A 115,343-nucleotide genomic window follows, 5' to 3' on the forward strand; every position below is an offset into this window, starting at 1 on the left:
TCCAAGTTATCTAAGCGCTCACCAGTAGCCTGATCGCGTGAATCCGCGATAAATCGGTATGCTTGCAACAAACCTGCTGGACCAACAAATTTGTCTGGATTCCACCAGAATGAAGGACATGAAGTTGAGCAGCATGCACACAAAATACATTCGTACAAGCCATCCAATTCTTCACGTTCTGTTGGCGATTGCAAACGTTCTTTTTCAGGCGGAATACTGTCATTAATCAAATAAGGTTTGATCGAATTGTATTGCTTGAAGAATTGCGTCATATCGACGATCAAATCGCGGATAACTGGCAGGCCAGGCAATGGACGTAGAACGATAGGCTCAGTCAATTCATTCAAATTGGTAGTACACGCCAAACCGTTTTTACCATTGATATTCATTGCATCAGAGCCGCACACACCTTCACGGCATGAACGACGCAACGCCAATGAATCATCAACGTCTGCTTTAATGCGTTGCAAAGCATCCAACAACATTTTGTCGGTGTCTTGCAATTCGACTGTCAAGTCTTGCATGTAAGGCTTCGCATCCTTGTCCGGATCGTAGCGATAGATTTTAAATTTTAATGTACGTGCCATAGTGATCTCTTTAGAATGTACGTGCTTTAGGTTGGAAAGTTTCCACCGTGAGCGGCTTAGTTACAACTGGTTTGTAATCTAAGCGATTACCCTCTGAATACCACAAAGTGTGCTTCATCCAGTTTTCATCATCACGTTTTTCATAATCACGATGTGCATGAGCACCGCGCGATTCTTTACGTGCATTTGCTGATGTGATCGTTGCTTTAGCGGTTTCGATCAAGTTATCCAATTCCAGCGCTTCTACGCGCGCTGTATTAAATACTTTGGACTTATCTTTGAAGGAAACGTGCTTACGACGCTCATCCAATTCCATAATCTTGCCCAAACCTGTTTGCAACAATTCATCGGTACGGAACACACCGCAGTATTGCTGCATCGTGCTACGAATCGCATTTGCCACGTCTTGTACGCGCTCAGTACCAGTGCTGTTTTCCAACTTAGCCAAGCGAGACATTGCCAAATCTGCAGCATCTTTCGGCAAATCTTTATTGCTGCGCGCTTTCAAATTGCTTGCAACAACGTGGTTACCTGCTGCGCGACCGAAGACGATCAAATCGAGCAAGGAATTTGTACCCAAACGATTCGCACCATGCACGGAAACGCAAGCGCATTCACCGATTGCATACAAGCCATTCACCACTTCATTCACGCCATTCTTTGTCGTGACGACTTGACCGTGAATATTGGTTGGAATACCGCCCATTTGGTAATGAATCGTTGGAACGACTGGAATTGGCTCTTTAGTCGCATCCACATTAGCAAACTTGTGGCCGATTTCCAAAATCGATGGCAAACGCTTTTGAATCGTATCCGCGCCGATATGACGCAAATCGAGCAACACGTGATCTTTATTCGGACCGCAGCCACGACCTTCTTTGATTTCCTGATCCATAGAGCGGGAAACGAAGTCACGTGGCGCCAAGTCTTTGAGCGTTGGCGCATAACGCTCCATAAAGCGTTCGCCTTGGCTATTCACCAAAATACCACCCTCACCGCGTACGCCTTCAGTAATCAAAACACCCGCACCTGAAACGCCTGTTGGGTGGAATTGCCAGAACTCCATATCTTGCAAAGGCAAGCCAGCACGCGCTGCCATACCCATGCCGTCACCGGTATTAATAAATGCATTGGTCGATGCTGCGAAAATACGCCCTGCACCACCTGTTGCGAAAATCGTTGTTTTCGCTTCCAACATCATCACTTCGCCCGTTTCCATCTCGAGCGCAACGACGCCCAACACGTCTCCAGACGCATCGCGAATCAAATCAATCGCCATCCATTCGACGAAGAAATGGGTGCGTGCACGCACATTACGTTGGTACAGTGTGTGCAACAGCGCGTGACCAGTACGATCTGCCGCAGCGCAAGCGCGCTGAACTGGCTTTTCACCAAAATTCGCAGTATGACCGCCGAATGGACGCTGATAAATAGTGCCATCCGCATTACGGTCAAATGGCATACCGAAGTGTTCTAATTCGTAAACCACTTTCGGTGCTTCGCGGCACATGAATTCAATTGCATCTTGATCACCGAGATAATCGCCACCTTTGACCGTGTCAAACATATGCCAGAACCAGTTATCTTCGGACATATTACCCAGGGAAGCACCGATACCACCCTGTGCAGCAACCGTATGAGAACGGGTTGGAAATACTTTAGACAGAACAGCCACATTCAGGCCAGCTTCTGCCAACTGCAAGGATGCGCGCATACCGGAACCGCCGGCACCAACGATGACCGCATCAAAGCGACGAGAAGGAATTGCTGATTTAATCGCAGCCACGGTTACACTCTCCACAAAATTTGTGCTGCATAACCAGCACAAGCGATCAACCACACAATAGTAGCGACCTGTAAAATCAAACGTAACACTACTGAATGTGTTACATAATCCATCCAAATATCACGAACTCCCACCCAAGCGTGATAAAGAAGTGCAACGATCACTGTGAATGTCAACAACTTAAACCATTGCATACCAAACACAGAAACCCAAGACGTGTAGTTAAAACGCGTACCCGTCAAAAACAAGAATAAAATAATAACGGTATAGATTGCCATTAAGATCGCTGTAACGCGCTGCGCAAGCCAATCTCTCATCCCGTAACCAGCGCCAACCACCAGCCGTTTTGGACCAATATTATTGTTCGCCATTTAAAACACTCCAAATAATTTCAAGCCAACCACGAAGGTTAAGCCAAGACTAAATACCAAAACTGTCACAGCACTACGACGCCCTGATTCTTTATCCAAGCCGAAGTGAAAATCCATAAACAAATGCCGAATACCTGCAGTGAAGTGATGCAAGTACGCCCAAACCAAAACCAACAGTACCAATTTAACGATCATCGAAGATGCAAAATAATGCAACATCGCAAATGAAATCTCTGATTGCAAGCTTTGCTCGAACAAATACAAGACGAATGGCAACAAACCAAACATCAATACACCACTAATACGATGCAAAATGGATACAAAGCCAGCTAAGGGTAAGCGATAACCTAGCGCATCGGTTAAGCGCATTACACCAAAACGCTTCTTGTTTTTAACGACTTCTGACATAAATAAACTCCCCCAAAATAACTCAGTACGACAACTTCATAATTTTCGCCTATTTTGATGCATTGCACCAACAGATTTGACGGTTTTCTGAAAATTAATCTTAGATTTGATCAAGATTTAAGCAAATATCTTGGTTCAAACACCTCGGTTCGGCGCGGGTCAACTCAACTCATTCCGATAATGATGCGCATTCGTTAAGTACAACCCCCTACGCAACTCCACTGCGCGATCACCATAGGTGTATGAAATTCGTTCGACATTTAAAAGTGGCACACCCACCTCAATTTGCAACAAATCACCAACATCTTTATCAGCACAAACAGCCCGAATTTCCTCATGTGCGCGAATCATATGAGTACCAAACTCTGACTCAAACAAGGCATACATCGGCCCTTTATACTCATTTAGTCGCTCCATGGTTAAGCCTTTAAATATCGCCCCCGGCAACCAAAGCTCCTCCAGAATAGTCGGCACACCAGAAAAAAATTGTACACGCTTTAAAAAGACAACGGATTCCCCGGCCTTCATTTCGAGCAAACGCGCGACTTCGGCCGGCGCACGCAGCCGCTTTACTTCAATAATTTTATTCTCAGGGTAGACTCGCTCACCATTGTCAGGCACGAGACGTAGAAATCGGAATTGTGATCGCGCCTCGTGGTGTGTCGCAACAAAGGTCCCCTTCCCTTGTCGACGAACGACAAGATTCTCAGAGGATAATTCATCAATCGCTTTACGCACCGTACCCTGACTAACTTTAAAACGCGCAGCCAATTCCATTTCACTTGGAATTAACTCTCCAGGCTTCCACTCCCCGGATTGCAAACTTTGGGTGATCAGGGCTTTGATCTGTTGATAGAGAGGGCTAAATGTCGGCGCGGCAGAAGAATACGAGTCCCCATCGGAAGCTGGCAAACTTTTCGACTCATTTGACTGCATAATGGATGGCACCGTTGAATTCATAGTTCGCAATTTCACCACAAAAGCATGACCAAAGTCCAGTGCAAAGTAAAAAACTTAACATGTCTTATATAAGACATAAGATATCGATTGACACAATCTAGACAGCGCAATAAACTTGCGCACGCAAGGATGATTTAGCGCAAAAATGTTTGCAATATAAGTTGAAATGATTCAGAGCGATCAGCACAATAAAAAATTTAACCGATTGCATTTGTTATTCAGCGTTATTATTTCAGTTGACCATTCATTTGTACTAAATTCCCAGCAGATTCATGGTTAAGCTGGACATGAGTCAAATTTAGCTAAACTGAAACCCCAATTTTATTCTCGGTTTAAAGCATTACAATATTATTTTTACACCACTGCGGAGAAATACCATGTCTAAATCCCCTATGCGCGTTGCCGTCACTGGCGCAGCTGGCCAAATCGGCTATTCCCTCTTGTTCAGAATCGCCAATGGCGACATGCTGGGCAAAGATCAGCCAGTTATTTTGCAATTGTTAGAGATTCCTGATGAGAAAGCTCAAAAAGCGCTGAAAGGCGTGATGATGGAAATCGACGATTGCGCCTTCCCATTGTTGGCTGGTATGACTGCGCACAGCGATCCAATGACAGCATTCAAAGATATCGACGTTGCTTTGTTGGTTGGCGCACGTCCACGTGGCCCAGGCATGGAACGTAAAGATTTGCTCGAGGCGAATGCGCAAATTTTCACAGTTCAAGGTAAAGCACTAGATGCAGTTGCATCACGCAATGTGAAAGTCTTGGTCGTTGGTAATCCAGCCAATACAAATGCATACATCGCGATGAAATCCGCGCCAAACCTGCCATCTAAGAACTTCACAGCGATGTTGCGCTTGGATCACAACCGTGCATTGTCACAAGTTGCGGCTAAAACAGGCAAAGCAGTGGCTGATATTGAAAAATTGTGCGTTTGGGGTAACCACTCTCCAACAATGTACGCGGATTATCGTTTCGCTACTGTTGCTGGTCAATCAGTCAAAGACATGATCAACGATCAAGAATGGAACAAAGACGTATTCTTGCCAACAGTAGGCAAACGCGGCGCTGCCATTATTGAAGCGCGTGGCTTGTCTTCAGCAGCTTCTGCTGCAAACGCGGCGATTGATCACGTACGTGATTGGGTCTTGGGTACAAACGGCAAGTGGACAACTATGGGTATCCCATCAGATGGTTCCTACGGCATCCCAGAAGGCACGATGTTTGGCTTCCCTGTTACAACAGAAAACGGCGAATACACGATTGTTCAAGGTTTGGAAATCGATGAATTCTCTCGTGAGCGTATCAATGTCACACTCAAAGAATTGCAAGAAGAGCGTGATGGCGTGAAACACTTAGTTGGCTAATTTGTTGTAATAAAGACGTCGATGGTATGAAGGTATCTTATATCATCGACGTACACGGAATTCGTGGAAAGTAAATAAGAAAAGCGTTACAAGTGCGGCGCTAAAAGTGCGTGAAAAGTGCGTGAGTTTTTTCACAATACGATTTTAGTCGATTTGCGCTCTTTATTATGCTCAAGATATTGTTTATCAAGGGCACACAATTTCATTTTCGTCGTCTAACAATTTGTTTTCCCTAAACGATTCGCCATTGATTTCTCCAAAGATGCATCCATCACAGGCTTTATTCGAAGATCAACTCGCACCAATTTTCTTACCAGCATGCGACCACTATGCCGGATCAGAAAAATTGATGCTGAAATCCTTGAATCTACAGAACGATCTTGGGCCTATCTTTGACATCACATTCGACTGTGAAGATGGTGCAGCCATTGGAAATGAATTGGCTCACATACAAATGTTAGCCAGTCTTATTGGTTCTGATGACAATCAATTTAATCGTATTGGCGTGCGAGTCCACCATAGCCAACATCCGAGTTTTCAGCAAGACTTACAGGAGCTTTTACGGACAGAAGCGACCTGCAAAAAATTAGCCTATATCGTTTTGCCAAAGATTAATTCTGTCGAAGAAGTCAACGCGGCAATCGACCACATCAACCAGCTATCATTAGCGCAGGGGCGTGCTCAGATTCCCATTCACGTCTTGATTGAAACTCAAGCTGCGCTGGCACAAGTGCAATCATTAGCAGCGAATCCGCAAGTTGAATGTTTGTCGTTTGGCATTATGGATTTTGTTTCATCCCACTGGGGCGCAATTCCTGCGAGCGCCATGCGTTCACCGGCGCAATTTACCCATCCGCTCGTAACACGAGCCAAATTAGAAATTTCTGCAGCATGTCATTTGCACGGCAAAGTTCCCTCACATAGTGTCACTACCGATTTTAAAGATCCGTCAGTGACTCTTAGCGACGCGACGCGTGCCAACCAAGAGTTTGCCTACACACGAATGTGGAGCATACATCCAAGCCAAATTAAGCCCATCTTGAAAGCCATGGCACCACGCAGTGCGGAAATCAATGAGGCAAGTGCTATTTTGCTCGCTGCGCAAGCTAATCAATGGGGGCCGATAGAAATGCACGGTCGTTTACATGATAGAGCTAGTTATCGCTATTATTGGACTGTCTTAAAGAAAGCAAGTATCAGTGGCGTCAATCTGCCTGAAGGTGCACAATGTTTGGTCTAGATCGGACAATTGATTAGGATAATTCATTTGAATAATGAATTTAGAAATTGAGAGAAACTGTAATTCGTTTATTTTGGAATTTTTGAGGGCACTATGAATCGTTCACTCCCCGCAACACAAACAATCGCAAGAATAGTGATGAGTTTGTGCGTTTTTGCATTGTCTGCCTCGTCTGTAACAGCTAATGCTGCGGAGGGGGCTGCCAGCCCCAAGAAGTCCAGCATCGCCGGCAAAGCGAAATCAAGCAAGCACGCCAAAGCGGATGCCAAAGCAAGTGAAATTGATAATATAGAGCCAGAGCCAAGCATTGAACAAAGTGATGACACTGAATACAAGTGCGAGTTGGGCAATTCACTTGTGATGTATGCACATCCTGAAGATAATCAAAGTATCGCAATGCGTTGGAAAAATCGTTTATATAAATTGACACGCGTGGAAACCTCCACTGGAGCACATCGTTACGAAAATCAAAAGGTCGGTTTGTTGTGGATCAATATCCCATCAAAAGGAATGTTGTTAGATTCTCGTCGGGGCCATCAACTTGCGAATGAATGCAAGAGCACAAAAGTTGCTAGCCTAGGTACCACTGAGACTCAGGTTAAATAAGACTCAAAGATAAACACCGTATGCCCTAAAGCGCAGCAACTTCATTACATTATTTTTTAGTTTGTTTTTCTAATTTTTTCGTTTTAAATTCGTATCACCTCACTTCATTGTTCATCATCGAATATAAGGAACAGCCATGAGCCAAGCCAACTATCAAGACGCGTTTAAAACGCTGAAAGATTTTAAAATCACTGACACCAAGAAAGGTAAATTCTTTTCTTTGCCAGCACTCGAAAAAAATCTGGGCGTAAAAATTTCACGTTTACCAGTGTCCATTCGTATCGTGTTGGAATCCGTCTTGCGTAATTGCGACGGCAAAAAAGTGACCGAAGAACACGTCAAACAATTGGCGAACTGGGGTGCAACAGCGGCTCGCACTGACGAAATTCCTTTCGTTGTGTCACGCGTCGTTTTGCAAGATTTCACTGGCGTTCCTTTGTTAGCTGACTTAGCGGCGATGCGTAATGTCGCTGCAAAACAAGGTAAGAATCCAAAAAATATCGAACCATTAGTTCCAGTGGATTTGGTAGTTGATCACTCCGTACAAATCGATCATTTCCGTGAAAAGAAAGCCTTAGATTTGAACATGAAATTGGAATTCTCTCGTAACAACGAGCGTTACCAGTTCATGAAATGGGGTATGCAAGCATTTGATACTTTCGGCGTAGTTCCTCCAGGCTTTGGTATCGTGCATCAAGTTAACTTGGAATACTTAGCGCGCGGCGTCCATAAAGCGGCTGATAAAAAGAAAAATGATGTGTACTACCCAGATACATTGGTAGGTACAGATTCCCATACCACCATGATCAATGGTATCGGTGTAGTTGGTTGGGGCGTTGGCGGTATCGAAGCTGAAGCCGGCATGCTCGGCCAACCGGTCTACTTCTTGACACCTGACGTAGTCGGTGTGAATTTGACTGGCGCATTGCGCGAAGGTTGTACAGCGACCGACTTGGTATTGACCATCACAGAAATGCTGCGCAAAGCAAAAGTGGTTGGTAAGTTCGTTGAATTCTTCGGTGAAGGCACACGTTCTTTGTCTTTGACAGACCGCGCAACGATCGCCAACATGGCACCAGAATACGGTGCAACGATGGGCTTCTTCCCAGTGGATGAAGCGACGATCGACTACTTCAAAGGTACAGGTCGTACTAAAGCTGAAATCGACGCATTTGAAGGCTATTTCAAAGCACAAAAAATGTTTGGCATTCCGAAAAAAGGCGAGATCGATTACACCACTGAGTTGACGTTAGATTTGGCTACAGTAGCACCGTCTTTAGCTGGTCCAAAACGTCCACAAGATCGTATTGAAATCGGCAATGTCAAATCCACTTTCGCCGACTTGTTCAGCAAACCGACTTCTGAAAATGGTTTCAACAAAAAAGCAGAAGATTTGGGCGCGGTCTACACCAATGCGGATGGCGTTAAAGTGAAGAACGGCGATGTCTTGATTGCTGCAATCACTTCTTGTACCAATACTTCCAATCCTAGCGTTTTGTTGGCAGCTGGTTTGTTGGCGAAGAAAGCCGTGGAAGCAGGTTTGAAAGTGCCTACGCATATCAAAACCTCCTTAGCTCCTGGCTCCCGCGTAGTCACCAAATACCTAGAAGCAGCAGGTCTCTTGCCCTACTTGGAAAAACTCGGCTTCGGCGTCACCGCTTATGGCTGCACAACCTGTATCGGTAACGCAGGTGATTTGACACCAGCGATGAACGAAGCGATCGTGGCAAACGACATCGTTGCTGCCGCTGTATTGTCAGGCAACCGTAACTTCGAAGCACGTATTCATCCAAACATTCGCTCTAACTTCTTAGCATCGCCACCATTGGTCGTTGCTTACGCAATTGCTGGTAATGTCACAAAAGATTTGATGACAGAACCTGTTGGCCGTGTCAAAGGCAAAGACATTTTCTTGGGTGATATCTGGCCAACAAGTGCAGAGATCAACAAGTTGATGAAGCATGCGATGAATTCCAAAACGTTCAAAGAGAACTACGCTGACGTTAAAGGTGCTCCAGGTAAATTGTGGGAAGACATCAAAGGCGTGGCTGAAGGTGAAGTCTACAACTGGCCAGGTTCGACTTACATCGCTGAGCCGCCATTCTTCGCAGATTTCACCATGGAACCAAAGGCAGCAGCAACGGGCATCACTGGTGCGCGCGCATTGGGCGTGTTCGGTGACTCCATCACCACTGACCACATCTCCCCTGCCGGCTCCATCAAAGAATCCAGCCCAGCTGGTAAATGGTTGAAAGAAAATGGCGTATTGAAGGCGGACTTTAACTCTTACGGTTCACGTCGTGGTAACCATGAAATCATGATGCGCGGTACGTTCGCGAACGTGCGTATCAAGAACTTGATGATTCCTGCGAAAGAAGATGGTTCCCGTGTTGAAGGCGGCGAAACATTATTCCAGCCAACTGGCGAACAGATGGCAATCTACGACGCAGCGATGAAATACGTTGCTGAAGGTACGCCAACCATGATCTTCGGTGGCGAAGAATATGGTACAGGCTCTTCCCGTGACTGGGCTGCAAAAGGAACGCAATTGTTGGGCGTCAAAGCCGTTATCGCGAAATCTTTCGAACGTATCCACCGTTCTAACTTGGTTGGTATGGGCGTCTTGCCATTGCAATTCTTGGGTAGTGACAGCGTTGATTCTTTAGGCATTACAGGTAAAGAATCTTACGACCTGAAAGGTATCGAAAACGATATCAAGCCACAACAAGAAGTCACTTTGGTGATCAATCGCGAAGATGGCAGCAAACAAGAAGTAAAAGTTTTGTTGCGTATCGATACACCAATCGAAGTTGACTACTACAAACACGGCGGCATCTTGCCGTTCGTGTTACGTCAGTTGTTGGCTGCGTAAACTAGAGCGCTAGGACGGCTAGATGAATAAAAAGGGACGAAGCTTTTGGGTTTCGTCCCTTTTTTTGTGATTCGACCGTAAAGGTTCAGTGCAAAGTAGATGTGAGTGCGCGGTAAATTTCTAGCTTGATCGTTTTTTGATAAGTAACAAAGACAGGCTGAATTAGGGTGCTAGTATCTAAGAGTAAGTTAGTTAATGGAACAATCCGCCACGAAAATAATAAGTGCTTTTTGTGGCGTCATTTTTTGCTCTCGCATTATATTTTTTTAAATTACTTGCTTCACCATTTTGCTTAACGCGTTTTGCCCAACAAATATACGGTGCCCGATATGCCACAGCTAGCCTCAAATTTTATCGTCATCGACGCGAAACAAGCAGCAACCGAGATTCCAGTAACACCTAGCATTTACGAGGAACTCGACGCAAATTTTGAGCAATTTAAAGGATGCATGTTGGTGTCGGAATACACGTTTTCATCCGACTGGCCAACATGGGAAATGCATCCCCACGGAGATGAAACGCTTTATCTTATTTCCGGAGAAGCTAGTTTGTTGTTATACGCTGACGGTGTAGAGCGCCAAATTGAATTAAATACACCAGGGAGTTTCGTCATTGTTCCAAAGGGAACCTGGCACACTGCCCTCGTGAAAAAGAGTTGTAGGATTTTATTTATTACACCTGGCGAAGGTACGATAAACGGTGTCGATCCACGCCCTCAAACGCTTGGGAGCTGATCACTAAGCAGCCAATACGAAGCTGCTGATTTCTTAGTAACCGGGTTTTATCATCGCCATCGAGATTGCATTAAAACTGTAACACCTAAATTATTTTTCGTTTTTTTAACTTAGTAAAAGAGGAGTCTATATGTGGAAAGCACTAGTCGGTTTTTTGGTTTTTGCAGCAATCGCTTTATTCTTTATTTTCAAAGCAGGCGATAAGATGGACATGCAGGGCGAAGCGGGTGCGCATTCTGGTGCAGCCTCTGAACACGCTTCAGCTCCGGCAGCATCTGCGTCAGCAAGCGTTGTAGCACCAGTAGTAGAGGCTTCTGCGACTGCAACTTCATCAGCATCAGCATCAGCAACTGAAGCAACACCTACTGCTAGTTCTGCAGCGGCATCTGCCGCTAGCAAATAATCAAGACCTTGTTATTTGAGAAGAGGTGATTTTCCACATAGAATTTTACCTCTACTCGATCGGCGATACTGATCATTGAAAAATTCCTGCACTGATTCATTTTATCAGTTCAATACTCGTCTAATTTCCAGCTAACTTTGGCAGCATTTTTTCGCACGAAGCGTATGAATGTCACACCTAACAATTAAAGTGTTAGCATTTTGATGTAATGAATATTGTCTACGTTGAGCACCAATCAAGACTGCGCAAAATGGATTAAATCATCACCGGCCAAACGATATTTAACCCACTCGGCTTGCGCCTTTGCACCAACAGAGTCATAGAAATCAATCGCAGGTTGATTCCAATCCAAAACACTCCATTCAAAGCGTCCACATCCCTCTTCCACAGCAACTTGAGCAAGGTGGCGTAAGAGGAATTTGCCTGCTCCCAAACCACGATGTTTTGGTGAGACATACAGATCTTCTAAATACAGACCTTTTTTGCCTTGCCACGTAGAGTAGTTGTAAAAATACACGGCGAATCCAATGGGTTCGCCATCTTTCTCACAAATCAATGCTTTTGCAGGAGAGTCAGAAGAAAAAATACTGCTTTCAATTTCTGCGATGCTAGCTTTTACTTCATGCTCTGCTTTTTCATAGATCGCTAATTCCAGAATAAAGCCATGAATAGTGGATGCGTCGGATGGAGCTGCTTTACGAATACGAATTGTCAAAATGAGCCTCGGTTTATTTTATAAATTAATTACAGTTGATCTAAAGACTGCGCTATATCGGCGATCAAATCATCGACATCTTCTAGTCCAACATTGAAACGCACTAAAGTCCCCTTCTCGCTCCAATTTTCGCGCATGGTTTCGATACGATAAGGAACACAAAGACTATGGGAGCCGCCCCAGCTAAAGCCTATTTTAAATAACTTCAATTGATTCACGAATTGATCGGTTTGCTCCTCCGAAAATTTCTCGTGAAATAGTACTGAGAACAAGCCCCCTGCCCCAGTGAAGTCACGCTGCCAAATCGCATGACCAGGACAATCTTCCCACGCTGGATGTAATACTTTAGCGATTTCAGGTCGTGTCTTTAGCCAAGCCGCAAGCTTACGCGCAGCAAGATCGTGTGCTTCAAAACGTAATTTCAAACTTTGCAGACCACGTAAAACCAAATACACATCGTCCATACCCACGCCCAAGCCGAGACGCATGTGGGTCATCAACAAGCGATTATTCAGCTCTTGATCTCGGGTAATCACCGCCCCCATCAAGACATCAGAACCACCGCTTTGATATTTCGTTAGTGCCTGCATGGAAATATCGACACCATGCTCAAACGGTTTGAATGCGAGCCCAGCGGACCAGGTATTGTCTAGGGCGACCAATACACCTTTACCATGCGCTGCATGACAAATTGCCGGTATATCGGCCACTTCCATCGATACCGATCCAGGTGCCTCTGCCCAAATCAATTTGGTGTTTGGCAAAATCAAATCCGCAATCCCTGCGCCTATCATTGGATCATAAAACCGCACACTAATACCAAAGCTTTGCTTTAACCAAGCGCCCAATTCTTTATTGGGGCCGTAGGCATTATCGGGAATTAGTACATCATCGCCAGTTCCAAGAAAACTCAAACTCACCAAGGTAATCGCCGCCAATCCGCTTGGTGCAAGCACACAATAGGAACCACCTTCAATCTGAGCAATTTCGGCCTCAAGTTGAAAACTCGTTGGCGTGCCATGCAAGCCATAGGTATAAGTCGACTTATTCAGCCAACTCCGTGCGCGCATTGCAGCGACATCTTTAAACAGCACCGTTGATGCATGGTGAATCGCGGTTGGAAATGCAGAAAATCCTTCGGGTGCTTTAAAACCGGAATGGACAATCGCGGTATTAGTTCCTTGAGTCTTTTTATTCATCATCTCTTCAATCAATTATTCCATCAATTTATTGGACTGACGCAAAACCATCTCTGACGGCGTTGCAATCAGGAAGTTACTTCCCTTCGCACTGGCAGAGCAACCTGGGCATAAGCTAATCAAGAGCCAGCGATAGTAGGGGCTGTTGTGCGCAGTTCTTATTTATTCCTAATATAACTATCAAAATTTTTCGTAAAAAAAGGGCGATAACGCCCTTAATTAAAGCTCACCAAAATCAGACTTGCGCAATATAACATCGTCCAGGCTTTGATTTAAACCAAGAAAATCCTGATTAAAAAGTAGCGCAGTCAACATCATTATTGCGAAAATCTTTCGGGTGATTAAATCGCTTCACCCCATAGATCGTGTGCATCTGCTGCGGTAATTGTGACGTCCACAAATTCACCGACTTTCAATTTACGATGAGGTTCAAATGGTGGCTTAACATACACAACACCATCAATTTCTGGCGCGTCAGCAGCACTTCGTCCTACACCGCCACTGCGATCCAAACTATCGATCAATACGCGCATCGTTTTGCCCACTTTGGCTTGCAAGCGTTTCTTTGAAATTGTTTCTTGCAATTCCATGACGCGACGACGGCGATCTTCCCTCACCTCATCTGGCAACTGATTCGCCAATTCATTTGCAGTCGCTCCTTCAACTGGTGAATAGGCAAAACAGCCTAGGCGGTCAATCTCTGCTTCTTTCAAGAAGTCGAGAAGATATTCAAATTCTTCTTCTGTCTCACCAGGAAAGCCTGCGATAAAGGTGGAGCGTATCGTAATTTCTGGACACATCTCACGCCATGCCTTGATTCGTTCGATATTTTTTTCGCCGCTGGCTGGACGTTTCATACGTTTCAATACGTCGGGATGCGCATGTTGTAAGGGCACATCGAGATACGGCAACACGTGACCGTTGTTCATAAACGGAATAATTTGATCAACGTGTGGATACGGATAGACGTAGTGCAGACGCACCCAAGCATCGTAGCGTTTTGCCAATTCACCGAGTGCCTCGACCAATTGCGTCATATGCGTCTTAACCGGCTTACCATCCCAGAATCCTGTCCGGAATTTCACATCGACGCCGTAGGCGCTGGTATCTTGAGAAATGACGAGTAATTCTTTCACACCCGCCTTAAATAAATTCTCAGCTTCGACCATCACTTCGCCGATTGGACGCGAAACGAGATCACCACGCATAGAAGGGATAATACAAAAACTACAGCGATGATTGCAGCCTTCGGAAATCTTGAGATAAGCAAAATGTTTAGGGGTGAGTTTGACGCCCTGTGCTGGTACCAAATCAATGAAAGGTTCATGTGGTTTTGGTAAATGCTCATGCACCGCACTCATCACTTCTGTCAATGCATGTGGTCCAGTCACCGCCAATACTTTAGGATGGATACTCTTAATCAGATCATTGCCTGCAGCGTCTTTTTTGGCGCCCAAGCACCCCGTGACGATCACTTTCCCATTTTCATTAAGTGCTTCCGCAATGGCATCTAAGGACTCTTGCACAGCTGCATCGATAAATCCACAGGTGTTGACCACGACCAAATCGGCTCCATCATAGGATTTCGCCGTCTCATAGCCTTCAGCGCGGAGTTGAGTGAGAATTTGTTCTGAATCGACTAAGGCTTTCGGGCACCCGAGGGATACAAAGCCTACTTTTGGCGATGTATTTGTCGATGCAGATTGAGGAGTTTCGTTGGACATAATAAAAAAGGATACAAAGCAATTCGCTATTGTACCCTTTCTACACGACTTACTAAAGCGCAAGAATGCAGACTAAATTCGCCTTAAATTCAATTCAAGCGTTTGAATTAATTACTTTTTCTTGTCATCTGAGGCGAACGGAAATCCAAACATATTCTTAGACTGATTTTGCATTTGTTCTTGCATTTGAACAAATAAATTTTTGCTTTGGTCAATGTAATTGCCCATCATACCCTGCATCATTGGCCCTTGCACATTCATGAACTGTGTCCACATTTCGGGACTAAACGCCTTCCCATCAATGCCACCTGCCGCACCTTCAGTTAATTTATTTTGAATATCTATAAACGCTTGAATATTTTTTTCCAAATACGAGCCCATCATGCCCTGCATGGCATGTCCGTAATAACGGATGATCTGTGCCAATGCAACACTAGAAAACATAGGCGCACCGCCAGCTTCGGCTTCCAAAATAATCTGCAATAAAATACTACGCGTCAAATCCTCGCCTGTTTTTGCATCCACCACTGCGAAGTCGTCGTTCTCCATGACAAACTGTTTGACGTCCACCAAAGTGATGTAACTACTGGTTTGGGTATCGTATAAGCGACGATTTGGGTATTTCTTGATCAAATGCTTGCTTATTTTTTTTGTACTATTCATTGCATTCTCGTTTAAAAACGTCATTTAAAATCGAATCAAAAGGTGTTCGATAGCCTTTTGGATTAACGAACACCTCTGGTGAATTTTACGGTATCGCTTGTGCTGCAAACCATATGCTGCAGAACAGCATTATACTTAGTGCAAAATTCTTGGGAATAGTTCAACCGCAATAGCGATCAATTACCCCATATGTAAACCACCGTTGATAGAGAAGTCCGATCCGGTTGCATAACCGCCCTCTTCAGAGGCAATCCAAGCAACGATCGATGCAATTTCTTCAGGTTCAGCCAAACGTTTTACAGGAATACCTGCCACAATTTTTTCCAATACATCGGGACGAATTGCTTTTACCATGTCTGTACCAACATAGCCAGGTGATACTGTGTTTACAGTCACACCTTTGGTCGCGACTTCTTGCGCCAAAGCCATTGTAAATCCATGAATCCCCGCTTTTGCAGTGGAGTAATTTGTTTGACCGAATTGTCCTTTTTGGCCGTTCACTGAAGAGATGTTAATGATACGTCCCCAACCGCGGTCAACCATGCTCTCTATCACTTGTTTCGTGACATTAAACAAGGAATTCAAATTTGTATCGATGACGGCATCCCAATCTGCTTTACTCATTTTGCGGAATTGACCGTCGCGGGTGATCCCTGCGTTATTGACTAAAACATCAATCTCACCGATCTCAGCACGCACTTTTTCAAATGCAGCACGAGTTGACTCCCAATCTGAAACATTGCCTTCGGAAGCATGGACGTCGTAGCCTTCTGCACGCATATCCGCCAACCATTTGTCTTTACGTGGAGAATTTGGACCACAGCCGGCAACGACTGTATAGCCATCCTTGCACAAACGTTTACAGATTGGTGTCCCGATTCCACCCATACCACCAGTTACATAAGCAATTCGCTTTGACATTCTTCATCTCCAGAGTTTTTTTGAAAGACCCAACTTATTACTACAATCGTATTACTTCAATCGGCACGAACTTGAACATATCGCCCTGGTGCATGCTCAATCTCACTATACCCTACCGCCCCGACTTTGGCGGGGGCTTTTATCATTTTTCCACCATGATCTGCCAAAAATGTTGCCCATTCAGGCCACCAACTACCGGGACGCTCCTCTGCATGATCTAGCCATGTTTGCGGATTCGCATCTAATTTTTCATTGATCCAGTAATTACGTTTATTCTTCGAGGCCGGATTAATTACCCCAGCGATATGACCTGACGCACCTAAAACAAATCGATTGCGGTTCGACTTCTTTGGATTGAGTATTGAACAAGAGGCGTACGCTGCTTGCCACGGCACAATATGATCCTCCCTTGACCCATAGATAAATACAGGCGCGTCGATCTTCGATAAATCCACTGCACTTCCCGCCACCTGCAATTTGCCAGGCACACGCAAGCTATTTTCGAGGTAGGTGTGACGCAAATACCAACAGAACATCGGTCCCGGCAAGTTAGTACTATCTGAATTCCAATATAAGAGATCAAATGCTGGTGGTTTTTGCCCTTTTAAATAATTCGATTGAACATAATTCCACACCAAATCATTCGGACGCAAACTTGAGAATGTACTCGCCAAATCTCGTCCCGGCATTAACCCACCATGCCCTAAGGTCTGCTCTCGCATACTAACTTGAAGTTCATCGACGAAGACATCCAAGACGCCTGTATTTGAAAAATCCAATAAAGTTGTCAACAAAGTCAAACTACTTGCTGGATGATTGCCTCGATTGGCGAGTACGGCCAAGGCTGTTGAGACGATCGTTCCCCCTACGCAAAAGCCAAAAACATTCAACTTATCTTGCTTTGTAATCCGCTGTACAACTTCAATCGCTTGAATCGCGCCCAATTCAATATAGTCGTCCCAAGTCAGGTCGGCCAGAGAGAGATCAGGATTTACCCAAGAAACAAGAAATACAGTGTGCCCTTGTTCAAGAGCATATCGGACCAAAGAATTTTCTGGTTGCAGATCTAAAATGTAGTACTTATTAATACAAGGAGGAACCATCAATAGTGGGCGTTGATGCACTGTTTTTGTTAATGGCTTGTACTGAATCAATTGGAATAAACGATTCTCAAACACCACGGATCCTTCGGTCGTGGCGACATTTTTACCCACTTGAAAAGCAGCTTCGTCCGTCAGAGAAATTCTTCCTTTTTTGAGGTCCTCTAACATCTGCGTAATTCCTTGCATCAAACTTTCGCCTTTTGTTTCAATTAGCTTTGCTTGTGCCTCGGGATTTGTCGCTAGAAAATTCGCCGGTGATGCCGCATCAATGATTTGCTGAACTGCAAATCGTATTTTCTGTTTTTTCTTCTCGGTGGTTTGGACGGCTTCGGTCAATAAGCCAAGAAAACGCGCATTTAATAAATAGATTGCGACGTTATACGCATGGGTTGCTTGTTGGTGCCAATCATTCGAAGCAAAGCGACGGTCACTGAACTCAGGAAGTTTTGAAGTCAAAAAATCCTGCCAAAGTTGTCCAAGCTCGACAAGATATTCTGATTGCAAACGGCCCAAAACCTGAGGATCGATTTCAGCACCAAGCTCTTTAAGCATTCCAAGTATGGACGAGTCAGCACCAAAAAGATTTGACGTATTTGCGCTTTGCTTTTGCATCCATTCGTTCCACGGATTGTGCTGCAACAGTTGTTGCATCCAGTTCGTATACATCGCTTGCGTATTTTCACTCATTATGCAAATTCCTCGTTTTAGAGTATTGTCGCGTCTATCTAATTCCAAACGCACCACGTTTTCTTTATTGATAACGTCACTTATTTGAATCAATATGGCTTTTTTGTATCTTATCGCAATCGCATGGATTTATGTCGTATTACTGATGTCTCTGGCTGAATCATCGGCAATTGCTGGTGTCATGACTTTTATTTTTTACTGCGTTATTCCGTTAACATTGGTGTTATATATACTTAGTTCGCCCGCTAGAAAACGAAAAATTCGTGAACTTGAACGCCAATCGCGAGAGAAATCAAATTAACTAAGTGATCCAAATCCAGCTTGCCATCCTGCCTGTGATTTGTTCTCGCCGAAACGAATAAAACAACTCTTTCTGTGTGAACGTACAAAATTCACCGCCTGCAATACTTTTTATACCTTGCTGTTGGAGCACAATTCTTGCCAAACCGTATAGGTCAGCCAACCACTTACCCTGTTTTGGCGTATCCACAAAACAGGGGCGAAAGCGACTCGATTTCGAAACGAATGCGTGAAATACATCCTCTCCAACTTCGAATGCCTGCGGTCCAATTGCTGGCCCCAACCAAGCAGTGACTGCGCTTGCTCCTGCGTGACGCATCGACTCGACCGCCGATTCGACCACCCCGTTGAGTAGACCGCGCCAACCTGCATGAACTGCACCAACAGCAAATCCATCTAGAGAAGCCAACAAGATGGGCAAACAATCGGCTGTCAATACAGCGCAGGTTAAGCCCGCTTTTGTCGTATAGATCGCGTCAGCAGCTGGCACATCATTTGGCGGGACATGCTCGCCATTGACACATATGATCCCATGCTTTTGTGATAAGAATGTGACAGGTGCAGGCATAAAATCGCCAATGCATTGTCGATTCGTCTGAACTGCATTGGGTTGATCACCAACATGATCACCCAAATTTAAACCATTATCGCCATCAATATCGCCATAGGGTCCGTGACTAACCCCGCCTATTCGCGTACTGGAATAAGCCATGACATTTGAAGGGCAGTCTGGCCAGTCGGGTCGAATTAGTGTTAGCCCTGTTTCATCGTCGCAGATCAAACTCATTGTGCTGGCATACCCGCTTGACTAATCAATTCAACAAAATCGGCCTCTAGAGGAATGCTCCATTCCATGGCAGATCCGGAAATTGGGTGAATTAGACCTAGCTTTCTCGCTTGTAGAGCTTGGCGCGCAAAAAATCTTGCCAAATGTTGTTTACCATAAAGCGTATCGCCGACGAGGGGAAAACCAAGTGAAGCCATGTGGACCCGAATCTGATGAGTTCGACCCGTTTCTAAGTGACAAGCAACCAAACTAACTGGAAAACGTTCTAGCATTCCGGTTGCAAGCCTGTCATAGTGGGTGATTGCGGGCTTCGCCAATACACTATGCGACACCGCCATCTTTAGCCGATCACGGGTGTGCCTTGCCATCGCAGCGTCAATCGTCCCATGACTGCTTGGCGTGCCCCAAACCAATGCAGCATATTCTCGTTTAACAGTCCTAGCTTGCAATTGACGCACTAATTCGGTTTGTGCAATTAGGGTCTTCGCGACCACCATTAAGCCTGAAGTGTCTTTATCAAGTCGGTGCACGATCCCCGCGCGAGGTACCATCGCGAGAGCTGGTCGATGAAATAGAATACCGTTTAATAAAGTACCCGACCAATTTCCAGCGCCTGGATGCACAACCAATCCAGCCGGTTTATTAATCACCATGATTGCATCATCTTCATACACGACATTGAGAGGAATATCCTCCGGCGCGAACGCATTCTCATCGGCTGCGGCTTGCGGTTGAACCTGCACCACTTCCCCGCCTAACATGGTTGTCTTGATTTTTGATACTTTTCCATCCACGAGCACATGCCCTTGCTCAATCCACTGCTGAATTCGACTTCTCGAATAGTCGGGAACCAGTGTGGAAAGTACTTTATCTAAGCGCTGTCCGCAGATACTATCCGGCAACTTAATTTCAATCTTTTGTAATGTTGATCCCTTGAAATCTTCGCCCCCATGGTCAATTTCATCGAGATCTAACTCAGTATCGGTTAAAATCATTTCGTCTTTTGGTATAACATTAATTGCCATCGGCTATAATCCGTTCATTATTCTCATGCACTTGCGAAGCTTATGCACATTAAATACATAAAATTGTTTGGTTTGGCTCTATCGATATCGCTGGCTGGCTGTGGCATTTTCGGCGATAAAGTAGAGGAAAGTAAAAATTGGTCCGCTGAGAAATTATACGCTGAAGCAAAGGACGAACTTGCTTCGGGTTCTTATGAACGCTCGGTTCAACTGTTTGAAAGACTTGAATCAAAGTATCCATTTGGAACTTATGCTCAACAAGCACAATTAGAAATTGCCTATGCTCACTACAAGCAAGGAGATCAAGCGCAAGCTCTTGCCGCAGTTGATCGCTTTATAAAATTACATCCAAACCACGCGAATGTTGATTACATGTATTACTTACGAGGCTTGATCAACTTTAATGATGACATGGGCTTTTTCAGTTTTATTGCGAACCAAGATATTACCGAACGTGACCCTAAAGCCACCCGTGATTCATTTGATGCCTTTAAAGAACTCGTCACGCAATTCCCAAATAGTAAGTATACGCCAGATGCGATTGCTCGTATGAAATATTTAGCAAATGCATTAGCGCAGTACGACTTGCACGTTGCTAAATATTATCTGCGTAGGAATGCCTATGTAGCAGCCGCAAATCGAGCACAGTCTGCAATAAAAGAATATCCTGATGCGCCGGCAATTGAAGAAGCCTTGGTGGTACTCATTAAGGCCTATGATGCGATGGGGATGATCGAATTGCGAGATGATGCGAAGCGTGTGTTCACGATGAATTTCCCCAAGAGCAATTTAATTGAGACTTATGGAAACAAAAAGTCATGGTGGAAATTTTGGAGCTAAGTAAACTGAGCTCATAAAAAAACAAAAAAGCTGCAATTTTGCAGCTTTTTTGTTTGACGATTTTCAAACTGCAAGTTAAACCCTCAAGAATTGTTTAATTTTCGACGAAAAATCCAAGCCGAAGCAGAACTTTCTTCTTCGATGAAGCGGTAACCATCACGATCAAAAGTTTTTATCTGTTTAGCTTCAGTAATATTATTCTCAGCACAAAATCGCACCATCGCACCACGGGCCTTCTTCGCAAAAAAAGAAATCACTTTATATTGGTTATTTGAGTAATCCTGAAAGATAGGTTGAATCACGGGAAACCCCAAAAGCTTGAGCTTTGCAGCTTTCGCATACTCATCCGAAGCGAGATTCAATACGCATTTTGCATTAATAATTTGCATATCCTCTTTAATTTGCCCGAGCAACTTATGGCCCCAATAGGCGTATAAATTGGTACCAGCCACGTTATTCAACGGGGTGCCCATTTCCAAACGATAGGCGAGAATCTTATCTAAGGGCCTTAATAAGCCATACAGGCCAGATAATATACGCAAATGTTTTTGCAGGTAGCTAACTTCTTTTCTGAGCATAGTACGAGCCTGAAGGCCATCGTACACGTCACCATCAAACGCAAAAACAGCCTGTCGCATCGACTTCCCATTCCAATCACTAGCAAGCTCTTGAAAACGCTTCACATTCAATTCTGCTAACTCAGGTGATATTTTCATGAGTGTTTGCAAATCTGCGGACTCTAAATTGGAAGCCAATTGAGCTAGGTATTCGACTTCCGGTAAGAAGCGAAGTTCAGTTGAAGTTTTTAAAGGGATCGGCGAGGTGAAATCAAGACTTTTTGCGGGAGACAACAAAATCAGCATAAAATGAAATAATCAAAATGATCAAATAAAGGAATATAAAGCTCGCTTCAAGAAAAGTATTGGGCTTTCAATAAACACTATGAAACTAAAGATTGTAATCGACACCAATGTTTGCTTGGATCTTTTCGCGTTCAAGGATCAACGTTGGCAAGCGATGTTCGAAGCTTTACAAAGAGGCGAATTGTACGCGATTAGTCGTTCAGACTGCCGCGAAGAGTGGTTGGCGGTTCTGCATTACTCACATTTACCCATTGACGACAAAACTAGGCCGGGAATTGCACTACTTTTTGACCAATATATAAGAGTCGAGACACCTGCACCGACCTTAGAACGATTACCAATTTGCAGTGACAAAGACGATCAAAAGTTTTTGGAAATCGCGCGCGACGCGAGGGTCGATGTATTGATTACAAAAGATAAAGCACTGTTGAAATTAGCAAGAAAAATTCGTCACATGAATTTATTCTCAATCGAGACACCAGAGAGATTTTTGCTGAGACTAGTTGCAAATTCGCAAGCTTTGTAAATAAATTCACTAAATGCACAATAAAGTGATGACAAATTTTGTTGCTCAGGGTTATCCTTACGTCATGCAAGTCAGGTTGCCATGAGTAAAGTTTTTATCATTTCGAGAAGTTAGTCAGGCGACTTTAGGCACCCATGTTGAGTTGAAATGCCCTAATTTGCACAAACTATATTTCAACCGACAGCAGCGCATCAAAATATTAGAATTAGGAGAGAGAACCATTATGACTGATTCAGCAGATGATCTAGATGCATTGTTTGAAGAGATGTCCAATCAACGTGAGGTCACTGCACCTTTGACAGCTTCAAGCGCCCCGCAAGAAGAAACGCATATTGACACCCAGCACAACAAACTTTCGTTGATGCTTGATAGCGAGCAGGCTGGTAAGCCCATGTTTGATCGGCTTGGTGGGCTTGTCAGGATGATGCATGACTCGATGCGGGAACTGGGCTATGACCGATCACTTTCTGATGTGGCGTCGCAAATATCCGACGCACAAGGTCGACTCGAATACGTCGCTACGCTGACCGAGCAAGCCGCGAACAAAGTGCTAAACGCAACCGACGTTGGGATTCCCGAACAGGACCAACTTGCAAAAAATGCGAAAGATGTCGAAGATCGATGGAATACCTTATTCGCCGGAAAAATGAGCGTTGACGAATTCAAATTGCTTGCATCCGACTCTAAGTCTTTTGCGAATAAAGTAATCGCTTCCACCGATGCAGAAAAAGCGCGTCTGCTAGACATTATGATGGCCCAAGACTTTCAAGATCTAACCGGGCAACTGATCAAGAAGGTATTGGTCATAACTCAGTCGGTCGAGAGAGAATTGGCACAGATTTTATTGGACAACGCCCCGACTGAGCTCAAAGAAAAAGCGATAGAATTGATGGAAGGACCGTCCGTGCCAAATGCAGCCTTAGAGCAGGATGACGTAGATAATCTACTTGATAGCTTGGGATTCTAAATGGACGACATGCTCAAAGAATTTGTCGTTGAGGCACTCGATCTCGCGGTCAATGTCGAGGAGCATTTGCTCTCTCTACAGAGAAACCCTGAAGATATGAATACGCTTAACGCGGTATTTAGATCGTTCCACACAATCAAAGGCGGTGCGGGTTTTATGAACCTTACCGCAATGGTTTCGGCATGTCATTTGACCGAAAATCTTTTCGACGCCCTGCGTACTGGTAAATCGCCCGTTACTCCTCTCGCGATCGAGGCTGCACTTGAGGCAAGCGGATTCGTATCAGATCAACTCACCGCGTTAAACAATGGCACAGATCCTGACCAGTTATCAACGATGCCAGCAGCATTGGAACAATTGCTAAATGATGCGATCGAGGGTAAAACAGGCTCGTCGCCAGTCGCAGCAAAATCCTCCCCTGCTCCCGTGGTAAGTCTGGAAGTTGCCACCAATGTGCCTCCTGGTAACGAGGGAGATGTTCCTTGGGATGCCTATTATCGCGCAGTCGTTCCTGCGGGCACCTTGCCGGAAGTAGTCGCCATCAACCCTGTCATCAAACAGGAACAAGAGGCAGTCAAATCATCACTTGCCAGTAACGAAATCAAACAAAACGCACCTGTTAAAGAGGAAAGCATTCGGATTGACGCGGTTAAACTTGATGTTTTGTTAGAGGTCGCTGGCGAGTCTGTTCAGGCGGCAAATCAAGCTGCGGTCTTACTAGAAAAACTTTCTCAATTTCCGTTTGACGGAGACGCCGCACCTTTGATGTCAGCGCTCACCGAAACACTTAACCGCGCGTCACGTTATTCAACAGAGTTGCAACGTGCTACTTTGGCGACACGTATGCAACCGGTCGGTCGTTTATTCCAAAAGTTTCCTCGCCTGATTCGCGAATTAGCTAAGGATCTCGGCAAAGAAGTCGATCTTGAAATTTCCGGTGCAGAGACTGAGGTAGATCGTGTAGTTGTCGATAGTTTGTACGATCCTTTGGTTCACATGCTTCGCAATTCACTTGATCATGGAATTGAGTCTTCAGAAGAACGTTCACAAACGTCAAAACCTGCTCGAGCGAAAATTTTATTAAAGGCTTGGCAAGAAGCCAGCAGCGTCATGATCGAAGTCACCGACGATGGCAAAGGAATGGACGCAAATCGCCTGCGTGAAAAAGCGATCGCCAAAGGTTTAATTAGTACCCACGAAGCACGTACCGATGATGAAGCGTTCCAACTGGTATTTCTTCCAGGTTTTTCCACGAAAGAAGTCGCTTCGAGCGTCTCTGGTCGTGGAGTCGGCATGGATGTTGTAAAGACCGCTGTAGAACGCCACCGTGGAGCGATACGGATTAATTCACAATTAGGTCGTGGTACGACGTTTATAATTCGGCTCCCGATCGAACTTTCGATCGTCCCAACGATGCTCGTAAGAACCGCTGGTGCTTCATTGGCGCTACCGATGGCAACAGTTCAACGCGTGGTTGAGCTTCCAGAAACATTTGAAAGTGTTGGTGGGCAACCCGTCTTGCGTGATTTAGGAAGACCACTGCCAATCCGATCACTTGGTCAAGTTTTAGGCTATGAAAAGAGCACCGAACGCGTTGGCATTGTGATCGCGGCACCGAATCCTTATATCATTTCGGTGGACTCAGTTGACGGTACGTCTGATCTGGTTATTAAACCTCTGACTTGTATTTCGACACCGGGCATCACAGGCACAGCAAGGTCTGCCGAGGGTGAATTAGTCTTGGTTATTAGTTTATCTTTCTTGTTGGATGGTTGCAAAGTCGTCGAGAGAATTGGTGCTTAGAATCCAATTAGAGCCTATATTGCCTTAATTTATTCTCTAACTGTACGAGATGCAAATTCGAAGCGATTCGTGATCATTGCCCCATTTATACAAGGATTCTTAGACTCTGTCAGAATGGCGTAATCTTCTTACGTTATTCTGATAGTCATGACGCAATTTGCCATCAACTCGAGTTCGGCGCTTAATTTCGAAAATCGATACGCCAGCCTAAGTAAAAATTTCTTTACTCCGCTAGACCCAACACCGCTTAAAAATCCGTATTTGATCACACGCAATGTTGATCTATTGCAGAATCTTGGACTCGCACCGGAGCTATTAGATCAACAGGAAATCCTCGAAGTATTTTCAGGAAACCGGGTCCACCAAAGCAGTAGACCAATTGCAACTGTGTACTCAGGCCATCAATTTGGGATTTGGGCTGGCCAACTGGGTGATGGTCGGGCAATTCTATTGGGTGAACTTAAGCTCCAACACTCCCAAGAGTCGCTTGAAATTCAACTAAAAGGAGCTGGAGTCACACCTTACTCCAGAATGGGCGATGGTCGAGCGGTCTTGCGTTCCTCGATTCGAGAGTATCTCTGCTCTGAGGCAATGGCAGCACTAGGTATTCCAAGCTCGCGTGCACTTTGCCTAATTGGATCCGATCAGTACACGATGCGCGAAATGCCCGAAAAGACTGCAGTCGTTACGCGTGCTGCAACTAGCTTTATTCGCTTTGGAAATTTTGAGCACTGGTATTACAATCAAGCCTCCAGCGAACTGAAAGAGCTCGCCGATTTTGTTATCTTCAACTACTACCCAGAATTGCACGAGCGCGACAATCCTTATCTTGGATTGCTCGAAGAAGTCATCAAGCGCACTGCGACCTTAATTGCGCATTGGCAATGCGTCGGTTTTATGCATGGCGTACTCAATACGGACAACATGTCGATATTAGGTATAACGCTAGACTACGGGCCATTTGGCTTTATGGACGGATTTAATCCTAGTCACATTTGCAATCATAGTGATACCCAAGGGCGCTACGCCTATCATATGCAACCAGAAATTGGGCATTGGAATTGTCATGCGCTGGCTCAGGCAATGTTGCCCCTCATCGGTGATATCGAACAAACGCAAAGCGCGTTATCAAACTATATTACCGATTTCAAAACCGCCTATCACGCCAATATGCTGAAGAAAATAGGACTTTATGAAGAAACAGAAGATGATCAAACACTTTACGAATCCTACCTTGAAATCATGGCAAATGGTTTGACGGACTTCACGCTTGCTTTTAGGCGTCTTAGTCAGATTTCTAAACACAATGAGGATCAAGATCAACAACTCCGTGATCTTTTTATCGATCGATCAGGTCTTGATGCCTGGCTAAGGCAATATCGTCAGCGTCTGCAAAGAGAAACATTAAGTGATGAAGAACGCCGTATTCGGATGAACTTAATTAATCCAAAATTTGTATTGCGTAATCATCTCGCCCAGCAAGCGATTCAAAAAGCTGAAAATAAAGATTACACAGAGTTGCATACTCTGTCGCAGGTTTTGAAGCGTCCTTTCGATGAACAATCTGAATTTGAGGCCTACGCTCAACTACCTCCCGACTGGGCAAGCGAAGTTTCAGTAAGTTGTTCATCATAAGATAAATTAGCTATTTCATCACGGGGGAGGAATCCAGAATGTTTAAAATCAAAAAAACTGATGCCGAATGGTGCAATCAATTGTCTGAAATGTCTTACCGCGTTACCCGCCAAGCAGCAACCGAACGGGCATTCAGTGGTCAATTTTGGGACCACCACGAAGTTGGCATTTATACCTGCGTTTGCTGCAACACTCCACTGTTTGAATCAGATGCCAAATTTGATTCTGGCTGCGGCTGGCCAAGCTATTTCAAAGCACTTAATCCCGAACATGTGAAGGAAATCCCTGATCACTCACATGGAATGACGCGCACTGAAATTGTGTGTAATATCTGCGACGCGCATTTGGGACATGTCTTCCCCGATGGCCCGGCCCCAACCTATCTCCGCTATTGCATTAATTCTGCATCATTAGCTTTCAAACCGACCTGAGGTATTTATCAATCTATGATGAAGTTACTATTCGATCTTTTTCCTGTCTTACTTTTTTTTCTGAGTTATAACCGCGCAGAAAAAAATCCAGAGAAGTCCCTCCAATTAGCAAATGAGTTTTTGTCTGGTTTCACATCAGGCCATATGGTGTCACCGCAAATGGCACCAATTTTGATTGCAACTGCTGTTGCGGTCGTCGCTTCAATTCTTCAAATTTTATATCTGATGGTTAGGAGAAAAAAAATTGACCTTATGCTATGGGTTTCTTTTTTTATTGTGAGTGTTTTCGGTGGACTAACGATTTATTTTCAAAACGATACCTTTGTCAAAATCAAGCTAACCATCATTTACTGGCTTTTTGCTTTCGGGTTTGCCTTCAGCCAATATTTTCTAAAGAAGAATTTTCTTAAAACGATGATGGGTTCTGAAATAAAAATGCCGGAAATCGCTTGGGATAAACTCAATTTAGTCTGGATTGCCTATTTCTTGGTGATGGGCGCTGCGAATCTTTATGTTGCTTTAACTTATTCACAAAGTACTTGGGTGAGCTATAAGTTTTATTCCTTCTTTGCATTACCAGTTTTTGTAATCGGACAAACCTTTTTCTTGATGAAATATATTGAAGAAACCAAATGACTCAACGAATTCAAATGATCACAGATAGGCTAAATGAACATCTAAGCCCCTCTTACTGTCAAATTCAAGACGACTCCGCAGCACACAAAGGTCACGCCGGTGCTGCTAGCGGCGCTGGACACTTTACAGTTACAATTATTAGCGAAAAATTTGCGGGACTAAATCGCATTTCTCGGCATCGACTAGTGTATGATGCCGTTGGCGATTTGATGCACACGGAAATACATGCACTTGTCATCCATGCATCTAGTCCTTCAGAAGCAACAAAATAATATTTTATTAACCGTTTTTGTTTTACTTTCTTTGTATTTTAGGAACAGATAATGACTTTTAAACCCGCTCAATTGCTGGTTGTACTTCTAGTAACCGCATTCCCTGCGATGGCGCAGAACTTGGCAACGGTCAATGGAAAAGCAATCCCTGCTTCAAAAGCTGAACCCTATGTAAAGCAAGCTTTAGCACAAGGTCAAAAAGACACACCACAATTACGTGCGATGATCAAAGATCGTTTGGTTGGCACTGAAGTGCTCTTGCAAGAAGCAGAAAAAGCTGGGTACAGCAAGAACGATGACGTTAAGTTGCAAATAGAATTGGCTCGCCAACAAATTTTGATTCAAGCGTTGATGCGCACGCACGTTGAAAAGAATCCTGTCACAGAAGCAGACATCAAGGCCGCTTACGACAAATGGAAAACGCAAAATGGTGACAACGAGTATCACCCTGCCCATATTTTGGTAGAAAAAGAAGATGATGCAAAAGCAATCATTTCCAAACTAAAAGGCGGCGCTAAATTCGAAGAGCTAGCCAAACAATCCAAGGACACTGGATCGGCTGGAAAAGGTGGTGATTTGGATTGGGTATCACAAGCAAACGTGCCACCAGCATTCGCAGCGGCATTGGCAACTTTGAAAAAAGGTCAGTTCACTGAAACACCAGTAAAAACCGAAGTTGGCTTCCACGTCATCAAATTGGATGATGTTCGTCCATTAAAATTGCCAACTTTAGAAGAAGTGAAACAACAAATTGGCGAAAGCTTGGTTCAAGAAAAAGTTCAGGCGTATCAGCAGTCCTTGATCAAGAAGGCTGTGATCAAGTAAACGTGTTAAGCATGAACAAAAAAAAGACGCTATTCAGCGTCTTTTTTTTCGTCAAACCTAAGTCAAATTACACACCCATCTTTTCCAACATACTTCCCAACTCGCGCAAAGCTGGCTCCAATTTAGGATGTTTGCTGGCAAACTCGGCATAGATTGCCCGCGAACGATCACTCAATGCCGCGTACAAAGGATCATCGGGATTGTCGTCTTTCGATAAAACAAGCTCGATATCTCGATGCAGATTTTGCAACAATTCTTTCATTTCAGCATCAACCTGCCCAGTCGTATGCAGGCCGTCCTGCAATTGTTTCAACAATCCTTTTAACATGTCGCGTTTCATCGCACCCTCCTAGATTCTAAAAATAAGCTATTAAACTGGCCTGAAGTTTGAATATACCTCTAGGCATCATTTCGTTATATTCGATAAAGCAAAACGACTGCTTCCGCAGCGATGCCCTCTTCCCGTCCCAAAAAACCAAGCTTCTCGTTGGTCTTCGCTTTGATATTGACTTGCCCCAATTTGACCTGTAAATCAGCTGCAATATACTCAATCATTTTTGGAATATGGGGTGCCATTTTGGGTTGTTGTGCGATGATAGTTGCATCCAAATTCCCAAGCACATAACCGCTCTTATGTACACGTGAAATAGCCTCTCGTAAGAGAACACGCGAATCGGCTCCTGCAAATTGGGCATCTGTATCGGGAAACATTTTTCCAATGTCACCTAGGGCTGCCGCTCCCAACAAAGCATCCGTAATCGCGTGCAGCAATACGTCGGCATCCGAATGTCCTAGCAAGCCTGTTTTGTGCGAAATTTCGACACCGCCAATAATCAATTTACGTCCAGGAACTAGGGCATGGCAATCGTAGCCTTGGCCTATTCGGATCGGCATGGGCACTTGAATATTTAGGTCTGTAGTCATAAATCTTTATAAATTAATTGTAGAAATTCCAAATCTTCGGGCACGGTCAATTTACGATTTCGCATCGTACCTTCAACAAGTTTAGGTCGATATCCTAACGCTTCCATCGCACTCGATTCGTCGGTCACTTCGATTGCCATTTCCAATGCCCGTATCAGCATATCTAAACGAAACATCTGCGGCGTCTGTGCCAACCACAGTTGTGTCCTGTCTATTGTCTCGAGTGTTTTTTCAGTTTGTCGTTTCACGGTATCAACCACGGGCAACGCCAAAATTCCGCCATTCACATCGTCCCCGATTGCTTCAATGAGCTTATTCACCAAATCTGGCGTCAAGCCTGGACGGGCTGCATCGTGTACCAATACCCAATCGTGATCTTGATAGTGACTGTATTTACGTATTATCTCCAAACCATTTTGTACGGTATCACGACGGGTTTCACCACCGCCATTCAGAATAGTCAATTTCTCATTCGCGACTAGAGCAGCATCGATGAATGCATCCTCAGCGCTGACTACGACAAAGATGTGATCAATTTGCTGGGATGATAAAAAACAGTCAACTGTCCTCTGTAAAACGCTTTTTCCTGCCAAATCCAAATACTGCTTCGGTATGCTTGCGGCCATACGCGCTCCAACCCCTGCAGCAGGAATCAAGGCAATATACTTTGGCTTCATACCGTTTGCACTTTCCCGTGGCAAATTGAGGGACAAATCTGATAATTCTGTCGATTGCTGGGTCATTTCTGGGATACAAGTCTCTACGCTTGTGCATCGTTTATAATTGACCCTCATTTTAACCGCCAATTCCTGCCACTGGGATTTTTCCAGACGGTTTAGCATGAATTTGCAGAACTCCTTGCTTTACATCTAATGTCTTTCGATTTCATCAAAGCACTACCCAACGCTGGTCACCGATTTGTGTTGCCATCGACTCATGGCTCGGCTGATGCCTATGCGATTGCGCAAGCTGCTACCGCATTAAAAAACAAAAATCGATTCCTGACGATATTTGTGGCCAGTCCAGCCGACGCGCAACGCTTGCTCAGTGAATTACCTTGGTTTGCACCTGAGCTTCGCTGTCATTTGTTGCCAGACTGGGAAACACTACCATATGACGCGTTTTCTCCGCACCAGGACTTGGTCTCTGAGCGGCTAGCGACCTTATATGAAATCAACAGCGGTACCTGTGATGCCCTGATTGTTCCCGCAACGACTGCTCTCGTGCGCATGGCACCACCCTCGTTCTTAGCGGCCTATACTTTTTTCTTCAAAGTCGGTGAGACGCTTAACGAGGCCAAACTCAAAACGCAACTTACACTTGCTGGATATACACATGTCTCCCAAGTGATGTCGCCAGGTGAATACTCTGTTCGCGGTGGTTTAATCGATTTGTTCCCAATGGGATCGGTACTGCCCTATCGTCTCGATTTATTTGGCGATAGCATTGAAACCATACGCACCTTTGATGCCGATACGCAACGCTCACTGTATCCGGTCAAGGAAGTTAGGCTGCTGCCCGGTCGCGAATTCCCGATGGATGAAGGCGGTCGCAGCGCATTCCGCAATCGTTGGCGTGAGCAATTTGAAGGCGACCCTTCGCGCTCCACGATCTATAAAGATATTGGCAATGGGATCGCATCAGCGGGTATTGAATATTATCTACCCTTATTTTTTGAATCAACAGCGACGTTGTTCGACTATTTACCGGAGAACACGCATTATGTTCTCATTGGTGATATTGAAGATGCGATACAACGTTTTTGGACCGACACGAGATCGCGATATCAATTTTTAAAATCTGACAGGGAGCGCCCTGTATTAGCTCCAGAGACGCTTTTTCTTCGCGATGAAGATTTTTTTGCGACACTGAAATCAGAATCTCGCTGGGTCGTGCAAAATGGAGGTGCCGCGTCAGAAATCTCTAGCTTTTTGCCCGATATTGCCGTCAACCGTCGTGCCGACGATCCTCTGAATAATCTTCGCTCGTATCTGTTACAAACAGATAAACGTGTTTTTATCTGTGCGGAAACCGCTGGTCGCCGAGAAACTTTACAACAATATTTCAGCGACTTTGATCTGGAAGTCAGTCTCAGTGAAGATTACACAGATTTTTTAACGAGCTCGACAAAATTGGTCTTGGGCGTCGCACCTCTGCATGCTGGTTTTCAGACACATGAGATCGCTTTCATCACTGAAACGGAATTGTATGCTGGGTCGGGCAAACGCATCGGTCGCAAGAAACAAGAAGCTGTAACACAAGTCGAACACATGGTGCGCGACTTGTCCGAATTGAAAATTGGAGATCCGGTCGTTCACAGCAATCACGGTATTGGCCGGTATATGGGCTTGGTTAGCATGGATTTAGGAGACGGCGAGACTGAATTCCTCCATTTGGAATATGCGAAGGATACCAAACTCTACGTCCCAGTCGCGCAACTGCATGTAATTTCACGCTATTCTGGCGCATCACCAGACGATGCGCCTCTCCATGCATTGGGATCGGGTCAGTGGGAAAAAGCAAAACGCAAAGCTGCACAACAAATTCGCGACACCGCGGCTGAGTTGCTTAACTTATATGCACGTCGCGCTTTGCGCCAAGGTCATGCGTTTGAATATTCAGCCCACGACTACGCCGCCTTCGCAGATAGCTTTGGATTTGAAGAAACCCCTGATCAAGCTGCGGCAATCAACGCCGTGATTGGCGACATGACGTCTGGCAAACCGATGGATAGGCTGATCTGTGGTGACGTGGGTTTCGGCAAAACAGAAGTGGCTTTGCGGGCAGCTTTTGTGGCAGTCATGGGCGGAAAACAAGTCGCCATTCTTGCACCGACGACACTACTGGCAGAACAGCATGCTCAAACCTTCACCGATCGTTTTGCCAATTGGCCTGTAAAAATTGCAGAGTTATCTCGATTCAGAAGCGGCAAAGAAATCACACAAGCCATCAAAGGGATGGGTGATGGTACCGTCGACATCGTGATTGGCACACATAAACTCTTGTCCGAGGATGTGAAATTCTCGCGACTAGGATTGGTGATCATCGATGAAGAACATCGTTTTGGTGTGCGTCAGAAAGAAGCATTAAAATCACTGCGTGCAGAAGTCGATATATTGACTTTAACCGCGACACCGATTCCACGAACCCTAGGTATGGCATTAGAAGGCTTGCGCGATTTTTCTATCATCGCGACAGCACCACAAAAGCGTTTGGCAATCAAAACATTCGTGCGTAGTGAAAGCGATTCCGTCATTCGAGAAGCGTGTTTACGCGAATTGAAGCGCGGCGGGCAAGTATATTTCTTGCACAATGAAGTCGAGACTATTGAAAACCGCAAAGCCATGCTGGAAGCGCTTTTACCAGAAGCGCGCATCGCTGTCGGGCATGGTCAAATGAACGAACGCGACCTCGAAAAAGTGATGCGAGATTTCGTTGCGCAACGTTACAACATCCTTTTGTGTACAACGATTATAGAAACGGGGATCGATGTCCCAAGTGCGAACACGATTATCATGCATCGAGCGGATAAATTTGGTTTGGCGCAATTGCATCAATTGCGTGGACGCGTGGGTCGTTCGCATCACCAAGCCTATGCCTATTTATTGGTGCACGATATACAAGGTTTGACAAAACAAGCTAATCGCCGCTTAGAGGCAATTCAACAAATGGAAGAACTTGGTAGCGGGTTTTACCTAGCCATGCATGACTTGGAAATTCGTGGCGCTGGTGAAGTCTTAGGTGACAATCAATCTGGTGAAATGCACGAGATCGGATTCCAAATGTATTCCGATATGTTAAGTGAAGCTGTACGCTGTTTAAAGAACGGCAAGGAACCCGATTTAGCCGCCCCGCTCGCCACCACAACAGAAATTAATTTGCACATCCCGGCTCTCTTACCCAGCGATTTTTGTGGTGATGTGCATGAACGTTTGTCTATCTACAAACGCCTCGCAAATTGCAACAAACAAGATGCAATTGATGATTTACAAGAAGAACTGATCGATCGTTTCGGAAAATTGCCCGAACCGGTCAAGTCCCTCTTAGAAACTCACCGCCTACGCATTGCGGCCAAGTCGCTCGGCATTATTAAAATTGATGCCCATAGCGAAGCTGCGACTCTACAGTTTGAACCGCAACCTCCGATTGATGCGATGCGAATTATCGAATTGATTCAAAAGAACAAACACATCAAACTTAACGGTCAAGATAAGTTGCGCATCAGTGCCAATATGCCAGATCTTGCAACAAGAGTTGCACAAATCAAGAGCACAATGAAAGCGCTACATTGATCTGCTGACATTTCACTAAAGTATATATATGAATCTGATTATTCAAGGCTTAAATACGGTCTTATCGCAACATACGGCAATCATCCAAAAAATTGCACAAATGTCGAATGCGAATAAGATTATCCCAATCAATTCGAGGGCAATCCGTTTAGAGAACGTCCAATGCGACAGTCAAATCCTAGAAGTCATCCAAGACCAATGTTTGCAGGCGCAGCTCGATGTCTATCATGGAATTCAACGCCAACTTTCTGATTTTAAGCTCGTCGCCATGGATATGGATTCCACTTTAATCACCATAGAGTGCATCGACGAAATCGCTGATATGCAGGGCCTCAAGCCACAAGTTGCAGAAATTACTGAAGCAGCGATGCGGGGCGAAATTGAATTTCAAGAAAGCTTGGTGCGCCGTGTTAGTTTATTGAAAGGACTCGAGGCGTCAGCACTCCAACGAGTTTATGAACAGCGTTTGCAATTATCCTTGGGTGCAGAAAATATGCTTAAGCAAGTACAGCAAGCAGGCTTAAAAACTTTGTTAGTATCAGGTGGTTTTACCTTCTTTACCGATAGGATGCAGTCACGCTTAAACCTTGATTACACCCATGCGAATGTTCTCGAGATCATTGACGATAAACTCACCGGCAAGGTCATTGGTGGCATTGTCGATGCCGATGAAAAGAAACGCACAGTTGAAAAGGTATGTCAGGATCTTGGCATTAACCCACAACAAGCGATCGTTATGGGAGATGGGGCAAATGATTTGAAGATGATGGGGATCGCTGGCTTGTCAGTCGCCTTTCGCGCTAAACCAGTGGTGCGTCAGCAAGCTAATCTTGCTTTGAACTTTGTTGGTCTAGATGGAATTTTGAATGTCTTAACAGCCTAGCGAGCAAAAGAGAACTCTGCAGCGGGTTCGACCCGTCCTACGAATTATGGCATCACTAGCCTGCTGCGCGCTCTAAAGAAAACCACGCCGATCAAAAAAATTACTATAAAAACTGGATACTCCAGAATCCGAGTATCCAGCCAAATCAGATCGTGTTAGCTCAACTTCCAAACATAATCAACTCTTGTTGTCGTTGGTTGGGGCTTGCCATTGAGGGTTCCTGGCGTTGCTGTGCATTTTCCTGACAGAAGCTGACTTTTCACAGCATCATCGAGCAATTCATGACCACTGGACTTCACTATATCGACAGCATCGATACGCCCAATGGCAGAGAAATGCACTTCTAAGCTCGACACGCCTTGCGATTCAGCACGCAAGGCTTTACGAGGATATTCTGGAGCACAACCTTTTTTCATAAAATTGATCCGAGCAGGGACGATGACATCCTCACCACGGCTTCCCTTGCTCTTTGAAACTTTAGGAACTGCCGGGGAAGACGAGATCTGATCATGCAAGGACGGCTCTCTTAGGTCTGCCATGGCGAATTCTGCATCAAGCTCATTGCGTTCTTCGATGGCGACAATTTGATTCTGTGTGTTGACTTGTTTGCTTTGAGAGATAGTAGGCAATGCTGCATTGGCGGCAAATCCGACACAGACAGTCGCAATCCCGACTACTGTTACCGCGGTTTTCCAATTGATACTTTGTGCTTCTGGACGCACTAAACGTTTGATTCTCAACATAAGATTTCCTCCATGTGCCGCTTGGGCGAGTTGAGGGGTGGTGAATTGGATATACTCCAATTCCTGTAATGCAAGTGCCAGACGCCGCGGTTCGCCGAGCATACTTGCCGCTAAATCATCCGCAATGTTCTCGCGTTCAATGCGGATTTTTTTTGAAATCCACCAAACAGCTGGGTGGAAGAACAAAACCATTTCAATCAAATTTTGAATAAAGTTGACGACATAATCGAAGCGCGAAATGTGTGCTAGTTCGTGCGCAATCAAAGCTTCCAAATAGCTAGGGGTCATGCCAGTCAAAAGAGAGGCTGGAAGCAAAACCATTGGTCTTATCCAACCTATCGTGATCGGACTTTCTAGTTCGTTGACGATACGCACGAGAACAGGCTTAGCAATCTGAAAATGTTCCGCTAATTGATCGGTCTTTTGCTGCCAATAAGCGTTGCTGACACCGCGTTTTCCGTTGGTGTAAGACCGTAACCAAAAAATACCTAGCAATAGTCGCAAGCCAAGTATGGCAACCACAGTCGCCCATGTAATGACGATGAAATCGATGTGCATCTGAAACCAAATTTGCATTGCATCGATCCAACTTAATGCCGTCTTAGATTCAAGCAAGTGACCGGAAACGACCTGTTCATCAAGGGAGATTTTTGTCGTTTGCAAGCGTTGTAACAACTCCCAGATCGGTGCAAACAAGCATAGCGCTAGGCTAAGACATGCAATCAAATAGCGAGTTTGGGCACGGGCATTACGACTTAGTTGCAAAAGGAAGGCCGTGCATAAAGTGATTGCAGCACCTTGCCATAGAAAATGAACGAGCGTCCAACCGATAGCGTTGGTAAGCAATGGAAAGTCGATGGTCATTTTTCGTCTCCATGCAAAAATTTTTGAATTTCTTCTCGCTCCTCTTTGCTGACATGCGTTCGCAAGGCTGAGAGAATCAAAGCTTTCGCCGAACCGGAAAAAGCTTTTTGAATTAAATCTTTCACCAAATTCGTTTGCAAGGCGTCTTGCTCTTCAACCGCAGCATACACATGTGCTTTTTGACTCTCGTCTCGGCGCAATTGACCTTTGCTGTGCATCACTTGCAGCATCCGCAGCACCGACGCATAAGCCAGATCTGGTCGCTCTTTGATGGCAGCTTCATGCACTTGCTTGGCGGTGGCTGGCCCAAGAACCCAAAGCAAGCGCATCAGCTCCATTTCAGCTGCAGTTGGTTTTGGTGGAGTGACTGCCTTTGCTTCGCCCGTATGATTTTTTTTCATTTAATGTCGCAATAAAGTAGATCAATAAATCTAGATTAATTGATCTAGATTGTTTTGTCTAGATTAATTTTAAGTATTTTTATTTTCAGTTCGATTAATTATTAGGAACCACCGCAACTAAAGACTTGAAGCTCGATTGCATATCCATCCACCTTCTTACGCCGCTGACCGCAACCGAGAACAAACGCAAGCTACAAAGCAAAATCGTGTTCGCCGCACACGCGATATAATCACGCAGGTAAGATAAATTCTGAATTCCAGCCTATCCAATTTGATCGACTAAAGGAGATACCAATCATGATCGATGTCTATTCTTGGCCAACGCCTAACGGTCACAAAATTCATATCATGCTGGAAGAATGTGGGCTCCAATACCGTGCAATACCGATCGATATCAGCGCAGGAGATCAATTTAAGCCCGAATTTTTAGCGATGTCACCGAACAATAAGATTCCTGCAATTGTTGATGCCGATGGACCTGACGGCAAACCTATTGCGCTATTTGAATCTGGTGCAATCTTGATCTATCTCGCAAGTAAAGCCGGACGATATCTCGGAACAAGTGACAGGGAAAAATATCAGACCTTACAATGGCTATTGTTTCAAGTAGGCGGCTTTGGACCGATGCTCGGACAAGCCCATCACTTTCGTATTTATGCCCCTGAAAAAATTGACTATGCCTATGATCGGTATTCGAATGAAGCAAAGCGTTTATACCAAGTTTTAGAAAATCAATTAACGCAACACGCCTATTTAGCTGGGGAAAATTATACAATCGCCGACATCGCCACATTTCCATGGGCACGGTCTGCGGCAAACCAAGGAATAGATTGGGCCGACTATCCGAACGCAAAACGTTGGTTCGACCAGATTTCGCAACGTCCAGCAGTGCAGAGAGGCTTAGCTGTTTTAGCAAAACAACGAAAACCATTAACTGATGCGAATGCAAAAGATGTCCTGTTTGGACAAACGCAGTACGCAAAACGCTAGAAATCCAACCTATCTAAACCACACACTAGCGCCAGCATTCACAACAAACAAAACTTAAGACTACATTATGCGCCGCGCACCGAAAAAAAAGATCCAGAAATTAGCAGGCGATGCTTTACGCATCGCCAATCTCGCCTCTGCCGTTTCACAGGCAGGAAGCCGACTCGAAGATCAGGATTGGCAAAATTTGCTCGATGAATTGATTGCGAAGAATCTGGAAGCACGACATCAGTCGATACTTGATGCCGCTGCAGAGCATGTATTTACCAATCAACCCGAAGCCTATGAGGTCCTAATTGAGGCGATCGAGTCTATTGCTACATCAGGGCACCAAGAAGCGGGTGACACTGACTATGAGTTGTTACTAGTCGCCGCCCCTATATTGGCTTGGAGCCGTTTCGATATCGCATCTGGGCCGATTCCTGCCCCAATCGTGAAGTCTTTATCACTTAGTTGGCGTGAATCTCTACTATGTAAAGGGGTGCAAGTGTCGTTATTACCCACTTTATATTCTATTGATCAATTGCCGCAAGATCATTGCGCGGTCAACGAACTCTTGCACCATACCGCACAAAATTTTCTACGCAACAAGAATAATTCTTCGCCCAAAGAATTACCCAAAACTGTTCCATTCTTAGCTGACAGTCGGTACCTACTCGGCGTTATTTTAGCGCCGACCAATGCACCAGTATTCCAATGGCAATTAACTGCACCACCGTTTGACATTGCCAAAGCAAAAGAGGCAGCACTACTTTTGTGGAAACAACGTGCTCATGCTGACGTTGGCCATCTATTGCCAGGATGCGGCTTCGAATTCTTATTGCCCGAGGCCTATTATTCTGCGTGCCGCGAAGCGGATATCTTGATCCGACCAATTTCAATACGGGCAACGGTGTTCTATTTAACGCAAACTCTCAATATTGAAGCATCGGAACTCAGTGCAGTAGTTGCCAGATTTGGTCCAGAATTAAATCCCGGACAAGTGGATGAGATTCGTATTGGTTTCACCTTAAAGAAAGCATCCGACATCATTTACGGCGTTATTTGGCCTTTGTACCAGCAGGAAGATGAAGTAAATGCCCTAGTCGGTGCGAACAGTGCCAACGTCGAGCAACGAGCAGGTGAAATTCCAACACTCTTAAAAGAAAGCGGTATTCAACAGATTCTGGTGTTAGAGGATATTTTTGGTCTCGAATTTTGCGATGATTGCCAAGCACCACTTTATGCTGACGCCGAAGGCGACTTGGTTCATCCAGAAATGCCTGAGGATGCGCCACCGGAAGGCTCTGTCCACTTACATTGAACTGATGTTATCGTTTTGATTTTGAATATTGGGAGAGTTAATTAAAAGAGCCTGCACGCATCTATCGTATAGGCTCTTTTTTTATAATTTCGTGATTTCTACCACATAGAAAATGGATGCTTCAACAGGCTTGCGTTCGCATAACGATGTTCGTGACTCACCTCGGCACCTAACCAAGATGGTTTCACAAATGCTTGATCAACATTCTCTAACTCGACTTCCGCGACAACCAATCCGGCATTTTCACCGAGAAATTCATCGACCTCCCAAACAAGATCGTTGATCGTTATACGATAGCGATATTTCTCAATTAAAGGTCGTTCGCACAACGTATCCAACAAATCATTTGCGTCACTGATTGGAATGGGATATTCCCATTCGTGACGAAAAATACCTTGGCTACGTCCTTTAATCGTTAAATTTGCTGTCTCTCCTTCAATACGAACCCGAACAACTCTATCCGGAGAGGAATTCAAATAACCTTGCCGTAAATGTACCGGTGATGCCAATACTTTCCAGTCCTCATTGAGAACAAGAAATTTACGCTCAATTTCCACGCCCATCTTATGCCTTTAAATGCGTCAAAATAGGTTGCAACATGGCTTCACCCAATTTCATACTGCGTGCACCATCCCAACCCACTTCAAGATCGGGCATATTGGCATTATCTTTAAATGGCAATTCCAATGTTAATGAAACACATTTATAAGTGTGGCCTATGTACTTCGACGCAAGCTTCAACAAATCCTCATTGTACTTGCTTGCTTCATAGCCAAATTGCGTTTGAAAATCAGGACTTGCGGCGCAAAAACTTTCAACAAATGCATTTTGCTCAGCCATTTGCTTCTCGCTGAAGCCTTCTAACATTTCACTACCGGCCACAAAGACATAGGGCAATCCCTCGTCGCCATGAATATCTAGAAATAGATCACAGCCGACTTCTTCGATCTTCTTTTTCACGTAATACACTTCAGGACTCGTTTCAACTGACGGGGTCATCCATTCACGATTCAAATTGGCGCCAGCAGCATTCGTTCGCAAATTCCCTCGTACAGAACCGTCAGGATTCATATTCGGGACAACATACACAACCGCGCGATCTAAAATTGCTCGAGCGATCGGATTCGCCAAATCCAAAAGGGCATTCAAAGTCCCTTCAACCAGCCATTCAGCCATCGTTTCACCAGGATGCTGGCGCGCGATAATCCATACTTTTTTCTCCGCATCTGGATTACCAACGACAACCAAATTCAAATCTCTACCATCAATCGTATTTCCTAAATCCTCGATACTGACTTGGTCTGACAGCGCAACGCTACCCAACAAGCTGAGATGACGCTCCCAGCTATAGGGCTCGAAATAGGCGTAATACACACTGTCAGTTTCTGGTGTGTGTTTGATTGTCATCACCTTTCCATCAAACTCGGTTTCTACGCGAAACCAATTTTCTCGGTCATAACTCGCGACTGCTCGATAACCTTCCCAGCCATCCGCATAAGTCGCCTCGCCAGCGTTCAAAAACCGAATCGTGGCGTCTTGGTCGCGTGCGCCTTGCAAGCGGAAATAAAACCATTGTCGAAATTCAGCATGCGAATCCGCACGCAAGCGCACTTCAATATTCTCGACATCAACGACGCTGACGACTTCGATCGCACCTGCATCGAAATTCTGGCTAATTTTTATGGACATAATGTTCTCATCTAAAAAATTCGACTATTAAAAAATGTGTCATCTACTCCGACACGTGATAATGCGTTATTGTGACTGTTTTCTATTCTCGATGCCAGCAACAAAAGTCACAATTGAAATTCAATTTGCTTAGCGCCCATACTTCGCATCACTCTATCGTGTATTCAACCAACAGCAGCGCGCAGCGGCTTTCGGTTCCTCCAATTTAAATGCGCCAACAAAATTAGCTAAGACCTACTCTCTTCGGGTTTCGCCCGTAATAAGAGAAAGTCAATTTAAGGGGACAAGAGTAGGAGATTTGACTAAAAGTTTTACTAAACGCAATTCAAATTAACGAGCGAAAAGGCAAACGTACTTGGCGAGATAGTACTAAATACTTTATAATATAAGGCTATTAGTCGGGGCGTAGCGCAGCCTGGTAGCGTACATGCATGGGGTGCATGGGGTCGCAAGTTCGAATCTTGCCGTCCCGACCAATTCAATCTCTCCCCTTCCAAAATTCACCTGCATTCATAAAATTTATCTCGACGACTTATCGGCACCGACCATCTCGCGTTAGCGCACATCAAGCTACTCCTATTGTTCGTGAGCACCCATCTCATCTGCAATAATCAAGGCCTGAAATTGTTCACTCTCAAACTTTACTCAAATTAGTCTTAATGAAAAAAATATTGGTAACAGGTGGTGCCGGATTTCTTGGCTCACATCTTTGTGATCGACTCATTGCCGCTGGTGATCAAGTAATCTGTTTAGACAATTTGCACACGGGAAGTCGAGGCAATATTGCACAACTCGAGACCCATCCGAATTTTAGTTTACTGCTTCAAGATGTCACGGATCCATTTCCAGAATCTCTCAATGTCGACGAGATTTACAATTTGGCCTGTCCTGCATCCCCTGTGCACTACCAGAATGATCCTGTCCGTACGGTACGTACAAACGTGCATGGCGCAATCAATGTTTTGGAACTAGCCAGGAAATCGAATGCAAAGGTCCTCCAAGCAAGTACCAGCGAAGTATATGGCGACCCCGAGGTTCATCCGCAACCCGAATCCTATTGGGGGCAAGTAAACCCGATCGGTATTCGTAGTTGTTACGATGAAGGAAAGCGTTGTGCTGAGACGCTATTTTTTGACTATTGGCGCCAATATCAAGTGCGTATTAAGGTCGTGAGAATCTTTAATACCTATGGCCCCCGCATGCAAAAAAATGATGGACGTGTCGTGAGTAACTTCATTGTCAGCGCACTGAACAACGAAAATATTACGATTTATGGCGATGGCTTACAAACAAGAAGCTTTTGCTATGTCGATGATTTAATTGACGCCATGTTGAGAACTATGCAAACTCAAGACACTTTTGTCGGGCCAATTAATCTCGGCAATCCGCAAGAGAATACGATGCTTGAATTGGCAACGGCGATCATCGCATTGTGCAAGTCGACGAGTGAACTCGAATTCATGGATTTACCGTCGGATGACCCCAAACGTCGCATGCCTGATATTGATCTCGCGCGTAAAATATTGAAATGGCAGCCGACCGTCGAATTAAAAGATGGACTACGCTCGGCTATAGAATATTTCGAAAAAATAATTTAATCCGACTAAAAAGACATGAAACCAACAGACCTCAAACAGTTAAGGATTGTCATTAGCGGACCCGTTGGCAGCGGTAAAACAAGTCTTACCACTGCCATTGCACGACATTTTGAAATTCCACATATAGAAGAAAATCTTAAGAAGATTTATCAAGCGAAAATTCAGTGCAAGAAAATACTCCGAGAGACGAATGATCCCATTATTCAAAAACGTGCATATGATCAATGGATGGGAGCGTATGTGGATTGGTTCAAAAATCGTACGAACTTATATAACCAACACGCCGCATTCGTTGCCGATCGTTGGGAAGCTGATATTTTAGGTTTATGGCTGAGACTCTTTTCGGGTGAAACATGCGAGGGAATTACTAAGCAAATGTTAAGTGACATGCGCAACAAAGCAAATACCTTCGATGCCGCCATCATTTTACCGATGATCGATTTAGACTCCCCCCTAAAAAATGAAGATGGACTAACCAGAAGAAAAGATTTCAATTCCTTATTTTCATCTCATCTGATGACTGGCGCTCTCGTTCGGCAGTGTCAAGGGTTAAGACGAATTTATATCCCTAACAATCCTATGAGTATTGATGAACGACTAGAATTTGTTATGCGCGAACTTAGCAAAACCCGTTAAACCTACTACTCCTCCCCGCCCACAATCTAGGCAAGCGACCTCGCAAAATGATTAATGGCAGCGATGTCAGGTGGCAAAGACTCAAAAGGGATTTGCTCACGAATTAACATGTCTCGCAATTCGATATCGATCTGCCGCGCCTCATCTTCATTTTGAAAGCGGCCGGTTTGCACATACTTTTTGTCACCTCGCTCCACCAAAATATTGATGTTGTCGTGTTTATGATACCAATTGAGGATTTGTTGACGAGTCTTTGCGATGTCACAAATATTGTCGTGATAGGTCCCGTTGTAATACAAAACTTGCATCAGGGCACATTCAGTTACTAAATACTGCACCTGTCCATCGAGTAGATCGAGCATTTCGTATTGCTTTTGCGCAAGCTGATATTGATTTTTGAGGGCATCAAAATTTTTTTGCCAAACCAAGGCTTTGCCGTAATCGGGGATTTGCTCGACTGATTTATGCCGTAAATTCAGATTGAGTATGATTGCGGACGAAAATAAAGATTTATCGCAGCCCGGGCCACCGATAATATTAATCACTTTCGTCGGGTATAAACGCATCCTATGATCTTGACTAAGACGCGATGCTCCTGTGACTTGAACGGACATAATCTCCTCACCTAAGGAATCAATTGACGATTGATCCTAACACAAGAGCTAGATAAGCTAGAGTCAATTGTCCAAAGAAAGTGTCTTTTTCAATACTTCTTTTGGGCAACTTACAACAATTCAAGCGAGCAAAAATTCAAGCAATAAAAAAGGGGAACAAATTTCCCCTTTTTCCTTTAACACGCTTTTTTTTACGAACGAATTAATCGACTCGAATCACTTGATCGCCAATACGGAATTTTTCACGACGATCACCCATTAAGGCGCGCAATTCCTTAATGCTCAAATCACTGATTTCGTGCATGCGAATTAACAACGAAGCACCTACAGGTAAGTGATGATGACGAATTTTACTAATTACAGGCGGCGCTACTTCTAACGCTCTTGATAATGCAGCATCATTTTTCAAATGCAACTGTTTGATCAATGTATCTAAAAGATTATTTGGATTGTAATCAAAGTCATCTGACTTTAGGTCTAAAAGGTTTGCCATTTTCTCTCTCACTCTTCACAAAATACAGTCAAATACCTGTATACACCAAGCCCAAATCGGTTTGGTTGTTATTTATAATTTTGCAATTTTTATAAACTATTGCAAATACGCCGTGCTCTACAACAGAAATTGTGCTCTATATCTGATTTATTACACTCCCAACTAAGTTGGTTCAAACCAGATCTGTTCACCTAGTAGTAATAAAACACAAAAATCCGTCATCGCTTGACTTTTTCATACGACTTTTGATCTCCGTCAAATCGGCGTCTGAATGTATGCTGGCGGAAAGACAGGGATTTGAACCCTGGATACGTCATAAACGTATGCCGGATTTCGAGTCCGGTGCATTCGACCACTCTGCCATCTTTCCAAACTACTAAGAACAGTCAAGCTTGCGATTGTAGCAAAGTTCAAAACTGTTTGGTAGCCTGTTTTTTTGGCAATTTCCCTTTCAAAAGCCGCGAATCTATTGGATTTTTCATTTTATATCTTGAATATATAAGGCGATAAAGAATATTTCCAGAGGAGAATAATATATAAGCCGCATATTAGAGGATTTACTCTAATCAGTCGGGTTACGAACCGAGAAAACACGAAAAAACAAACATCCTCACACTGGAGATGTTAACGATCCTCGAAAAATCCCAAGCAATAAAGCGAATTTAAGAACACTGTCAATATGAAATGAGAACAAGACACGTGGACGTCATATTTCAACGCTAGGATGAAATTCTTAAAATTCTAACCCTTGATTGCCGTGTAAGTTGGGCAAAAAACTTAAAATATGGAAACAGAAATCTACAAACCTCTGGCGAACCAGTGTTGCGTTGCAGCAACGTTTGCAACGCATGGTTCTGAAATTCAATCTCCTCAATCAAATCGGCAAGACATTCTCGAGGTTTTACAAGAACGTAATTTGAGCGCCCGTTTTCAACCTATCATACAAATGTGCGATGGAAAAATACTCGGATATGAAGGATTGATTCGTGGTCCATCTGACAGTCCATTGCACTCTCCCCTCAAATTATTTCAAGCTGCCGCTGAATATGGGCTCAGTGTGGAGATTGAACATTTGTGTCGGCGCATCGTATTAGAACAATTCAAGTCTCTCAAACTCGAAGGAAAGCTATTCCTTAACGTCAGTCCAGAATGTCTTCTACAACGCAATGCCAGACATGGCGACACCTTGAATTACATTCATGAGCTCGGGATCCAGCCCGACCGAGTCATCATTGAATTGACCGAGTATCAGCCGACCAATGATTATGCGCTCCTGCAAGAAGCTGTTTCACACTACAAACGAATGGGGTTCGAAATCGCAATTGATGATCTTGGGGAAGGATTTTCAAGCTTGCGTCTCTGGTCTGAATTAAAACCAGAATTTGTCAAAATCGATATGCACTTCATTCATGATATTGATAAAGATCCAGTCAAACGTCAATTTGTTCGCTCAATACAGAGTATCGCCGAGCAATCCAATTCACTCGTCGTCGCGGAGGGCATTGAAACGCAAGCAGAGCTACTCTGCCTGCGTGATATCGGCGTGGCATGTGGGCAAGGCTATCATATTGCAAAGCCACACCCACAGCCAGCGAAAGCGATCTCAGCCGAAGTCACTAAAGTGCTCCGTAATAAATATCGAACTGGACGTACTGTGCAATCCACCTTAGCTGATCAGATAACCATCAAGTCATTGATTAAGACTCCCCCAGTCATCGCGTCGACCACACTCAACAACGAAGTCGAGAATATCTTTCTAAATGATCCAAAATTGAAGATTATTCCTGTCGTTGACGGTTTCAAACCAATTGGAATCATCAATCGCCATACGATGATTGATCGGTTTTCCCGACCATTTCAAAGAGAACTCTATGGCAAGAAGGCATGTACGGTATTTATGGATGCCGATCCATTGCTCATCGAACAAAATGCCAGTCTGCAAGATGTGAGTCACTTGGTTGTCAAAGCCGACCCTGAACATCTCATCAATGGCATGCTTGTCGTTGAAAATGGAGAGTATCGAGGATTGGCGACTGGCCCAGACCTTATGCGGGAGATCACCAAAATGCAAATTGAGGCAGCGCGATATGCCAATCCCCTCACGCAGTTACCCGGCAATGTCGTGATCAACCAAAGAGCGGATCAATTGCTGCAAACGCAAGCACCGTTCTACGTGTGCTACGCGGATCTCGACCACTTCAAGCCGTTCAACGATGTGTATGGATACCAGCGAGGAGATGACGTAATCCAAATGACTAGCCAGATCCTGACGACATTTTGCGCCGATCAATGCGATTTTATCGGACATGTCGGCGGAGACGATTTTATCATTCTGTTTCGAAGCCCCGATTGGGAGCTCCGTTGTCGCGGCATTTTGCGCGAGTTTGAGAGCCGCGTACGTGACTTCTACAGTATTGAGGATCAAGAAAGAGGCGGATATCTAAGCGAAGACAGACAAGGAAAAAAAGTCTTCTATTCGCTGATCAGCTTATCACTTGGGGTCATTCAAGCGGAGAGCGACCGATTCAGCTCCCATCATCAAGTAGCAATCGCGGCGAGTGATGCAAAAAAACAAGCAAAGCGACTACCTGGCAATAGCTTATTCATTGAAAGACGAACCGCATCAATTCAACCGATGCCCTAACGCGGCAAGAGTCCAGTTAAGCAAAAAAAAACAGTCTGAGTCACTCCGCAGACTGTTTTTTAATATGAAAAACCATGAAGCCGATATTAAATTTGGCGGTCACTGAATTCCAATGAAAGGATTACCCCTCAACTTAGGCAGTCAGTCGTTCGATTCCGCCCATGTAAGGACGTAATGCTTCTGGAATGTTCACGCTGCCATCCTCCTGCTGATAATTCTCCAAAATAGCGACCAAAGTACGCCCAACAGCGAGTGCCGAACCATTCAAAGTATGAACAAATTCTGTCTTGCCTTGTGCGTTTCGGAAACGAGCCTGCATACGACGAGCTTGGAATGCGCCCATATTCGAGATGGATGAAATTTCGCGATAGGTGTTTTGCGCTGGCAACCAAACTTCGAGATCGTAAGTCTTCATCGCACCAAAACCCATATCTCCAGTGCACAAGCTCATGACACGATAAGGTAGCCCCAACTTCTGAAGGATCATTTCCGCGTGCTGCACCATTTCCTCTAAAGCTTCAAATGACTTTTCAGGATGCGCAATTTGAACCAATTCAACTTTATCAAACTGGTGTTGGCGGATCATACCGCGCGTGTCACGCCCATAACTACCAGCTTCCGAACGGAAGCAAGGTGTATGTGCAGTCAATTTGAGCGGCAAACTATCCAAGGGCAAAATCTCATCTCGAACCGTATTCGTTAAAGTCACTTCCGCAGTGGGAATCAAATAGAGAGACTCGCCCTCGCCATCCTGCCCACCTTTTTTAACGGCAAATAAATCCTCTTCGAATTTTGGCAATTGTCCGGTCCCACGCATCGAATCAGCATTGACCATGTAGGGGGTGTAATGTTCTGTGTAACCGTTTTCTATCGTTTGCGTATCGAGCATAAATTGCGCCAAGGCGCGATGCAAACGAGCTATTCCGCCCTTGAGAACAGCGAACCGCGAGCCCGTTAATTTCACCGCCACGTCAAATTCCAAACCTAAGGTGGCCCCAACATCGACATGATCTTTGACTGGAAACGCAAATGCAGCTGGTGTGCCGACAGTACGAACAACGACATTTCCAGTTTCATCCGTACCTAGCGGCACTGACTCATCGGGCAGGTTTGGAATAGCCAACATAAATTGGCTCAAGGCTAATTGCAACTCACTGAGTCGTACCTCGGACGCTTTTAATTCATCCGCAATTGCGGCTACTTCCGCCATCACACCCGACGCATCCTCACCTTTCCCTTTCAGCATCCCCACTTGCTTTGACAAGGAATTACGCTTGCCCTGCAACTCTTCCGTGCGCATCTGAATTTGCTTGCGTTCATTTTCCAAGGTGTTGAACGTACTCACATCAAGAATAAATTTGCGGCTAGCCAAACGCGCAGCAACGGCGTCGATGTCTTTGCGGAGTAATTGGATATCAATCATAGTCTTAAATAAAATAAAAAATCATGGTCTGAGAAATACTGTTCACCCGCATAAAACGGAGATTGTAGGCAGAATCACCACTTCCCCAGTTTGGCTAATAAACTTGAAACAGCAAAGACGTATTGTAACAAGCCTCATGCAATTCCTCTATGATTTCCTCACGACCGTACAACCCAACTGGAAGCTGCATTACGGTTTCGCCCCAGACAAAGGACAAGACCAAGATTTTTTTCACTGAGTACATGACTGAGCTCTGTCAATCGCATCACTGCATATAAGCACAATCTGTAGGCACTATCAAAGCCGAAGCATCATAAAAAGTAGAGCTTTTTTACTAATTCAAGTGCTACTTTTCGAAGAAATTCAAAACAAATTCGACTGAATGCTTGTCAAGAACTGGTAAGCCGTGGATAATCCCGACCTCGCATAAAATTACGCAATAAATCATTTCAAATCTCTCGCCCGCAATTGCGGGTTTTTTATTTAAATGATCCAGTGGGTACATGGTGCGCGCTTCGATTCAAACAAAAATCGTAGCGTTTTGCAGACGTGACTCAGCCTGATACTTTTGCTTTTGTTGTTGCCATCCAAATTTGATTGGCATTTCGTTGTCGTACTTAATTTGTTACATGAAAAACAGCTTAACTCCATCTAATTCGCATTCCAGCAATTCCGCAACGTCATCCTCCAGCAAGACGCTCAAATTAGGAAAGCCGCTCACTGCAAGCAAAATTAAAAATACAAATCTGCAGGCAGAAACGCGCACCTTCGAGACACCTGTTTTAATGCAATCTGCTGAACTTGATACAGCCGATCTAGTCAAGACACAAGTGCAATCCGTTACGGTGGTGACGAAACGTCGCTCTCGTCTTGCATTGGTCAATTCTGGTGCAGCCAACGATCAGGACAAAAATGAAGAGTTAGAATCGACTAGCGTCGGAATTCAAGCAAAAGAAAGCGAACCGATTTCTCCTGAGGTAGAGATGGAAAAATCAGTAATGTCCGTCCAAGATATCGCGATTGATGTCAAGCCAACTGATGCAGATATCGAATTTCCGCAAAGAGATGAAGCAACGATTGCTCCACCAACCATCAAAATTCGCAAACGAAAAATCATTGCAAAAGTCGTCGATGATGCGAATGCATTGACAAACGTGCAGGCGGCAAATCTTGAGGCAGTCAACGCGAACGAAAGCATTACCGAGAAGTCAGTGCCAAAGGCCCGTGTCGCCAAAGCCCCGATAGCGGAAGTGCAAAGCGTCAGTTCCCCTTCAGATATTGATACCTCGGCATACGCATTTCCGACTGTGAAGGAAGCGGCACGTCGAGGCCGTAAACCATCGTCCCCACAAATCTACAACGAAGAAATTCACGCATTCAATGCGCTGGAGTCTGCGGAGTTAAAACGCGCTGCAAGAGTCAAAGCCGGCAAAACGTCAGCAGCGACCGCAAGTAAAGAACAACTCGAAGAATATCGTCAACGTCTGACAAAACTCATCCAGCTAGGTAAAGATCGTAGCTACCTAACGCATGCAGAGATCAATGACCACCTGCCGGAAAACGTCGATGATCCTGAATTAATTCAAGGAATTATCAGCACGCTTAACGATGTCGGCATCGCAGTTTACGAACAAGCGCCAGATGCAACCATGCTCCTGCTATCGGACAATGTTGCCACTTCAGTGAGTGATGACGATGCAGAGGCAACCGCCGCTGTTGCATTGTCAACGGTTGATTCCGACTTCGGTCGCACTACCGATCCAGTTCGCATGTACATGCGCGAAATGGGCAGTGCTGAACTTTTGACCCGTAGCGGTGAAATCGAAATTGCAAAACGCATCGAGTCTGGTTTGAAAGACATGCTACAGGCTATTTCCGCTTGCCCATCGGTAATCAAAGAAGTATTAGTGACTGCCGAAAAAGTGCGCAACGATGATGTCATCATCGACGATATTATTGATGGATTTCACGTCCCTGACAGCTTAGATATTCCAGCGCCAACGATACTTGCCAATTCCGAAACTGATGAAGAAGAGGAAGAGGACGACGATGAAGGCGGCAGCGCGGAAAGCAGCAACACACTAAGTGCCGAACAATTGGCGCAAATGAAAGCGACAGCCTTAGAAAAATTCGAAGCGATCAAGAGCAGCTTTGATGATATGTTTGCGCAGATTGAAAAAAATGCCTATCAATCCCCGACTTACCAAGCGGCACAAGAAAATGTCGCGAAGGAGATGGAAAGCATTCGTTTTAGCGTAAAAACGACAGAAAAGTGGTGCGACATTTTGCGTAAGCAAATGACTGAACTGCGTCAAACAGAAAAGCGTATGCTCGAATTGCTGGTTGATCGTTGTGGAATGCCACGCTCATACTTCCTAAGTCATTTTATGGCCAATGCCACTAATCCTGAATGGTTAGAAAATGAGATGGAGTCGCGCGAAGCATATGGAGCGGTTCTCAAGCGCCACATTCACGCTGCGCGCGAATTGCAAGGACGTCTAATTGTGCTCGAACAAGAAGTCAAAGTCCCGCTGAGTGACTTACGAGCGATCCATAAAAAGATGATTTCTGCGGAAAAACGTACGCGCGACGCCAAGGCGGCGATGACGGAAGCGAATTTACGTCTGGTTATTTCTATCGCAAAAAAATACATCAACCGTGGAATGCAATTCCTAGATTTAATCCAAGAAGGCAATATTGGCTTGCTGAAGGCAGTCGATAAATTCGAATATCGACGTGGATATAAATTTTCGACTTACGCGACTTGGTGGATTCGTCAGGCGATTTCTCGTGCTATTGCTGACCAAGCGAGAACAATCCGCGTGCCTGTACACATGATTGAAACGATCAATAAACTCAATCGTATCAAACGCCAATGTTTGCAGCAAAATGGTAGCGAACCTGATCCGGCATTAATTGCCGAAAAGATGGATTTACCCGAAATCAAAGTACGCGAGATTTTAAAAATTGCGAAAGAGCCAGTCTCACTCGACGTGCCGATTGGTGACGATGGCGATTCACAATTGGGCGACTTCATCGAAGACAATGTCACGTTATCCCCGATGCAAGCAGCGATGCAGGCATCAGTTCAAGGCAAATTGAAAGAAATTCTGGATGCTTTAAGCCCGCGAGAAGCCAAAGTCTTGCGTATGCGTTTTGGTCTAGAAATGGCAAGTGATCATACACTAGAAGAAGTGGGCAATCAGTTCGACGTGACGCGCGAAAGAATTCGCCAAATCGAAGCCAAGGCGATGAAAAAATTGCGCCATCCATCGCGTTTGGAACAATTAAAAAGCCTGCTCGAAAATAACTAATCGTGATGCACGATTGCGTTGAAGCCCTAACTTAGCTGCTGATCGGAACCCTCCGATCAGCTTGCTAAATTGGTCAGCGATGAACTGCCAACATCAAGATCAAGCTAAAAAATCCAATGCAAACTGCACTTGCTCCAGGCGCTCTTTCAACGAGCCAGAGACAAGCAAAAAAGGAATGTTAGATTGATCCAAAGAATCGATCACGAGACCGTGAACGATATCGCGAATTTGCGGCGATTCTCTTTGTAACCCATCTGATTCCCAAGGAAAATCTGGTGCCGTCACGATGGTGAATGCATAATCGCTTGCGTGCGAATTGGCCAAGCTTGATAACTCTGGTGGAACCGACTTGAAGTAATGCTGACTATAGATCGCAGTCATCCACGGCGCAGTATCGCAAAACAGCCACAAGTGCGCATCAACCAGACATCGATCTTCATTTTGCCTTTGCGTTTGCGCGATCGTTAACTGCTCATTCTCACTGGGCACTCTTTGTTTTAATTCGACAAACTCTCGTAGGTATTCTGGAATCCAGACCGTTGAATATGCTTGTGCCAGTGCTTCTGCTAATTGCGACTTGCCCGAAGATTCGGCCCCCAATATCGCTATTTTACTAATCAAAGTTGCGTGGTCTGTCGTCATACCATTCCCTGCTTCTTTTCCATGGCCTGCCACACTCTGGCACCAGCAAAGGCGAGCCCGACAAAAATTGCATATAAACCGGCGGTGAGTACCAGGTTCTTATACAAATAGAGCCCGACGTATAGAATATCGACAAGGATCCAAACGTACCAATTTTCGATCTTTTTGCGCGACAACAAAATCTGACCTAGTACACTCCCTGCTGTAAGAAAACCATCCGCTAACGGCACATCCGTATCAGTCGCAACTCGTAAAAAGACAAAGAGGCATGCGAACAAGCCAAACCAACTTAACAGAGAAAATAAAAACCCGCGTGCATCCAAACGACTAACAACGAGTTCCTGTTGGGTGTCACTTGGCTTTAACCACTGCATCCATCCCCACAGGGAAATCAAAATAAAGCAAAACTGCAATCCACTATCACCATACAATTTCGCTTGAAAAAACACGATCCCGTAGAGACCAGAAGAGAGGATGGCAAACAACCATGCCCAGTGATTTTGACGAATGTTCAGCAAAACGGTCACGACGGACAATACAAACGAAACGAGCTCGAGTGGGGTCGTGGTGAGATTCCAAATTAGAGTAAGTGTTTGATTCATTATCGATGTTGACTGAAGGATTAACAGCGCGCGTAACGAATAGTAATCGAAAAAATGCGCATACTAAATGATAGAACATGACAAACTTTACAAAGTTTGACTTTTTGATCATGTCATTTGATATACACTTCGGTCTTTAAATTTTTTGACTGTTTTATTGAGGAATAAATGAAAAAAATCGCACTCGCAATCGCGTTAATTGGCGCAACAACGACCCAAGTTCAAGCGCAAAACCTTGAATTGAATCCGTCTTGGTATATTGCACCGAATCTTAACTACACAAATACGGATAATCGTTTTGGTTTAGATAAAGATGGTCAAGGCTTGGGACTAAAATTCGGTAAAGCCATTAACGAAAATTGGGATTTCCAAATTGGTGGAATTGCAGCACGTACGAAACAATCCGGTCGTACATTGAAACAAAATTTACTCAATGTTGATGGACTTTATTTTTTCAACCGCGAAGCAGTACGTCCCTTCTTATTGATCGGCGCCGGCGCGCAAGAAGATAAATTAAGCGGCACCAATTTGAGCAAGTCAGCAACATCCCCATTCATCGGGATCGGCGCAGGTGTTCAAGCCAATTTAACTGAACAATTGGCATTGCAAGCAGACATCCGTCGTAACAGAGCACAGATTCAAGGCAAAGAATTTAACTTCAACCAGGCTTACACAACCTACTTTACTGTCGGCCTTAACTATTTCTTTGACAAGGTCGCTAAACCAGCTCCGGTTGTGAAAGCTGAACCTGCGCCCGCACCGGCACCGGTTGTTGAACCAACACCCGTCGCTCCGCCACCACCAGCGCCGAAGTTTGAAAAATATACCTTGTCCGCGACCGAATTATTCGCTTTTGACAGTGCTGTACTAGCTGCTGCACAACCTAAACTCGACGAAATTTCAAAATCATTGAAAGATTCACCGAGCGTCAATAACGTGACAATTAGCGGCTTTACTGATCGCCTCGGTTCCGACAAATACAATTTAAAATTGTCTGAAAAACGTGCGAACGCAGTCCGCGACTATTTGATCAACAGCGGAATCGCGGCAAGTCGTTTGAATGCCGTTGGTAAAGGTGAATCGAATCCAGTTGTGACATGCACCAACAAAAAACGCGTAGATCTGATCAAGTGCTTAGAGCCAAATCGTCGCGTTGAAATCGAACAAATGACATTTGAACGTCGCGTAAACTAACGCCACTGACAAAAAAAATGCGCTCCAATGAGCGCATTTTTTATTGTGCCGCTTTCCCCTTCACTCCAGCGCAATAATCTTTCATCTCCGTGGCTTTGGTTAGCCAAGTTAAATCCGCTTTTCGTGCGATCTCTGCATAATCGTTAATGTTGGTCTTTTCCGAAGTCACCTCGACCAGTTGAACAATAAGAATTTTAGCGTCAGGCTTTTTTTTCAACAAATGCCAAGGAGCGCCAGAATCCAACTTGACATGTTCGCCTCCGGCAATGAGCATCGCCGCTTTAGTTTGTAGCATCGCACTCGCCATACTGGCGTCTTTCGCCAATTGTATGTGCAACATAGGCAATAAGGTTTCCCTACTTTGCATGCCACAATGCGACTGATGGATTTGATCTAACAGATAGTCACGCAGAGCGGAAGGAGGATGAATCGCGGTCACAAATCGATCTTTTCCATCGAGCGCCGATTGTCCAGTTTTATATACCTCAGAGATAAACGCGCGATCGATATTTCCAGCAACCAAGGCAGAATAACCCAGCGCGGCATGAAACAAGGGACCATAACTCGCCCAATCCCAACTTCCCTTCTCAGGCCATTTTAGACCGAATCGTAGTTGATCAAGGGAATCGCGCCGGTCACGCTCTGCGATTGCTGCTGTATGGGATTGATCCAACATTTCAAACACCACACCACCTTGCTGCACCGGAAACTCTACCCGAAACCGTTCATGAATCAACCGAAGCTCCAAAGCATGGTGGTCAGGATTGTCGTGCTTCTCTCCCACAAAAACGTATTCAGTCTTACGCACTGTGTCGAAAGCATCTTTTTCGCTCACAATTTCATTTCGAGTATTGAGCACTGTACCAATAAGCGGATGGTCAATCGACTGCTGAAAAGCTTGTGCAGACCAGGAGATCAAGATACCGAAAATAAGAATGACAAGGCGCATAGCAGTGCTTTCGAAAAATTGGAGCGAAAACTATATCGCGCAAGAAGCGATCCCACAAGACAATTCCAATGCTTAACGATGTATTGGCTCAGTCATTTCTTCTTGACGTCGCATTGAACGCTGTGCCTTCTTAACGTAAAAGATATGACTCGACTAGGCAAGCAACTGAAAATAGCAATAGAGCCGTTTGACTCAAGTAGGAAGTGCATTGAATTACACTGCAAGGCAAAGCGAGGGAGCGCGAAGAAGTACCATGAAGTGCTGCCCGGTTTCCCGGGCAGCTAAGGATTCGCTACCTTCATACATATCGGTTGTATGTAAGGCAGTGATAAGAAGTCTATCCGACAAATATGACCCCACTATGACAGTAGTAAGTAGTGTTGATTTAGTTGGTAGAGTTTGTTATAGAACGTCCATCTAAGGCCACTTGGGAGACGCTTAGCCATTCGAGGAAGATGGTAGACGATGTAGTCCATCTGCGGACCGACCGAAACGCACTGTGCATTGATCCGCTTCATTGATTGGTCTTGCAGTCGACTCATTGATCGCGAGCCTAAACCCAGATTAATCACTCAAACGCTCCGGCCTTGGCATGACGGTAGTTTAAGCAAAGAAAATTTCTGCATGAATAGAAAGTACACGTTTGTGATACGACTCTGATAGCAAAGGCGAAGATTTAAACATACGAGTGCGTTGCGTTATGTGCAAACTGGTATCGCAACGCCAACCACAGAAAGTTTCTTTAAATGTTCTGCGTAGGCACGTAAGCGCTCCACCTGCGCGATGACTGTGCCGCGCGTCATCGCTTTGGCGCGTGTGGCCTTTATAAACTCTTCTGATGTAAGACAAAGGCAATTCAAAATCGGTGGAACTCGTTGTGACATCGCATGCTTTTGATTCGGCTTATCGATCCCTACAACTAGTTCACTTGGCCTTTAGGTCTTCATTGATAATAGCTATAACGATCAACAAACGCGCGACGGTGAGACTTGGAGTCGACTAGGTAATGGTCAAGCGTCTGGTCGGAGAGAGTAATTTTTGAGTTGGGTGTCTTTGTGTTTGTTTTTTGCAACGCTAAGCCGACCACTGTCGATTTCGAAAGTGCGTTTGATTTTGAGCAAGTTGCCCAATGAAGATGGAAACCTTATTTGGTGTTTATTTAGTAACTAAGCTAAATCAACGTTGCATTTACCACTATTTTGACGTAGGTTGCTTACACCTTCTGAGTTCGTTGAGCCAAACCGCTCGGAGATTGCTTTATTCTCAGCACTGGATACTCTCTTATTCAGAAGGTCTTTTTTTATTAAATTAGTGTTATTCAAAATCCTGCGCATGAAGATTGCGAGCGTACTGGCTATCAATCACACTGATTTCATCACCAATAAGCGTTTCGGGCGTTTGTCGAAAGGACTCGAAGAAATAGAAAACCTCGAACTTCTTACGACCCCTAGACAGCTAATTTTGCTAGACGTGGTTCAAGAAGTACGAGGTCACAATCAAAAGTGTATTTCAAAATTAAGCATTTGCGCAATCGAATAAAAAAAAGTTTTGAAGAGCATCCTCAACGCGCAAGACCGCATTAAATAAAATCCGCCCCCTACTCGACGAAAAAAACAAGCGAAGAAAAACAAAAAGGGTTACAGACCGAAATCTGCAACCCTTTGTTTTTACTACGCATTCTGTGGGGTGGACGATGGGGCTCGAACCCACGACAACAGGAATCACAATCCTGGACTCTACCAACTGAGCTACGACCACCACTGAAATCACTTCACAACATTGTCATCAAGTGAGCCTCACATTATACGAGAAAATGTCCATTCAAGCAAACATTTTCAGAAATCGGAAAGTTTCACTCATGGCATCCATTTGCTTCGAGCAAAAAAATACCCGCATCGTGATGCGGGCAAATATCCTATAGAGGACAGGATTACAATAAAACACAAACATCCTCAATATAGGTTCTTAATTTATTGCCGTCTGCAAATATTACAAATACTTACGAATTAGATGGACCCGCTCTATTTTGCAAAAATTTTGCGCAATAAGGTCCAGCATATTCAGACTGATTTGCTGTTTGCCACGAGTGACAGAGCCTCTAACAGAATCGCTGGATTGCCCGATGCTAATTTTTTACTGTCCGAGAGAATTTGACGAAATCCGCGTGCGCCAACCAAACCAAAGGTCAGGCCCAACATATGGCGCGTAATACTATTCAGCTTCAATCCTTTTCCATCGTTACCAAATTGCGCTAGTTGGGACTCGATATAAGGCAACATGGCATGTAATACTTCTTCCCTTGATTTAGCGGCACTCAAATCTCCATAGTAACGTGCATCGAAAATGCTCATCAAATAGGGATTGTGGTAGGCCTCCCGCCCCAACATCACACCATCGACGTGCGACAAATGTTCATCGATTTCTGGAATGGTTTTAATTCCACCGTTCACAATAATTTCTAAAGCTGGAAAATCCTTCTTTAAGCGATAAGCATAGTCGTATTTAAGGGGAGGGATTTCGCGGTTTTCTTTGGGTGACAATCCCTTCAGTATCGCGTTACGTGCGTGAACAATAAACACATTACATCCCGCTTGGGCAATTTGCCCAACAAAATCACGCACGAAATCATAAGATTCCACATCATCAATTCCGATTCGATGCTTGACTGTCACATCAATTTCCACGGCATCACGCATTGCCTTCACGCAGTCAGCAACCAATTGCGGTTCTGCCATCAAACAGGCGCCAAACGCCCCTTTTTGTACGCGTTCGGAGGGACAGCCGCAATTCAAGTTAATTTCGTCGTAACCCCATTCTTCACCACGCTTTGCTGCTATCGCGAGATCTTTAGGCTCGCTTCCTCCCAATTGCAACGCGACTGGATGTTCCTCTTGATTGAAATCCAGATGGCGCCCAAGGTCGCCATGAATAATGGCCCCCGTGGTGACCATTTCGGTATACAACCATGTGTGTTTTGTAATTTGTCGATGGAATAAACGACAATGACGATCGGTCCAATCCATCATTGGGGCAACGGACAGGCGGCGAGAAGGTGTTACAGTAGAATTCACGGTCAAATTACGATAGCTCAAACATCCTCTATTGTAACCTTAGTCGCGCTCCAACGCCGAAACGCCAACATATTGCAAATCAATCATCAGGCGAATGTTGATTTTTCCTATCCATTTTTGAAGTACTTTTCCTGGCTCATTTGTTGACCGTATTGCCAACCACGTGATTAAGAGTATTGGAGGATGAATCGCTCCCCCACTCTAACCAATCCTCTCCAAATAATTCAGCGGGATGCGCGGTGCGATCAGCACCATTTCCACATGCCATCGAGTCTGCGGGACAATAGAGATCACATCCCCAACAAATTCTTTCGGGGTGCTTTGGGGCGATAGGAAATTTTTTCGACATAGCATCTTCAATTCGTGTTCAGTCGCAGATGCTAGCAATGATAATGCGCGCAAGAATTCAATTCTCCTTTTCAAATTCAATCAACTTAACCGCCATCAAGGATTCGTCAGAAAAAAATCCATTTCTAATGACGATCGAGACTTTCTCGCTACTATCTCTCGGGCAAAAGCACCCCGTTTATCAGCACGAAACAAGCATATCCAAACTACAGAAAAATTCGCCTAAGAATTCATTCGGCGATTTTGAATCCTAAGTTGAAATTCAAAATCGGAGAAACCCCAATCACTTGCAAGCAGACATCGCATAACAGAGAGGATTCAAAATAGAGTGAGCTATCGCAATTATATAAAACAGATAAGAAAACACTGGGCAGTTTGGATTCCAGCAAAGCAATCCCATCCATTAAAAAACGTGATACGAGCTGGCTTAGGTGCTAGCTGTGCGCTCTTCATGGCAGCAGCGATCAGTCGCCAAGTCTTGGGGACAGAAAATGATCTGCCATCCCTCATCGCGCCCATGGGGGCATCAGCAGTGCTGCTGTTTATCGTCCATTCAAGTCCACTTGCACAACCTTGGCCGATGCTGTTTGGCAATTCGATCTCTGCCGTGATCGGTGTGACTTGTTTGATCTTGTTCGGTTCCAGCGCGAGCACGGCGGCACTTGCTGCAGGGCTGGCGATCATCGGCATGTTGCTGTCAAATAGCCTTCACCCCCCAGGCGGTGCGATCGCACTATTGATTGGACTTGGTGGCTCACACTATTCGACTGAAAAAGCGCACCTTTTTTTACCACTCGTTTTGAGTAATTCACTGTGCTTACTTCTTGCTGCAATCATTTTTCACCGTCTTTCTGGCCAGGATTATCCCCACCAAAGAGCGGAGAAACAAAATCTCCATTTGACCAAAGATCTACTCCCAGGACAACGCTTAGATGTTCAACCACAGGATATCGATGCTGTCATTGATGAACACGGAAAAGGCTTAGACATTAGTCGTACCGACCTCGAGTTTCTTTTTGCGCAAATGGAAATGCGCGTGTATCGCCGACATCATCAAGATGTCCGCTGTGAGGACGTGATGTCAAAAAATCTGATTTGCATTCAATACGAGACACCGATTTCTGAAATTTGGCAACTTCTTCGTCTACATAAAATCAAAACGCTACCCGTGCTCAATGGCGATGGCGAATTAATCGGTTTGGTGACCCTGATTGATTTTCTAAAATTCGTCAATCTCGATGCGCTCGACGAATTCGACGTCCAATTGCAGCAAGTAATTGATTGGATGAATTCGTGGAAAGGTCGACGGGACCTGCTTGCTGGGCATATTATGAATACCAGCATCAAATCAGTTCTCGCCACATCCTCTGTGATAGAGTTGGTGCCGATGCTTTCTGATGAAGGTTTGCATCAAATCCCTATCGTCGACCACGATAAGAAACTGGTTGGGATGCTGACACAATCTGATTTAATTGCAATACTCTTTCGCTTAGGTTTGGATGCAAGCAGCAAGAAACATGCAATCCAATAAGCGACGATGTTCGGTTTCGCCTGTGACTCAAGAAATCCACGCATTCGATTATTTTTTCGAAAGAAGATCAGGACACCCCATCGATCACGTCGATTTGGATTATGCTTAGATTTCTGCAATCTACTGCGTTTTTGTCCTATTGTCGCGCTTACTTTATGGAATGAATCATGAACACCGAGCATTTTTGGATGCCTTTCACGGCAAATCGTCAATTCAAACAAAAACCGCGCTTGCTCGAAAGTGCAAATGGTATGCACTACACATCCAGCGATGGTCGAAAAATTTTAGATGGCACCGCGGGATTGTGGTGTGTGAATGCAGTTCATAACCATCCAAAGATTGTTGCCGCAATTGAAAAGCAAGCGAGAACCATGGATTACGCTCCTTGCTTTCAGATGGGGCACCCGCTCGCATTCGAAGCCGCCAGCAAACTCGCCGCCATGGCTCCATCTGGGTTAAATCGAGTTTTCTTTTGCAATGATGGCTCCGAGGGTGTTGATACCGCACTCAAAATTGCCTTGGCATACCATAAGATTCGAGGAGACGCTGGTCGCTATCGACTGATTGGACGTGAACGTGGCTATCACGGTGTAGGTTTTGGTGGCATTTCCGTCGGTGGAATTGCGGGAAATAGAAAACAATTTGGCGCTGCACTAGCCGGTGTTGATCATCTCCCTCATCCTTTGAACATCGAAAAGAATGGATTTAGCAAGGGACTCCCAGAACACGGAGTGGAACTTGCTGACGCACTGGAGCAGAGACTGCTCGCACTGCACGATCCCAGCACGGTTGCGGCGGTGATCGTCGAACCGATCCAAGGCTCGACAGGTGTGATCTTGCCTCCCCCAGGTTACCTAAAAAAACTAAGAGAAACCTGTAGCAAATACGGCATCCTATTAATTTTCGATGAAGTCATCACTGGTTTTGGTCGCTTAGGGAGTCCTTTTGCTGCTGACTATTTTGGCGTGGTTCCGGACATGATCGTTTGTGCCAAAGGTTTAACCAATGCTGCGGTCCCAATGGGAGCTGTGATTGCTAGCGAAAGCATCTATAACACTTTTATGCAAGCTAGCCCAGAAAATCAAATTGAATTATTTCATGGCTACACGTACTCCGCTCATCCTTTGGCATGCGCGGCTGCAATCGCAACTCTCGATGTTTATGTGGAAGAAAATCTATTCGACAGAGCCGCAAAGCTATCTGATTTTTTCGAACAATCCGCCCATCAGCTACGCGATCTACCGAATGTCAAAGACATTCGTAATCTCGGCTTGGTTTGCGGAATAGAGTTGCACGGGCAAAGTCATAAAACTTGCACCCGAGCTTACGAAATATTTGAAAAGTGCTTCTGGGAGAAAGATGTTTTAATTCGAACAACTGGCGACATCATTGCATTGTCGCCGCCGCTCATCATTAACGAAGAACAGATTGCTCAACTCTTTGGCAGAATTGGCGAAGCGATCCAAGAGCAAGCAAAATCTTAAGTGAAAACGCCATGTTGCAGGAAACAACATGGCGTCCAGATCGATTGAAGGTTCAGCTCACTTGAATGCTAGATTGACTGCTGGATTCCATGCACACGCACTCAAAGCATACGAGCCAATAGAGCTTTGTCATACTTTGCGTCTAATGGAATACGTACTTTGTGACCTGCACCGCCAATGACATCAATTGATTCGTCATGCTTATTTCGAATTTGCGCTAAATCGACAATCTCATTCCCACTAGGATGAATAATTTCAATTTTGTCGCCAACGGAGAAGCGGTTTTTCACTTCAACTTCAGCCCACCCATCGGACACTGACAAGACGTTGCCAACATATTGGCTGCGATGCGCTTTCGAGACGCCTTCCATATAGTTTTGATGATCTTGGGTGTGATGACGTTGGTAGAAACCATCGGTGTAACCACGGTTTGCCAACCCATCCAATTCACCCAATAAACGTTCGTTAAACGGACGTCCAGCAACTGCATCATCAATCGCGCGACGGTATGCTTGCGCGGTACGAACCACGTAATAAAGCGACTTAGTACGACCTTCGACTTTTAAAGAATCCACACCAATTTTGGTTAAACGCTCGATATGTTCAATTGCGCGTAGATCTTTCGAATTCATGATGTAAGTACCATGCTCATCTTCCAAGATAGGCATAAAACTACCCGGGCGCCCTGCCTCTTCGATTAAATAGGGACGATCAGCAAGTGGATGGCGCTGCATATCGCCCATCGCAGAAAATGACTGATTCGCGTCTTCTAAAGCTTTGTTGAAATCGAATTTAATCGTCTCGACTGGAATGCGTTGCAAATCGCCGGTCTCGTTCTCCGTCGCATTTTCAACTTTGTAATCCCAACGACATGAATTGGTGCAAGTACCTTGGTTTGGATCGCGATGGTTGAAGTAGCCAGACAATAAACAACGACCAGAGTAAGCGATACACAAAGCGCCATGGACGAATACTTCCAATTCCATTTCTGGACAACGCTGCTTGATTTCTTCAATCTCGTCTAAAGATAATTCGCGCGATAAGATCACGCGCGTTAAACCCATTTTTTGCCAGAACTTGACGTCGGCCCAATTCACCGCATTCGCTTGCACGGACAAATGCACGTTCACTTCTGGCCATTTTTCACGCACCATCATGATCAAACCTGGGTCCGCCATAATCAAAGCATCAGGCTTCATGGCGATCACGGGTTCCATATCATTCAGATAGGTTTTTAGTTTGGAGTTGTGCGGAAAAATATTGCTCGCCACAAAGAAAGACTTACCACGTGCATGCGCACCTTCGATGCCTTGCTGCAAAATATCCAGCGTCGAGAACTCATTATTTCGCGCACGCAAACTGTAACGGGGTTGACCTGCATACACCGCATCTGCGCCAAAATCAAAGGCGGCATGCATTTTCTCTAAAGAGCCGGCAGGCAACAAAAGTTCTGGCGATTTGAGTAAACTAGAGGAATTCGACATAGCAACACCATTTAAAAACAGCGACTTTCTAGATCAAGCAGTCGCGAAAGATTAATAAAAAATTTTGAGGTCAGGCGAGTTCAAACGCGCTAACGTGAAGAAGTTTGATTTCTCCACTTATCTTCACGAAACGCCATGACCTCATTAAAGATCAAAGCGCCAAGAACGATACTGCCACCGAGTAGCGTTGCCCTAGCGGGCTCCTCACCGATCGCCAGCCAAACCCAAAATGGTCCCAATACGACTTCTAACAGAGACAGTAAAGAAATCTCTGGTGCGCTCAAGCCTTTTGCCGCATGTACCATGATCATACAAGGCAAGCCCAATTGAAATACGCCCAAAGTCGCTAAAATCAAGATGTCATGATTCGATGCGGAAAATGGCCAAGCAAACGGCAGCATCAATAAGGCAGAAATCACTCCACCGACAAGCACCGCCGGAATCAAGTCAACGTGCTGCCCGCCTTTCTTCAGAATGATCACATTCGCGGCAACTGCAAAGGGCACACACAAAGCCAACACCACACCGATCAAGCCACGACCGTCGAGTTTGGAGAAGCCATCGACAAACATCCACAACATCCCAGCGAAAGCGACCAAAATTGCTAGCCATGTCCGATTTGGAATCTTTTCCGCCAAAAAAATCCAAGCAAAAATCGCTGTCAGCAAAGGCGCAAAACTTTCGACAATCAAAGCATTTGCTACGGTCGTCATCGTCAATGCCAGCATGAAACAAGTGAACATTGCTGCCCACATAAATCCCGATGCTAATCCATAAGGTCCGAGATGAATTAGCTTTTTTCCGAGCTGTGACTTATGTTGCCAAGCCAATACCGCGAATACAAAAATCGCTGCAAAAAAACTGCGCCAAAAGCTCACTTCAAATCCACGTGCTGACTCTAAGTGACGTGACAAAACACCGGCAGTGCTCCACATCGTCGGTGCAATGATCATCAAAAGTAAAGCTGTTTTGTGGCTAGGTTGGCGCACGCAAATACTCCAAAATAGAAAGCAGAAACCCGCTTGATGAAGGATCAAGCGGGCTTCTTATTACTTTACGTAAATCAAACAATTTTATTGCTGACTTACGCCAAAGCGACAATATGACTGAGGATTACGCCCTCAAATTCCTATTACGCTTCGCGAGATGCCTTCTTACGCTCGTGTTCTTTCAAGAAACGCTTGCGCAAACGAATGCTCTTCGGTGTGACTTCGACCAATTCATCATCTTCAATGAACTCAACTGCGTATTCCAAACTCATTTGAATTGGTGGTACCAAACGTACCGCTTCATCCGTACCAGAAGAACGAACGTTGGTTAATTGCTTACCTTTGATCGGGTTCACAACCAAGTCGTTGTCACGTGAATGGATACCGATAATCATGCCTTCGTAGACTGGATCGTTATGCACCACAAACATGCGGCCGCGATCTTGTAATTTCCAAATTGCGTAAGCAACAGCAGCGCCGTCATCTTGAGAAATCAAGACACCGTTACGACGACCAGCCAACTCCCCTTTAGAATTATCCACTGGAGCGTATTCATCAAATACGTGACTCATCAAACCGGTACCGCGTGTCAACGTCATGAATTCGCCTTGGAAGCCGATCAAGCCACGCGCGGGAATACGGTATTCCAAACGTACGCGACCTTTGCCGTCCGGTTCCATGTTTTGCAAGTCACCACGACGACGACCGAGTTCTTCCATCACGCCGCCTTGGTTAGTCTCTTCCACGTCAACGGTTAAGTTTTCATACGGCTCATGGCGCACGCCATCAATCATTTTGAAAACTACGCGTGGACGGGAAACTGCCAATTCGAAACCTTCACGACGCATATTTTCGATCAAGATCGTCAAATGCAATTCACCGCGTCCTGAAACTTCGTATGTGGAGTCATCGCCTTCAGCTTGCACAACGCGCAAAGCCATGTTGGATTTCAATTCACGTTCCAAACGATCACGGATTTGACGTGTTGTCACAAATTTACCTTCGCGACCAGCCAATGGTGAGCTGTTAACCATGAAGTTCATCGTCAAGGTTGGTTCGTCGATCTTCAGCATTGGCAAGCCTTCCGGTGTATCCGGTGCGCAAATGGTGGAGCCGATACTGATTTCCTCAATACCGTTGATCAACACGATATCGCCAGCCAAAGCCTCGTCGACTTGAACGCGATCCAAACCTTTGAATGTCAATACTTGATTGATACGTGCTTTTGTTGGCTTGTCTTCCGGTCCATTCATCCAGACGACATCTTGGCCACCACGAACACGGCCACGCAAAATACGACCGACGCCGATCTTACCGACGTAAGAAGAGTATTCAAGAGAAGTGATTTGCAATTGCAATGGACCATTTGGATCATCTTCACGCGCTGGAACGTGTTTCAAAATCGCGTCAAATAACGGTTCCATATTACCTTCACGCACTGTGTCTTCGAGACCAGCGTAGCCTTTAAAACCAGAAGCGTAAACGATAGGAAAATCTAATTGCTCATCCGTCGCGCCGAGTTTGTCGAACAACTCAAATGTCGCATTCACTGCTTTTTGCGGATCCGCATTTTCACGGTCAATCTTGTTCACAACCACGATAGGTTTCAAACCTAAAGCCAAGGCTTTACGTGTCACGAAGCGAGTTTGCGGCATTGGACCTTCTTGCGCATCCACCAACAACAAAACGCTGTCAACCATAGACAAAACGCGTTCCACTTCACCGCCGAAGTCAGCATGACCTGGGGTGTCAACGATGTTGATATGTGTGCCTTTGTATTCAACAGCACAGTTTTTGGAAAGAATCGTAATACCGCGCTCTTTCTCAATATCGTTGGAGTCCATAACGCGATTATCAACTTGTTGATTATCACGGAAAGTGCCAGATTGACGCAGTAATTGATCCACCAGCGTTGTTTTGCCGTGGTCAACGTGAGCGATAATGGCGATGTTGCGAATAGCGCGAATATTGTCGGTCATGATTGTGTTTATTTAGAGGTAATTCGGATAACCCACGATTATAGCATGTTGCAACGCAAAACTACCGCCTTGATTACAAACATTGCAGATATTTTCGTCATTATTTCAAAGACTTACTACGTATTGATGACAAAAAAGTGAATTCTTGGCATGCCAAGCAATATGGCGGCAAGGCCAAGTCACGCATCATCACATGCAAAAATATGAAGAATGGGCTCTTGAAATATCAAGTCGACACCACATTTGATGTTCACTTTGTACGATTCATTGACTCTATCAATTCCTAAAATTCTTAAATATCGAGGAAAGCATGTCAGAAAAACAAACCCTAGGATTTCAAGCTGAAGTTTCACAGTTACTCCAATTGATGATTCATTCTTTATATTCAAATAAAGAAATTTTCTTAAGAGAGCTTATTTCCAATGCTTCGGATGCATCCGATAAATTGCGTTTCGAGGCGATTAACGATGCCAGCTTATTCGAAAACGACTCCGAATTAAAAATCAAAGTCAGCTTCGATAAAGCAGCGCGCACCATCACCATTGCAGACAACGGGATTGGTATGACGCGTGACGACGCAATCAATCATTTGGGTACGATTGCGAAATCTGGCACCAAAGAATTTTTTGCCAAACTCTCAGGCGACCAACAAAAAGACGCCGCCATGATTGGCCAATTTGGCGTTGGATTCTATTCTGGCTTTATCGTGGCCGATAAGATGACCGTTGAGTCCCGTCGCGCTGGCACGGCTGCGAGCGAAGGCGTACGCTGGGAATCTACAGGAGCAGGCGATTTTAGCGTCGAACAAATTACGAAAGAAGATAGAGGGACTGCCATCACCTTGCATTTGCGTGAAGGCGAAGATGACTTCCTGTCGTCTTGGAAACTAAAATCCATTATTCGCACCTACTCAGATCACATCTCTTTGCCTATCTTGATGCAAAAAGAAGAATGGGATGATGAGAAAAAAGAACAAGTATTAAAAGACGAGCTTGAAACTGTCAATCAAGCAAGTGCTTTGTGGGCGCGTAGCAAGTCTGAGATCACACCTGAACAATACACAGAATTCTACAAACATATCTCACATGACTACACCGCACCACTGACGCATACACACAATCGCGTCGAGGGTCGTAGCGAATACACGCAGTTGCTGTACATTCCAAGTCGTGCACCATTTGATATGTGGGATCGCAATAAACGTGGCGGCATCAAGCTCTATGTTAAGCGCGTCTTCATCATGGACGATGCTGAACAATTGATGCCAGTCTATTTGCGCTTCGTCAAAGGCATTATTGACTCCAACGATTTACCATTGAATGTCTCTCGTGAAATTTTGCAAGAGTCGCGCGATATCAAGGCGATTCGTGAAGGTTCGACCAAACGTGTACTCGGCATGTTGGAAGATTTAGCGAATGCGGAAGGCGATGAAGGCGAAAGCGAAAAAGAAAAATTTGCGAGCTTCTGGAAAGAATTCGGTCAGGTATTAAAAGAAGGTATCGGTGAAGATGCGGCGAATAAGGATCGCATTGCTGCCCTGCTCCGTTTTGCATCGACGCATAACGATAGCGATGCACAAAATGTGTCATTCGCTGACTATTTAGCGCGAGCTAAAGAAGGCCAAGACAAAATTTACTACGTCACTGCCGACACCTACGCTGCAGCGAAAAACAGTCCACATCTAGAAATCTTCCGCAAGAAAGGCGTCGAAGTCTTATTGCTGACAGATCGCGTCGATGAATGGATGTTGTCTTTCTTAACTGCATTCGAAGGCAAAGATTTGGTCTCCGTCGCCAAAGGCGATTTGGATTTAGGCAAATTGGAAGACGAAGCTGAGAAAAAACAGCATGAAGAAACCGAAACCCAATTCAAAGACTTAGTTGAAAAAATGAAGACGGCCTTGGCGGATAAAGCCAAAGACGTTCGCATCACTTTCCGTTTGACGGATTCACCTGCCTGTTTAGTTGCGGATGAAAATGAACTGTCAGGCAATTTAGTTAGAATGTTGAAAGCCGCTGGTCAAGCAGCACCTGAATCCAAGCCGATCTTGGAAGTGAATCCAGATCATCCATTGGTGCAACGCTTGAAATACGAAGAAGCCAAATTCAATGACTGGTCGCACATCTTGTTTGATCAGGCGGCTTTGGCTGAAGGAGGCACACTTGAAGATCCAAGTGCATTTGTTAAACGTTTGAATGAAATGCTCTTGAATGTGAGTAAATAGCAGAGTGGTATTCTTTAGAGAATTTAAGATAACTGATAGCTAATAAAGAAAAAAACCGGAAGACGATTCCGGTTTTTTTCATTGTCATTGCGTAGAAATAGAAATGATCGGAGGTCGATCATTCAGTTGTCGCGTGAGACTTTAGTGGGTGACGCGAGTTGTGCGTCGATCAGACAATAATCGCACGCGTTCACCTGGACGAAAACTTTCGTCCGCATCTTGCGTAATCGCTTTCAGTTCACCGCTATCAAGACGCACGGTAATTTCCAAACCTCTGCGCGTATTTGCGTTTGATTCGACGTTATTTCCGATAATCCCACCAACCACAGCGCCAACAATACCAGTCGCTGTCGATCCACGCCCACCACCTACGCTTGATCCTGCCAGGCCGCCAAGCGCTGCACCTGTCAGGGTTCCAACCCCACTTCTACCACCGTCGATTGTCACTTCACGTACAGAATCAACGACCCCCATACGGACCGACATTTCATTTTGAGTCTGGTAGGGTCGGTACACACTTCCTGAAGTATGGGTTGATACACAGGCACTCAAAGAAGCTGCAGAGACGACGGCGGCAGCGATACAAATGAATTTCTTCAAGATAAGCTCCTCATTAAAAATCTAGTTGTCAACAAAAAAAACGAATGGACTCACACCTGTCAATATACAACGTTCCTATTCGGGATTCGTTGACATTTTACAGATTCTTACGCTTGACCAGATTCACAACGTTTTTTACAAGTACGGTTTCGCTGACTTTAAAGAACCAACAAAGAACACGATTCAAATATCAACACACCTCAGAACATAGGGTTTAGAATCAATATTTACATAAAGTTTACCAGTTTCCTAAAAATTACCTTTCTTCATGCTAATTAAACGAAAATCTATCGAAGCAGAATCAAATTATCGTTCTGGACCCAGTGCCGCAAAAACGCGGGAAAAAAAACGAAAAGCAGTATTTGCACCGATTACGCTCTCAGAACACGATGGTGTTCGCTATCTCCATTTCGGAACAGAATGGATACAGGGCGCCATGCGACTCAGAAAGCCCGATTGGCTAGAGCTCGAATACGCGCAACAAATGATGGCTTGGATGCTATTTAAAGAAAATCCTAAAGAAATTTTACAACTTGGATTGGGTACAGGAGCACTGACCAAATTTTGCTATCAGTATTTTCCCGCATCGAAAGTCACCGCGATTGAACTGAATCCTGCTGTCATCACGATTTGCGAAAGTATGTTTAAGCTTCCAGCAAATAATGAACGACTACAGGTGATCGAGATGGATGCGATGGACTTCGTCAATGACGAAGCACAACAGCATCGATTTGACGCAATGCAAGTCGATTTGTACGATGCAACCGCCAAAGGTCCAGTTTTAGATAGTGCAGAATTCTACCAAGCATGCTTTGATTGCCTAAGCGACGATGGAATATTAACTGTCAATTTGTTCGGCGATCACCCAAGTTTCAATAAGAATATTAAAGCCCTTCGATATGTTTTTGGAACAGTTCTTTGCCTGCCTGAGGTGCATGAAGGCAATGTTGTCGCCATCGCGTTTAAGCCACGACTAAAACTCGATTTAGATTATCTTTATGCTAGGGCCAAGGTAATTCAGGAAGAAACGAAATTGCCCGCAAAACAGTGGGTTGATGGTCTCGCAGAGACGCAAAGATAATTAACCTTCAAACAGAATTACCTGGGCGATTTTTCGACAAATTTACTTAAGTAATCAAACGACGAATATGAATAGCGCAATGAAAAGCCTTAGCATGCAACAAATTTTTACTTGGCTAATGGAAGATGGGATTGTTAAGAAAGAAGACGCAAAGACAGCCTTCAACCATGCACGCGGCATACTTAAGAATGGCGCGGAAAATATGCACCCATTCACTGCGATCGCTCAAGCAAAATTATATTCGGCGTTGCGACCTCAACAATTATTAACTTTGGACTGGTTGACGGAGTGGGCTGCCCGCAAATCTGGATTGCCATTTTTCCGCATTGATCCGCTCAAAATTGACTTTACCAAAGTCTCTGATGTGATGTCGTCAACCTATGCGACACGCTTCAATATTCTGCCAGTCGATGCCAATGCGGATACCGTCACGATCGCGACGACTGATCCCTATAACAACGCAGCTTGGTTGGATGAAATTTCACGCATTAGTAAGAAAGAGATTAAATTAGTTCTCGCCAATCCTTTGGACGTTGCGCAATATACCGCACAATTTTTCTCATTAGCGAAGTCGATTAAAGACGCACGTAAATCGAACGGCAACGATATCGCGTTGCGAAATAATTTCGAGCAACTTGTCGAGCTTGGAAAATCCAATAAGCAAGTCGATGCCAACGATCAACACATTATCAATATCGTCGATTGGCTTTGGCAATTCGCATTTGAACAGCGCGCTTCAGACATCCACTTAGAACCTAAACGCGATATCGCTGTCATTCGTTTTAGGATAGATGGAGTCTTACATCAAGTTTACCAAGTTCCTGCCATTGTGATGATTGCAATGACAGCGCGGATCAAGTTACTAGGACGGATGGACGTGATTGAAAAACGCAGGCCACAGGATGGTCGAGTGAAAACACGTACGTCAGATGGACAAGAAGTTGAATTGCGCTTGTCGACCTTGCCAACGGCGTTTGGAGAGAAACTGGTCATGCGTATTTTCGACCCTGAGGTAGTGGTCAAGACACTGCCGGAATTGGGCTTTCCTCAAAATGATGCGCTGCGTTGGGATGAGCTCACTAAAAAACCGCATGGAATTATCTTGGTCACCGGCCCTACTGGCTCTGGCAAAACTACTACTTTGTACACAACCTTAAAAGCGCTTGCGACTCCCGATGTCAATGTCTGCACCGTTGAAGATCCCATCGAAATGGTAGAAGGTTCATTCAACCAGATGCAGGTACAGTCAAATATTGATCTGTCTTTCGCCGATGGAATTCGGGCACTGATGCGACAAGATCCTGACATTATCATGGTTGGTGAGATCCGCGACTTGGCCACCGCTGAAATGGCGATTCAAGCCGCGCTTACTGGCCATCTCGTTTTATCAACCCTACACACCAATGATGCGCCCTCCGCCATTATGCGTCTGCTACAACTGGGCGTACCTTACTACTTACTTGAAGCGACCATCATCGGCATTCTGGCTCAACGCTTGGTGCGCACACTTTGCCCACATTGCAAAGCCAGTGATGGTGAAATTGCTGATCCGGTTTGGGCTGCCTTGGTTGAGGAATGGGGAATCGACAAACCAAAAACGGTTTATCGTCCGATCGGTTGCCTCGAATGTCGACAAACTGGTTATAAAGGCCGTACGGGGATCTACGAATTGCTGACAGTAACCCAAACTTTTAGTAAGTTAATTCAAAACGATTCTGATATCCACGAGCTACGCGACCAAGCAATCAAAGATGAAATGAAGCCGCTCCGTATTGCTGGCGCCCAAAAAATTATCGATGGCGTCACGACGGCGGATGAGGTACTCAAAGTCACATCCGCGTTGTTTTGATCATAGGCTCAAACTATTGACATGTAAAAACAGGCTGTTTTTTTTCATCGCTGTTGAGTGGAGAACAAAACACCTTGCGATATATGGATGATTTGCCCACCAGATGTTTCCTTAAGCCAACCTTTATGTTAAATTGACCGACGCTAGAATCTTGATGTGATTGTGCACTTCGCAAGGTCAAAATGGACTTTTATGTTTTAGATGACGAGATCGCTGGAATTGAAGCTAATTTATTAGCCTCAATCCAAAGCACGCGTTTACTCAACCTGATCCAGCTCGCTTGGCACTTACGCCAACGTGATAGTCAACGCGCCATCACTTACTTGCGAGAAGCGGAACTGCTCCTCCACGAACTACCTCAAAATAGTCCTCAAATCAACAAGCACATCGCTCGCTGCCTACTGATACACGCTGAAATTTATTGGTTAGATGGTGCACTCGAATTTGCAAAACGTGATGCGAACAAAGCATTTTCCGCGTTCGACAACTTGCACGATACCCGTGGCATGGGCGACTGCTATTTTTTATTCAGCTCGATTCACCGCGACCTTGGCGAGATCGTACAGCGCGATCAATCATTGAACTCAGCGATTGAAATGTATCGTATTGCTGGTGACAAAGTTCGCTACCAGCTTGCCTTAGCTCGTAGTTGTCATAATGGCGCCATCCGCGATCCGAAAACCACACATGCAGAAATCCAACGCCATTTCGGAGCCGACAAAGATTTCCCAATTGGCGTGATCGCTTGGCTAAATAGCGCACGCGCCATCATTGCAAACAAAACGGGGCAATTAGGCGAATCATGTACCTTGCACATTCAGGCGCATCGCGCGTCCTTGGAAAGTGGTCAGATTCGACAAGCAATTTTGGCAGCGACCAACGCAGGTGATTCATTTGCAAGTTTAGGTGACTTAGACGCTGCCCTAGAGTGGGACGAAACAGCGCTAGCTATCGCCAAACAACATCGTTGGCCAAGTGCACTAGCAATCGCTTTACTTCAGATTGGAAATGCACTGCGCCTTCTTGAACGCCACGAAGACGCCCGAGAGAAACTAATCGAATCTTTGAAGGTGCAGGAGAACATTTCCTCTTCCAGGACTTATGCCCATACCTTGGCTTATCTTGGTGACTTGTCCTTAGATTTGGGGGAACCCCTTGATGCTTTAGCTTATTTTGCAAAAGCGGAAGAAAAAATAAGCGCACACAACGAAGCTTTGTTCCTGTCAAATTGTTGGCGAGGTCAGGCAATTGCACATTGCCGACTCAACCAACTGGACGAAGCGGATGAAATGGTACGCCAAGCGCTTTGTATCGCGCGCGAACATCATAGCACCGAGGAACAAATCAAATGCCTCCGAGTTTATGCAGAGCTGGCCAAAAAATATCCTGCAATTGATTCGCACTCACTGAGCGTCACCAATAATGCACCCAATCTTAGTTTGTATTATCAGCTAGAGGCGCTTGAGCTGTGTCATTCAATCAAAGGGATCAGTATTCCTGCCGATCTTCTGGACCAAATTGCCGATAGCTATGCCGTCATTGAAGATTTTCAATCTGCATTTCATTACACGCGCCTCGCAGCAAAAGCGAAAGAAAGCAAACGTTTAACGGAAGCACGGCAGCGTGCAATCGCGATGCAGGTGCGATACGACAATGAAAGACATCGTGCCGATGCTGAGTACCATAAGAAAATTGCAGAGAGCGAAGCTATTCGATCTGCCAGCCTTCAAGAAGCCAGCAACACCTTAGAAACATTGGGTTTAATCGGGCGCGAACTCACAGCGAACTTAAATGTCGACTCAGTATTCCAAGCACTCTATCGTCATGTGAATGAATTACTCGATGCGACGAGTTTTGGGATCTCCTTATTGGAACCAGACGCTTCAACATTGAAATTTGTATTCGGGATTGAAAATGGAGAGTCAATTCCCAGCTTTGAAACCGCACTAGACCATCCCATCTCATCGTTCGCACGGTGCGCACGTGAACGCCAAGAAATCGTTCTTGAGCGCGAACCTGGCGCAACCGGAAGATTCATTATTCCTGGGACGATGGAAACGCTCAGTTTGCTTTATACCCCTTTAATGATAGGCCAGCGACTACTTGGAGTCATGTCGATCCAATCAACTCGAGCCCATGTTTATGGTGAACGCGAACGTTCGATTTTGCGCACGCTCGCCGCTTATGGAGCGATTGCACTCGACAATGCCTCAGCATACAAACAATTACAGGCAACCCTAGAAGAATTGCGTGAAACCCAAAATTTGCTAGAGGAAGTTAGCATTACAGATCCACTTACGGGTTTGCGCAATCGACGTTTTCTTTTACAAAATATTGATGGAGATGTTGCCAGAGCCCTCCGCGCATATGAGGACAAAATCTACCAATTAGAGGATGAGACAAATGCATCCATCAATACCGGAGATGATGATATCGTCTTTTTTATGGTCGACCTCGACCATTTCAAATCCGTTAATGATACCTATGGACATGCCTGCGGTGACTTAGTGCTCACGCAAATGCGTGATCGACTCCAAAGTGTTTTCCGTGAATCAGACTATTTAGTACGCTGGGGCGGGGAAGAGTTTCTTGTGGTTGCGCGCACCTGTAATCGTAAAGACGCACCATTCGTGGCGGAACGAATTCGTCAAGTCGTCGCAAATACACCATTCACCCTTCTCGATCAGCTCCAAATTTCGAGAACCTGTTCAGTTGGCTATGCAGCCTACCCTTTTTTACCGTCTCAACCGCATTTAATGAGCTGGGCACAAGTGGTCAATTTTGCCGATCAAGGTTTATATATGGTGAAAAAATCGGGACGCAATGCTTGTATTGGTATTGCTCATACGGCGACAAACTTGCCTCACCCAGAAGATTTTTACAATATCGTCATGCGGCACCCGCAACAAGCGGCTGAATCAAAATTAATTCAAATCCTCAATGATCCTATCGAAGAATGCCATCATACGATTCATGCAAGTTAAATTTTTAGCTCTACACGCAAATTAAATATCGTAAAAGTTTTTGCGCGATTATTTTGCAAATAATTTACGCCATTAATTGCCAACGTGGAACCACTCAGATAGTCGTTGGCTTGAAGATTGTTTGCAGATAAGCGCAATTTCATCGACGGCGATATTTTCCAAAGTACGTAGGCATCAAGTTGGCGCTTTACGCCGCTACTCGAGGTCTGTGTATCACTAGTCTGGTTCACATAGGCAGGGGTCCAATTGATGTTCCCGCCCAAACTCAAAGGCAACTGTGCGACACGATAGTCCATTCCTAAATTGGCGGTTTGGCTCGGCTGTTGATCGAGTCGATTATTCGGACCTTGTACATCATTCACGGATGACCAAAAACGGCTGTAATTGCTACGCACGTCGATTGCAGGCCCAGCTGGAAAAAATTCTTGTAGCTGAAATTTGGCCTCTAATTCAATTCCCTTTGCAAGCGCATGTCCAATATTGGTTGGAGAATTCACCCATCGCATTCCATCACCTGCAGCAACATAGCTAGTACGACGACGAATTAAATCGTCAATGCTCTTAATAAAAACATTGGCACTCATGATGCCCGCGCTCTTTAGGTAATGTTCGTATGCGATATCAAATCCACGCGACAATTCAGGCCTCAAGTCTGGATTACCGCTACGGTCAGGACGCGTTGGTCCATTGATAGGTGAAATTGCTGGCACTGCAATGACGTCATTGAGTGAAGGAGCGCGATAGCTACTCGTCAAACTCATTCGAATTTGATCCTTACCAAATTCGGGAATGCGGAAAACTGCATGCGCAATTGGGCTGAACACACTACTCGAATTGTCGACCACATAGTCAGATTTGCTACTATGAATTCGAATACCTTCCCAACGCAATCCTAGATATCCTGACCACCGCTCATTGATGTCAATCTCATCTTGTACGAAGCTAGCAAAGCGGCGCGTCGAGGCTTCTAAATTATCACCAGAGTCAGTGAATTGTGGTTTCCCATTATCGAGGGAAATTCGTCGTTGCTGCCGCTGACTTTGCTCAAAATCCCATCCAGCGGCAAGATTTTGTTTGTCTCCAATCGGGGTCATATATTTTCCGCCCTGGCTGAAGGAGCGATCACGCGTTTCATTCACATCGCTAATAAGATTTAATTGCTCGCCACTTCGCGCAAATTGGGAGCGCAAACTGTCGCTATTCGAACGCCCCGATCCTCCGCCAATCTTGAGCGTTAATTTCGATGTATCTTCAAATCGGTGTTGAAAGCTCGTATTTAGGCGAACAAAGGTCGAATCAGCATTGCTATTCGAATTGGCGAAAGCAACCGGTAAAAGATGCGTCACGGGGTCGGGTATTTCCGGTGTTTGCGTGATATTTGATTGCGTATATGAATGACTTCTGGATGTCATCAAAAAAGGTTGGATGGTCAAATTATCGCCATTTTCGAAGCGATAACTCAATCTTGGCGTCAAATGCAATCCCGTTGATTGCCTGTTAGTGCGATCCAATTGATCCTGTATTAATTGAACCAAGCCCAAATTGGTTTGCTCAATTCGCTCAGAAGAACCCTCATCGTACTGTTTATTCCGAAAAATTGACCCACTCAAGGCATAATTCAAATCGCCAATTTGACCTGGATAAGTGATAGACAAATTCGGCGCAATTTTCCCTTGTTCAACACCGAGAGCCAACTTCAGATCGATATCTTTCGGATGGTATTCTTCTCGCAAAATAATATTGATCGTCCCAGCAATCGCTTGTGTACTAAATTCGGCAACCGGCCCACGCATCACCTCAATTCGTTCGACCTGATCCGGAGACAAAGATTCCATAGAGAAACCTCTTGGCGGCCGTTCGCCATTGAGTAGAATCTGCGTGTATCCGCCTCCCATCCCACGCATTCTTACGTCACCGCCACGCCCTGGCCGTCCTCCCGTCGTGACGCCCGGCAAGCGCTTCAGAATCTCACCGACGGTAAAATCACCATCGCGGTCAAGTTCTTCACGCCCGACTACGATCTTTCCTGCAATCGAATTTCTACGTAGGTCTGTATCGGATTGTTTATTTCCGTTGACTGTGACCTTTTGAACTGACTGCGCATTTTGTTCTGCATTTAACTTTTGTACAGCGGACTTCTTTTGCAATGCTGCCCTACGCGGAGAATCGGCGTTGATTTTCTTCTCGGCCTCGCTTATTTCCTCGCCTTCTTTTCTAGCCTGCTCTTCCTGTGTTTTATTTTTATTAGTCGACTCTGTTTGTGCTTCAGCCCGATTGAACGTACACAAGCTAGCAATGGCAAAAGCAACTGCAGTGAATTGAAATAGTGGCGTGTTCATGAATATACCGGGGTGAGAAAAAAATGAGAAAGATGAAAGGTCGAAATACCATTCCTGCAAGATAAACATTATATTTTTAATTCAGGCTTTCTTCTCATTACTTCGCTCGCAATTTTGTATGGAATTGAAACAGAAAGCCGATCTCTGTTACTTTAGGACACATCTATAGCAAACTAAATAAATCCAAAACGTAAAGTCGTTTCCGACCATTTAAAATTTAAAAAAGTGGAGACACAGTCGCGATTAATCAGAACCCACGCATCAGCCCAATTTCCAAACACCCAACCATTGTTAGTGCATCGGTCTAGACAAACATCCCCTACAAAATCGCGAAAAAAAACGCCATCTTAAGATGGCGTCTTGTGTGTAGATGTCGTCAGACAGACGGTTCTAGTCGGCACTTGAAGACAAATTGAGATTTAATTGCGAACGAACCATATCTTCTTTGTCCGATCGAGTCCCGTTCCTCGCAGCTTCCAAGCGATCCAAATAGTCAGGGGTTACATCGCCTGTAATATAAAAACCGTCAAAGCAAGATGCCTCTATGCTCTTCAAAACAGGATTCGCATCAGAGATTGCCCGCTTCATATCCGCGACATCTTGGTAAACCAAAGCGTCGGCCGTAATTTCACGGCAAATTTCTTCTTGCGAACGTCCATAGGCAATCAATTCGCTTCGCGTTGGCATATCAATCCCGTACACATTGGGATATTGTACTGGTGGAGCGGCAGATGCAAAGATTACTTTACGTGCACCTGATTCGCGTGCCATCTGAACGATTTCACGACTGGTCGTCCCTCGAACGATGGAATCATCGACCAATAAAACATTCTTGCCCTTGAATTCAGAAGCGATCGCATTCAATTTTTGACGCACAGACTTTTTGCGAATTGCTTGACCAGGCATCATAAAAGTACGCCCGATATAACGATTCTTTATGAATCCTTCTCGATAGTCTAAATTCAAAGACTTAGCTAATTCCATCGCGGATGGACGTGAAGAATCGGGAATAGGCATCACCACATCAATATCACCCGCTGCAAATTGCGAGCGAATTTTCTCTGCCAAATAATTACCCATGTTGAGACGGGTTTGATAGACAGACGTACCATCAATAGTTGAGTCAGGACGGGCCAAATAAACAAATTCAAACGCACAAGGATTGAGGCTTGGGTTTTCAGCACATTGTTCGCTATAAAGTTGACCATCCAAATCGATAAAAATTGCTTCTCCAGGCGCCACGTCTCGTTCGAATTTGAAGCCAGTTCCTTCCAAAGCCACCGACTCACTTGCCAACATGTATTCGATGCCATTATCTGTTTGCGCGGACCCCAAACACAATGGACGAATACCAAATGGATCACGGAAAGCCAGCATACCGTGACCAGCGATCTGAGCAACAACGGCATACGATCCGCGCACACGGCGATGCAACATGGCAACCGCTCGAAACAAAGAAACCGGATCCAAAGAATAGCCGCTCACGACCTCTTGAATCTGATGCGCCAAAATATTTAGCAGAACTTCAGAATCCGAATCGGTATTCAAATGTCGATAGTCATTCTTAAACAATTCGACCTTTAATTCACCAGCATTTGTCAAATTTCCATTGTGAGCGAGCACGATACCAAAAGGGGCATTCACGTAAAATGGCTGCGCTTCCTCTTCGCTAGTCGAACCCGCGGTTGGATAACGTACTTGACCGATACCGATGTTTCCGGGCAAGGAACGCATATTTCGTGTCCGAAACACATCGCGAACCAAGCCATTTGCTTTATGCATGGCAAATTTACTGCCATGACTGGTCGCAATGCCGGCAGCATCTTGACCGCGATGCTGAAGCAAAAGCAGCGCATCATAGATCAATTGATTAACAGGATTTTTTGAAACTACGCCAACGATGCCACACATGGTGGACTCCTAAAAAAACAAAAAGAAAAAGAAAATTACTGGCCCTACAACTTCACATGTTGGGTAACAGAACCGGGTAAAAATGGCATGATCGTTTTCACAGCACTGACAGCTAAGGGACTCAAGAGCGCATCTCGCCAAAAAGCTTGTTGAGGAATCGCCGTCATACCACTAACCAATACCATTGCCATCACAATCACTAATCCGCGCGCAAATCCAAATAATCCGCCTAAACCTCGGTCAGCCAAACTCAAACCACTTGCTTTAATGAGTGCATCCACGGCACGCATGAGCAATGCCATCAACAATCGCACCCCAATAAATAAGGCTAAAAATGCGACGATCATTCGACTTAAATGCCCTGGAATCGCATTGGGTAGCCATTCTGCGACATTCGCGCCAAAAGCATTGGCAACCACAAGCGCAACGATCCAACTGATTAAAGACAAGATTTCTTTCACTAATCCACGCAAGGTACTAATAACAACCGAACAAATGATAATGAACAGCACAATGTAATCAAATAAAGTCACGTTTCAATCCGTTTCTCTACATTTTCAATTGGGTAAAAGCGAACCATTCAACCCGAGCTTGGCTAACTTTGCACGCATCTTTTCTGCTTCTGATTTCGTATTAAATGGACCAACTCGGACGCGAATAACCTCACCATTTTTCGTTACTATCTTTTGTGTGTACGAGGCAATGTTGGCACTCTTCATTTTCGTCTGCAATTCACGTACTTTGACAGGGCTATTGAGCGCTGCAACTTGTATCAGAAAATGCCCATCGGCGGTCTCAGATTTTGTATTTTTAGCATTCGACTTCACATCCTTTTCAGGAAAACTACGGCCTTCTAACAAGGCCAAAGCACGTGCTGCATCGTCTGCATTATCGCGCTTTACATCCGCTTTCTGATCATGCTTGGCATCCATTTTTTTGATCGGATCCGAAGACAATTTGTTCGTTACTGGAAGCGAATTGGTGCCAGGATTTTTTGCCGGCACTGTGGCGTCACTCTTCTGCACTATTGCAGTGTCGGAACTAGTCGAGTTATTTGTTTTAGTTTCAACTTTAGCGATTGTTCGTGTATCTAACTTTGATGTCGAAGCAGGCGCTGGACTCTTTATCTCTTCATTTAATTGGTCGTGCACTTCTGTCGATTTCGGCACTGTGACTGGCGGTGCATCAAGCAATTCTTCCGCCTTATCGATACCTTGCGTCATGCCAGAATTCATTGTACCAAGCGGGGCAGAATTTGCAGTCGGACCCCGCTGTATGCCGGAGGAGCTGCCCTCTTTTGAAGGAAATTCAATTGCAATCTGTTGATTCGAAGGTTTGGGTTCAGAATCGAAAACCATCGGCAATCCAATGACCGCACCTAAAACCAGAGTAACAGCACCAATTAAACGTCTGCGTGCCCGCTTTTTCTCTGGTAATGCGGTGTCGTCTGTTTGTTTTCTGGCGTTGTTCGCTTGGCGTTTAGTTGATCGAGATGGTTTCGATCTCGTTGCCGACTCACTCGCCGCAATACTGTCTTCTTCAGCACGCGAACGAAATTCACCGCTAACGCTCTCATCAGACGCTTCGCTGGAATTTTTATTCTTATTATTTTGCTTAAATAGTGAGTCTAGGCTCATAGCAAATTAGTTTTCTTGGGTAAGTCGCTTAGGATTGAGCGTTTCTTCTGGCTCGCATAACGCCTGCTACCGTTAAAAATGAACCGAAGACCACTATTCTATCATTTTCCCCTGCTTTGCTCATCGCAAACATATAGGCATCTTCAGGACTTTTAAATTGATGCAAACTATGATCCTTATCCTCGGTCACGTTGGCGTCGTGCAAATAATTCAGCAATTGATCAGAAGATGCCGCACGTGGCAACGGCAAATCACAAAGACACCAATGATCAATTTTCCCTGCCATATGCGCGATGACACCTAGAATGTCTTTATCGAGCATGGAGCCAAAAATAGCATAGGTGTAAGCATGAAAGCCCATATTATCTAAATTCTGCGATAAAGTCGCTGCCGCGTGAGGATTGTGCGCCACGTCCAAAACGACTGTCGGTCTTCCTGGCAAAACTTGGAAACGGCCAGGAAGATCAACCATCACCAATCCAGTTCGTACTTCTTGTGCCCCAACAGGCAACTGATCACGCAATGCTTCCAATGCGGCAAGTACAGCCGAGGCGTTTAACAGTTGGTTGGCGCCACGAAGACTTGGATAAGCCAATGAATTCCTTCTTTGCTCTCGCCCACCAAAATTCCATTGTTGCTTATCACCGTTATAGTTGAAGTCGCGCCCAAAAAGACGCAAATCGGCACCGATTGCTAAAGCGTGATCGATAAGACTTTGTGGAGCTTGTGGATCGCTACATATTGCAACTTTACCTTGGCGAAAAATACCCGCTTTTTCAAATCCTATTTTTTCACGCGTATCACCCAAATAATCGACATGGTCAATATCAACGCTCGTCACAATAGAAACATCTGCATCGATCACATTGACTGCATCTAATCGCCCACCCAACCCAACTTCCAGAATCACCACATCGAGCGGAGCATCTGCAAGAAGCTTACAAATAGCCAGCGTTGTAAATTCAAAGTAAGTCAGCGAAATTTCTTTGCGTGCCGCTTCCACCACATCAAATGCTTTGACAAAACTTTCATCATCTAACGGTACACCGTTGACCCTAGCTCGCTCATTAAAATCAAGAAAGTGCGGCTTGCTATAGAGCCCGACCCGATACCCTGCCTGAATGAAGATCGACTCAAGCATCGCACAGGTAGAACCTTTACCATTGGTTCCTGCCACCATAATCACTGGACAGGAGTATTGGAGATCTAATGCATTCTTGACCTTCATGACTCTCTCCAGTCCCATGTCTATCTCTTTGGAGTGGCGTGTTTCCAAGAGGGAGAGCCAGTCAGCCAATTTTGTAGGTGCCAAAGCCGAGTGAGTAGGACTTGTCATAGTGAGAATCAAAAGAAACGTAACAATAAAAAAGAGCCTGAAGATCTTTGCTTATTTAGCAAACATCCTCAGGCTCCACAATCTTGATATAAATTAGGAAACGGCTTCCACTGGTTGGTTTTGCAGTAAGGCCATCAAACGAGCCAACTCTTCCCGCAACTTGCGTCGATCAACGACCATATCAACCGCACCCTTTTGCAGCAAAAATTCAGCACGTTGAAATCCTTCTGGAAGTTTCTCCCGAACTGTATTTTCAATCACTCGAGGACCAGCAAATCCTATTAATGCTTTTGGCTCAGCAATCACCACATCCCCCATGAACGCGAACGAAGCAGAAACGCCTCCCATTGTAGGATCAGTCAGCACAGAGATAAATGGCAATTTCTTTTCTGTTAACTTTGTTAGCATTGCCGTTGTCTTTGCCATTTGCATTAACGAAAGCAGGCCCTCTTGCATGCGTGCACCACCCGTCGCGGTAAAGCAGATGAAAGGTACTTTTTGCTCTAATGCTGCTTGCACGCCACGAACAAAGCGTTCTCCGACGACGGACCCCATCGAGCCGCCCATGAATCCAAATTCAAAACAAGCAACGACTGCGGGAACAGACATTATCGATCCCCCCATCACAACCAATGCATCTGTTTCGTTTGTACTATCCATCGCATCTTTAATACGTTCAGGATATTTTTTGCTGTCTTTAAATTTAAGCGTATCGACAGGTACTACTTCGTGCCCAATTTCGTAACGGCCTCCCGTATCGAGCAAGGCATCCAGACGCTCACGCGCACTAATTCGTAAATGGTGATCACATTTAGAACAAACATGCACATTTGCTTCTAAATCTGAACGATATAAAACAGCTTCACAAGATGGACATTTAACCCATAAACCTTCTGGCATGGAACGGCGATTTGCCGTCTCAGAGCGTTGAATACGTGGGGGAAGTAATTTCTCTAACCAACTCATAGTTCTCTCCTCATATCTGCTTGATGATTTATGACATCAAACGGGGGCGCATTCTTCGTGGAATGCTGTAATTGGCGCGTATTCTATTCTATTTCCGCGCCAATTGCGACTCAGATAGGTATTCAACAACTAAATCGAGAAAGATGTGAAATATTCGAATTCGCTTTCATTTCCAATCAAACTTGCAATTAATGCAAATTCAGCTATCCAGTGCGCGACGAATCTCTGATATGAATTGCTGCACCGCCGATACCGCTTGGTCTCTCGGGGTATTTTCCAATTCTTGAATAATTCTCGAACCAATCACGACCGCATCCGAAACAGAGGAAATCGCCTTCGCAGTGGCCCCATCGCGAATTCCAAAACCAACGCCCACTGGCACATTGACATGCTTTTTGATGCGAGGAATCATTGCCGCAACGGCATCCAAATCCAACGCCCCCGAGCCAGTAACACCTTTTAACGAAACATAATACACATAGCCGGTCGCAATTTTTCCAACTTGTGCGATGCGCTCATCAGTCGAGGTCGGTGCCAATAGGAAAATCGTATCCATGCCATTTTTATGCATATTTTCCGCAAAGTATTCGCATTCCTCTGGAGGATAATCAACTACTAACACGCCATCGACACCAACATCAGAAGCCACCTGAATAAATTGCTCTTGCCCCATGCGCTCTATTGGATTGGCATAGCCCATCAATACAACGGGAGTCACTTGGTTCGCTTCGCGAAATTGCTTCACGATTGCCAACACATCACGCAATCCTACACCTTTCAGCAGAGCACGCTCAGACGCTCGCTGAATCACCGGACCATCCGCCATAGGGTCAGAAAATGGCACCCCCAACTCAATAATATCGGCACCACCCTCAACTAAGGCATGCATCAATGGCAAAGTTAATTCGGGATCAGGATCACCCGCGGTGATAAATGGAATCAAGCCTTTTTTATTTTTTGCCGCCAATGCGGCCAAACATGTTTGAATTCGGGACATAGTGTTTGCTATCCATCTTCAATAAGTAGAAGTTAATTGGGAAGCGCAGTACCGGCATTAACGAATTTCATTCGCATATGCGGTACTTGGCTTTTTTGAATGCAGAAATTCACGCTGTATTTATGCGCTTGCGCACGTGATCAGTAAAACTTCAATCCAGCACGTTCCGCAACGGTATGCATGTCTTTGTCACCGCGACCTGACAAGTTTGCCAAGACAATTTTATCTTTTGGCAAAGTCGCCGCCAACTTCGCAGCATAGGCCAATGCATGACTAGATTCCAATGCCGGGATAATGCCTTCGATACGACAACAATCATGAAACGCTTTGAGCGCTTCCTCGTCGGTAATCGTGGCATACTGCGCACGACCAGAGTCTTTGAGCCACGCATGTTCTGGACCAACCCCTGGATAATCTAGCCCAGCAGAAACCGAATGGGTCTCAATCACTTGCCCATTCGCATCTTGCATTAAATAAGTCCGATTGCCGTGCAAAACACCTGGCGAACCAGCCGTTAAAGATGCAGAGTGTTTTCCTGTTTCCAAGCCCTCACCTGCTGCCTCGACACCAATCAACTGTACTTCTTTTAAATCGATGTAAGGATAAAAGATACCCATCGCATTCGAACCACCACCCACACATGCAGTGACGACATCAGGCTGACGACCTGCTACTTCGGGCATCTGCCATAAACATTCTTCACCAATCACAGATTGAAAATCACGTACCATCATAGGATAAGGGTGCGGCCCCGCCACCGTGCCAATAATATAGAAAGTATTATCGACATTCGCGACCCAATCACGCATCGCTTCGTTCAGCGCATCTTTTAATGTTTTAGATCCAGATTCAACTGGCACTACGGTTGCACCCAAGAGCTTCATGCGATACACATTTTGCGCTTGGCGTTTAACGTCTTCTGAGCCCATATAAACTACGCACTCCAAACCAAAACGTGCACAAATTGTCGCAGTCGCCACACCATGTTGACCTGCGCCAGTTTCTGCAATGACACGCGGTTTACCCATACGCTTCGCGAGCAAAGCTTGGCCAATCACGTTGTTGATTTTATGCGCACCAGTATGATTCAAATCTTCGCGTTTAAAATAAATTTGCGCACCACCCATCGTTTCAGACCAGCGCTTGGCATGATAGATAGGCGATGGACGTCCAACGAAGTGTTTGAGTTCGTATCGAAATTCTTCTAAAAATTCTGGGTCATGTTGAAACTTGGCATACGCCTCTTTTAATTCATTCAAGGCATGTGTTAAGGTTTCAGAAACGAAAGTACCGCCGTACATGCCAAAATGACCACGCGCATCGGGATAATTATAAGTAGCTGAATGATAAATTGCGGTTGGCGCTTGAGCGCCCACTGATTGACGCCCAAACAATCCATTATTGTGAGTGTCGAGAGAAGACAATTCTTTCATGAGAATTCCTTGGAAAACTAATTTTAACTGTCTGGCATGCTATCGGCCAAGCGCACTGCTTGAACAAATGACCGTATTTTTGCCACATCCTTAATGCCTTTTGACAATTCAACACCACTACTGATGTCAACTGCAAACGGCCGTACTCGCACGACTGCGTCAGTCGCGTTTTGTACGCTCAAGCCACCACTTAAAACGACCCGAGGCGCGAGTTCTTTTGGGATGAGAGACCAATCAAAAACCTTTCCACTACCACCGAAACTATCAACGAAAGTATCGAGCAACAAACCTTGAAATAAAGGACTCATTGCTTTGTATTGAGCTTCGCATTCTAACAAATCTGCCGCGCTTGTGTCAGGTTTTACCCGAAAAGCACGGATAAAAGGCCGGGTCACCGCACTAGCAAGACGATGACACTCTTCCGCTGATTCATCACCGTGAAATTGCAATAATTGAATTGGGGCTTGCGCGATGACCGCCTGGATCTCGTCGAGACTAGCATTAACAAACAAGCCTACCGAAGTCACGAATGGTGGCATCGCTGCAATTAAAGGTGCTGCAGCTTGTGGTGATAAATAACGTGGACTGGGCGGGTAAAATACAAAACCGAGTGCATGTGCGCCTGCATCTACGGCAGCGCGTAAATCTTCAGCCCGTGTTATCCCACAAATTTTGACTCGAGTATTTCTAGACAACAGCATAAAACACCATCTTTACAAGTGAATCATTGAATTATTTAATAATCGAATACTAACCCAACCCACTTCTTTTCGTGCCCGCTCTCTGTCTTTAAAATAAAAAACGGCTACATTTTTCAATGTAGCCGCCTTATTTCAAATTTTCACAACTTCAACATCACGCTAAATTTAGCTTAAGCCACCTTCTTCGCGTCAAAGAATTGCTCATCCTCAGTAGAACCATGCAACGCCGTTGTTGACGATTGGCCTTGTTGGATTACTTGCGTTACCGCATCAAAGTAACCTGTACCGACTTCACGTTGATGTTTAACCGCAGTGAAGCCCTTCTCCGCTGCAGCGAATTCAGCTTCTTGCAATTCGACGAAAGCGGACATCTGACGACGTGCGTAGCCGTGTGCGAGGTTGAACATGCCATAGTTCAATGCATGGAAACCCGCCAAAGTAATGAATTGGAATTTATAACCCATCGCGCCCAATTCTTTTTGGAATTTCGCAATCGTTGCATCGTCCAAATTCTTTTTCCAGTTAAAACTCGGTGAGCAGTTGTACGCCAATAATTTACCTGGGAACTTGGCGTGAATCGCATCAGCAAACGCTTTGGCAAATGCCAAATCAGGTTTACCTGTTTCACACCAAATCATGTCGGCATACTCAGCATAAGCCAAGCCGCGAGAGATGGATTGCTGCAAGCCTGGTTTAGTTTTATAGAAGCCTTCCACGGTACGCTCGCCTGTCAAGAATGGCTTGTCGTTATCATCGATATCGGAGGTCAATAAATCAGCGGCTTCTGCATCGGTGCGTGCCAACAAGACTGTGTGTGTACCCATCACGTCTGCAGCTAAACGTGCCGCATTCAGTTTTTCTACTGCTTCGCGAGTTGGCACCAAAACCTTACCGCCCATGTGACCACATTTTTTCACTGAGGCCAATTGGTCTTCAAAGTGAACACCTGAAGCGCCTGCTTCGATCATCGCTTTCATCAATTCGAATGCATTCAATACACCACCAAAACCGGCTTCTGCATCAGCCACGATAGGGGCGAAATAATCGACATCGCCAGAACCTTCGGACCATTGAATTTGATCAGCACGCGTCAGCGTATTATTGATGCGTTTTACGACTAAAGGAACAGAATTTGCTGGATACAAGGATTGATCCGGATACATTTCGCCCGCAACGTTAGCGTCGCCAGCGACTTGCCAACCAGAGAGGTAAATTGCTTTCAAGCCAGCTTTGACTTGCTGCATCGCTTGATTGCCGGTCAATGCACCGAGTGCGTTGACGAAAGGTTCGTTATTCACCAAATCCCACAATTTTAACGCGCCTGTTTTTGCGATAGTGTGCTCAACTTGTAAAGAGCCGCGCAAACGTACTACGTCTTCTGCGGTGTAATTGCGTTTAATACCTTTCCAGCGTGGATTGGTATCCCAATCTTTTTGGATTTCAGCGATTTGCTGTTCACGAGTGAGTTTTTGGGTCATGGTATTTCTCCTGAAGTGATTGCTGCGGTTTTAAATAATTGCTTAAAAAGTGTTCGTCCTTGAGATCTATAGTAGGACAAACCTTGCAGCGCAACAATGTCTTATATAAGACATAGGAGAAATATTTATCTATTAAAGATCAATTACTTACAATTTAAATTCCATGATATGAAACAACTTATCTTAAAATGAAATTTTTTTTTGATGCAGCACACCACCCAATTTCACAATGTGGAAACGGAATTTCACATTGCAATATTCCCCAAATATAAATGCAACAATAAGACGTTTCTCCAAATAAAATAAGGTTAGTTTTCCATTAAATCAAAATACTCAAATAAACTTTGTGCCATTCCATCCCCAATTACCCGATGAACCCGATTTGCCAAAGGTGAATTCGCTTTCGTATCAAATACGAAAAGTCGATACACATCTGCCAGCGTCAAAGAGGCTGGATTAATAATCAAAACCCAGCGCTCTTTTCCCGCATCATGCTTGTGCCACCAAGCTTTCTTCCTAATCACGTCGTCGGTAGCAAGTCGTGCAACCCAGCCCACCTCTAACATCTTTTCAAGTAACCCCTCAATCTCATCGACACCAAACCGCGTCATCTTACGAATTTGCAATATATCGACCGCAGCACTGCCCTCAGATTGACGTGTCATCACAAGCGTTCGCAAAACAGACATTGCATCCTCAAATGCACTCCCCGGTTCGGGAACGTGCCACCAGCGTTCAAATTTCACTACGGGTAAAGAGGCAGCAATCACCGCTCCGATTAAAGTAATCAACCAGGACAAGTAAATCCAAATCAAAAAAATCGGAACCGCAGCCAACGCACCGTAGATAACAGTGTAAGTAGGGAACTGCTTGATAAATACCGCAAATAAACGCTTCGCTATTTCGAATGCGATCGCGGCAAAGACGCCGCCCCATGCAGCATCGCGCCAATCAACGGGCCTATTTGGAACAGTCAGGTAAAGTAAGGTGTAAGCTCCCGTTGTAAAAGCGACTGAAATGGCCGTGAGTACAATTGTGCCAAGGAGCGGTATCGTTTTCATCACACCATTGGTCGCAACAAACAAATTTGAAGTGGCGCTCATCGAAATCCCGATGAGCAAGGGACCCAGTGTCACGATTGCCCAATAGACGACGATCCGTTGCACAACCGGGCGAGATCGTTTCACCTGCCAAATTTGATTAAAAGTCTTATCGATCATTGCCATCGTGGCTAAAGCGGTCATCATCAGGACGACACCGCCAACTGCCGACAATCGGGTTGCTTTGGTGGCAAATTGCGTGAGATACCCCATCACCGTCGAGGATATCTGCTTAGGCATTAAACTCTGTGTGAAGTAGGCCTCAAGAGACGCTTTAAAATCGGTAAATAATGGAAAGGCAGTTAGTATCGCCAAGCCGATCGTTAATATTGGCACCAATGCCAAGACCGTCGTAAAGGTTAGGCTACCTGCAACTTGAGGCAATCTTACTTCTTGTAAACGTCGATTAGCAAATTGAAAAAGATTCTTTATTTGAGCCCAACTTAAACCACGCATAATGCACTTTCTTAATTTTCTTTTTGCCGAACACGACATATCTACAGAATGAAGCTTCAAGTAACTATTCTACTTGTCTACATGCCAAATGTCTCAAGGTTTTACCTGCCCCATCTCGTTTGGGCAGCTCAACACAAATGCACTAGCATTCCGCTTGGCAGAATAGAAAGCGGCAAAAGTAGTGAGAACAAACCGTGCTGAAACACAGTTTCAGCCGGGCTTCGAGTATCATATCGAACTGTCGAATTTGCATTATCTCCCAGCTCCATTGCTGCAAGATTCGATGCCAGAGGATGTACACGCACCGCCTTCTAAATGAAGTTGAGTAAATTCATTGAGCAGGCAAAAAACTAGCAACGAACTCTAGCGATTACCTTAACGCAGCTTCTACTGACTCTTCACGGATTATTCATTTTGGACAATCAATTAAAGACGGCGGTATTCACCATCGTGTCCCGCAACTATGGTGCCTTTGCAAATACCCTTATGGATTCCCTGCAAACAACCCATCCCGATTGGAACAGACATGTTTTGTTTGTTGACCGTCCCGACTCTTCACGCCATTCCGATGAAGCAACGCAGCCAAATAATTTATACGAGCCGTGCTGGGTCGATGAGTTGCCCTTGCCGAACAAAAATGCATTCCTCTTCCGCTATGGCATTATGGAATTGAACACTGCGGCGAAGCCGTATATGTTTTCCCAGTTAAGAAAAAAAGGCTACCAGCGCATCATTTACATTGATCCAGACATTTTAGTGTTGGACCGCTTGGTCGATGTCGAGCGCTTATTGGACGAGGGAGCTGCCGCTGTCGTCACGCCCCATTTGACCGCACCATTGAATGATGATTTTGCCCCCAGTGAGCTCGAAATTATGCGGGCTGGCTCCTTTAATTTGGGTTTTCTTGCCCTCGGCAACCAAGCAGAATCCGACGCATTTATCCAGTGGTGGGAACAAAAACTTGAGTTTGGCGCTGTATCTGATCCCTCACGCGGACTGTTTACAGATCAAAAATGGGTCGACTTAGCGCCAGGTATGTTTGGTAAGTTCGCAATTTTGCGCGACCCTGGTTACAACATCGCATATTGGAATCTGGCCCATCGGAATGTCACTGAAATCAATGGTCGTTATTTCGCGAATGGAAAACCAATTCGTTTTTTTCACTTTAGTGGTTTTGATCCACTCAATCCCAAGCCTTTTTCCAAGCATCAAAATCGATTTAATCTCGACACGATCGGTGATGCAAAAAAGCTTGCCCTAATTTACGCCGAGAAGGTCAAGAATCAAGGCTTGGTCGAAGCGAGAAAATGCCGCTATGCATTCGGTGAATTTAGCGATGGCACGCCAATTCCCAACGCACTACGCGTGCTCTACCGAGAAGATAGTGAGGTAAGATTTCAGGCAGGAGAAAATCCTTTTGAGGGCGCAAGCTTTTTCATTCATGGCGAATCGGGTGACATGCCTGTGATCTTACGCGCAGTTTGGATCGAACATGCACATTTACAAAAAGCGTTTCCCAATCCATTAAGCACGCATCGTCTTGCATACTACCAATGGTTTACCGATCATGGTGCCGTAGAGATCGGAATACCTGAGATCTATGTCGACCCGATTCGTCGCGCCTTGAAATCACTCGCTGCCGAACCGAATATTGTCACGTTGCCGCCAAACTATAAGGCGTCAATTTGGGCGCGTGGGCTGGTGTTTTTACACAAGCGCGCAACGGGCGGGAAAATTAGCCACGCAAGAATGAATCAATACCAACAGGTAAACCATGCCGTTGACTTCCTCAAGCTTGGCTACCGTCAATTTCGGACGTCACGATGGTCTCGCTACCTTGGACTTCAGCGTATAGAGATCCATGCTCCGGACCCGCTCAAATCGGCAAGTTCGCAAGACTTACCCACGACCTACATACCCGCAAAACGCAACAGGCAACACCAGACTAAGTTCTCTGGTTTGTATTTTGAAGAACATCAGCCAGCATGGTGGGTCGGAAAGCAAGCTCGCTTTATGATCGATCAAGTCAGTACTCCGGTTTGTCGCATCCGCGGCATACACCACGGTGCGCTATGTCAACAAATTTCTGGTTCAGATCATCTCACTTTGAGCATAGGATTCGATGATCTAACAAAACAACAAATCGTGGTAAACGATAACGAATTCGATATCGAATTGACGCTCGATCAGTTACCGAACAAATGGCCCGCAATTCTCTATTTAACGCCATCGCTTAGCTTCGTCCCCAAGCAGTTAGGTTTAAATGAAGACACGAGAGAACTCTCGCTACAAATTCGAGAATTGCAAATCGGCGGTCAAACTATTTTCAACCCAAGCTCTCAGCGCGAAAGTCGTCAACTTGCCATTCCTGGCATCAATATAATTGGCTACGCGAAGTCAGAGCATGGAGTTGGTCAGTCTCTGCGTCAGTTTGCTCAAGCAGTCGATGCAGCACAGGTTCCACACGTGATCATCGATTTCAATCGCAACAACTTAAGTCGGACTGAAGATCAAAGTTTAGATAAACGACTCGTGACCGATGTAGAGCATGGTATCAATGTTTTCCATATCAACGCAGATCAAATGCCGGAAGCCGAAATGCAGCTACCAAGTCATTTTTTCACGCGTTATAACATTGGTTTTTGGCATTGGGAACTGCCGGAAATGCGAATTGAACATCGTGCAGGATTCAATCAACTTGATGAAGTTTGGGTCCCAACTGCATTTGTGCAAGAATCTATTGCAAAACATTCTCCGGTCCCTGTCATCAGGATGCCACATGCGATCAACTTTTCTATATCCAACAAGGCTCATCGCGCCGAGTTTGGTTTACCTGAAGGCAAATTTTTATTCCTAATAATGTATGACTTCTCGTCTTACCAAGATCGCAAAAATCCGCAAGCTGGGCTTGATGCATTCGAAAAAGCATTTGGATCCGGCAATGACAAGGCCATGTTAGTGATCAAAACGCAAAATGCACAACATCACCCTGAGGATATGCGGATTTTGCAAACGCGTCTCGGTCATCGGCATGACATCATTTGGATCAATGAAACCTTAAGTCGGCAACAGGTTTATGACTTACAGTACGTATGTGATGCACTCATTTCACTGCATCGCGCGGAAGGCTACGGCCTTGGGCCCGCAGAGGCCATGTTTTTAGGTAAACCTGTTATTGCGACCAACTGGTCCGGCAACACAGAATTCATGCGGCAAGATAATTCACTTCTAGTGAATTACAAATTAGTTAAAATCGAAAACGATATCGGGGTATATCAAGCTGGGCAAACATGGGCAGAAGCAGATTCAAATCACGCTGCCGACCTAATGCAACAGCTCGTAAGTGACCCACTCTTATACGAGAAAATTTCGAACGCGGCATCACGTACCATGCGTGAAGAGTTCAGCCCTGCAGTGATCGGGAAACGTATTGAAGATCGACTTCTCTATATCCAAGAAAACATGATGAAACACTAGGCAAATCAATATGTCCACCCACATTATCTTAGTCCTATATTATTCTCGACATGGCAGCACGCGCCAAATGGCACAACTCATTGCGCAAGGAATCGACAGCGTGCCAGGTTGCGAAGCCAGATTGCGCACGGTTCCCGCGGTATCGACAGTCATCGAAAGCTCTGCACCAGCCATTCCCGAGTCTGGCTCCCCCTATGTCGAACTAAGCGATTTACAAGAATGCAAGGGATTAGCTCTAGGGTCGCCAACTCGATTCGGCAATATGGCTGCCGCCATGAAATATTTTTGGGACGGCACAGCAGCAGATTGGGTTTCTGGCAGCTTGGTTGGAAAACCTGCGTGTGTATTTACCTCCACTGGCAGTCTTCACGGTGGACAAGAGTCTACCCTTCTGTCGATGATGCTCCCACTTTTACATCATGGTATGTGTATTTTAGGTTTGCCTTATACCCATCCTGAACTCATGGCAACGAAATCTGGCGGCAGCCCTTACGGCGCAACACATTGGTCGGGTCTAGATGGGAGAGCAACATTCACAGAAGACACCCGCACCTTAGCGATTGCTTTAGGCAAGCGTCTTGCAGAAACAAGTTTAAAACTCAACACACTATGATTAGTCAACCAAGCTTCTTATATCGAACCTCTGTCGCTAGCCTCATTAGCTTGATTGCTCTCTGTATCCTTTGGGAAGTGTGGCTTGCACCCTACAAACCAGGAGGTTCTATTTTCGTTCTGAAAGTTTTGCCTTTATTATTGCCAATACGAGGAATATTGCAAAAAAATATTTATACTATGCAATGGTCTTCGATGTTGATTATGTTTTACTTTATGGAAGGAGTGGTGAGAGCGATGAGTGATACTGATTTAATCTCGCGCTACCTAGCGGGAGCTGAAATCACCCTTTCCATATTGTTTTTTATTAGTTCGATTTATTACGTTCGTCCTTTTAAGATACTCGCTAAGGCCGCAAAGAAAACAGCACCAGAACATATCAGTCAGTAGACCAGACTCCCTATTAGACATGCCCCCCAATTTCCGTTAAACCCAAGAAGCATGCAAACTTTCATCAACCTGTGTAAAGCCATCGTCGGAAACGAGCATGTTCTCACTTCAGAGGTGGAGCAAAAATCTTATTTAGAAGATTGGCGACAACGAGTCGTCGGGAAAGCACTCGCAATTGTTCGCCCCAGCAATACGGAACAGGTCGCAGCACTAGTCCAATTGTGTCAGGATCATCATGTTCCCATCGTCCCACAAGGCGGCAATACCGGTTTAGTATTCGGCAGCATTCCTGATCAATCAGGAACGGCGATTGTCCTCTCGTTAAAAAGGCTGCAAGGAATCCGCAAGATCGATCTCGACAATCACACCATGACTGTCGAGGCAGGGTGTTTACTTGCGCAAGTCCAAGAAGCTGCAAACGAGGTGGGGTTACTATTTCCGCTCTCACTTGCATCAGAAGGCAGCTGCACAATCGGCGGCAACCTTTCGACCAACGCAGGCGGTACTGCAGTCCTACGATATGGCAATACGCGCGAACTATGCTTGGGCCTAGAGGTGGTCACCGCGCAAGGAGAGATATGGAATGGCTTGCGTGAACTCCGAAAAGACAATACAGGATATGACTTGCGCGACCTCTTTATCGGTGCCGAAGGAACGCTTGGAATCATTACTGCCTGTGTGCTCAAACTTTTTCCGAAACCGACTCAAACTCAAACCGTTTTTACTTCGCTGGATTCTATCGAGCAAGCTGTCGCACTGCTTGAGACAGGCAAAAAACAATTGGGTGCCAGCCTTACAGGATTTGAGTTAATTAATCAAATCAGTCTGGAGCTGGTTCATCATTATTTCCCCCAACTCCAACGCATATTCAGCGAAACGAGTGCTTGGTATGTACTGCTCGAAGTCACAAATCATGGAACCGTGTACGACTTAGATCACCAGCTAGAACAAGTCTGCGCTACAGCACTAGAGCAAGATATCATTCTCAACGCAAGTATCGCAAAGACAGAGAAACAAGCGAAAAATTGCTGGGCAATAAGGGAGTCTATTTCCGCCGCGCAGGCCAAAGCAGGCAAGAATATTAAACATGACATTTCCCTTCCGATTTCACAAATTGCCAACTTTGTCAAAACAACCGACGCGATACTACAAACCGCTTATCCCGGATGTCGTATGGTCACTTTCGGCCACCTTGGTGACGGAAATCTGCATTACAACGTTTCTTCGCCTGTTCATAAAGACCCCGAACAATTCCTAGAACACCAAAAAATAGTGAATCAAATTGTGCACGACCAGACGATGCAACACGCTGGATCGATATCGGCCGAACACGGAATTGGTGAGTTAAAAAAAGCAGAACTGCGCCGCTACAAATCAAAGGTCGAAATGCAACTTATGCGCGCCATTAAGAATGCTCTAGATCCACAGAATTTAATGAACCCGGGGAAAATCTTGGAGTAATCCCATGAAAAACACTTGGTATAAATCTTTTTTTCTACTCGGTCTAGGTTTTATACAATATGCCGTTGCGGACACGGCCGTTTTCAAGTGCATAGAAAATGGAAAAACGATATTTAGCCAAGTTCCCTGCAAAGGTGTTCTTTCTACCCCAGTTGATATCAAAACGACAGCACCAACACCTGCAGACCAACTGGAAGCAAAAAAAACTTATCAACGCACTTTGAAAGAAATGCGTCAACTCGAAAAATCGCGACATCAGGCTGAAAGCCAACAAGCGGCAATTGATCGTCAACTTTCAAATAAAGCCGCTGCACGCAACAAGCGATGCGAGGCACAACAAATGAAAAGCAAATGGGCTAAAGAAGATGTGAAGAATTCTCAGCCAAGAAACGAAATGAAAGCCCAGCAAAAACTCAAACGCGCACAAGAAAAAGCTGAGTTCGTCTGTAAGAACTAAACTCAACAATCAATTTGAAGCACCCCATTATCATCATCCAATAGACATATTCACGGTGCTGAGCGTTGACCGCTAAAGTCCAGCTAAACTGTTAATTCCATCGTTGCCAATCGTTGGCTTAATTGCCTTCTTAAAAGGTAGAGACTGATGAAGGCTTGAAGCGTCACTGTCGCAACTGATAAATACCAAACCTGAACGATCTCGAAATCAGGACGATGAGATAACCAAAGTGCGGGAAAAACAAAAGAGACAACACGCGTCCCCATGCTGATCAAAGATGGCCAAGTATTTCCCAGTGCTTGAAACATGCCCGAGCATGCGAAAATAATTCCCGACGCTACAAAATTCCAAGAGATTACTTGCAAAAATTGTGCTCCCACGGTGATGACTTGTTCATCATTGGTAAAAAAGTGTATCAACCATCGCGGCTCAATCTGACACAAAATGGTTAGACTCGCCATCAAACCACTTTCAATATAAATAGCGGTCCACACTGTATTTCGAACACGGCTTGGGAGCTTTGCACCAAAATTTTGGCCCGCGATGGGAGCAATTGCAAACGATATCGCCATCACCGGTAAAAAAATGGCTTGCATTACCCGAGACCCCAATCCAAATCCGGCTTGTGCGGCAGCACCAAAATCACGAATGATCGAATAAATCACAGCCATAAAGACAAACATAAATAAAAATTCGGCGCCAGCGGGCAAGCCTACATTTAACATTCTTTTCCATATTGCCAAATTGGGGCGCAATGAATCCGAGCAGTAGCGGACATAATGTTCAAGTTTTGCAAAATAAACCAACATAATCACGACGCCCACTGCCGAGGCGATCGAAGTCGCCAAACCAGCACCCGCAATTCCCATTGCATATCCAGTACCCCAACCTGCAATCAAAATTGGCGCCAAAATAATGTTCACCAATACGGTCAACATTTGCCCTACCATCGCCGGTTTTACCACGCCCGTTCCGCGCAAGGCACCGCCAGCGGCAGCCAAAGCAAACTGCAGAGCCAAACCTGGGATTAGCCACTTAATAAAGGTGTTACCTGCCAAAATCGTTGCGTCATCGGCACCCAAGGATTTCATGTAAATCGGGCCGAGTAAATAGCCAGCGACCAAGGTAAATACACCACAAATCGTCGACAATACAATGGTTTGATTAAACACCAAATTTGCTTCTGCTTGGTCTTTGCGTCCTACGGCATGAGAAATCAAGGTGACAGCGCCGACGCTCAGCATTTGCGTCAGTGCCATCACGATGAAGTTTACGATCCCCGCTGAACTTACCCCAGCCAACGCGGCGTCGCCCAGACCGGCAACGAAGTAGAGATCGACAAAAAAGTAAAGTGTTTGGACTAACATGCCAATCCCTATTGGCGCAGCCATGACAAGAATGTGATTTGAAATGGAACCTTGAGTGAGATCGCGCATAATTCGACTTTCGATTTTTTAATTTTTTTGCGCACTGTGACAAAAAATGCCACGCAAAATGCCAAGCTACGCAATCGGATTTATCAGTAACAATATCAAACACTAGATTTATTTAGACACGAGAACGATCAACTAGTTGCACCCGTAAAAATCCTGTTACGCATAGGATTCTTTGGCCAAGCCTCAATCTGTTCGATTCGAAATCTTACTACCGACCAGCCTATTTCAAAGATCAATACGATAGACTTCGACCCAATTAGTTATCTATCATGACTTCGAGGGCAAAAAAAAAGATCACCGTGTTCCGATGATCTTTTTCATGAATTTCTGGCGCGTCGGGAGGGGTTCGAACCCCCGACCCATGCCTTAGAAGGGCATTGCTCTATCCAACTGAGCTACCGACGCACACGTATTTTCAACCACTCGACAAATCGAAAATGAGTTAAAAATCAGAAGGCTGCATATTACAGGGTATCGCTCCTAACTTCAAGAATGATTCCCTAATTACACTCAATTTAGCTTATACAATTCGCTAAACGACGTGCCAATTGATTCGCCTGATCAGCATTTGAAGTTTCTACCATCACACGCACGACAGGCTCTGTACCAGACGCTCGAATTAGCACTCGTCCTTTGCCTGCTAATTCTTTTTCCACCTGCAATTTTTCAGCGACTAATGCGGCGTTATCTTGCCAATTAAAGCCTGGCGTGACACGCACATTAATCAACACTTGTGGGAACAAGCTGAGGTTTTCAAAGCACGCATCTAAAGACTTGCCATTGCGCTTGAGCGCTGACAGCACTTGCAGCGCAGAGACGATTCCATCACCCGTAGTATGCTTGTCTAGGCAAAGCAAATGTCCTGAGCCCTCCCCTCCTAATAACCAGCCTTGTTGCTGCATTTGCTCCAACACATAGCGGTCCCCTACTTTCGCACGAATAAAATCGACGCCTAACTCTTTAAATGCCAATTCCACAGCCATATTCGTCATGAGCGTGCCGACAGCACCTGCGACAGTTCCTATCGCCATCCGATCTAAAACCATGAGATAAAGGAGTTGATCACCATCATAAATTTCTCCAAATTTATCGACCATCAAAAGTCGATCAGCGTCGCCATCCAATGCGATACCGAGATCGGCATGATTGGCGCGAACTGCCAAAGCTAGCGCATCAGGTGCCGTGGCGCCTACTTTATCGTTAATATTGAAACCATTCGGTTGATTGCCAATCGCAATGACTTCCGCGCCCAACTCATGAAAAACATGCGGTGCAATATCATAAGCAGCGCCATGCGCACAATCGACCACTATTTTCAAACCGCGCAAATCCAGCTCATTGGGATAGGTACTCTTACAAAATTCGATATAGCGTCCGTTCGCGTCCTCGAGTCGTTTTGCTTTGCCTAATTTGTCAGAGCTAACGCACTGCATTTCGCGTCCTAGTTCTTCTTCAATCGCCAGCTCAACCTCATCTGGCAATTTAGTTCCCTGCGCGGAAAAGAATTTAATGCCATTATCATCGTAAGGATTGTGTGATGCGGAGATAACCACACCAGCCGATAATCTAAGCGCACGCGTTAAGTACGCAATCGCTGGCGTCGGCATCGGACCTGAAAGCATAATATCGACGCCCGCTGCCGCGAAACCAGCCTCTAGTGAAGCCTCCAACATGTAGCCAGACACGCGCGTATCCTTCCCGATCAAGACCGTTGGTTTGCCGCTAGTAGCAGGTGCCAGTTGCGCCAGAACTTTTCCGGCAGCGTAACCCAATCGCATAACGAAATCAGGCGTGATTGGAGCAACACCGACTTTTCCTCGAATGCCATCGGTACCAAAATATTTACGGGACATACGTTTCCTTTCTTCTTCTATCTTTTTGTTTTACTTTATTTGATTCCTAGATTACTTCCATGTTGCATCATTCGTCATGCATTCACAATCCCAACTCAACTTCTTAGCTTGCATTCACTGCCTGCCAAACTCTCACCGCATCAACTGTTTCCGCAACATCGTGCACGCGTAAAATTCGAGCACCTTGTGACATCGCCATTAATGCGGCTGCGAGGCTGCCTGCCATTCGACGCTCAACAGGTTTTCCAGTGATCGCGCCTATCATAGTTTTTCGCGACATTCCAGCCAGAACTGGCAACTCAAGCTCATCTTGGATCAGTCGAATATGCTGCAATAATTCGATGTTGTGCTCTAAGGTTTTGCCAAATCCAAAACCTGGATCAATACTCAGACGATTTCTCTCGACACCTGACGACAAAAGCTGATCACAACGTTCGCGCAAAAATGCAATGACTTCAGCGGTCACATTGGCATAGCTCGGTCTTTGCTGCATGGTTTCTGGTGACTGCTGCATATGCATCACACACAATCCCACATCGCTGTCAGCGATCACTTCACGCGCTTGAGACGAGGCAAATCCACGAATATCATTAATCATATCCGCGCCAGCTATGATTGCCTCGCGCATCACTTCAGGTTTGTAAGTGTCGACCGAAATAGGCTTACCACAATCACGTAATGCATACACCAAAGGAATCACACGTTTGAGTTCCTCTTCCAATGGCAAGGCAACTGCGCCTGGACGCGTTGACTCGCCACCGATATCGATGATATCAACGCCATCTACTATCATTTGTTCAGCATGGCTAATCGCGTGATCTAAAGACAAAAATTTTCCGCCATCGGAAAACGAATCGGGAGTGATATTTAAAATACCCATGACCAATGGCTTACACATCGTCGATGCGTTATTGACTGGTTTCATTGGAAAACGAAATCGTCCGCATTCAAAAAAAGTAGGTAACATAAATCAAACGCTGTAAAAATGAAGGGTGAGGAAAATTTTCCTCACCCTTACATAATCATCAAAATCAATCAAACTACGGAAGTTTAAGCAGGCGCAGTCGCATTTGGCGTGACACCACCTGATGGCGTATCAGACGACGACTTTGGAGTCGCTGTATATGACTTTGGCGGCTTCGGTTCTTGACCGTTCATTATGTCATTGATTTGCTCGGCATCGATGGTCTCCCATTCGAGCAAAGCCTTAGTCATGACTTCTACCTTGTCACGATTCGTTTCTAACAGATGACGGGCAATCGCGTATTGTGCATCCAAAATAGAACGAATTTCTGCATCCACTTTTTGTTGCGTCGCTTCGGAAATAGTTTTAGAAGAGCCGCCAAAATATCCACCATCTTGGCTGTCTTCATACACCATGACACCCAAGGTATCTGACATACCAAAGCGAGTGACCATTGCACGCGCCAACTTGGTCGCTCGAGAGAAGTCATTTGACGCACCTGTTGACATTTGTCCGACAAAAATTTCTTCTGCAATACGACCACCGAATAAAATCGCGATCTCTTCCAACATTTTATCTTTGTAACCGCTGATCTGGTCATGTTCTGGCAATTGCCATGTCAAACCAAGTGCATTACCACGCGGCATAATGGTGACTTTATGAACTGGATCGGCTTTTGGCAATAACTTTGCCACGACAGCATGGCCAGACTCATGATAAGCCGTATTGCGACGTTCATCTTCACGCATCACCATAGACTTACGTTCTGGACCCATGTAGATCTTGTCCTTCGCATCTTCAAAATCCAACATTTCGACCAAGCGTTTATTGCGACGTGCCGCAAATAAAGCAGATTCATTCACCAAATTAGCTAAGTCAGCACCTGAGAAACCTGGTGTTCCGCGCGCCAAAATATCTGCTCGTACATCGGGTGCGATTGGTACTTTACGCATGTGGACGTTCAAAATTTGTTCGCGACCGCGAATATCTGGCAAGCCCACAGTCACTTGACGATCGAAACGACCTGGACGCAATAAGGCTTTGTCGAGTACATCGGAACGATTCGTTGCAGCAATCACGATCACGCCAGAATTGGGCTCAAAACCGTCCATCTCAACCAACATCTGGTTCAAGGTTTGTTCGCGTTCATCATTGCCACCACCCATACCAGCGCCACGATGACGACCAACAGCGTCAATCTCATCGATAAAAATGATACATGGCGAATGCTTCTTCGCATTGTCAAACATGTCGCGTACGCGAGACGCGCCGACACCAACGAACATCTCTACGAAATCTGAGCCGGAGATGGTGAAGAAAGGTACTTTCGCTTCACCTGCAATCGCACGTGCCAACAAAGTCTTACCTGTGCCTGGAGGACCAACCATCAATACACCACGTGGGATGCGTCCACCGAGCTTTTGGAACTTGCTTGGATCTTTCAAGAAATCGACGACTTCGCTAACCTCTTCTTTGGCTTCATCACAGCCAGCCACATCAGCGAAAGTAACATGGTTATTGGTTTCATCGAGCATACGTGCTTTGGATTTACCAAAGGAGAATGCCCCACCTTTTCCGCCACCTTGCATTTGGCGCATAAAGAAAATCCAGACCGCGATCAATAACAGCATCGGACCATATGAAAGCAAAATTTGACCAATTAAGGATGGCTCCTCTGGTGGTTTGCTATCAAATTTAATACCGTTATCAACCAAGTCCTTCGCCAAACCTTTGTCGAAGATCGTTAATTGCGACTTAATCTTTTTATCATCGATGGTCGTCGCGATCACAGTACGACTACTGTCATCGATAGTCGCTTCTTTAATACGTTTTGCACGCACCTCATCCAAAAATTGTGAGTAAGGCATAGGCACCGCACCAGCTGCCAAATTCTTACTATCAAATTTATTGAACACCATAAAGAGCACCAAGAGGACCGCGCCCCACATTGCAATTTTGGTTAACATTGAATTATTCACAAAAACTCCTCAGATGCTTCATGCGCACAAAAAGTCGCAAGTAAAGTGTCGCGCATTTTTGACTGCGCTCTCAAAGAAACATTCTACTCGCATTAAATACAGCTTGCTGAACAAGATATGTTGGCGTGATTGACAATTATCAAGTGCAAAACGAACAAATTATCTACAAATTTCAGACTTTTTGCTTCAATGCGGATTTTTTAAGCCTTTTCCTAGCAAAAAGATCTCGGCAGATTTATCTTTGCTCGCTTTGGGCTTTTTATTGGCAACCGTTTTGAACTCGTTTTTAAATAGAGTCACTAGCGTATTGTAACTAGGACCGTGAAAACATTTGACCAGCAAAGCACCATTCGGTTTCAAATGGGCCTTGGCAAACTCAACCGCTAATTCAATAATATACTCGACGCGCGCGGCGTCAACCGTGGAATTACCGGAGAGATTGGGTGCCATATCCGACAAAACGACGTCGACTTTCTTGCCTTGCAATTTTGACTCTAACTGAGCCAATACCTCTTCTTCACGAAAGTCCCCTTGAATGAAGTCAACATCGGCAATCGGCTCCATGGGCAATAAATCAAGAGCGTAAATCTCGCCATTGATACCACCGCCTTCTTTTCCTGATAATTTATGGCGTGCATACTGCGACCATCCACCTGGAGTTGCGCCTAAGTCGACAATCACCTGACCGCTTTTGATCAGTTTTTCAGTCTCATCAATTTCTTTGAGTTTATAAACCGCACGTGATCGGTAGCCTTCTTTTTGTGCTAATTTCACATAAGGATCATTAATATGATCGTGAACCCAATTTTGATTGAATTTATTCTTGGCCATTGGCGTAAAATACTGCTTTTAAAGGAATTTATATGTCAAACGACGCAACAACTAAAAAAATCAAGCCAAAATCAAAACTCACTCCTGCAGAGCGTAGTGAATTACGCGCAGAAGCGCATGGTTTGAAACCTATCGTCATTATCGGCGAAGCTGGCTTAACGCCTGCTGTCACGAAAGAAATCGATGCCAGCCTGAATTCTCATGGGTTAATCAAAGTACGTGTCTTTGGTGATGACCGTGAAGCACGCGTAACAATGTACGAAACAATTTGCGCAGAACTTGATGCTGAGCCAGTTCAACATATTGGCAAATTATTGGTGATCTATCGTCCGAAATTGGACGGTATCAAAGAAACCAAATTTGTCAAACGTGGAAAAGGTTTGCGCGAAGTGACGATTGTGAAGCCTAGCGCAAGTGGCACAAAAAAACCATCTGTTTCTAAAGTCTTAGTTAAAGGTAATGAACGTGTCACTCAAGGTGGTTCTATTAAGCGCGCAAAACCGCGTCAATCTAGCGTCAAAAAATCGATCAAGGCGTAATTCTTATTCGACTCCCTCGAATTTTTCTGCGACTAACAAAGAGGGGCGCTAACTGCGCGCCCCACTCTGGTTTTAGCTGGAATCGTCTGCTTCAAATACCTGTTTTTTTAAAAAACATTTAGATGTAAAGCACTTCCAAGATTTCGTATTCACGAACACCGGCTGGCGCTTGCACGCCAACCACGTCACCTGCGTACTTGCCAATCAAAGCGCGCGCAATAGGTGATGTAATCGACACTTTGTTCAATTTCAGATCAGCTTCGTCTTCACCAACGATTTGGTATTGTACTTTTTGACCGTTTTCCAAATCTTCGAGTTGTACCGTTGAAGCAAACACAACGCGTCCTTCTGCATCCAATTCAGTTGGATCAATAATTTGCGCGGCGCTTAATTTGCTATCTAATTCAGCAATACGGCCTTCGATAAATGCCTGACGCTCTTTTGCTGCATCGTACTCGGCATTTTCTGACAAGTCACCTTGTGCGCGTGCTTCGGCAATCGCATTAATCACCTCTGGGCGATCTTTGGTTTTGAGCTTGTGCAATTCTTGCTTGAGCAATTCTGCGCCAAATTTAGTGAGAGGGATTGTACTCATAGCTATCTACATTATTCAAAAATGGTGGGATTTCCCACGTTAACAATTCAAGATGGTTTGCCATCAAGCCTAAAAGTAGAGAGGTCACAAGAACAATGATAGCTCATTGTTAATTGTGACCTCTCAGAATGCGAATTTCCTTTTATTGGATATTCGCAGGATTTCGCTTAGTGTAAAGACTTATGCAGACCTTGTAAATCATAGACATGCAATTCATTGAGATGACGCATCCCTTCCACTGCAGCTTCAGCTCCCGCAATCGTTGTAATGGTCGTTGCTCCCGATGCCAAAGCGGAAACACGAATCGAGCGAGAATCGGCAATTGCGTTGCGCTTCTCTTCCACCGTGTTGATGACCATCACCACTTCACGGTTTTTCAATAGATCGACCACGTGTGGACGGCCTTCCGCCACTTTATTCACAGGCGCGCAAGCAATGCCAGCCGCAGAAATCGCTGCTGCCGTACCTTTTGTCGCGACCAGTTCAAAGCCCATTGCAACCAAGTTCTTCGCAATATTGATCGCACGAGGTTTGTCTGCGTTTTTCACGGTCAAGAATACCTTACCTGACTTCGGCAATTTCGTTCCCGCACCTAATTGCGACTTCACAAAAGCTTCACCAAAGGTTTTACCAACACCCATCACCTCGCCGGTCGATTTCATCTCTGGTCCGAGAATGGTATCCACGCCTGGGAACTTCACAAATGGGAAGACCGCTTCTTTGACGCTGAAATAACTTGGAACCACTTCTTTGTAAATGCCTTGCGAATCCAAAGATTGACCAACCATACAACGCGCAGCGATTTTTGCCAATTGCAAACCAGTCACTTTGGACACATAAGGAACGGTACGTGAAGCACGTGGATTCACTTCTAACACGTACACCACATCTTCACCGTCTTTTTGTTGAATTGCGAACTGAACGTTCATCAAACCAACAACATTCAAGCCCTTTGCCATCAAACTCGTTTGACGCTTCAATTCATCGATTGTCGCTTGTTTCAAAGAGTACGGTGGCAATGAACAGGCGGAGTCACCAGAGTGCACACCCGCTTGCTCGATATGCTCCATCACACCACCGATGAAAGTACGCGTACCATCCGACAAACAATCAACGTCAACTTCAATCGCATCATTCAAGAAACGATCAAGCAGTACGGGTGAATCATGTGAAACCTTCACAGCCTCACGCATATAACGCTCAAGATCACGTTGTTCGTGCACGATTTCCATCGCACGACCGCCTAACACATAGGATGGACGAACGACGAGTGGATAACCAATTTCTTGCGCCAAAGTGATGGCCTCATCTTCGGTACGCGCAGTGCGATTTGGAGGTTGACGCAAGCCCAATTCATGCAACATTTTTTGGAAACGTTCACGATCTTCTGCAGCATCAATCATGTCAGGCGAAGTACCGACGATAGGCACGCCATTCGCTTCTAATTCCAAAGCCAATTTCAATGGCGTTTGACCACCATACTGCACGATCACGCCAACTGGTTTTTCAAGATCAACGATTTCTAATACGTCTTCTAAAGTCAGCGGCTCGAAGTACAAACGATCAGACGTGTCGTAATCAGTTGAAACGGTTTCTGGATTACAGTTAACCATAATCGTTTCGTAACCGTCGTCACGCATTGCAAACGCAGCGTGCACACAGCAATAATCAAACTCAATACCTTGGCCGATACGATTTGGACCACCACCTAAAACGATAATTTTTTTCTTGTCGCTTGGCGCAGATTCACACTCATCTTCATAAGTGGAATACATATACGCGGTCTTCGTCGCAAATTCACCTGCACACGTATCAACGCGTTTGTACACTGGACGTACGTTTAAAGCTTTACGCTTTTCGCGTACTGCTGTGCCGGTTGTTTTTAACAACTTAGCTAAACGACGATCTGAGAAACCTTTTTTCTTCAGCTTCAATAATAAATCTTTATTAATATCATCTAAGCTTTGCGTTTCTAACCACAATTCAATATCGACGATATCTTTAATTTGTACCAAGAACCATGGATCAATATGGGTCAACTGATGCACTTCTTCCAGAGAAAAACCTTGTGCAAACGCATCGCCCACATACCAAATACGATCAGGACCAGGCGCGCCCAATTCCTTCTCTAAGACTTCACGGTCTGTGGTTTTTTCATTCATACCATCCACGCCCACTTCCAAACCGCGCAAAGCTTTTTGGAAAGACTCTTGGAAGGTGCGACCAATCGCCATCACTTCACCAACTGACTTCATTTGCGTCGTTAAACGATTGTCGGCTTGTGGGAATTTTTCGAACGCGAAACGAGGAATCTTAGTCACAACATAGTCGATCGATGGCTCGAAAGATGCTGGCGTTTGACCACCTGTAATTTCATTGCGCAATTCGTCCAAGGTAAAGCCAACCGCCAGCTTCGCCGCAATTTTCGCAATGGGGAAACCAGTCGCTTTCGATGCCAATGCAGATGAACGTGAAACACGTGGATTCATCTCAATCACGATCATACGACCATCTGCAGGATTGACCGAGAATTGCACGTTCGAACCGCCTGTATCAACACCGATCTCACGCAACACCGCCAATGAAGCGTTACGCATGATTTGGTATTCTTTGTCAGTCAGCGTTTGTGCTGGTGCCACAGTGATGGAGTCACCGGTGTGCACACCCATAGGGTCCAGATTTTCGATGGAACAAACGATGATGCAGTTATCCGCTTTATCGCGCACAACTTCCATTTCGTATTCTTTCCAACCGATCAAAGATTCTTCGATCAACAATTCACTCGTTGGCGACGCTTCCAAGCCACGTTTGCAAATTGTTTCGAATTCTTCTTCGTTGTAAGCAATACCGCCGCCTGTGCCACCCATCGTGAACGAAGGACGAATAATCACAGGGAAACCGATGCGCTTTTGTACCTCCCAAGATTCATCCATGGTATGCGCTACACCAGAGCGCGCAGAACCTAAACCAATCTTAGTCATCGCGTCTTTGAACTTAGAACGATCTTCTGCTTTATCAATCGCCTCAGGCGTTGCGCCGATTAATTCACATTTGTACTTTTCTAACACGCCATGACGGTGCAAATCCAGCGCACAATTCAAGGCTGTTTGACCACCCATCGTTGGCAAGATCGCATCAGGACGTTCTTTATCAATAATGCGCTCTAACACTTGCCAAGTAATAGGCTCGATGTAAGTGACATCCGCCATATCTGGATCTGTCATGATGGTCGCTGGATTGCTATTGACCAAAATGACTTTATAACCTTCTTCACGCAATGCTTTACAAGCTTGTGCGCCGGAATAATCGAACTCACAAGCCTGACCAATGATGATAGGGCCCGCGCCGATAATTAAAATACTTTTTATGTCTATACGCTTAGGCATTTTTGTTCTTCTCCAACTTCGCGGTCTTCATCAAATTCGTAAAACGGTCAAACAGGTAGGCAATATCATGCGGGCCTGGCGATGCTTCAGGATGACCTTGGAAGCAAAATGCTGGCTTGTCAGTGCGCGCAAAACCTTGCAAAGAGCCGTCAAACAAAGACACATGCGTAACGCGGCAATTGTCTGGCAACGATGCAGCATCGACTGCAAAACCGTGATTTTGTGAAGTGATCAACACTTGCTTCGTATCGAGATCTTGCACAGGATGGTTAGCACCATGGTGACCAAACTTCATCTTCAAAGTTTTTGCGCCAGAAGCCAAGGCCATAATTTGATGACCCAAACAAATACCAAAAGTAGGAATGCCTTTTTCAATCAATTCTTTTGCCGCTGCGATCGCGTAATCACATGGTTCTGGATCGCCAGGACCGTTCGATAAAAATACGCCGTCAGGATTCAATGCCAGCACTTCAGCCGCGCTTGACTGCGCAGGCAGAACTGTTACTTTGCAACCGCGTTCAGCCAACATGCGCAAAATATTGCGTTTAACACCGAAGTCAAAAGCAACCACATGAAATTCTGGATTGCTTAAAGTGCCATAGCCTTGACCGAGTTTCCACTCTGCTTCTGTCCATTCGTAAGACTTCGAAACAGAAACCACTTTCGCCAAATCCATACCAGCCAATCCTGGGAAAGATTTTGCCAACTCAAGCGCTTTTGTCGCATCCGAGCCCACCAAAATCGCACCACCTTGCGCACCTTTTTCGCGCAAAATGCGTGTCAACTTACGCGTATCGATACCAGCGATGGCAACAATATTTTGTGACTTTAAGTAGTCCGATAAAGATTGTTCCGAGCGAAAATTAGAAACCAACATAGGCAGGTCTTTAATGATCAAACCTGCAGCATGAATTTTGTCTGACTCAACGTCTTCCGAATTCACACCTGTGTTACCAATATGCGGATAAGTCAAAGTGACGATTTGGGAGCTATAACTTGGGTCAGTCAAAATTTCTTGATAACCAGTCATAGAAGTATTGAAAACAACTTCACCGATCGTGTGACCGGATGCGCCAATCGATACACCAGTAAATATCGTGCCATCTGCGAGGGCAAGAATGGCGATGGAATCGGGATTGGAACTTAGGGACTGCGGAATGGGCAGCAAGGGCAACTCCTGTAGTGTTGTCGCCGTTGCGCGCCCAAACATCGATTATTACTTGCTGTTCTCTGAACTTCGCCTTCAATATCAAAGCGCTATCCGGAGAATGAGAAACAATCAAAGTAGAGAGTGATTTTTTGGATATGCGCTACGACGAGATTTGAATAAGCTAAACCCTCGAATTATAGCGCAATAAGCCTCCTCAGGCAATCGCAGAATCATTGCTTGCCAGTATCTTACTAGCTTTATTGCAAGATTTACGCTTATTCATTCGATCAAAAGAACCAAAGTTAAATTGACTTCTCTTTCTCCGTGTAGGCAAATCAAACAAGAATTGTCCGACTAAGTCTTTCAGCGGATAATAGCTAGCTTTATCGCTTACTCATTATCTCGTCGTGACACTTTCACTTGCCGATCAAATCAATCATTTATTACCGCAAACACAATGCACCAAATGTGGCTACCCTGCCTGCCAAGACTATGCCTCAGCCATTGCTAGCGAACAAGCATTGCATAATCAATGCCCACCAGGTGGAGAAGATGGCATCAAAAAGATTGCACTCTTACTCAACAAACAAGTTTTGCCCTTAAATCCGAATAACGGTACTGAAAAACCAAGAACAGTCGCCTACATTGAGGAAGCCATTTGTATAGGCTGCACTCTCTGCATACAAGCATGCCCGGTCGATGCAATTATGGGTGCTAACAAACAAATACACACTGTCATCCCCGATTTGTGCACGGGTTGCGATTTATGCGTTGCTCCGTGCCCAGTTGACTGCATCAGCATGGAGCCTATCGAAAATACTCAAACTGGATGGCAAACATGGACTCAACAGCAAGCAGATCACGCCAAACAACGCTATCAACAAAGACAACAACGCCTAATTCGCGAAAAGCGCGAAAATGAAGAACGTCTATTGGCAAAAGCGCATGAAAAGCTCAAACTAATCAATGCGGAAGTCGTGACAACGCCAACGGAGATGAATGAGCTAGAACGCAAAAAACAGGTGATTGCGAATGCTATATTGCGTGCGCAAAATAAAAAATAAAACAGCTAATTTAACGAACCTATTTAACGAGTTCTCCATTTCCAAGCCACCATGAATGCCAATAAACGACTAGAAATTTTCAAACGCTTGCGTGCGGAAAATCCACACCCCACAACCGAGCTTGAGTACACCACGCCTTTCGAACTATTGATCGCCGTTTTGCTATCCGCGCAAGCGACTGACGTATCCGTCAACAAGGCCACTAAACGACTATATCCCATCGCGAATACCCCTCAAAAAATATTCGATCTTGGCGTCGACGGATTAATCCCATTCATCCAGACAATTGGTTTATATCGAACTAAAGCAAAAAATACGATAGAAACCTGCCGAATCTTATTAGAGCAACACGGCGGCGAGGTACCCCGTACTCGCGAAGCACTTGAAGCCTTACCCGGCGTTGGTCGAAAAACGGCAAACGTCGTTCTCAACACAGCATTTGGCGAGCCTACCATTGCGGTCGACACGCATATTTTTCGTGTCTCAAATCGGACAGGCATTGCGCCGGGTAAAAATGTCGACGTTGTCGAAGAAAAACTGCTCAAATTTGTGCCAAATGAATTTAAACTCGATGCGCACCATTGGCTCATTTTGCATGGTCGCTATACCTGTATCGCTAGGACGCCAAAATGTTGGAATTGCATGATTGCCAATTTATGTGAATTCAAACAAAAAACGCCCTTACCCGATAAAGTATAAGAGCGCTTATTGATGGATGTCATTGCTAAGTAGATACAACTAATTTACCTAGCCGACGGAAAACTTAAATAATTTTGCATGCCTCAACGAAATCGAGACGCGGTGAGCGCGGAAATAATTTTTCTGCATCACCATAGCCAAGACTGCACACAAAATTCACTTTGACCGGAGAATCCGCGAAGAAAGTCGCGTTAATTTTATCTGCATCAAAACCAGACATCGGTCCACAATCAAGACCCAAAGCACGTGCCGCCATGATCATATAAGCACCCTGCAAACTTGAATTTCTAAACGCTGTTGCTTCGATATTTGCCTGATTTCCCTCAAACCATGAACGGGCATCAGGTGCATGCGGGAATAATTTAATCAGTTTTTCGTAAAACGCCAAATCCATACCGATAATGACAGTCACGGGCGCTCGACGCGTTTTTTCCGCATTCCCCGCAGACATACAGACAATCAATTTCTCTTTTTGCTCAGCAGACTTAACGAATACAAAGCGTGCTGGACATGAATTTGCTGAGGTTGGAGCCCATTTCATCGCTTCGTAAATCTGTTGAATTTGCTCATCACTGACGGGTTTATCCTGCCAAACATTATGGGTACGTGCGTTCGCAAACAACAGATCTAAAGATTCTTGATTCAACATGATGTCGCCTCTTTCTAAATTTGAAGCCGCGATCATAACCGAAAATCGATTTCACTTCAGCGAGATACACCGCTCGCTGAAATACAGAGCAAACCAATTGCCAGTAAAATAGCGAGATTCAACGATTCCTTCATTGCACAAAACATGTTTAATCCAAGTCAAGACGATGTTCGCCGTTTTTTCTGCGAAACCTACCGCAAATACCAATCAAAAGAGATATTGACGCCACTAGAAACGATTGCGGCCGACTGGATTTCACAACATCCAGAGTACGCTGAAGATTTTCGTGATGTCGAAGCCGCACTTCAAAGAAATTACAGCGTCGATTCAGGAAAGACGAATCCTTTTCTTCATTTATCCATGCATTTGACAATAGCGGAGCAAGTCACAATTAATCAACCACACGGCGTCAGAATCGCCTATGAAGCACTAGCGCACAAAAAAAATTCTATCCACGAGGCGCATCATGAAATGATGGACTGCTTGGGAGAAATGATTTGGAATTCGCAACGTAATGGTACGCCTCCTGATGGCGAGGCTTATATTGCCGCACTGCTACGACGTGCTGGCAAATAAACGCCGCCATTGCGGTTCAGAGTACTTCTGCATTGGACACCCACAACGACTTATCGAAATCGACAATAAAAAAGCCACGAAAAATCGTGGCTTTTTTTAATTTGAAGTCTTTGCTTAACTTATTAACTTATGCAAAGAGTTCAAGCTAGGATCAGGCGCCTATTATTTCTTCAGCACTAAGCTACCTTGCAAACTATTCAAATAGGCTGCAATATTTTCAATGTCTGCATTACTCAGAGCCTTTGCTTGCGCTTCCATAATCGCATTACTACGGCCTGAAGTACCCACAGCTCCGCGCTGATAAGATTTCAACGCCTGTACCAAGTAATCTTTATGCTGGCCAGCCAACTTTGGATAGCTAGGATCCACTGGCTCAGAGAAATTCGCGCCATGGCAGGACGCACAATTAAATTTTGCAGCGGCTGCTTTACCTGCCTCTACATTCGCGCCGGCAAATGCCGCAGCAGACATCATCAAAGCCAAAGCGGCGAAAGCGATTTTTTTCATAATTTCCTCTGCTTATTTTTGTTGTGAGTAGTAAGCCGCTAAATCAGCAATATCCTGATCACTCAAGCTGCCAGCAATACCGCGCATGGAAGGATGCTTGCGATCACCTTTACGGTAAGCTTTCAAGGCACTCTCAATGTACTTTGCAGATTGGCCACCAATCATAGGCACCTGATAAACTTCAGGGAAAGTTGCTTTGTAACCAGGGATTGCATGGCAACCGATACACATCGCTACTTTGTTTTTAGCAGCCTCTGCGTTACCAACAACTTCAGCCGACACAGCAACCTGTGCAGCGCTCGCTAAAGCGAGTAGAGCAAATAATTTTTTCATATTAGCCGAGAGAAAAGAATCAAGAAAATCAAAACAGCGATTTGATCGAAGTCAGCATTTTAGCTGATAACTGTTATTTTTGCGCAAATTTCATACGCATTTCAGACACAAAACACAAATTCTGAAAATTTTAATAAGGCATTAGAAAACATAAAACGACAACTTAACAGATTTGAGGAAATACACCAGAGTCAGCGGCAAGGATTGATGAACAGGCTATTTTGTTTATACTAAGGCACTTTACTTAAACGCGTCCATCCTACATCTTTCAATTCAGACCATTCATGAAAACCACTCAACGCTTTGAAGGCGCCGACAACTACGTTGCCACAGATGATTTAAAACTCGCGGTCAATGCAGCATTGACTTTGCAACGCCCTTTACTCATCAAGGGTGAGCCAGGCACCGGAAAAACCATGCTAGCCGAGGAAGTTGCAGCAGCATTAAACAGACCATTAATGCAATGGCACATCAAATCCACTACAAAAGCGCAGCAAGGTCTATATGAATACGACGCGGTTTCACGACTGCGAGACTCACAATTAGGCGATGAGCGTGTCAAAGACATACACAATTACATCGTCAAAGGTGTACTCTGGCAAGCATTTACAGCCGACGAGCAAGTCGTATTACTGATAGATGAAATCGACAAGGCCGATATTGAATTTCCAAATGACCTTTTACGTGAGCTCGACCGTATGGAATTTTACGTGTACGAGACCCGTGAAATGGTGCGCGCAAAGCACAGGCCTCTTGTCATCATTACTTCAAATAACGAAAAGGAATTACCTGATGCCTTCTTGCGACGCTGCTTTTTTCACTACATCAAGTTTCCAGACAAAGAAACTATGCAGGCAATCGTTAATGTGCATTTTCCAAATCTAAAAATTGACTTATTGAACAATGCACTAGAGGCGTTTTACCAACTGCGCGAAGTCAACGGTTTAAAGAAAAAGCCATCCACTTCAGAACTGATAGACTGGTTAAAACTGTTGCTAGCGGAAGATATTCCTGCGGAATCACTACATTCTAAGGAAAACAAAAATCTCGTCCCACCATTGCATGGTGCACTGCTCAAAAATGAGCAAGATGTCCATTTATTTGAAAGACTCATGATGATGTCGCGTAATCATCGTTAATCTTGCAAGTTACAGTGTATAACTCAAGTCATTCCGCTCACATCGTCAAATCAATGAAGATCATTACGCTCGGTTTAGCTTTTATTTTGCCAAGATAACTCGGTGACCTTGATTAAGTAAAAAAGTCACCCTCTTGGGTGACTTTTAATTGACTTACAAGTTGGCTCGACCGATCCAACTCATATGAAAATGTTGATTTTGAAAAATTAATTTTTCGATTGATCAACCATCTTGTTCTTGGCAATCCAAGGCATCATCGCACGCAATTTCGCACCGACTTGTTCGATTTGATGCTCTGAATTCAAACGGCGACGAGAGATCAAAGTTGGTGCGCCAGCTTTGTTTTCCAAGATGAAGCTCTTCGCATATTCACCTGTTTGAATATCTTTCAAACATTGACGCATCGCGTTCTTGGTATCTTCCGTTACTACGCGTGGACCAGTTACATACTCACCGTATTCTGCATTATTCGAAATCGAATAGTTCATGTTGGCGATACCGCCTTCGTAGATCAAATCAACGATCAACTTCAATTCGTGCAAGCATTCAAAGTAAGCCATTTCTGGTGCATAGCCAGCTTCAACCAAAGTTTCAAAACCAGCTTTGATCAATTCAACCGCACCACCGCACAAGACAGCTTGTTCACCGAACAAATCCGTTTCAGTTTCTTCACGGAAGTTAGTTTCGATAATGCCAGCACGACCACCGCCATTTGCCATTGCATAGGACAATGCGATATCACGTGCAGAACCTGATTTATCTTGATACACAGCGACCAAATGTGGCACGCCGCCACCTTGCGTATAAGTTGCACGTACAGTGTGACCTGGCGCTTTTGGCGCAATCATAATTACGTCCATATCAGCACGTGGCACTACTTGACCATAATGAACGTTGAAGCCGTGTGCGAATGCTAAAACAGCGCCTAGTTTCGCGTGTGGTGCGACATTTTCGTTGTAAACTTGCGCGATATTCTCATCTGGCAACAAGATCATGATCACGTCAGCTTCTTTTACCGCTTCATTCACTTCCGCAACTTTCAAACCGGCATTTTTTGCCTTATCCCACGACGCTCCACCTTTGCGCAAAGCGACTGTGATCTGACAACCAGATTCACTCATATTCAATGCATGCGCATGTCCTTGTGAACCGTAACCAATGATGGCTACTTTTTTGCCTTTGATCAAAGAGAGATCACAATCTTTATCGTAGAAAACTTTCATTTTGATGTCCTATAATTTTAAATAATTCGAAATTGAAATTGCTTGAGTCGAAGTTCAAGCCTTAACCCAGACCGCAGAGACACCGAGTGCACCGAGGAGGAGTCAAGCGACTCCCTGTATCCTCTGCGCCTACGCGGTTTTACTTCTTCTGCTAAATCAGATTACACTTTAAGAATGCGTTCACCACGCCCAATACCAGAACCACCTGTACGGACTGTTTCTAGAATCGCGGTACGCTCAATCGAGCCGATGAAGGCATCGAGCTTTCCTTTATTACCGGTCAATTCTATGGTGTAGCTTTTTTCAGTGACGTCGATGATGCGGCCACGGAAGATGTCCGCTGTACGTTTCATCTCTTCACGCTCTTTACCGACCGCGCGCACTTTAATGAGCATTAGCTCACGCTCTATGTGCGCCCCTTCAGTTAAGTCAACTACCTTCACCACTTCAATCAAACGATTCAAATGCTTGGTGATTTGTTCAATCACATCATCTGAACCAGTGGTAACGATAGTCATACGTGACAGCGTTGCGTCTTCGGTCGGCGCAACCGTCAAAGTTTCGATGTTATAACCGCGTGCGGAGAATAAA

At 45.0% G+C, this 115,343-nt stretch carries 98 protein-coding genes and 4 tRNA genes (2 of these 102 only partly in view); 41 read left to right on the plus strand and 61 right to left on the minus strand.

Translation table 11 applies throughout. The annotated features are described in order from the left end of the window. The 5 genes from KDM90_RS01240 to KDM90_RS01260 form a co-directional block, all read right to left on the minus strand. Positions 1-587, minus strand: the 5' portion of a protein-coding gene (locus KDM90_RS01240; RefSeq protein ID WP_212673794.1) for a succinate dehydrogenase iron-sulfur subunit. 124 nt of this gene lie to the left of the window's left edge; the window shows 587 of its 711 coding nt (coding positions 1-587); the start codon lies at positions 585-587; its stop codon lies off the left edge, out of view. A gap of 10 nt (positions 588-597) precedes the next feature. Continuing rightward, positions 598-2,373, minus strand: a complete 1,776-nt coding sequence (gene sdhA / locus KDM90_RS01245) for a succinate dehydrogenase flavoprotein subunit (protein WP_212673795.1) — start codon at positions 2,371-2,373, stop codon at positions 598-600. A 2-nt stretch (positions 2,374-2,375) separates the two neighbouring features. Then, positions 2,376-2,744 carry a succinate dehydrogenase, hydrophobic membrane anchor protein gene (gene sdhD / locus KDM90_RS01250; RefSeq protein WP_212673796.1) on the minus strand — a complete coding sequence of 123 codons (369 nt, stop codon included), beginning with the start codon at positions 2,742-2,744 and terminating at the stop codon, positions 2,376-2,378. Continuing rightward, positions 2,745-3,152, minus strand: a complete 408-nt coding sequence (gene sdhC, locus KDM90_RS01255) for a succinate dehydrogenase, cytochrome b556 subunit (RefSeq protein WP_212673797.1) — start codon at positions 3,150-3,152, stop codon at positions 2,745-2,747. Between the two features lie 159 nt (positions 3,153-3,311). Beyond that, a complete protein-coding gene (locus KDM90_RS01260) occupies positions 3,312-4,088 on the minus strand; it encodes a GntR family transcriptional regulator (protein WP_230409593.1) in 777 nt (258 codons plus the stop codon). A gap of 401 nt (positions 4,089-4,489) precedes the next feature. Between KDM90_RS01260 and KDM90_RS01265 the strand changes: the two genes are divergently transcribed. The 6 genes from KDM90_RS01265 to KDM90_RS01290 all read left to right on the plus strand — a co-directional run bounded on the left by KDM90_RS01265 (position 4,490) and on the right by KDM90_RS01290 (position 11,334). Further along, positions 4,490-5,479, plus strand: coding sequence for a malate dehydrogenase (locus KDM90_RS01265; protein ID WP_212673799.1), 990 nt, complete (start codon positions 4,490-4,492; stop codon positions 5,477-5,479). Between the two features lie 262 nt (positions 5,480-5,741). Continuing rightward, on the plus strand, positions 5,742-6,719 hold the full coding sequence (locus KDM90_RS01270; protein ID WP_212673800.1) for an HpcH/HpaI aldolase/citrate lyase family protein: 978 nt from the start codon (positions 5,742-5,744) through the stop codon (positions 6,717-6,719). 93 nt (positions 6,720-6,812) lie between these two features. Beyond that, positions 6,813-7,325 (plus strand): hypothetical protein, encoded by a 513-nt coding sequence (locus tag KDM90_RS01275; RefSeq protein ID WP_212673801.1) that lies wholly within the window; start codon positions 6,813-6,815, stop codon positions 7,323-7,325. A gap of 136 nt (positions 7,326-7,461) precedes the next feature. After that, entirely contained in the window at positions 7,462-10,197 is a 2,736-nt protein-coding gene (acnA, locus tag KDM90_RS01280) for an aconitate hydratase AcnA (RefSeq protein WP_212673802.1), read from the plus strand. 329 nt (positions 10,198-10,526) lie between these two features. Next, positions 10,527-10,931: a cupin domain-containing protein gene (locus KDM90_RS01285; RefSeq protein ID WP_212673803.1), complete on the plus strand. Its 405-nt coding sequence runs from the start codon at positions 10,527-10,529 to the stop codon at positions 10,929-10,931. A gap of 130 nt (positions 10,932-11,061) precedes the next feature. Then, entirely contained in the window at positions 11,062-11,334 is a 273-nt protein-coding gene (locus KDM90_RS01290; RefSeq protein WP_212674506.1) for a hypothetical protein, read from the plus strand. 235 nt (positions 11,335-11,569) lie between these two features. On the opposite strand, the gene KDM90_RS01295 is transcribed toward KDM90_RS01290, so the two are convergent. From KDM90_RS01295 to KDM90_RS01330, 8 genes are all read right to left on the minus strand, one after another. Continuing rightward, positions 11,570-12,049 (minus strand): GNAT family N-acetyltransferase, encoded by a 480-nt coding sequence (locus KDM90_RS01295; RefSeq protein WP_212673804.1) that lies wholly within the window; start codon positions 12,047-12,049, stop codon positions 11,570-11,572. A gap of 29 nt (positions 12,050-12,078) precedes the next feature. After that, positions 12,079-13,251, minus strand: coding sequence for a cystathionine beta-lyase (locus KDM90_RS01300; protein WP_212673805.1), 1,173 nt, complete (start codon positions 13,249-13,251; stop codon positions 12,079-12,081). A gap of 338 nt (positions 13,252-13,589) precedes the next feature. After that, a complete protein-coding gene (gene rimO / locus KDM90_RS01305; protein ID WP_212673806.1) occupies positions 13,590-14,972 on the minus strand; it encodes a 30S ribosomal protein S12 methylthiotransferase RimO in 1,383 nt (460 codons plus the stop codon). A gap of 111 nt (positions 14,973-15,083) precedes the next feature. After that, positions 15,084-15,635: a polyhydroxyalkanoate synthesis repressor PhaR gene (phaR, locus tag KDM90_RS01310; protein WP_212673807.1), complete on the minus strand. Its 552-nt coding sequence runs from the start codon at positions 15,633-15,635 to the stop codon at positions 15,084-15,086. Between the two features lie 180 nt (positions 15,636-15,815). Beyond that, positions 15,816-16,556 (minus strand): 3-ketoacyl-ACP reductase, encoded by a 741-nt coding sequence (locus KDM90_RS01315; RefSeq protein ID WP_212673808.1) that lies wholly within the window; start codon positions 16,554-16,556, stop codon positions 15,816-15,818. A gap of 56 nt (positions 16,557-16,612) precedes the next feature. Continuing rightward, on the minus strand, positions 16,613-18,346 hold the full coding sequence (gene phaC / locus KDM90_RS01320) for a class I poly(R)-hydroxyalkanoic acid synthase (protein WP_438947419.1): 1,734 nt from the start codon (positions 18,344-18,346) through the stop codon (positions 16,613-16,615). Positions 18,347-18,647: 301 nt separating this feature from the next. After that, complete coding sequence (gene pgeF / locus KDM90_RS01325; protein ID WP_212673809.1) at positions 18,648-19,433, minus strand: peptidoglycan editing factor PgeF; 786 nt, start codon at positions 19,431-19,433, stop codon at positions 18,648-18,650. Beyond that, complete coding sequence (locus KDM90_RS01330; protein WP_212673810.1) at positions 19,430-20,458, minus strand: RluA family pseudouridine synthase; 1,029 nt, start codon at positions 20,456-20,458, stop codon at positions 19,430-19,432. Before KDM90_RS01330 ends, pgeF begins: the two co-directional genes overlap by 4 nt. 42 nt (positions 20,459-20,500) lie before the next feature. Between KDM90_RS01330 and KDM90_RS01335 the strand changes: the two genes are divergently transcribed. Continuing rightward, positions 20,501-21,298 carry an outer membrane protein assembly factor BamD gene (locus KDM90_RS01335; protein WP_212673811.1) on the plus strand — a complete coding sequence of 266 codons (798 nt, stop codon included), beginning with the start codon at positions 20,501-20,503 and terminating at the stop codon, positions 21,296-21,298. 83 nt (positions 21,299-21,381) lie between these two features. On the opposite strand, the gene yaaA is transcribed toward KDM90_RS01335, so the two are convergent. Then, complete coding sequence (gene yaaA, locus KDM90_RS01340) at positions 21,382-22,161, minus strand: peroxide stress protein YaaA (protein WP_230409539.1); 780 nt, start codon at positions 22,159-22,161, stop codon at positions 21,382-21,384. A gap of 79 nt (positions 22,162-22,240) precedes the next feature. Between yaaA and KDM90_RS01345 the strand changes: the two genes are divergently transcribed. The 8 genes from KDM90_RS01345 (at position 22,241) to KDM90_RS01380 (ending at position 29,256) form a co-directional block, all read left to right on the plus strand. Continuing rightward, the gene (locus KDM90_RS01345) at positions 22,241-22,687 is read left to right on the plus strand and encodes a putative toxin-antitoxin system toxin component, PIN family (RefSeq protein WP_212673813.1); all 447 of its coding nucleotides are present in this window, start codon (positions 22,241-22,243) and stop codon (positions 22,685-22,687) included. Between the two features lie 223 nt (positions 22,688-22,910). Further along, the gene (locus KDM90_RS01350; protein WP_212673814.1) at positions 22,911-23,654 is read left to right on the plus strand and encodes a protein phosphatase CheZ; all 744 of its coding nucleotides are present in this window, start codon (positions 22,911-22,913) and stop codon (positions 23,652-23,654) included. Next, complete coding sequence (locus KDM90_RS01355; RefSeq protein WP_212673815.1) at positions 23,655-25,457, plus strand: chemotaxis protein CheA; 1,803 nt, start codon at positions 23,655-23,657, stop codon at positions 25,455-25,457. Positions 25,458-25,604: 147 nt separating this feature from the next. Then, complete coding sequence (locus tag KDM90_RS01360) at positions 25,605-27,092, plus strand: protein adenylyltransferase SelO (RefSeq protein ID WP_212673816.1); 1,488 nt, start codon at positions 25,605-25,607, stop codon at positions 27,090-27,092. A gap of 38 nt (positions 27,093-27,130) precedes the next feature. Next, positions 27,131-27,523, plus strand: coding sequence for a peptide-methionine (R)-S-oxide reductase MsrB (msrB, locus tag KDM90_RS01365; RefSeq protein ID WP_212673817.1), 393 nt, complete (start codon positions 27,131-27,133; stop codon positions 27,521-27,523). A gap of 18 nt (positions 27,524-27,541) precedes the next feature. Continuing rightward, on the plus strand, positions 27,542-28,159 hold the full coding sequence (locus tag KDM90_RS01370; RefSeq protein ID WP_212674452.1) for a septation protein A: 618 nt from the start codon (positions 27,542-27,544) through the stop codon (positions 28,157-28,159). Further along, a complete protein-coding gene (locus KDM90_RS01375; RefSeq protein ID WP_212673818.1) occupies positions 28,156-28,431 on the plus strand; it encodes a BolA family protein in 276 nt (91 codons plus the stop codon). The genes KDM90_RS01370 and KDM90_RS01375 overlap by 4 nt, the downstream gene beginning before the upstream one ends. 51 nt (positions 28,432-28,482) lie before the next feature. Continuing rightward, complete coding sequence (locus KDM90_RS01380; RefSeq protein ID WP_212673819.1) at positions 28,483-29,256, plus strand: peptidylprolyl isomerase; 774 nt, start codon at positions 28,483-28,485, stop codon at positions 29,254-29,256. A 67-nt stretch (positions 29,257-29,323) separates the two neighbouring features. Here the strand turns inward: KDM90_RS01380 and KDM90_RS01385 are convergent, their stop codons facing one another. The 3 genes from KDM90_RS01385 to ispD form a co-directional block, all read right to left on the minus strand. Continuing rightward, complete coding sequence (locus KDM90_RS01385) at positions 29,324-29,596, minus strand: DUF4404 family protein (protein WP_230409540.1); 273 nt, start codon at positions 29,594-29,596, stop codon at positions 29,324-29,326. A 74-nt stretch (positions 29,597-29,670) separates the two neighbouring features. Then, entirely contained in the window at positions 29,671-30,180 is a 510-nt protein-coding gene (gene ispF, locus KDM90_RS01390) for a 2-C-methyl-D-erythritol 2,4-cyclodiphosphate synthase (RefSeq protein ID WP_230409541.1), read from the minus strand. Further along, the gene (gene ispD, locus KDM90_RS01395; protein WP_329605278.1) at positions 30,177-31,022 is read right to left on the minus strand and encodes a 2-C-methyl-D-erythritol 4-phosphate cytidylyltransferase; all 846 of its coding nucleotides are present in this window, start codon (positions 31,020-31,022) and stop codon (positions 30,177-30,179) included. The genes ispF and ispD overlap by 4 nt, the downstream gene beginning before the upstream one ends. A 30-nt stretch (positions 31,023-31,052) precedes the next feature. Here ispD and mfd point away from each other — a divergent pair, with 30 nt between their 5' ends. Together mfd and serB are read left to right on the plus strand one after the other, a co-directional pair. Then, positions 31,053-34,472, plus strand: coding sequence for a transcription-repair coupling factor (gene mfd / locus KDM90_RS01400; protein WP_212673820.1), 3,420 nt, complete (start codon positions 31,053-31,055; stop codon positions 34,470-34,472). 28 nt (positions 34,473-34,500) lie between these two features. Continuing rightward, complete coding sequence (gene serB / locus KDM90_RS01405) at positions 34,501-35,355, plus strand: phosphoserine phosphatase SerB (protein WP_212673821.1); 855 nt, start codon at positions 34,501-34,503, stop codon at positions 35,353-35,355. 155 nt (positions 35,356-35,510) lie between these two features. Here serB and KDM90_RS01410 read toward each other — a convergent pair whose 3' ends face one another. Beyond that, complete coding sequence (locus tag KDM90_RS01410) at positions 35,511-36,962, minus strand: TonB family protein (RefSeq protein ID WP_212673822.1); 1,452 nt, start codon at positions 36,960-36,962, stop codon at positions 35,511-35,513. Then, positions 36,959-37,363, minus strand: a complete 405-nt coding sequence (locus KDM90_RS01415; RefSeq protein WP_212673823.1) for a BlaI/MecI/CopY family transcriptional regulator — start codon at positions 37,361-37,363, stop codon at positions 36,959-36,961. Before KDM90_RS01415 ends, KDM90_RS01410 begins: the two co-directional genes overlap by 4 nt. A 297-nt stretch (positions 37,364-37,660) precedes the next feature. On the opposite strand from KDM90_RS01415, the gene KDM90_RS01420 reads away from it, so the two are divergent. Both KDM90_RS01420 and KDM90_RS01425 read left to right on the plus strand, forming a co-directional pair. Continuing rightward, positions 37,661-38,353 carry a glutathione binding-like protein gene (locus KDM90_RS01420; RefSeq protein ID WP_212673824.1) on the plus strand — a complete coding sequence of 231 codons (693 nt, stop codon included), beginning with the start codon at positions 37,661-37,663 and terminating at the stop codon, positions 38,351-38,353. Between the two features lie 67 nt (positions 38,354-38,420). After that, on the plus strand, positions 38,421-39,656 hold the full coding sequence (locus KDM90_RS01425) for a DUF2863 family protein (protein ID WP_212673825.1): 1,236 nt from the start codon (positions 38,421-38,423) through the stop codon (positions 39,654-39,656). 98 nt (positions 39,657-39,754) lie between these two features. Here KDM90_RS01425 and KDM90_RS01430 read toward each other — a convergent pair whose 3' ends face one another. Next, positions 39,755-40,219, minus strand: a complete 465-nt coding sequence (locus tag KDM90_RS01430; protein WP_212673826.1) for a CYTH domain-containing protein — start codon at positions 40,217-40,219, stop codon at positions 39,755-39,757. 1 nt (position 40,220) lies between these two features. Beyond that, on the minus strand, positions 40,221-41,345 hold the full coding sequence (locus KDM90_RS01435; RefSeq protein WP_212673827.1) for a M14 family metallopeptidase: 1,125 nt from the start codon (positions 41,343-41,345) through the stop codon (positions 40,221-40,223). A 399-nt stretch (positions 41,346-41,744) separates the two neighbouring features. On the opposite strand from KDM90_RS01435, the gene KDM90_RS01440 reads away from it, so the two are divergent. The 3 genes from KDM90_RS01440 (at position 41,745) to KDM90_RS01450 (ending at position 43,579) form a co-directional block, all read left to right on the plus strand. Then, a tRNA-Pro gene (locus KDM90_RS01440) sits at positions 41,745-41,821 on the plus strand. A gap of 183 nt (positions 41,822-42,004) precedes the next feature. Further along, positions 42,005-42,943, plus strand: a complete 939-nt coding sequence (locus KDM90_RS01445) for a UDP-glucuronic acid decarboxylase family protein (protein ID WP_212673828.1) — start codon at positions 42,005-42,007, stop codon at positions 42,941-42,943. A 15-nt stretch (positions 42,944-42,958) separates the two neighbouring features. Then, the gene (locus KDM90_RS01450) at positions 42,959-43,579 is read left to right on the plus strand and encodes an AAA family ATPase (protein WP_212673829.1); all 621 of its coding nucleotides are present in this window, start codon (positions 42,959-42,961) and stop codon (positions 43,577-43,579) included. A gap of 26 nt (positions 43,580-43,605) precedes the next feature. Here the strand turns inward: KDM90_RS01450 and KDM90_RS01455 are convergent, their stop codons facing one another. The 3 genes from KDM90_RS01455 to KDM90_RS01465 all read right to left on the minus strand — a co-directional run bounded on the left by KDM90_RS01455 (position 43,606) and on the right by KDM90_RS01465 (position 45,056). Then, positions 43,606-44,193 (minus strand): hypothetical protein, encoded by a 588-nt coding sequence (locus tag KDM90_RS01455; protein ID WP_212673830.1) that lies wholly within the window; start codon positions 44,191-44,193, stop codon positions 43,606-43,608. Between the two features lie 202 nt (positions 44,194-44,395). Next, positions 44,396-44,686, minus strand: a complete 291-nt coding sequence (locus KDM90_RS01460; RefSeq protein WP_186924519.1) for a hypothetical protein — start codon at positions 44,684-44,686, stop codon at positions 44,396-44,398. A 279-nt stretch (positions 44,687-44,965) separates the two neighbouring features. After that, positions 44,966-45,056 (minus strand) — tRNA-Ser (locus tag KDM90_RS01465). 414 nt (positions 45,057-45,470) lie between these two features. Here KDM90_RS01465 and KDM90_RS01470 point away from each other — a divergent pair. Next, complete coding sequence (locus KDM90_RS01470; protein WP_212673831.1) at positions 45,471-47,330, plus strand: GGDEF domain-containing protein; 1,860 nt, start codon at positions 45,471-45,473, stop codon at positions 47,328-47,330. Between the two features lie 133 nt (positions 47,331-47,463). On the opposite strand, the gene serS is transcribed toward KDM90_RS01470, so the two are convergent. Then, positions 47,464-48,753: a serine--tRNA ligase gene (gene serS, locus KDM90_RS01475; RefSeq protein WP_212673832.1), complete on the minus strand. Its 1,290-nt coding sequence runs from the start codon at positions 48,751-48,753 to the stop codon at positions 47,464-47,466. A 629-nt stretch (positions 48,754-49,382) separates the two neighbouring features. On the opposite strand from serS, the gene rpoD reads away from it, so the two are divergent. Continuing rightward, positions 49,383-52,067, plus strand: a complete 2,685-nt coding sequence (gene rpoD / locus KDM90_RS01480; protein WP_329605279.1) for an RNA polymerase sigma factor RpoD — start codon at positions 49,383-49,385, stop codon at positions 52,065-52,067. Positions 52,068-52,166: 99 nt separating this feature from the next. Here rpoD and KDM90_RS01485 read toward each other — a convergent pair whose 3' ends face one another. Together KDM90_RS01485 and pnuC are read right to left on the minus strand one after the other, a co-directional pair. Further along, positions 52,167-52,709, minus strand: coding sequence for an AAA family ATPase (locus KDM90_RS01485; RefSeq protein WP_212673833.1), 543 nt, complete (start codon positions 52,707-52,709; stop codon positions 52,167-52,169). Continuing rightward, complete coding sequence (gene pnuC, locus KDM90_RS01490) at positions 52,706-53,311, minus strand: nicotinamide riboside transporter PnuC (protein WP_212673834.1); 606 nt, start codon at positions 53,309-53,311, stop codon at positions 52,706-52,708. Before pnuC ends, KDM90_RS01485 begins: the two co-directional genes overlap by 4 nt. Positions 53,312-53,479: 168 nt before the next feature. On the opposite strand from pnuC, the gene KDM90_RS01495 reads away from it, so the two are divergent. After that, positions 53,480-54,505: an OmpA family protein gene (locus tag KDM90_RS01495; protein WP_212673835.1), complete on the plus strand. Its 1,026-nt coding sequence runs from the start codon at positions 53,480-53,482 to the stop codon at positions 54,503-54,505. A gap of 40 nt (positions 54,506-54,545) precedes the next feature. Here KDM90_RS01495 and KDM90_RS01500 read toward each other — a convergent pair whose 3' ends face one another. From KDM90_RS01500 to KDM90_RS01520, 5 genes are all read right to left on the minus strand, one after another. Further along, positions 54,546-55,454: a ChaN family lipoprotein gene (locus tag KDM90_RS01500; protein ID WP_212673836.1), complete on the minus strand. Its 909-nt coding sequence runs from the start codon at positions 55,452-55,454 to the stop codon at positions 54,546-54,548. A 698-nt stretch (positions 55,455-56,152) separates the two neighbouring features. Continuing rightward, the gene (locus tag KDM90_RS01505; protein ID WP_212673837.1) at positions 56,153-56,338 is read right to left on the minus strand and encodes a hypothetical protein; all 186 of its coding nucleotides are present in this window, start codon (positions 56,336-56,338) and stop codon (positions 56,153-56,155) included. 798 nt (positions 56,339-57,136) lie between these two features. Next, a tRNA-His gene (locus KDM90_RS01510) sits at positions 57,137-57,212 on the minus strand. Between the two features lie 302 nt (positions 57,213-57,514). Then, positions 57,515-58,531, minus strand: coding sequence for a tRNA dihydrouridine(20/20a) synthase DusA (dusA, locus tag KDM90_RS01515; RefSeq protein ID WP_268977729.1), 1,017 nt, complete (start codon positions 58,529-58,531; stop codon positions 57,515-57,517). 130 nt (positions 58,532-58,661) lie between these two features. Next, positions 58,662-58,874, minus strand: coding sequence for a DUF3079 domain-containing protein (locus tag KDM90_RS01520; protein ID WP_212673838.1), 213 nt, complete (start codon positions 58,872-58,874; stop codon positions 58,662-58,664). Positions 58,875-59,201: 327 nt separating this feature from the next. On the opposite strand from KDM90_RS01520, the gene KDM90_RS01525 reads away from it, so the two are divergent. Next, the gene (locus KDM90_RS01525) at positions 59,202-60,404 is read left to right on the plus strand and encodes an HPP family protein (RefSeq protein WP_438947420.1); all 1,203 of its coding nucleotides are present in this window, start codon (positions 59,202-59,204) and stop codon (positions 60,402-60,404) included. 167 nt (positions 60,405-60,571) lie between these two features. Then, the gene (aptA, locus tag KDM90_RS01530; RefSeq protein ID WP_212673840.1) at positions 60,572-61,888 is read left to right on the plus strand and encodes an omega-aminotransferase AptA; all 1,317 of its coding nucleotides are present in this window, start codon (positions 60,572-60,574) and stop codon (positions 61,886-61,888) included. A 101-nt stretch (positions 61,889-61,989) separates the two neighbouring features. Here aptA and trhP read toward each other — a convergent pair whose 3' ends face one another. The 3 genes from trhP to typA all read right to left on the minus strand — a co-directional run bounded on the left by trhP (position 61,990) and on the right by typA (position 66,340). Further along, a complete protein-coding gene (trhP, locus tag KDM90_RS01535; protein WP_212673841.1) occupies positions 61,990-63,372 on the minus strand; it encodes a prephenate-dependent tRNA uridine(34) hydroxylase TrhP in 1,383 nt (460 codons plus the stop codon). Between the two features lie 89 nt (positions 63,373-63,461). Next, a complete protein-coding gene (locus tag KDM90_RS01540) occupies positions 63,462-64,361 on the minus strand; it encodes a DMT family transporter (protein WP_329605280.1) in 900 nt (299 codons plus the stop codon). A gap of 143 nt (positions 64,362-64,504) precedes the next feature. After that, positions 64,505-66,340 carry a translational GTPase TypA gene (gene typA, locus KDM90_RS01545; protein WP_212673842.1) on the minus strand — a complete coding sequence of 612 codons (1,836 nt, stop codon included), beginning with the start codon at positions 66,338-66,340 and terminating at the stop codon, positions 64,505-64,507. A gap of 310 nt (positions 66,341-66,650) precedes the next feature. On the opposite strand from typA, the gene htpG reads away from it, so the two are divergent. Then, positions 66,651-68,564 (plus strand): molecular chaperone HtpG, encoded by a 1,914-nt coding sequence (gene htpG, locus KDM90_RS01550; protein WP_212673843.1) that lies wholly within the window; start codon positions 66,651-66,653, stop codon positions 68,562-68,564. Positions 68,565-68,705: 141 nt separating this feature from the next. On the opposite strand, the gene KDM90_RS01555 is transcribed toward htpG, so the two are convergent. Then, on the minus strand, positions 68,706-69,164 hold the full coding sequence (locus tag KDM90_RS01555) for an outer membrane lipoprotein (RefSeq protein ID WP_438947421.1): 459 nt from the start codon (positions 69,162-69,164) through the stop codon (positions 68,706-68,708). 268 nt (positions 69,165-69,432) lie between these two features. On the opposite strand from KDM90_RS01555, the gene KDM90_RS01560 reads away from it, so the two are divergent. The 3 genes from KDM90_RS01560 (at position 69,433) to KDM90_RS01570 (ending at position 75,078) form a co-directional block, all read left to right on the plus strand. Beyond that, entirely contained in the window at positions 69,433-70,245 is an 813-nt protein-coding gene (locus tag KDM90_RS01560; RefSeq protein ID WP_212673844.1) for a spermine/spermidine synthase domain-containing protein, read from the plus strand. A gap of 67 nt (positions 70,246-70,312) precedes the next feature. Next, the gene (tfpB, locus tag KDM90_RS01565) at positions 70,313-72,094 is read left to right on the plus strand and encodes a type IV pilus assembly ATPase TfpB (RefSeq protein WP_212673845.1); all 1,782 of its coding nucleotides are present in this window, start codon (positions 70,313-70,315) and stop codon (positions 72,092-72,094) included. A gap of 182 nt (positions 72,095-72,276) precedes the next feature. Continuing rightward, positions 72,277-75,078: a GGDEF domain-containing protein gene (locus KDM90_RS01570; RefSeq protein ID WP_212673846.1), complete on the plus strand. Its 2,802-nt coding sequence runs from the start codon at positions 72,277-72,279 to the stop codon at positions 75,076-75,078. On the opposite strand, the gene KDM90_RS01575 is transcribed toward KDM90_RS01570, so the two are convergent. The 11 genes from KDM90_RS01575 to KDM90_RS01625 all read right to left on the minus strand — a co-directional run bounded on the left by KDM90_RS01575 (position 75,075) and on the right by KDM90_RS01625 (position 89,432). Then, positions 75,075-77,417, minus strand: a complete 2,343-nt coding sequence (locus KDM90_RS01575; protein WP_212673847.1) for a TonB-dependent receptor plug domain-containing protein — start codon at positions 77,415-77,417, stop codon at positions 75,075-75,077. The genes KDM90_RS01570 and KDM90_RS01575 overlap by 4 nt on opposite strands. Positions 77,418-77,807: 390 nt before the next feature. Then, positions 77,808-79,328 (minus strand): amidophosphoribosyltransferase, encoded by a 1,521-nt coding sequence (gene purF / locus KDM90_RS01580; RefSeq protein WP_212673848.1) that lies wholly within the window; start codon positions 79,326-79,328, stop codon positions 77,808-77,810. A 44-nt stretch (positions 79,329-79,372) separates the two neighbouring features. Further along, complete coding sequence (locus tag KDM90_RS01585) at positions 79,373-79,861, minus strand: CvpA family protein (protein ID WP_212673849.1); 489 nt, start codon at positions 79,859-79,861, stop codon at positions 79,373-79,375. 24 nt (positions 79,862-79,885) lie between these two features. Next, positions 79,886-80,965, minus strand: a complete 1,080-nt coding sequence (locus KDM90_RS01590; protein ID WP_212673850.1) for an SPOR domain-containing protein — start codon at positions 80,963-80,965, stop codon at positions 79,886-79,888. 28 nt (positions 80,966-80,993) lie between these two features. After that, positions 80,994-82,301, minus strand: a complete 1,308-nt coding sequence (gene folC / locus KDM90_RS01595) for a bifunctional tetrahydrofolate synthase/dihydrofolate synthase (RefSeq protein ID WP_212673851.1) — start codon at positions 82,299-82,301, stop codon at positions 80,994-80,996. A 93-nt stretch (positions 82,302-82,394) separates the two neighbouring features. Then, positions 82,395-83,267 carry an acetyl-CoA carboxylase, carboxyltransferase subunit beta gene (gene accD, locus KDM90_RS01600; protein ID WP_212673852.1) on the minus strand — a complete coding sequence of 291 codons (873 nt, stop codon included), beginning with the start codon at positions 83,265-83,267 and terminating at the stop codon, positions 82,395-82,397. A gap of 199 nt (positions 83,268-83,466) precedes the next feature. Continuing rightward, positions 83,467-84,264, minus strand: a complete 798-nt coding sequence (gene trpA / locus KDM90_RS01605; RefSeq protein WP_212673853.1) for a tryptophan synthase subunit alpha — start codon at positions 84,262-84,264, stop codon at positions 83,467-83,469. Between the two features lie 140 nt (positions 84,265-84,404). Further along, positions 84,405-85,697 (minus strand): tryptophan synthase subunit beta, encoded by a 1,293-nt coding sequence (gene trpB / locus KDM90_RS01610; RefSeq protein WP_212673854.1) that lies wholly within the window; start codon positions 85,695-85,697, stop codon positions 84,405-84,407. A gap of 23 nt (positions 85,698-85,720) precedes the next feature. After that, positions 85,721-86,398 carry a phosphoribosylanthranilate isomerase gene (locus KDM90_RS01615; RefSeq protein ID WP_212673855.1) on the minus strand — a complete coding sequence of 226 codons (678 nt, stop codon included), beginning with the start codon at positions 86,396-86,398 and terminating at the stop codon, positions 85,721-85,723. Positions 86,399-86,568: 170 nt separating this feature from the next. After that, a complete protein-coding gene (gene aceA / locus KDM90_RS01620; protein ID WP_189344069.1) occupies positions 86,569-87,876 on the minus strand; it encodes an isocitrate lyase in 1,308 nt (435 codons plus the stop codon). Positions 87,877-88,184: 308 nt separating this feature from the next. Beyond that, a complete protein-coding gene (locus KDM90_RS01625) occupies positions 88,185-89,432 on the minus strand; it encodes a YihY family inner membrane protein (RefSeq protein WP_230409543.1) in 1,248 nt (415 codons plus the stop codon). Between the two features lie 486 nt (positions 89,433-89,918). Between KDM90_RS01625 and KDM90_RS01630 the strand changes: the two genes are divergently transcribed. Genes KDM90_RS01630 through KDM90_RS01650 form a run of 5 tightly spaced genes read left to right on the plus strand, consistent with a single transcriptional unit; the run spans position 89,919 to position 95,829 of the window. Then, positions 89,919-92,909, plus strand: coding sequence for a glycosyltransferase family 4 protein (locus KDM90_RS01630; protein WP_212673856.1), 2,991 nt, complete (start codon positions 89,919-89,921; stop codon positions 92,907-92,909). 10 nt (positions 92,910-92,919) lie between these two features. After that, positions 92,920-93,522 (plus strand): NAD(P)H:quinone oxidoreductase, encoded by a 603-nt coding sequence (wrbA, locus tag KDM90_RS01635; RefSeq protein WP_212673857.1) that lies wholly within the window; start codon positions 92,920-92,922, stop codon positions 93,520-93,522. Continuing rightward, a complete protein-coding gene (locus KDM90_RS01640; protein ID WP_212673858.1) occupies positions 93,519-93,911 on the plus strand; it encodes a DUF2069 domain-containing protein in 393 nt (130 codons plus the stop codon). Before wrbA ends, KDM90_RS01640 begins: the two co-directional genes overlap by 4 nt. A 51-nt stretch (positions 93,912-93,962) precedes the next feature. After that, complete coding sequence (locus tag KDM90_RS01645; RefSeq protein WP_212673859.1) at positions 93,963-95,372, plus strand: FAD-binding oxidoreductase; 1,410 nt, start codon at positions 93,963-93,965, stop codon at positions 95,370-95,372. A gap of 4 nt (positions 95,373-95,376) precedes the next feature. Continuing rightward, positions 95,377-95,829, plus strand: coding sequence for a hypothetical protein (locus tag KDM90_RS01650; RefSeq protein WP_212673860.1), 453 nt, complete (start codon positions 95,377-95,379; stop codon positions 95,827-95,829). Positions 95,830-95,912: 83 nt separating this feature from the next. On the opposite strand, the gene KDM90_RS01655 is transcribed toward KDM90_RS01650, so the two are convergent. The 6 genes from KDM90_RS01655 to KDM90_RS01680 all read right to left on the minus strand — a co-directional run bounded on the left by KDM90_RS01655 (position 95,913) and on the right by KDM90_RS01680 (position 102,892). Next, positions 95,913-97,265, minus strand: coding sequence for an MATE family efflux transporter (locus KDM90_RS01655; protein ID WP_212673861.1), 1,353 nt, complete (start codon positions 97,263-97,265; stop codon positions 95,913-95,915). A 328-nt stretch (positions 97,266-97,593) separates the two neighbouring features. Then, a tRNA-Arg gene (locus tag KDM90_RS01660) sits at positions 97,594-97,670 on the minus strand. 110 nt (positions 97,671-97,780) lie between these two features. Beyond that, positions 97,781-99,118 carry a phosphoglucosamine mutase gene (gene glmM, locus KDM90_RS01665; RefSeq protein WP_212673862.1) on the minus strand — a complete coding sequence of 446 codons (1,338 nt, stop codon included), beginning with the start codon at positions 99,116-99,118 and terminating at the stop codon, positions 97,781-97,783. A 103-nt stretch (positions 99,119-99,221) separates the two neighbouring features. Continuing rightward, positions 99,222-100,085: a dihydropteroate synthase gene (folP, locus tag KDM90_RS01670; RefSeq protein ID WP_212673863.1), complete on the minus strand. Its 864-nt coding sequence runs from the start codon at positions 100,083-100,085 to the stop codon at positions 99,222-99,224. Positions 100,086-100,168: 83 nt separating this feature from the next. Next, positions 100,169-102,049 carry an ATP-dependent zinc metalloprotease FtsH gene (gene ftsH, locus KDM90_RS01675; protein WP_212673864.1) on the minus strand — a complete coding sequence of 627 codons (1,881 nt, stop codon included), beginning with the start codon at positions 102,047-102,049 and terminating at the stop codon, positions 100,169-100,171. A 198-nt stretch (positions 102,050-102,247) separates the two neighbouring features. Next, positions 102,248-102,892, minus strand: coding sequence for an RlmE family RNA methyltransferase (locus KDM90_RS01680; protein ID WP_212673865.1), 645 nt, complete (start codon positions 102,890-102,892; stop codon positions 102,248-102,250). A 32-nt stretch (positions 102,893-102,924) separates the two neighbouring features. Here KDM90_RS01680 and KDM90_RS01685 point away from each other — a divergent pair, with 32 nt between their 5' ends. Continuing rightward, complete coding sequence (locus KDM90_RS01685; protein WP_212673866.1) at positions 102,925-103,431, plus strand: YhbY family RNA-binding protein; 507 nt, start codon at positions 102,925-102,927, stop codon at positions 103,429-103,431. A gap of 118 nt (positions 103,432-103,549) precedes the next feature. On the opposite strand, the gene greA is transcribed toward KDM90_RS01685, so the two are convergent. The 3 genes from greA to carA all read right to left on the minus strand — a co-directional run bounded on the left by greA (position 103,550) and on the right by carA (position 108,622). Further along, on the minus strand, positions 103,550-104,026 hold the full coding sequence (gene greA / locus KDM90_RS01690) for a transcription elongation factor GreA (protein WP_212673867.1): 477 nt from the start codon (positions 104,024-104,026) through the stop codon (positions 103,550-103,552). Positions 104,027-104,193: 167 nt separating this feature from the next. Next, complete coding sequence (gene carB / locus KDM90_RS01695) at positions 104,194-107,412, minus strand: carbamoyl-phosphate synthase large subunit (protein ID WP_212673868.1); 3,219 nt, start codon at positions 107,410-107,412, stop codon at positions 104,194-104,196. Further along, positions 107,405-108,622, minus strand: coding sequence for a glutamine-hydrolyzing carbamoyl-phosphate synthase small subunit (gene carA, locus KDM90_RS01700; RefSeq protein WP_212673869.1), 1,218 nt, complete (start codon positions 108,620-108,622; stop codon positions 107,405-107,407). Before carA ends, carB begins: the two co-directional genes overlap by 8 nt. Positions 108,623-108,969: 347 nt before the next feature. Here carA and rsxB point away from each other — a divergent pair, with 347 nt between their 5' ends. Together rsxB and nth are read left to right on the plus strand one after the other, a co-directional pair. Beyond that, positions 108,970-109,626, plus strand: a complete 657-nt coding sequence (rsxB, locus tag KDM90_RS01705; protein ID WP_212673870.1) for an electron transport complex subunit RsxB — start codon at positions 108,970-108,972, stop codon at positions 109,624-109,626. A gap of 51 nt (positions 109,627-109,677) precedes the next feature. Next, the gene (nth, locus tag KDM90_RS01710) at positions 109,678-110,325 is read left to right on the plus strand and encodes an endonuclease III (protein ID WP_212673871.1); all 648 of its coding nucleotides are present in this window, start codon (positions 109,678-109,680) and stop codon (positions 110,323-110,325) included. 64 nt (positions 110,326-110,389) lie between these two features. On the opposite strand, the gene KDM90_RS01715 is transcribed toward nth, so the two are convergent. Continuing rightward, on the minus strand, positions 110,390-110,974 hold the full coding sequence (locus KDM90_RS01715) for a malonic semialdehyde reductase (RefSeq protein WP_212673872.1): 585 nt from the start codon (positions 110,972-110,974) through the stop codon (positions 110,390-110,392). A 144-nt stretch (positions 110,975-111,118) separates the two neighbouring features. Between KDM90_RS01715 and KDM90_RS01720 the strand changes: the two genes are divergently transcribed. After that, a complete protein-coding gene (locus tag KDM90_RS01720; RefSeq protein WP_212673873.1) occupies positions 111,119-111,550 on the plus strand; it encodes a DUF1841 family protein in 432 nt (143 codons plus the stop codon). 162 nt (positions 111,551-111,712) lie between these two features. Here KDM90_RS01720 and KDM90_RS01725 read toward each other — a convergent pair whose 3' ends face one another. Continuing rightward, positions 111,713-112,057, minus strand: coding sequence for a c-type cytochrome (locus KDM90_RS01725; protein WP_212673874.1), 345 nt, complete (start codon positions 112,055-112,057; stop codon positions 111,713-111,715). A 12-nt stretch (positions 112,058-112,069) separates the two neighbouring features. Beyond that, complete coding sequence (locus KDM90_RS01730) at positions 112,070-112,390, minus strand: c-type cytochrome (RefSeq protein WP_212673875.1); 321 nt, start codon at positions 112,388-112,390, stop codon at positions 112,070-112,072. 284 nt (positions 112,391-112,674) lie between these two features. Between KDM90_RS01730 and KDM90_RS01735 the strand changes: the two genes are divergently transcribed. Further along, the gene (locus KDM90_RS01735) at positions 112,675-113,529 is read left to right on the plus strand and encodes an AAA family ATPase (RefSeq protein WP_212673876.1); all 855 of its coding nucleotides are present in this window, start codon (positions 112,675-112,677) and stop codon (positions 113,527-113,529) included. Between the two features lie 206 nt (positions 113,530-113,735). On the opposite strand, the gene ilvC is transcribed toward KDM90_RS01735, so the two are convergent. After that, positions 113,736-114,752, minus strand: coding sequence for a ketol-acid reductoisomerase (ilvC, locus tag KDM90_RS01740; protein WP_212673877.1), 1,017 nt, complete (start codon positions 114,750-114,752; stop codon positions 113,736-113,738). A 161-nt stretch (positions 114,753-114,913) separates the two neighbouring features. Further along, positions 114,914-115,343, minus strand: the 3' portion of a protein-coding gene (ilvN, locus tag KDM90_RS01745) for an acetolactate synthase small subunit (protein WP_212673878.1). The gene runs 62 nt beyond the window's last position; only the last 430 of its 492 coding nucleotides appear in the window; its start codon lies off the right edge, out of view; its stop codon occupies positions 114,914-114,916.

Source organism: Affinundibacterium fentianense, from assembly GCF_018139545.1.
GTDB lineage: Bacteria > Pseudomonadota > Gammaproteobacteria > Burkholderiales > Burkholderiaceae_D > Undibacterium > Undibacterium fentianense.

Bases quoted from the DNA above. Each gene is read 5' to 3' on its own strand.
- phaR (WP_212673807.1), bottom strand. From the start codon at position 15,635: ATGAATAGTACAAAAAAAATAAGCAAGCATTTGATCAAGAAATACCCA.
- KDM90_RS01275 (WP_212673801.1), top strand. From the start codon at position 6,813: ATGAATCGTTCACTCCCCGCAACACAAACAATCGCAAGAATAGTGATG.
- KDM90_RS01680 (WP_212673865.1), bottom strand. From the start codon at position 102,892: ATGGCCAAGAATAAATTCAATCAAAATTGGGTTCACGATCATATTAAT.
- aceA (WP_189344069.1), bottom strand. From the start codon at position 87,876: ATGACCCAAAAACTCACTCGTGAACAGCAAATCGCTGAAATCCAAAAA.
- KDM90_RS01645 (WP_212673859.1), top strand. From the start codon at position 93,963: ATGCAAACTTTCATCAACCTGTGTAAAGCCATCGTCGGAAACGAGCAT.
- KDM90_RS01560 (WP_212673844.1), top strand. From the start codon at position 69,433: ATGCTAATTAAACGAAAATCTATCGAAGCAGAATCAAATTATCGTTCT.
- KDM90_RS01640 (WP_212673858.1), top strand. From the start codon at position 93,519: ATGATTAGTCAACCAAGCTTCTTATATCGAACCTCTGTCGCTAGCCTC.
- KDM90_RS01735 (WP_212673876.1), top strand. From the start codon at position 112,675: ATGAAAACCACTCAACGCTTTGAAGGCGCCGACAACTACGTTGCCACA.
- trpA (WP_212673853.1), bottom strand. From the start codon at position 84,264: ATGTCCCGAATTCAAACATGTTTGGCCGCATTGGCGGCAAAAAATAAA.
- KDM90_RS01330 (WP_212673810.1), bottom strand. From the start codon at position 20,458: ATGGCAATTAATGTTATACCAAAAGACGAAATGATTTTAACCGATACT.
- trpB (WP_212673854.1), bottom strand. From the start codon at position 85,697: ATGAAAGAATTGTCTTCTCTCGACACTCACAATAATGGATTGTTTGGG.
- phaC (WP_438947419.1), bottom strand. From the start codon at position 18,346: ATGAGTGAAAATACGCAAGCGATGTATACGAACTGGATGCAACAACTG.
- serS (WP_212673832.1), bottom strand. From the start codon at position 48,753: ATGATTGATATCCAATTACTCCGCAAAGACATCGACGCCGTTGCTGCG.
- sdhD (WP_212673796.1), bottom strand. From the start codon at position 2,744: ATGGCGAACAATAATATTGGTCCAAAACGGCTGGTGGTTGGCGCTGGT.
- KDM90_RS01350 (WP_212673814.1), top strand. From the start codon at position 22,911: ATGACTGATTCAGCAGATGATCTAGATGCATTGTTTGAAGAGATGTCC.
- carB (WP_212673868.1), bottom strand. From the start codon at position 107,412: ATGCCTAAGCGTATAGACATAAAAAGTATTTTAATTATCGGCGCGGGC.
- aptA (WP_212673840.1), top strand. From the start codon at position 60,572: ATGAACACCGAGCATTTTTGGATGCCTTTCACGGCAAATCGTCAATTC.
- rpoD (WP_329605279.1), top strand. From the start codon at position 49,383: ATGAAAAACAGCTTAACTCCATCTAATTCGCATTCCAGCAATTCCGCA.
- KDM90_RS01355 (WP_212673815.1), top strand. From the start codon at position 23,655: ATGGACGACATGCTCAAAGAATTTGTCGTTGAGGCACTCGATCTCGCG.
- KDM90_RS01615 (WP_212673855.1), bottom strand. From the start codon at position 86,398: ATGCTGTTGTCTAGAAATACTCGAGTCAAAATTTGTGGGATAACACGG.
- KDM90_RS01430 (WP_212673826.1), bottom strand. From the start codon at position 40,219: ATGGGCGTGGAAATTGAGCGTAAATTTCTTGTTCTCAATGAGGACTGG.
- KDM90_RS01685 (WP_212673866.1), top strand. From the start codon at position 102,925: ATGTCAAACGACGCAACAACTAAAAAAATCAAGCCAAAATCAAAACTC.
- pgeF (WP_212673809.1), bottom strand. From the start codon at position 19,433: ATGAGTTTGATCTGCGACGATGAAACAGGGCTAACACTAATTCGACCC.
- ispD (WP_329605278.1), bottom strand. From the start codon at position 31,022: ATGCTAAACCGTCTGGAAAAATCCCAGTGGCAGGAATTGGCGGTTAAA.
- typA (WP_212673842.1), bottom strand. From the start codon at position 66,340: ATGACCGACAATATTCGCGCTATTCGCAACATCGCCATTATCGCTCAC.
- KDM90_RS01520 (WP_212673838.1), bottom strand. From the start codon at position 58,874: ATGTCGAAAAAATTTCCTATCGCCCCAAAGCACCCCGAAAGAATTTGT.
- nth (WP_212673871.1), top strand. From the start codon at position 109,678: ATGAATGCCAATAAACGACTAGAAATTTTCAAACGCTTGCGTGCGGAA.
- KDM90_RS01360 (WP_212673816.1), top strand. From the start codon at position 25,605: ATGACGCAATTTGCCATCAACTCGAGTTCGGCGCTTAATTTCGAAAAT.
- rimO (WP_212673806.1), bottom strand. From the start codon at position 14,972: ATGTCCAACGAAACTCCTCAATCTGCATCGACAAATACATCGCCAAAA.
- KDM90_RS01505 (WP_212673837.1), bottom strand. From the start codon at position 56,338: ATGTCACAACGAGTTCCACCGATTTTGAATTGCCTTTGTCTTACATCA.
- KDM90_RS01450 (WP_212673829.1), top strand. From the start codon at position 42,959: ATGAAACCAACAGACCTCAAACAGTTAAGGATTGTCATTAGCGGACCC.
- KDM90_RS01625 (WP_230409543.1), bottom strand. From the start codon at position 89,432: ATGCGTGGTTTAAGTTGGGCTCAAATAAAGAATCTTTTTCAATTTGCT.
- ilvC (WP_212673877.1), bottom strand. From the start codon at position 114,752: ATGAAAGTTTTCTACGATAAAGATTGTGATCTCTCTTTGATCAAAGGC.
- KDM90_RS01260 (WP_230409593.1), bottom strand. From the start codon at position 4,088: ATGCAGTCAAATGAGTCGAAAAGTTTGCCAGCTTCCGATGGGGACTCG.
- KDM90_RS01720 (WP_212673873.1), top strand. From the start codon at position 111,119: ATGTTTAATCCAAGTCAAGACGATGTTCGCCGTTTTTTCTGCGAAACC.
- ispF (WP_230409541.1), bottom strand. From the start codon at position 30,180: ATGACTACAGACCTAAATATTCAAGTGCCCATGCCGATCCGAATAGGC.
- KDM90_RS01650 (WP_212673860.1), top strand. From the start codon at position 95,377: ATGAAAAACACTTGGTATAAATCTTTTTTTCTACTCGGTCTAGGTTTT.
- KDM90_RS01290 (WP_212674506.1), top strand. From the start codon at position 11,062: ATGTGGAAAGCACTAGTCGGTTTTTTGGTTTTTGCAGCAATCGCTTTA.
- yaaA (WP_230409539.1), bottom strand. From the start codon at position 22,161: ATGCTGATTTTGTTGTCTCCCGCAAAAAGTCTTGATTTCACCTCGCCG.
- folP (WP_212673863.1), bottom strand. From the start codon at position 100,085: ATGTTACCTACTTTTTTTGAATGCGGACGATTTCGTTTTCCAATGAAA.
- KDM90_RS01730 (WP_212673875.1), bottom strand. From the start codon at position 112,390: ATGAAAAAATTATTTGCTCTACTCGCTTTAGCGAGCGCTGCACAGGTT.
- wrbA (WP_212673857.1), top strand. From the start codon at position 92,920: ATGTCCACCCACATTATCTTAGTCCTATATTATTCTCGACATGGCAGC.
- KDM90_RS01315 (WP_212673808.1), bottom strand. From the start codon at position 16,556: ATGTCAAAGCGAATTGCTTATGTAACTGGTGGTATGGGTGGAATCGGG.
- KDM90_RS01445 (WP_212673828.1), top strand. From the start codon at position 42,005: ATGAAAAAAATATTGGTAACAGGTGGTGCCGGATTTCTTGGCTCACAT.
- KDM90_RS01435 (WP_212673827.1), bottom strand. From the start codon at position 41,345: ATGTCCATAAAAATTAGCCAGAATTTCGATGCAGGTGCGATCGAAGTC.
- ftsH (WP_212673864.1), bottom strand. From the start codon at position 102,049: ATGTTAACCAAAATTGCAATGTGGGGCGCGGTCCTCTTGGTGCTCTTT.
- KDM90_RS01630 (WP_212673856.1), top strand. From the start codon at position 89,919: ATGGATTCCCTGCAAACAACCCATCCCGATTGGAACAGACATGTTTTG.
- purF (WP_212673848.1), bottom strand. From the start codon at position 79,328: ATGTGTGGCATCGTTGGCGTAGTTTCAAAAAATCCTGTTAATCAATTG.
- msrB (WP_212673817.1), top strand. From the start codon at position 27,131: ATGTTTAAAATCAAAAAAACTGATGCCGAATGGTGCAATCAATTGTCT.
- KDM90_RS01460 (WP_186924519.1), bottom strand. From the start codon at position 44,686: ATGGCAAACCTTTTAGACCTAAAGTCAGATGACTTTGATTACAATCCA.
- KDM90_RS01415 (WP_212673823.1), bottom strand. From the start codon at position 37,363: ATGAAAAAAAATCATACGGGCGAAGCAAAGGCAGTCACTCCACCAAAA.
- acnA (WP_212673802.1), top strand. From the start codon at position 7,462: ATGAGCCAAGCCAACTATCAAGACGCGTTTAAAACGCTGAAAGATTTT.
- KDM90_RS01420 (WP_212673824.1), top strand. From the start codon at position 37,661: ATGATCGATGTCTATTCTTGGCCAACGCCTAACGGTCACAAAATTCAT.
- glmM (WP_212673862.1), bottom strand. From the start codon at position 99,118: ATGTCCCGTAAATATTTTGGTACCGATGGCATTCGAGGAAAAGTCGGT.
- KDM90_RS01380 (WP_212673819.1), top strand. From the start codon at position 28,483: ATGACTTTTAAACCCGCTCAATTGCTGGTTGTACTTCTAGTAACCGCA.
- serB (WP_212673821.1), top strand. From the start codon at position 34,501: ATGAATCTGATTATTCAAGGCTTAAATACGGTCTTATCGCAACATACG.
- KDM90_RS01285 (WP_212673803.1), top strand. From the start codon at position 10,527: ATGCCACAGCTAGCCTCAAATTTTATCGTCATCGACGCGAAACAAGCA.
- KDM90_RS01425 (WP_212673825.1), top strand. From the start codon at position 38,421: ATGCGCCGCGCACCGAAAAAAAAGATCCAGAAATTAGCAGGCGATGCT.
- KDM90_RS01590 (WP_212673850.1), bottom strand. From the start codon at position 80,965: ATGAGCCTAGACTCACTATTTAAGCAAAATAATAAGAATAAAAATTCC.
- KDM90_RS01335 (WP_212673811.1), top strand. From the start codon at position 20,501: ATGCACATTAAATACATAAAATTGTTTGGTTTGGCTCTATCGATATCG.
- KDM90_RS01715 (WP_212673872.1), bottom strand. From the start codon at position 110,974: ATGTTGAATCAAGAATCTTTAGATCTGTTGTTTGCGAACGCACGTACC.
- pnuC (WP_212673834.1), bottom strand. From the start codon at position 53,311: ATGAATCAAACACTTACTCTAATTTGGAATCTCACCACGACCCCACTC.
- KDM90_RS01375 (WP_212673818.1), top strand. From the start codon at position 28,156: ATGACTCAACGAATTCAAATGATCACAGATAGGCTAAATGAACATCTA.
- KDM90_RS01470 (WP_212673831.1), top strand. From the start codon at position 45,471: ATGGAAACAGAAATCTACAAACCTCTGGCGAACCAGTGTTGCGTTGCA.
- folC (WP_212673851.1), bottom strand. From the start codon at position 82,301: ATGACAAGTCCTACTCACTCGGCTTTGGCACCTACAAAATTGGCTGAC.
- KDM90_RS01410 (WP_212673822.1), bottom strand. From the start codon at position 36,962: ATGACCATCGACTTTCCATTGCTTACCAACGCTATCGGTTGGACGCTC.
- htpG (WP_212673843.1), top strand. From the start codon at position 66,651: ATGTCAGAAAAACAAACCCTAGGATTTCAAGCTGAAGTTTCACAGTTA.
- tfpB (WP_212673845.1), top strand. From the start codon at position 70,313: ATGAATAGCGCAATGAAAAGCCTTAGCATGCAACAAATTTTTACTTGG.
- mfd (WP_212673820.1), top strand. From the start codon at position 31,053: ATGTCTTTCGATTTCATCAAAGCACTACCCAACGCTGGTCACCGATTT.
- KDM90_RS01725 (WP_212673874.1), bottom strand. From the start codon at position 112,057: ATGAAAAAAATCGCTTTCGCCGCTTTGGCTTTGATGATGTCTGCTGCG.
- KDM90_RS01265 (WP_212673799.1), top strand. From the start codon at position 4,490: ATGTCTAAATCCCCTATGCGCGTTGCCGTCACTGGCGCAGCTGGCCAA.
- KDM90_RS01655 (WP_212673861.1), bottom strand. From the start codon at position 97,265: ATGCGCGATCTCACTCAAGGTTCCATTTCAAATCACATTCTTGTCATG.
- carA (WP_212673869.1), bottom strand. From the start codon at position 108,622: ATGTTTGGGCGCGCAACGGCGACAACACTACAGGAGTTGCCCTTGCTG.
- KDM90_RS01385 (WP_230409540.1), bottom strand. From the start codon at position 29,596: ATGAAACGCGACATGTTAAAAGGATTGTTGAAACAATTGCAGGACGGC.
- KDM90_RS01495 (WP_212673835.1), top strand. From the start codon at position 53,480: ATGAAAAAAATCGCACTCGCAATCGCGTTAATTGGCGCAACAACGACC.
- greA (WP_212673867.1), bottom strand. From the start codon at position 104,026: ATGAGTACAATCCCTCTCACTAAATTTGGCGCAGAATTGCTCAAGCAA.
- KDM90_RS01455 (WP_212673830.1), bottom strand. From the start codon at position 44,193: ATGTCCGTTCAAGTCACAGGAGCATCGCGTCTTAGTCAAGATCATAGG.
- KDM90_RS01300 (WP_212673805.1), bottom strand. From the start codon at position 13,251: ATGATGAATAAAAAGACTCAAGGAACTAATACCGCGATTGTCCATTCC.
- KDM90_RS01370 (WP_212674452.1), top strand. From the start codon at position 27,542: ATGAAGTTACTATTCGATCTTTTTCCTGTCTTACTTTTTTTTCTGAGT.
- KDM90_RS01570 (WP_212673846.1), top strand. From the start codon at position 72,277: ATGGACTTTTATGTTTTAGATGACGAGATCGCTGGAATTGAAGCTAAT.
- KDM90_RS01345 (WP_212673813.1), top strand. From the start codon at position 22,241: ATGAAACTAAAGATTGTAATCGACACCAATGTTTGCTTGGATCTTTTC.
- KDM90_RS01485 (WP_212673833.1), bottom strand. From the start codon at position 52,709: ATGACGACAGACCACGCAACTTTGATTAGTAAAATAGCGATATTGGGG.
- accD (WP_212673852.1), bottom strand. From the start codon at position 83,267: ATGAGTTGGTTAGAGAAATTACTTCCCCCACGTATTCAACGCTCTGAG.
- trhP (WP_212673841.1), bottom strand. From the start codon at position 63,372: ATGTCGAATTCCTCTAGTTTACTCAAATCGCCAGAACTTTTGTTGCCT.
- KDM90_RS01270 (WP_212673800.1), top strand. From the start codon at position 5,742: ATGCATCCATCACAGGCTTTATTCGAAGATCAACTCGCACCAATTTTC.
- KDM90_RS01500 (WP_212673836.1), bottom strand. From the start codon at position 55,454: ATGCGCCTTGTCATTCTTATTTTCGGTATCTTGATCTCCTGGTCTGCA.
- sdhC (WP_212673797.1), bottom strand. From the start codon at position 3,152: ATGTCAGAAGTCGTTAAAAACAAGAAGCGTTTTGGTGTAATGCGCTTA.
- KDM90_RS01575 (WP_212673847.1), bottom strand. From the start codon at position 77,417: ATGAACACGCCACTATTTCAATTCACTGCAGTTGCTTTTGCCATTGCT.